Raw genomic sequence first — 112,005 nt, 5'->3', positions numbered from 1 at the left:
AGCTGGCAACGGAGGCAAATGGCGACTGGAAATTCTACACTGGCGGCAAATCTGACTTCGTCGCCAAGATCGTGCGACAGACGTCCACCAAACTGGGGCGATCCGGAGCCCCGACGCTGAGGGGTTGATCTGTCCGCCGCACCTGCCTGGCAAAGACGCCTGCGAGCCCCGCCCCGGCCCCGATCTAGAACCGCACGACCAGACCCAGGATCGGGCCCTGCTGTACGACGTCGAAGACGAATCCGTCGTCGCTGTAGTCCACACCCAGGGCGCGGTAACCGGCGACGGCCGAGACCGTATCGTTGAACCGGTAGCCGATCGCTGCGGCGACGTCCCAGTCGAGATCGGCGCCGCCGGCGCCGACGAGGCCCCAACCGGTCAGGTAGATTTCCGGCGTGAGCGAATAGGTTGCGCGAAAACCGGCCAGCCCGTCCACCCACGTCGCCTCATCGGCTCTCGACACGCCGTCGAGAAGGCCGCCGCTGAAGGAGAGTTCGCTCTCGACCGACCAGACGCGCAAGCCGCCGACGATTTCGAGACGGCCCGAATTGTCCTCGAGCACGGAATAACCAGCCCCGAGGAAGCCGGCGAAAGTCTCGGACGTGAGCGCGACGTCATTGGCGAGAATGCCCCTCGGCGTGCCGCCCTGGCCCGAAATCTTGGTGTACATGATGTCGGTGAAGATGCTGTAGGGACCGTAGCGGGCTTCGCCGATCACCATCGCGCCGAAATCGAGGTGGTCGAATATATCGCTGAAACTGGCGTCGGCATGGACGGCCGGCAGTCCGAACTGGGCAATGTCGCCCGACAGCCCCGCCGCCCAGAAATAGGGCGCGAAGGTAAAGCTCCAGCCGCTTTCGGTCGTCGTCTGCTGGGCCTCGGGCGTCAGCGGCGAATAGATGTCGGCGGCCGTGGCACTCCCCGCAATGACGCAGATACCGAAGGATGCCAGAACTGGAAGAAGGGTGGATTTCATTGTGCCCCCAACAGTGTTCGATCAAGTGCAACCCGAATCGCCCTCAGTCTTCAACAAATAACTTACGGTTGCCAGACACGTTTCGAGACTCCGCTTTATATTGGGTCGGCTCGTTTCCTTCACTTGCAGAAAAGCTTGCACACTTCTTCGGTTGGGCGGTTAATAGTGGGCAGGAGAGAATGACCTGACTTAAAGCCTCTCCATCCCTGGTCCGAACAGCGCCGCATGACCGGATCTGCCATAGTGCTATCCAGCGTTACGTTTGCGCTCGAAAGCAATCTTTGATCGCGGCCCTGCCGTTTGCCTGCAGGACCAAGATTGAAGAGCAGCTGCGATCGGCGGGTGCGCGCTGACGCCAAAATGATGCCGGCAGCGGTCGCGAAGCGTGCGGCCGCCTCGTGCGAGGGGCACGAGGGTCTTTGCCGGCGCAACCGAGGGTTCCTCGGCTCTGCCGAACAGGCCGGGGGCAATTCATCCCGCGTACCCACCGGCAAGTTTTCCTGCAAAGTCTAGCAACAACAATGCATCCTTGAGCGCTAGTAGCCGTAGCGGTGGAAGCATGTATTGTCGAAGCGAGCTTGCGGTGCACCGCAAGCTCGAATTGAGCAGGCCAAGCATCTCACCCGGAGGAACGTCCGTGGCAATTGAGGAGACAATCATCATCGGTGCGGGCCCGGCGGGCCTGGCCTGCGCCGCGGCGCTCCGCGCCGAGGGTTGTCGCTCGGTGGTCCTGGAGGCTCAGGACGAGCTCGCCGCATCGTGGCGAAGGCATTACGATCGCCTTCACCTCCATACGGCGAAAGGTCGCTCGGCGCTTCCGGGAAGGCCGATGCCCGCGCATTTCCCGAGATACCCCTCACGCTTGCAGGTCATCGACTATCTCGAAGATTATGCGCGTGCAAATGACGTTCGGATCAAGTTCGGCAAACGCGTCGCATCTGTTCGGAAAGCTGCGAAATGGGTCGTCGAGACGGGCGACGGCGACGTATTCGAATCGAGAGCCGTCATCATCGCCACCGGACTCTCGAAAGCACCGATCAGACCGCACTGGACTGGTCAGGAAACCTTCAAGGGGACCATCACGCATTCTTGCGAATACCGGAACGCAGTTGCTCTTGATGCACGTCGAATTCTGGTGGTCGGTTTCGGAAATTCGGCAGGCGAGATCGCGCTCGAATGCGCCGAAGCAGCCCTCGAGGTCGCCATGGCGGTCCGTGGGCCCATCAATGTTGTTCCGAGAGAAATGTTCGGCGTGCCAAGCGCGACGATCGCTATCCTTCAGCAACACTTTCCGTCGAGAGTAGTCGATGCGGTCAACGCACCGTTTCTGCACATGCGCTATCGCGATCTCGAGGGACTCGGCCTCAAGCGTTCGCGACAGGGGGCTTTGACCGCCATGATAGAGCGGGGCCGAACGCCCCTGATCGACATCGGCACGATTGCGAAGATCAGGGAAGGCCGGATCAAGGTGTACCCCGCCGTCGAAATGTCAGCGGGCTCGCGCGTGCACTTCGCGAACGGCGAGTCGGCGGAATTCGATGCGATTGTGCTGGCTACCGGTTACCGGCCCGCCCTCGAGACACTGCTGCCCGACGTAGTCGAGCGGTTTCAAGGTGCCGCCAAGCCACGGAGGGGCGAGCTTCATCCGGCGAGGGACGGCCTGTACTTTTGTGGCTTCAATCCTGCGACCACGGGCCTTCTGCGCCAGATCGGCATAGAGGCCCTGCAAATCGCGAACTTGGTCGCCAGGCCGGCGATCGCTTGATCCGCCATTGGCGTGGAACCGAACTGAAGCCGCCTGGCTCTGATGGGATAAAGATATCACTCCTAGCCCTTCACCCGTTCCGGCCATTCGCTCGTCGTACCCGGCTGCACCGGTCGTTCCAGATAGGTCGAAAGTACGACATAGCTTCGCGTCGCCTTGACGCCGGGCGTGTCGTAAAGGCGCGCCAGCAGGCCTTCGAGCGCATGCGGACTTTCCGTGCGAACCTTGAGCAGCATGCAGGTGTCGCCGGCGACCGAGTGGATCTCCTCCACTTCCGGGCACTCCTCGATCGCCAGCAGCGCCTGCGTCTTGCCCCAGCCGGTCGTGTCGACATGGACGAAGGCGAGCAGCGTCTTGCCGAGCGCCTCGGGATCGATCAGCGCCGCCACGCGGCGGATCGCCCCCGAGCGCCTGAGGCGCTTCACCCGCTCGTGCGCGGCCGGCGGCGAAAGCCCGACGCGTTCGCCAAGTTCGGCGTAGCTCGTCGTCGCGTCCTCGACCAGGACGCCTAATAGTTTTCGGTCCATCGCGTCGAGGTCACGCTCCGGTGGGCGCTTCCGCCGAACGTCATCTGTATTTTGATCCATACTGATATTTCCCGTTGATACCGAATTTGGTTCTGCAAATATGCAGGAATGACGAACATCGATCAATCCATTTCCGCCCTATCCGGCGACAGGGCGCGCATCCCGCCCTTCGCCTTCGTGCTGACCGCCGCGATCGGCGTCATCGGCTCCAATTCACTGGCGCTCGGGCCGGTCGCGCCGGAAGTGGCGCGGAGCCTCGGCGCCGACGTTCCTGCGGTGATGACGGCGTCCGCCGCCTTCGGACTCGGCACCGCCGCAAGCGCCGTCTTCCTTGGCCGCCTGATCGACCGGCACGGCCCGCGGCGCATGCTCGCGGCGGCGCTCATGCTGCTTGCTGCCGGGCTTGCCGGCAGCGCCGCCGCGCCGGCGCTGCCGCTGTTGGTCGCCGCCCAGCTCATCGTCGGCATCGCGGCGGGCATCGCACTTCCCGCCATTTATACGCTGGCCTCGCTGATCGCCCCGGCCGGGCGGGAAAGCGAGACGATCGGCCTGGTGCTGACCGGATGGACGCTGAGCATGGTGGCCGGCGTGCCGCTGTCGGCGGCGATCGCCGAATTCGCCGGCTGGCGCACCGTCTATGTCGTCGTCGCCGCGGCAACGCTGATCGCCTGCGCCGCCGTCCGGCGCGCAGCCGTCGCCGCAGGCGTCGCCGGCAAGGCGACATCGCCGCTTGCGGCGCTCAGCGTGCGCGGCGTCGCGCCGCTCCTCGTCGCCTGCGCTGCCTTCATGGCAGCCTTCTACGGTGTGTACGCCTATATCGGCGACCATCTAACTGCCGCCCTCGGCCTGCCCGTGAGTGCCAACGGCCTCGTCGCCGTCTCCTACGGCTTGGGCTTCGGCGGAGCGGCCTTCCTCGACCGGCTGATCGATCGCTTCGGAGCAGGCAGGCTGCTGCCGCTGATTTTCCTCGGCGTCGCCGGCGTCTATGTCGCGATGGCGGCGGCGAGCGGTTCCTATCCGGCCATGCTGGCGGTCGTCTTTCTCTGGGGGCTCGCCAACCATTTCGGGCTGAACGTGCTTATCATGCGCCTGACCGCGCTCGATCCCGCCAGGCGCGGCGCAATCATGGGGCTCAACAGCGGCGTTACCTATCTCGCCCTTTTCGCCGGCACGCTCGGCTTCGGCGCCGCCTATGCCGGGACGGATTTTTACGCTCTGCCCCTGGCGGCGGCAGGCTTGATGCTGGCAGCGGCCCTGGCGGCAGCGCTCGCGCCGCGCCACTCTTCAACGCAGTAGGCGGTGCTTGGCGACCAGGGTGACCTCGCGCGTAAGCTCGGTCAGCCGGTCGGCGGCAAGGCGGTTGATCTGCCAGTACAAGGGAACATCCAAGGGCGTGCCGGGGATCAGCTCGAGCAGCCGGCCGGACTCCAGATGCTCGCGCGCAAGCTGGATGGGATTCATCGCCCACCCCATGCCCGCAAGGCTCGCCTCGAGGAAGCCTTGTGTCGACGGCAGCCAGTGGGTCGGATAGGTCACGTCTTCCCCGAGCGCCTGGCGTATCCACCGGCTTTGAAGCCTGTCCTTCTGATTGAAGGTCAAGGCCGGCGCGCTGGCGATCGCCTCCGGCGTGACGCCATCGGCGAAATGCCGGGCAACGAAGTCGGGGCTCGCCGTCGCATGATAGCGAAGCGTGCCGAGAGACACGCGCCGGCACCCCTGGATCGGCTTTTCCAGGCTGGTGACCGCGGCAATCACCCGCCCCTTTTTCAGCCATTCGGCGGTATGGTCCTCGTCGTCGAGGGCGATGTTCAGCAGGTAGGGCGAACGCTTGGCGAAGTTCGATACGGCCGCAACGAACCAGGTCCCGAGGCTGTCGGCGCTCGTCGCAATGTTCAGCGTCACCCTTTGCCGCAGTTCACCCGGACCGACGAGGCCCGGCAGGTGCTCGAGCAGCTCGCCTTCGAGCATGCCGACATTTTCCATATGGCGGCAGAGCCATTCTCCCTTTTCCGTCGCGGTACAGGGATTGCCTCGGGCCACCAGGACGACGCCGAGGCGTTCCTCGAGCTGCTTCACCCGCTGGGAGATGGCCGAAGGCGTCACGTTGAGGATGCCGGCGGCCTTTTCGAAGCTGCCCGTCTGGACGACGGCCGCGACGGCACGGAGGGCGGGATAATCGAGCATGGCTTAGTTTCGCTTAATTGCACTTAGCAACATTAACTAGCCTGAATACTCCCGTCGCGATACCGGAAACGCTCATCTCGTTTCCGGAGCGCTTTGCAGGCATGAATTTTTCGGTTTACGTCACGGGCCTGCTGATGGGGCTCAGCCTGATCGTGGCGATCGGCGCGCAGAATGCCTTCGTGCTGCGCCAGGGGCTGCGCAACGAGCACGTCTTCGCCGTCTGCCTTGCCTGCGCGCTATCCGATACATTGCTGATCATCCTGGGGGTAACCAGCTTCCGGCAAATCGCCACGCTCTTGCCTTGGCTCGATCCGGCCATGCGCTACGGCGGTGCGACGTTCCTGATCTGGTACGGCGCCAAAAACCTCTATTCCGCCTTGCGGTCGTCCGGAGCCTTGGCGGCCGGAGAGGCGAGAGCGTCGAGCCTTCGGCAGACCGTTGCGACCTGCCTGGCGCTCACCTGGCTCAATCCGCATGTATATCTCGACACCGTCGTGCTGCTCGGCACGATCTCGACCCGCTTTCCGGGAGGCGAGCTTTCGTTCACGACAGGCGCGGTAACCGCCTCCTTCCTGTTCTTTTTTTCGCTCGGCTATGGCGCCACATGGCTGCGACCGGTCTTCTCAAACCCGCTGTCCTGGCGCATCCTGGAAACGCTCATCGCACTTACAATGTGGATGATCGCCTCTAAACTGTTGAGCGGGATGTGATCTCCGTGTCTCGCACCTCTCCTCGGCTCATAAGGTCCCAAAAGCTTGTCCACCTCCGTCCACCAGCTTCTGCTTGTCTACGCCGCCTATGTGATCGCCGCCGCCAGTCCCGGCCCCAGCAACATGCAGATCATGGGGGTTGCGATGAATAACGGCAGACGAGCAGCGCTTCTCCTTGCAGCCGGCGTCGTCAGCGGATCGATCTTCTGGGGCATGATGGCCGCCACCGGCATCTCGGCGCTGCTGACCCGCTACGCCGAAGCCCTGATCGTTCTCAAAATCTTCGGCGGCCTCTATCTCCTCTATCTCGCCTTCAAGGCTGTAAGGGCGGCTCTATCTTCCGGCGGCAAGGCGGTGCAGCCGCCGGGTGACGATGCGCTCTACGGATCGGCTCTCTATCGGCGTGGATTGCTGATGCATCTCACCAATCCGAAATCCGTGCTCGCATGGATCGCCCTGGTGACGCTCGGTCTCGGGCCGGATGCGTCGTGGCACAGGCTTGCGGCGATCCTCGGCGGCTGCGCGGCTCTGAGCGTGACCATCTTTTGCGGCTACGCCCTCGTTTTCTCAACCGCGCCGATGGTGCGCCTCTATCGGCGCGCGCGGCGCTGGATAGAGGGTCTGTTGGCCGTGTTTTTCGGCGTGGCCGGCCTGCGGCTCTTGTTGTCTCGCGCTTGAAGAGGAGGCGATCGTGACGCTCTTCACCGGTCTTTCGGCCTTCTCCATCACTCCGACCGATGCTGCCGGCCATGTCGCCACGGGCGCACTTGCGCGTTTGCTCGAGCGTATTCATCTCGCCGGCGTCGACTCGATCGGGCTGCTTGGCAGCACGGGCGGCTACGCCTTTCTCTCACGCGGCGAGCGGCGACGCGCCGTCGAGGCGGCGATGGACTCCGTCGGCGGCAAGACACCCGTCATCGTCGGTGTCGGGGCGCTTCGAACCGACGAGGCGCAGGCATTGGCGCGGGATGCCAGGTCCGCCGGCGCCGACGGCCTGCTGCTGGCGCCCATGTCCTATACGCCGCTCTTCGAAGAAGAGGTCTATCAGCACTTCGCCGCTGTCGCCGATGCGGGGCAGTTGCCGCTCTGCATCTACAACAATCCTGGCACCACAAAATTCACCTTCAGCGACGCATTGATTGCGCGGCTATCGAAGATCGCAAACATCGCGGCGGTGAAGATGCCGTTGCCGCAGGACGGTGCCTTCGAGGGCGAGATGGCGCGCCTTCGCGCCGAAACGTCACGAGGCTTCTCGATCGGCTACAGTGGCGATTGGGGAGCTACGGCGGCGCTGCTGGCGGGCTGCAACGCCTGGTACAGCGTCATCGCCGGCCTTTTGCCCGCCGAAGCCTTGGCGCTTACCCGGGCCGCGCAAGCCGGCGATGTTGCCGAGGTCGAGCGGCTCGACCAGGCATTTCAACCCTTGTGGAGCCTGTTCAAGGCCTTCGGCAGCTTCCGCGTCATGTACGCGATCGCGGAGGCGCTCGGCCTTTGCCGGACCGACCCGCCGCGCCCGATCCTGCCATTGCCGCACTCCGAGATGGCAGGAGTCAAAAACGCCCTTGATCGCGTGCTTGGCTGACCGGTCGCGGGAATCCGCATCCAAGGCCCTTAATTGTGCGAGATCTTGTTGAGCCCTTTGGCGAAGTGTTAGTCGTTGGAACCAAAGGATTGAAGACCTTCAGCGGATGATCCAAGAGAAACGCATGGAACGTAAGAAACCGCTCTATCGAAAGGTAAACACCCGAACCCACGGGGTACGTCACGGCCACGGTGGCGAATGGCGATGGTCCCGTAATAAAAAGGCTGTCAAACAGGACGACGCCCATCATGGTTCGATGCAGTCTCACCACCGGCATGGGCTGGACTACACGCCATTATTCAAGTTTCTTCTCTCGCGTATCGGCCGGGATTGGGATGAAACTTACAGCGAAGCTGTCGCGCGAATAGATCGTCCGGATCCCATCTTCTGGCTCGTTGCACGGAGCGCGGAAGAAAGGACCCCATATGTGCGGATCGGTGAGAGCACGTACTATAGCGGCCTCTATGTCGATGACGACAAACGTTTGGCTTTGGTGGACCCTACCCTCACAGTCGACGATATGAAGCCGACATGCTGGTGCTGCACGCATACCTTCAATGGTGAGCGCTTTACCCAATCCTACGACGACACGTTAGGTGGAACGAGATAGCGGGGTCGGCCTCATGTCACACAGCGATGCGGCAACAACCAACCGGCCTTGCCGCGCCCACTGAGAGCATAGCACCCGCGCCGCTGGCATCAGGCCGCCAACAGGGCTCCCGGCGGGGCGAAGGTCTGGCCATGCTTGATGGCGATGCCGATCACCCGCTCGATCGCCTCCGGTGACGGCGGGCCGGATGGCGATCCGACGGCGTTGGCAACGCCTGCCTCGTGGAAGAAGGCTTCGAGACCCTGGGCACAGGTAATCAAGAGGCGCACCGCCGCTGGTCTGGGGTAGGTCCGCACTCGCGTCAACCGCGCACCGGCTCGGCACCCCCCTCCCCGCCCTTCAGATAGCTCACCACCGCATCGGCGATCATCGTGCGGTGGCGGCCGATCGTTTCCGGCTCGGAGAGGTCACGGCGGAAGATCGTGCCGAAGGTGTAGCGGTTCGAGACGCGGAAGAAGCAGAAGGCGCTGATCAGCATATGGATGTCGATCGGATCGGCCTTGCGGCTGAAGCTGCCGTCGGCAAGGCCGCGCTGGACTATGGCATCGATCGTCTGGATCACCGAGACGTTCAGTTCGCGGATCGCCTCCGAGCGCAGCATGTGGGCGGCGTGGTGGATGTTCTCGATGCTGACGAGGCGGACGAAGTCGGGATTGGCCTCGTCGTGGTCGAAGGTGGTGGCGATCAGCGTGCGCAGCGCCTGTTCCGGCGGCAGGTTGGCGAGCGCGAGATCGGCCTCCAGCGTGCGGATCTTGCGGTAGGAGCGCTCCAGCACGGCGAGATAGAGCGCTTCCTTGCTGCCGAAATAATAGTAGATCATCCGCTTCGAGGTGCGCGTCCGTTCGGCGATCTGATCCACCCGGGCGCCGGCCAGGCCGTGGGTGGAAAATTCCTCCGTCGCCACCTCAAGAATATCTTCCTGTGTTCTCGCCGGATCGTTTTTCCTGCCGTTCATCTGCCGTTCGGCCATTGTCGTGCGCTGCCCCGCTCTTCCACAAGCCCTTGTTCCGTCGACCTTATTGCCCGTTTTGCAGGTCGAGCGGGAGAGCCCTCTCCCAGGCGATGCATCAAGACATATTCACCTTGACCCTTCCTTTCAATAGCAAGCCGCTTGACATCCGAACTAGTTAGTACATTTTAGAGAGACAGAGCCGGACACGCGGAGGAGCGCGGGGTCCCGGCGGCCGGCTAGCCGGAACGGGAGAGGGAAGCGGGCGCGAGCGTCGCCGGCTTCGCTTGCTGCTTGGGAGGAGCGCATGACCCGCATTATCGATTTCTATTTCTTCGCGCTGAAAGTGACGATCGCCCTGCTGCTGGCCGGCATGGTCGTGCTCGTCTTCGGCAATGTCGTCCTGCGCTATGCGTTCAACCAGGGGATCACAGTTTCGGAGGAGCTGTCGCGCATCTTCTTCGTCTGGCTGACCTTTCTCGGCGCCGTCGTCGCCATGCGCGAACACGGTCATCTCGGCGTCGATACGCTGATCAAGCGGCTGCCGCCCTTCGGCGCCAAGGTCGCTGTTTTGTGCGGCCATGCGCTGATGCTCTATGCCACCTGGCTGATGATCAGCGGCAGCTGGGCGCAGACGCTGATCAACCTTCATGTCGGCGCGCCGGCGACCGGCCTCTCCATGGGCTTCTTCTATGGCGCCGGCCTGGCCTTCGGCATTCCGGCATTCCTGATCCTCCTTTCCGACGCCTTCGCCATCGCCACCGGCCGCATCGACGTGACGACCGCGGCCTTGGTGCGCGAGAGCGAAGACGAATTGGCCCTCGACCATCTTCCCGAGCCCGCCCTCGGGCCGGTCTCTGCGAAGCGCTGAGGAGGCGACGATGACGGTTTCCATCTTTCTCGGCGCACTGCTCGTCCCCATGGCGCTCGGCGTGCCGATCGCCTTCGCCCTGATCCTGACCGGCGTGGCCTTGATGCTCTATCTCGGCCTGTTCGACGCGCAGATCGTCGCCCAGAACGTCTTGAACGGCGCCGACAGCTTTCCGCTGATGGCGGTGCCCTTCTTCCTGCTTGCCGGCGAGGTGATGAACACCGGTGGCCTTTCGCGCCGCATCGTCGCGCTGGCCATGGCGATGGTCGGCCATATCCGCGGCGGCCTCGGCTTCGTGGCGATCTTCGCCGCCTGCATCCTCTCCAGCCTCTCGGGCTCGGCGGTCGCCGATGCGGCAGCCCTCGGCGCGCTGCTCCTGCCGATGATGCTGAAGAGCGGCCATGACGCGGCCCGCGCCGGCGGCCTGCTTGCCTCGGCCTCGATCATCGGCCCGATCATTCCGCCGTCGATCGGCTTCATCCTCTACGGCGTCGTCGGCGGCGTCTCGATCACCAAGCTGTTTCTTGCCGGCATCTTTCCCGGGCTGATGATCGCCGCCGCACTCTGCATCACCTGGTTCCTCGTCGCCCGCAAGGAGCAGTTCGAACTGCCGCCGCGCGAAAGCGGCGCGGTGCGGCTCAAGGCCTTGGCCGACAGCATCTGGGCGCTGATGCTGCCGGTGATCATCATCGTCGGGCTGAAGTTCGGCGTCTTCACGCCGACCGAGGCGGGCGTCGTGGCCGCCGTCTATTCGCTGTTCGTCGCGATGGTCGTCTATCGCGAGCTGCCGCCGGCCCAGCTGTTCCATGTCTTCGTCGCGGCCGCCAAGATCACCGCCGTCGTCATGTTCCTGGTCGCCTGTGCCGCGGTCTCGGCCTGGCTGATCACCGTCGCCGACGTGCCGGGCGCGCTTGCCGCCCTCGTCGAGCCGCTGATGGACAACCAGACGGCGCTGCTCATCGCCATCATGGCGCTGATCGTCGTCGTCGGCACCGCCATGGACATGACGCCGACCATCCTGGTGATGACGCCGGTCTTGATGCCGATCATCAAGCAGGCGGGCATCGACCCGGTCTATTTCGGCGTGCTGTTCATCATCAACAATTCGATCGGCCTGATAACGCCGCCGGTCGGCACCGTCTTGAACGTCATCTGCGGCGTCTCGAAGCTCTCGATGGAGGAGCTGATGAAGGGCGTGATGCCCTTCCTGATCGCCGAGCTGATCGTTCTTTTCCTGCTCGTCCTGTTCCCTGAGCTGGTGACCGTTCCGGTCTCCTGGTTCGGGCACTGACTTTTCACGCTTCAACACGGCCGGCGGGAGTGCCGGCCCAACCTGGGAGGATAACATGTTGAACAGACTGACCAAGCTGGCACTGGGCCTTGCCCTGCCGCTCGCTTTGATGACCGCCGGGCCGACCAATGCGGAGATCCGCGACCAGGCCATCAAATTCGCCTCGGCCAACAACAAGGGTCACCCGCAGGTGACCGGCATGGAGAAGTTCGCCGAACTGGTGAAGGAAAAGAGCGGCGGCAAGATCGAGGTCAAGCTCTTCCCCGGCGGCACGCTCGGCGGCGACGTGCAGACGATCTCGGCGCTGCAGGGCGGCGTCATCGAGATGACGGTGCTGAACGCCGGCATCCTTTCCAACAACGTCAAGCAGTTCGGCGCCGTCGACCTGCCCTTCCTGTTCAACAGCGGCGAGGAAGCCGACAAGGTGATGGACGGCCCGTTCGGCGAGAGCCTGACGAAGCTGCTGCCCGATACCGGCCTAGTCGGGCTTGGCTATTGGGAGCTCGGCTTCCGCAACCTCACCAACAACCGCCATCCGGTGACCAAGCTCGAGGACATCAAGGGCCTGAAGATCCGCACGATCCAGTCGCCGATCCCGCTCGAGCTCTTCAACACGCTCGGCGCCAACGCCGTGCCGCTGCCCTACACCGAACTCTACACGGCGCTCGAGACCGGAACGGTCGACGGCCAGGAGAACCCGGCGGCAAACATCCTGAACGCCAAGTTCTACGAGGTGCAGAAGTACATGACGCTGACCCGTCACCAGTACAACCCGCAGATCGTGCTCGTCAGCAAGAAGTTCTGGGATGGGCTGAACGACGAGGAGAAGGCCGTGCTGCAGGCGGCCGCCACCGAGGCACGCGACTTCCAGCGCAAGGTGTCGCGCGAGAAGGATGCCGAGGCGCTCGCGGAGATCAAGAAGACCGGCATGGAGGTGAGCGAACTCAGCCCGGAGGAGACGCAGAAGCTGCGCGATGCCGTCAAGCCGGTGATCGAGAAGTTCAAGGCCCAGATCGGCAGTGAGACGGTCGAAGCGCTGTTCAAGGAGATCGGCACGGCACGCGGCCAGTAACGGCCGGCCGAGCCTCCGGTCCGCCTATTCCCAAGCGGCGGACCGGACGAAGCGCGACGGGATGGACAAAGTGGAACCCGAAAACATGACCGAAACGCTTGTAAGACCCTTGAAAGCCGGGCTGATCGGCGCCGGCATCCAGGCCTCGCTGACCCCGGCGATGCACATGGCCGAGGGCGCCGCCCAGGGGCTCAGCTACCACTACGAGCTGATCGACCTGCAGGCGCTCGGCGCAACGGAAGACGCCCTGCCGCGTCTCATCGCCGAGGCGGAAGCCCGCGGGCTTGCCGGCCTCAACATCACCCACCCCTGCAAGCAGGCGGTCATCGCCCATCTCGACGAGCTTGCCCCCGACGCCCGCCGGCTCGGCGCCGTCAACACCGTGGTGCTGAAGGGCGGCCGGCGCTATGGCCACAACACCGACTGGTGGGGCTTTGCCGAAGGATTCCGCCGCGGCCTGCCCGGCGCGGACCTCTCCGCCGCCGTGCAGCTCGGCGCCGGCGGCGCCGGCGTCGCGACGGCTTACGCGGGCCTCTCCCTCGGTCTGCGCCGGCTTACCGTCTTCGACCGCGAGCCGGAACGGGCCGAGGCACTTGCCGAAATGCTCGCTCCCCTCTTCCCCGAGGCGGACATCGCGCCGGGCAGAGATCTCGCCGCAGCCATGCGGGAGGCGGCCGGGCTGGTCCATGCGACGCCGACCGGCATGGCGAAATATCCGGGGCTGCCGCTCGATGCCGGGCTGCTTGAGCCCCGCCACTGGGTCGCCGAGATCGTCTATTTCCCGCTCGAAACGGCGCTGCTCAAGGAAGCGCGGCGGCGCGGCTGCCGCACACTGGACGGCGGCGGCATGGCCGTGTTCCAGGCGGTCGGCGCCTTCCGGCTGTTCACCGGGCTCGAACCGGATGCGGCGCGGATGCTGGAACATTTCAGGGCAATGACGGGGTGATGGCCTCAACTGCCGGGCGATACCCCCCTCTGCCCTGCCGGGCATCTCCCCCGCAAGGGTGGAGATGGGCAAAAGGCCCCGCCGGCTACCACGTTCACCGCCGTAGGGAGGCTGGCGTTGTCGACGAAAGAAAGCCGGGGAGCCCGCAACTAGCCAATCTCCCCCCTTGCGGGGGAGGTGCCCGGCAGGGCAGAGGGGGGTGCCACACCCGCAGTCACCTCCCACAGCGAGGCTCGCATTGCCGATGCGAGAAAGCGGGGAGCCCGCATCTGGCCGATCTCCCCCTTGCGGGGGAGATGCCCGGCAGGGCAGAGGGGGTATCACACCCGCGGTCACCTCCCACAGCGAGGCTCGCATTGCCGATGCGAGAAAGCCGGGGAGCCCGCACCTAGCCGATCTCCCCCCTTGCGGGGGAGATGCCCGGCAGGGCAGAGGGGGGTATCACGCCCGCCTCCCAACATCGCACTCTAAAAAGCGAGGACAGGACGATGAAGACCTCGATAGCGACAGTTTCCTTAAGCGGCGACCTCACCGACAAGCTGCGCGCCATTGCCAAGGCCGGCTTCGACGGCGTCGAGATTTTCGAGAACGACTTCCTCGCCTTCGACGAGAGCCCGCGCGAGGTCGGCCGGATGGTGCGCGACTTCGGCCTGGAGATCAGCCTGTTCCAGCCGTTCCGCGACTTCGAGGGCATGCCGGAACCGCTCAGAACCCGCACCTTCGACCGGGCCGAGCGCAAGTTCGACCTGATGCAGGAGCTCGGCACCGACCTCGTGCTCGTCTGCTCCAACGTCTCGCCGGCCGCACTCGGCGGCATCGACCGGGCCGCGTGCGATTTCCGCGAGCTTGGCGAGCGCGCCGCCAAGCGCGGATTGCGCGTCGGCTACGAGGCGCTCGCCTGGGGCCGCCACATCCATGACCACCGCGACGCCTGGGAGATCGTCCGCCGCGCCGATCATCCGAATATCGGCCTCATCCTCGACAGCTTCCACACGCTGTCGCGCAAGATCGAGGTCAATTCTATCCGCTCGATCCCGAAGGAAAAGATCTTCATCGTCCAGCTCGCCGATGCGCCGCTGATCGACATGGACCTGCTCTATTGGAGCCGGCATTTCCGCAACATGCCCGGCGAAGGCGACCTGCCGGTGACCGACTTCACCCGCGCCGTGGCGGCAACCGGCTATGACGGCTACCTGTCGCTCGAAATCTTCAACGACCAGTTCCGCGGCGGCAACGCCAATGCCATCGCCGTCGACGGCTACCGTTCGCTGATCTATCTCGGCGACCAGGTGAAGCGCGCGGAGCCCGATATCCGGCTACCGGTCCCGGACATGCCGCCGCGCGTCGACGTGAAGGGCGTCGCCTTCGTCGAATTCACCGCATCCGAAGAGGAAGCCGGCGAGCTCGAAGCGCTGATCCGCACGATAGGCTTCCGCAAAGCGGCGCGGCACCGGACGAAACAGGTGCTGGTCTACCGCCAGGGCGCGATCAACCTGGTGATCAACACCGAGCGCGAAGGTTTTGCCAACGCCTCCTATCTGGTGCACGGCACATCTGCCTACGCTTTTGGCCTCCTGGTCGACGATGCGGCGGCGACCGCCGAACGGGCACGCGCGCTCGGCGCCGAGCCCTTCGAGCAGGCCGTCGGCCCGGGCGAGCTCAAGGTCCCGGCGATCCGCGGCGTCGGCGGCGGCCTCATCTATTTCCTCGACGACAAATCCGACCTCGCGAAAATCTGGGAGATCGAATTCGAGCCGGTGACCGACGACCAGCCGACGGCGCCGGCCGGCCTCACCGTGATCGACCACGTCGCCCAGACGGTCAAATACGAAGAGTTGCTGACCTGGCTACTTTTCTACACATCCTTGCTCGACGCCCGGAAGACGCCGATGGTCGACATCATCGATCCGGCCGGGATCGTGCGCAGCCAGGTGGTGGAAAACGACGCCGGCACGCTGCGGCTGACGCTGAACGGCGCCGAGAACCGCAACACGCTCGCCGGCCGCTTCATCGCCGAAACCTTCGGCTCCGGCGTCCAGCACCTCGCCTTCGCCACCGACGACATTTTTGCGACCGCCGCAGCGCTGAAGGCAAACGGCTTCAAGGCGCTGCCGATCTCGCCCAACTACTATGACGACGTCGAGGCCCGTTTCGGCCTCGATGCCGAGCTGGTCGAGCGGCTGAAGGCCGAAAACATCCTCTACGACCGCGACGAAAACGGCGAGTTCTTCCAGCTCTACAGCCCGACCTATGGCGAAGGCTTCTTCTTCGAAATCATCGAACGGAGGGGTTACCGCGGCTACGGCGCGGCCAATGCAATTTTCAGGATTGCGGCGCTGAAGAAGCATCTGCGGCCGGAGGGGTTGCCGAAGGATTGAGGGGGGTGGTGGGGCATCTCGGCCTTTGCCGCCTTGCGCCAACAGTAGTCGCGCGGCCTGTGCCGAGTAGCGCCCGCAATCGGACCTATTGCGGCCAAACCGCGTTGACAAATTGCAAAGCTGGCAAAATATGCGAACCATAATCTAAATTTACATATTGGGTTCGCATGTTCAGCTTCTTCAAAAAAAAGGTTTGGCCGCCCAACAAGCAGAACCCGCCTTGGGGAAGCGCTTCCTCAATCTACGCACATATTGCCACACATATTGACCCTGAGAAGCCAACAGGTTTGTCAGAAGAGGGTTACCGGCTTCCCGACGAACCGGCCCGTGATCCGAATAAGGTTTCATTCATGCCGGGCGCCATGGATGGAATAATGAGACACCATGGTTCTTCCAAACCGGAAGATCAAATCGTGTCGGAACTATATGCCGCGTTGAAGCAAGTCACTGAAAATGCGTCAGAAAGCAATGTTAGAGCCTTGTATTCACTGATCAAAGACGGCTCTGCTATCGGCGTCATCGATGCGCTTATTGAGAGAATTCGACTTGAAATGTCTTTGGACGCAGGCCGATTGTATGAGATCGTATACTGGTTCACGACACAAGCTGCTGACAGAGAGCCGGTGAAATTCTCAATGGCGTTGCTGGGTCTGCTCAGGGGAAACGATGACTCGGAGATTTTCGTGACGCTAGGTCGACATGACGAATTCACGCTTTACTCCGCGGTCGCAATTTCAAGTAACGAAAGCTACGGCGATAAAGTCCTGTGGAAGTTGGCCAAGGCAGCTGAAGGATGGGGTCGAATCAACGCGGTCGAGCGGCTTGCCACCACAGTTGATCCGGAAATCAAAGACTGGCTAATTCGCGAAGGCTATAAAAACGCGGTGATGTATGAATATCTGGCCTGTATTTGTGCCAGAACTGGTGACCTGCACCTTGCGCTTCAGGCGGATCGAATTGACGATGACCTCTTCAACTCAGCCTGCGAAATCGTCGATACCCTGATAGCCGGCGAAGGCGGACCAGCTGAAGGCTTGTCTGACTACGAGCACGGCTGTGCGGTCGTTGGTGCATTGTTGGAACATGGAAAAGACAAGTTTGGTTCCGTTTCTCACTATTCGTTCCTTTCCAGGCTAAAAGACAGGCTTGATGAGCATCAGTCTGGTGAAAGAAAGCTGGAGCACGATTGGTCTGACGCCGCTGTGGACCACATATCCACAAGACTCGCCGACTTGGTTGCCAAAGACCATTGGAAGACGGTGATTTTGAGCGCTCTTGAGTCTGGAGACAGGCAGGAGTTTTGGAATGCAAGCAGAGCATGCCAGAAATTTGGCATCGATCCTTGGCCATACTTTTTCAACCGCACCGAGGCTGGCGAAGGCTATTGGTGGGATTTGATGCGCATTTCCGATGAAGATCGCATTGATCAAGTGCTGGAACTCGGCTTGAAATGCATTCCGCTTGATAAAATCGCGACCGGCCCGGGCAACGAAATGGGCCTCGGCCTTGAATACTCAGCGCATAGCGCTTTGGACTTCGTTATACAGGACCTCGGGAAATTCCCCGGCAAGGGCTGGGCGTTTATTGCTGCGGGTTTACAAAGCCCGGTGGTGAGAAACCGCAATATGTCAATTCGCGCCCTGTCCGATTGGGATAGAAAAGACTGGCCACAAGAAGCCCTGACCGCCTTGAATCTGCTAAAGGAATCCGAAACCAACGGCGATGTGCGAAAGCGGATCGAAGACTTGTTGGCGGGAAAGGGGATCTATTGATCCGTACCAATTGCCAGCAAAAAGACTGTCATTCGTACTTGAAACGGAATTCAACAATGCGCCCCTTCTCCGTTATTCCAGGCGCGTTGTCTAACTTCCAAAAGCCGACCTTCCCTACGAAGTATCGAGGGCTCCCTGCTGTCAGGTAAGCGGCGTGTGCGAGCGACGATTGACGCGTCGGGCCGTGTTATCGAGCCAGCTCACATACTGGCTGAGCCTCCACCCAAGCGGCATTGGCAGCAACCGCTCGGGCAGTTTCTGCTGAAGCCGGATTAGCTTGCTGCCAGAACGACATTCAAACTTAGCATTTTGATCGCCGGAGGTCTGATCCGTCCGGTGCTGCCGACGCGCCCCTGCACGCCTACGCAGGTGGTTCCATTGGCGTGATATTCGTTGCCGCAGGACAGCTTCTGGCCGCTAGCAGGAGGCCAGCACAATGCGGCTGCCCTCATCCCGCCCGCTCGCTACGACGTACTCACCAGCGGCGGCAGCCCGCTCGTTTCGAGCCGGGACTCCTGCGAGCCGATCGACATCCTGTTGCCGCGCCAGTCGGCGCTGCCCGCGAGCCAGCTTCGGACCCAGATGATCGGCAGCAACAGGTCGCGGATGAACATGGCGACGAGCGACCAACGGGAGAGATGCCAGTTCTTGCGATGGACGAGGAAAAATTCCGGCAGGTAGGCGGCGGTGACGACAAGGGCGGCGATGGCAGGCAGGCTGTGGCCCGCAGCGACGGCGGCGAGCGCCGACATGAGGAGCGGCGGCACGATGCCGGCCAGGATTTCCGGCGCGAAGAACTGCGGAAAGGTGACGCGGCGCAGCCGCGCCCAGCGGCACTGCCGGGCCCAGACCTCGCGGAACGTCCTTGTGCCGAGCGGCTGGTCGAACGGCGCGGAAACCAGGTGCACCTTCAGGCCGAGGCTTCTCACCAGCTTCGTTGCGGCCGCATCCTCGGCGATCTCGGCCGCCAGCGCCTGGATGCCGCCATTGGCATCGAGCAGGCTCTTGCGCCAGAGCATGCTCTTGCCCTGGGCAAAGCCGAAGCCCAGCGCCTCGCCGGCATATTGCCAGCGCGCCTGGTGGGCGTTGAGGAAGGCGCATTCGACCTCCGCCCAGAATCCAGCGGGGCGCGACCCGAGCGGGGTCGAGCAGACCAGCCCGGATTCCAGCCGCCACGCCGCCATCAGGCGGATCAGATAATCGGCCGGCATCAGCACATTCGAGTCGGCGAGCACCACCCATTCATGCGAAGCCGCAGCCCAGCCCTTGACGCAATTGTTGAGCTTGGGATTGGCGCTGATCCGGTCGTCGCCGATGAGGATCGCCGCGGGAAAGCCCGGGTGGCGCCGGCGCACGGCTTCGATCAGCGGGATCACCGCATCCTTGGCATCGGCGACGCAGAAGATCACTTCGTAGTCCGGCCAATCCAGGCGAAAGGCGCTTTCGAGCGTTTCCCGGGAAAATTGCTCGATGCCGCAGAGCGGGATGACGAGGGAGACGGGCGGCCGATCCGGCGTCCGCGGCTGCGGGCCGAGGCGCGGCCAGATCCGCCAGCCCGCGATCATCAGGCTCAACAGGTTGATGGCCAGAAATACACCGGCGGCGAACAAGATCAGCATCATTTACCCGGGTAACGAGCCGCGATTCCAACGAACGTGAGTTCCGGATAAACATCATTGCAAGGTGACAGGCAGATGACAGCGGACGTTTCTTTTGGGGCGTGGCTGAAGCACCCCCTCTGGCCTGCCGGCCATCTCCCCCACAAGGGGGGAGACTATGTGGGGCTGGCCCCTCGCTCCGACCGAAGCGCTTCTGCACGGAGACGTTCCGATAGGGGCGCTACGGGCGCCACAGCTACTCTCCCTCCTTGTGGGGGAGATGGCCGGCGGGCCAGAGGGGGGTGGCCACCCGCGTTCGCCCGCGTGTGGGACGAATTGAACAAATCCCCTGCCCGATTGGTTATACGACTGCGCAGTGCGCCTTTTCAGGCGCTCGACGTCCGCTGCCTGTTTCCTGCCCGAATGGTGCCGCGGAAGGTTGCAAAGACAATGCCGATGGATTTCGTCGAGACCATCAATGCCACCGAAGTGTGGCTGCAGAGGTTCGTGCTCAACGAGTGGACGCTCTATCAGTGCGCCGTGATCGTCGTCGGCTACTTCGTTTGCGGCCTGCTGGCCAAGCGCCTGGAGCCGGCCCTCGAAGCCCGCGCCCGGACGATCAGGGGAAACCCGGACCTGCTGCGCGTCATCATCGCCTTCATGCGGCGGCTCAAATGGCTGTTCCTGATCGTCTGGCTGTGGATCGCCGATGTCATGCTGTCGCGATACGGCTGGCCGTCCTATCGCTGGCTGGTGGGCACGGTGCTCACCCTCGTCGCCGCCTGGTTCATCATCGTGGTCTTGACCCGCATCATCCGCAACCAGACGCTGGCGCGCATCGTCGCCGTCCTCGGCTGGCTCTATTTCGCGCTCTACGCGCTCGGGCTGGACCGCCCGGTGCTGACGGCGCTCGACAATGCCGCCATCAATCTCGGTGCCGTCCGGCTTTCGCTGCTGCTCGTCATGAAGGCGGTCGTGCTCTCGGCCGCGATGATCTGGCTCGCCGTCCTCACCGGCAACATGTCGTCGAACTGGATCCAGAAATCCGCCGACCTGACGCCGTCGCTGAAGGTGCTGATCAGCAAGCTGATCAAGATCGGCCTCATCGTGCTGGCCGGCACGATCGCGCTGTCGGCGACCGGCATCGATCTGACGGCGCTCACCATCTTTTCCGGCGCCGTCGGCGTCGGCATCGGCTTCGGCCTGCAGAAGGTGGTCTCCAACTTCATTTCCGGGATCATCATCCTGCTCGACAAGTCGATCAAGCCGGGCGACACGATCACGCTCGGGGAAACCTTCGGCTCGATCCGCGACCTGCGCTCCCGCTTCGTCTCGGTCATCACCAGGGACGGCAAGGAGTATCTCATCCCCAACGAGGACTTCATTTCCCAGCAGGTGGTGAACTGGTCGTTTTCGAGCGACTATGTCCGCATCGAGGTGAGCTTCGGCACCTCCTACGACAGCGACCCGCACGAGGTGGTTGAGATCGCCATCGCCGCCGTCAAATCCATCCCGCGGGTCACCAGCACCTATGCCCAGCCGGTCTGCTGGCTGACGGGCTTTGGCGGATCGTCGCTCGATTTCAAGCTCCGGTTCTGGATCTCCGATCCGGCGAACGGGCTGACCAATATTCGCGGCGAGGTGCTGATGGCGCTCTGGGACGCGTTCAAGGCCGCCGGCATCTCGATCCCCTACCCGCATCGCGAGATCATCATGAAGACGCCGGTCGAGGTTACCGGCGCAGAAGCGCCGCCAGCGCGCGAAACAGCCGCTCGTCCTCGCACTGCGCCACGTTGAAGCGCAGGAAACCGCCGGCCGTCTGCGCCTGGCTGAAGACATTGCCGGGGGCGAGCACGATGTCCCTTTCGAGCGCCCTTCTCGCCACGTCCGCCGCATCGGTTCCGTCCGGCAGCCGGCACCAGAGAAACATGCCGGCCTGCGGCTCCAGCCAGGGGACGATCCCGATCTCGCCGAGCCTGGCGATCGTCTCGGCCATGGCGCGCGCCAACCGCTGGCGCACCGTTTCCATGTGCCTGCGGTAGCTGCCGTCCTTCAGGAGCGTCAGCACCAGCTCGGCAGAAAAGCCGGCGCCGCCGAAGCTCGTGGCGATCTTCAGGTCGGTCAGCGGCTCGATCCAGCCGCGCGGCGCGGCAATGAAGCCGCAGCGCACCGCCGCCGACAGCGACTTCGAAAAGCTGCCGATATGCACGACCCGTTCGAGCCCGTCGAAGGCCGCGAGCCGCGGCGCCGGCGCTTCCTCGAAGTCGGCGAAGATGTCGTCCTCGATGATCGTCAGGTCCGACTGGTCGCCGAGTTTTAAAAGTCGATGGGCGACGAGCGGCGAGAGCGTCGCGCCGGTCGGATTGTGGAGCGCGGAATTGGTGATGTAGAGGCGCGGCCGGTGCGCCTCGAGCGCTTCGGCGAAACGTTCGAGGTCCGGTCCGGCAGGCGTATAGGGGATCCCGATGACGTTTGCCTGATGTGCCCTGAGCAGCGCATGGAAATTGAAGTAGCACGGATCGTCGACGAGGACGGCGTCGCCGGGTTTCAGCAGGAAGCGGCAGAGAAGATCGATCGCCTGGGTGCCGGATTCCGTCAGCATGACCTGCTCCGGCGACGCCTCGATGCCGTGCTGCGCCAGACGGCGGGCGAGAAGTTCGCGGAGCGGCAACAGCCCGAGCGGCGGACCATATTCGACGAGCGTCGCGGCACTGCCGCGCGCGACCGAACGCAAGGCGCGCCGGAGACCCTCTTCCGGCATCCACGCGGCCGGCAGCCAGCCGCAGCCGGGCTTCAGTACATTTCCCCCCGCTTCGAGCGCCTGCCGAGAAATCCACAGGGGGTCGACCTCGCGCTGAACCCGCGGGCCGATTTCGGCAAGCGACAGCGGCGCAAGCGGCGCGGCGACGAAGAAGCCGGATCCGGGCCGCGAGCGGATCAACCCCTCCGCCGCCAGCCGCTCGTAGGCCTCGACCACGGTCGACTTGGAAACCTTGAGGCTCGTCGCGAAGGCGCGGATCGACGGCAGCCGGGCGCCGGGTGTCAGGCTGCGCCCGGCGATCCGGTTCCTGACGGTTGCTACGACCTTGGCGATCAGCGTCTCGCCGTCCGCCTCGATTTTCTGGGCTTTCATCCGTACCGGCACTTTCACCATGACAGTTTGGCAAAACTGTACCCCACCGTATCTGGAAAGGCCAGCCGTCCGGACCGATACAGGGCGATATCGGCATTGAGCATGGGAGCAGGGCATGGACAGGATCACCAGCGGCTGGATGAACGGAATGATGGGTGTGCTGATCTTCAGCGGCTCGCTGCCGGCGACGCGGGTCGCGGTGATGGACTTCGACCCCATCTTCCTGACTGTGGCCCGGGCGACCATCGCCGGCATGCTCGCCTTTGCCCTGCTCGTCGCCTTTCGCGAAAAGCGGCCGGCGCGCGGCGATCTCCTGCCGCTCGGCATCGTGTCGCTCGGCGTCGTCGTCGGCTTTCCGCTGTTGACGGCGCTGGCGTTGAAGCACGTGACCTCCGCCCATTCGATCGTCTTCGTTGGCCTGCTGCCGCTGGCAACCGCGATCTTCGGCGTGCTGCGCGGCGGCGAGCGGCCGCGGCCGGCCTTCTGGCTGTTCTCCGGCCTCGGCAGCGCCATCGTCGTCGGCTTCGCGCTCCGCCAGGGTTTTTCCGCCTCGCCGGTCGGCGATCTGCTGATGCTCGCCGCCATTCTCGCCTGCGGCCTCGGCTATGCCGAGGGTGCGAAGCTGTCGCGCAAGCTCGGCGGCTGGCAGGTGATCTCCTGGGCCCTCGTGCTGTCGCTGCCGGTGATGCTGGGGCTGGCGCTTGCGACCCTGCCGATGAGCCTCGGCGACTTGCGTCCCGCCGCCTGGCTCGGCCTCGGCTACGTCTCGGTCTTCTCGATGCTGGTCGGCTTCATCTTCTGGTACCGCGGCCTCGCCCAGGGCGGCATCGTCGCCGTCGGGCAGCTGCAATTGCTGCAGCCCTTCTTCGGCCTCGCCTTGGCGGCGACCCTGCTCGGTGAAACGGTGAGCTGGACGATGCTCGCCGCCACGCTCGCCATCGTCGGCTGCGTCGCCGGCGCGAAGAAATTCGCCAGCTAGCCCGGCCGTCACCCTAAAGCTGTGTGCCTCCCCGGCGGCGGTCGATGTTAGTATCCGCACAAGGGGAACTTCCTGCCGGACGGCGCGTTGCCCCGGATGGGAAACCCGTCCGGCCTCGGACGTTTGGGGGAGGCACTCGCTGATGATCAGGCATTTACTCGTCGCAGCCATGCTGTCCCTTTTTGCGGGCACCGTTCAGGCCGATGAATCGGCCTTTCTTGGCTCGCTGGAGGGCAAATGGGCCGGCGGAGGCATGGTGAGGGTTCGCGTCGACAGGACGCCGATCAACGTCTCCTGCAACTTCGACTCGGAGGCGACCGACGTCGCCCTGTCGATGCGCGGCACCTGCCGCGGACTCATCGTCGTCTCGCGCTCGATCGGCGCCGATCTCCAGTTTACAGGTGTCAACTATAGCGGCACCTATGTCGGGCCGAGCGGCCGCAAGTCGACGCTCTTCGGCAAGCGCCGCGGCAGCGCGATCAATCTCACCATCCATTGGGCGCGGGAAGTGAACGGCGACCGCCGCGCCAATCTTACCCTGGAGCGGGTGGGTGAAAACGGCATGAAGCTCGTGACCGTCGACGTCGATCCGCGCTCCGGCAACCGCGTCGTCACCAGCGAGATCAATCTGCAGCGGAAGTAGCGGCGGCAGCGCCCCGAGCCAGAGTCAGATCACGCCCCAGCCGCGATAACGTCCCCGGCCGGTTATTTCCCGCACGCCGAGCTCGCGCACCAGATTGAGCGCGCCGCGCTGGGTAACGCGCAGGTGTCGGGCGATCATCGCCGTCGAGACGATCGGCCGGGAGAGGACGAGGTCGATCAGCCCGGGAAGGTTGCTGTTGGAGCGGCGGTCCTTGATCCGCATCTCCATCTGCGTCCTGGCGAGCGACAGCCGGTCGAGTTCCTTCAGACCGAGATCGGCTGCCACCGACATTGCCTCGAGAAAGGCGCTGAGGCGCGTCAGCCGGTCCTTGGCGCGGCGGCGCTCGTGCCGGATCGTCTTCAGCCCGGTATTGAAGGCCAGCACATGCGAGGCGACCTTGCCGCGATAGCGCAGATAGGCGCCGACGAGCAGCGAGCCGAGCCAATGCTGGCGACGCAGCGGCTCGATCCGCTCCCAGGCATCGAAGAGGATGGCCGCGCCGAGGCAGGCGGGCAGCTGATCGGCGGCGGAGAGCACGCCGCGCCAGGCATCGAGCCGCGCCCCCTCGTCCCATTCCTCGTCGAAGAGCAGTCCGAGCTGGCCGGTCGGTTCGGCCGCCGCCCTCTCCGCCGGTAAGGCGGCGGGCTCCGGGAGGCTGCCGGCATGGAAATCCAGAAGCCGCTGCGACCGGGCGATCGCCGCATCGAGCTCGGCGAATTCGTCGGCGAGCGGATTTTCGTCGCTGTCCTCGGCAGGTTCGGGCAGATTGTCCGGGCTTGGCCGGTCGCTTGACCGCTCCGGAGACTCGTCACTGGTGACGGTTGCGCCCTGCTCTCCCCTGAGCGCATTCAGCCCGGACAGGGTCAGCGCCCAGCCGGGCTCGGCCAGCTCCAGACGGCGCCGCGCCCGCAACACGGCGTGGGCGATCGTCAATTCGTGAGAAGGCGCTCGCGCATCCATGTGCGAATCGTGTAAAATGATGTCCTCGACATGGACGAGTTCGCCCGCTACCCAGAGGGCCGCCGCCGCGTCGAAGAACTGCCCGCGTTCGCGAAACCCCTCGGCCACGGCATGGCGGGCGGCGCGCTCATCGAGCCGGGCAAGCCCGTCCTCCGCGGCGATCAGGCCCGGAAGCAGCGCTGGATGAAGCGGATCGGGTGTTTCGTATCTCATTAAAAAGACGCAGCCTTTTGCTGAAACGGAAGCTAACACGCAATTTCGTTCCGTCACAGGGTAGGCAAAGATTGCCCACTGAAATTTCGCGCCGTGGCGGCGCTTGCAGTGGATGTCCGTCCCTGGCCCATCTCTTACCAAACGCCGGTAAAGAGACCGTTTCCGCCCGAGTTGACAGCTGTCAACAGCATCGATCCGGCGTCGCGTAAGGGCGTACTCGGATCACGGCGGGATGAGGCTTTCCCAGCGCGATCCCTCCTGCGGCATGGGCCGACTACCGCCTGTTGACAGCTGTCAACTTCGTCCCTTGGAGCGCCGCGAGCGATGCCGTTGCGCCGATCGCGCGGTTGGACGGCCATCGCCCCGGGGCCACGTGGCTAGCCGAGTCTTGCCAGAGGTCGGCAATTCCTGCTTTAAGACGGCGGGGTTTGATCGATCGTCTGCAAGACCCTCGCCGCCTGTCGGCTCCGGTGCTCCGTTCCGGACGATGGTTTCGGGGTTTTTCTGCAGGCACGAAGCGAGAGAAGCGACAGTCCATGGCAAGCGTTCTGGCGGCGAGCGGCGGCGTCAAGCAGGTGATCTGCATCAGCTGGGGCACGAAATATGGTGCCCCCTTCATCAACCGGCTCTATGCCATGGTGGCGCGCAATATCACGCCGCCCTTCACCTTCACCTGCTTCACCGACAGCCGCAACAATCTTCGCCCCGAGATTCTCTGCGAGGACCTGCCGCCGCTCGATGTCGAGATGCCGAAGAATACCAAGGGCATCTGGCCGAAGGCGCGCCTCTGGGGACCGAAGCTCGGCAACCTCAAGGGGCCGGTGCTGTTCCTCGACCTCGACGTGGTGGTCGTCGGTTCGCTCGACAGCTTCTTCGAGATCAGCGAACCGGACGACGTTGTGCTGGCCGTCAATCAGACGACGCCCTTCGAGCGGCTTGGGCAGACGTCGGTGTTCCGCTTCCCGGTCGGCAAGCTCGTACCGCTGCAGGAGAAGTTCCGTGCCAATCCGCAAGGGGTCGCGGACGAGTATCGGTTCGAGCAACGCTTCGTGACGCGCAATGCGCCGGGCGGGGCAAAATTCTTCCCGCGGCGCCACGTCCTGCATTTCCGCCAGGATTGCCGCTGGCCGTTTCCGCTCAATTACTATCTGGCGCCCCGGCTCCCCGCCGATGCGCGGATCGTTCTCTTTCCGCGCGGGCTGTTGCCGCAGCACGCAATCGACGGGCAGTTCGGCTACAAGGGCCGCGCCGCGACGCCGCTCGGCCACGTCCGCGGCATGTTTTCTCCGGAGCGCAGAGAGAAGAACCCGTTCCGCTATCTGCGCCACTATATTCGCCCGACCCAATGGGTCGCCGAGCACTGGCGCGAGTGATCTACAGCGCCGCGCGTCTTATCAGACGCGCAAAGGTCGCTGTAGCACTTTGAATTGCTGCATGTCTTTGTCCTTAAATCGAGTCGATTCAAGGAGACATGCAGTAGGGCAGTTGACAGCTGTCAACAGGTGTCGAGCCGCCGCGCGCCCGAATTGCCGGTCACCGGGAAAGGAAAGACAGTGCCGCTCAACAGGCTGGTCATCTACGCCGGAAATGTCGAAGAGACGGCGCGCTTCTACGAAAAGCAGTTCGGCTTTGCTGTAACCAGACAGTCCGGTGACAGGATCGTCGAACTGGTCGCCCAGAACGGCGGCGCCAGCCTCCTGCTGCATCCGGCGGCAAAAGGTCAGCGCGGCGGTCAATCCGTCATCAAGCTCGTCTTCGACGTGGAGGACGTCGAGGCGTTCTGCCGGCGATCTCAGGAAAACGGCCTTGCGTTCGGACCGATACACGGCGCTGACGGCTATCAGTTTGCCAATACGAAAGACCCTTGTCAGAATTCCGTATCGGTCTCCAGCCGGGCTTTCCGCAAAACGGACTGAAAGCCGCGACGAGCGCATGGGCGTACTCACCATCAGCGAGTACCGAATGGCTGATATGCCTGTCGGGTGTAGCGGAAACGATCGCAGAGTTAGCTTCCGCAGTGTGGCCGGGAAGCTTTTGCGTCAATGCGTTACGATACGCCGGATTTGTTGACACGAAGTGTCCTCGTCGACACCCGATGACGACGCATGGTGCGAATTCTCGGACCATCGCGACGGGGGCGACCAGTACGGGAAGATTGTCGCAGTCCCATCCTGGACGCTCGGGCGCTCTGCCAGGAAGGATCGCCGTCCACTACCCTGCCGCAATCGTCCGGGTCACGTTGCCATCAGCGCGCTCGCCCGTCTCGCCTGAGCCAGGGCACTGATCATCGGCGCAAGCGAAAAGCCCCGCTGCCTTGCGCGTCGCGTCAGATCCCTGAGATATCCGCCCGGCGAGTTGATCCGGTCGGCTCTTTCGAGAATGCAGGCCATGACGGCCGCGGTAGTCTCGTAGCCGAGGACCGCGCAGGCGTCCTGATACGCGTCGGCGCTGACGTCCAGCATTGTGCGCACGACGATTGCCGCGGTCATCAGGTCTTTCCAGTTCGCCACACGGCCGGAGGGTCCGTAATCGGCGATTTGCGGGCAGGCCTGAAGAACGGCCGGCAAGGGGATCTGGCGGTGTGCGCGGTCGACGAATTCGGCCGGCGGAACGAAGCTGTTCGGCTTCGGGGCTGGGTCATCGTGGAGCGCCGGCTGATGCGGTTGCGGGACTTCAGCCGTTCTTTCGGTTTCGCACAGGCCGTCCGCCAGCTTGGCCCCCTCGCCTTTTCCCAAGCCCGGTTCAGATTCAAGATTGGAGTCTGGATCTGAATTCTGTTTGTGCCATCCATTCTGGTGGTCATTGGTGGCCGTTTTTTGCGAATTCAGCAATATTTCCAAATGATTGGTCAGGGCATTGCGGAGTTTTTCGAGTTTTTCGAGCCGGGCTTCGAAAAAACCGACCGGCGCCTTGCGCGGCATGCCGCCGATCAGCGTTTCAAACTCGGATTCGAAGGCCTGGCAGTCAATGTCGGGACCGATCTCCCGGCTGAGATCGAGCAGCTTGGTGATGTCGCGTCGGCAGAGGCTCAGTCGTTCGCGCACGAGGCGGAGATGCTGCCGTTCGGCTGCAAGTTTCGCGGCTACGGCCTTGAACTCGTCGGCCCGTGCAAGGAGAGGTCCGAGGTCGAAACCGAAGGCTTCGCCGATGGCGCCGCTGCGGTTCTTACGGGCGTAGCGCTTGCCGTTCGGGCTGTCGCGCCGAACGATCAGCCCGGCTTCGACGAGGCAGCCGAGATGCCGGCGGAGCGTCGTTCCGGCCATGCCGTGGGTGCGAAGCGAAAGCTGAGCATTCGACGGAAAGACGACGAGGCCGTCGTCACCCGAGAGTTCGGCACCGGGATAGAAGCTCAAGAGAGCGTTGAGCACCGCAAGCGAGCGATCGGAGACGCCGATCTCCGATTTCGCTTCGCAGACCGTGCGAAACAATTTCCACTTGTCGACCGACTGCTTCGGCGAAATGTCGCCGGCAGCGATCTGCCTTGCGAGCATGCCAAGCGTCATCGCCCGGCGCCCGAAAGGCGTCGTCACACTTCCACGTTCCATTTTTCTTCACCTTTTCCAAGGCAAAAGAAAACCGTTCGCCGAAACGACGCCGAAAGGGCTTGACACTGATTCGCGGAAATGGGAATCTCTAGTTGCTACACGAGAGAAGGGTTTCCGCAGCGCTAGTCGTTCGGAAGCCTTTTTCTTTTGCTCTGCTTAATCTCCTGTTTCCTGTTGGTATTCGAGGTACAGGGCGTCGAGCCTCTGCCTCACGAATTCTGCGAAGCCCGGTGCCGCCTTCTTGCTGAAGGCAAGCGTCGTCTCCGTATCGGTGTCGCGAATGCGCACGGGGCGCGTCCGGTCGGGCGCAAGCCAAGCCTCGGCCGCGGGCCGCCTTCTGGTTTCGGCCAGGACGGCGAAGAGCTTCTCGAAGCGTCGATCGCTCTCCATCGCCGAAAATTCGCTTTGCCGGATGTGGGCAAGCGCCTTGGCGCGACGCCTGGCGTCGTCGAGCCGGTCGGCCAGTTCCATCCAGCGCCGGCGCCCGAAGGCGGGCGCGGCACCGATCGCCTCGATGATCTCCACCGGCAGACGGCGCACGACGGTGATCATCTTCGATAGTGCCGCCTTGTCGACGCCGAGCGCCGACATGGTGGTCTCACGCGAAAAGCCGCGGTCCTCGAGCCTGGTCGCAAACAGGGCACGCTCGATGAAAGAGAGATCGGTGCGGGCGTTGTTCTCCTGCCCCTGCGAGATCACGAGCTGCTCGTCGCTCAAGGCACGAATGACGGCCTTGACCTTGCCGCCGATCTCGCGGAGCGCCGCCAGTCTCCGGTGGCCGTACGCCACCTGGTAGCGGTTTTCCGTGTCCGGGTGCGGTCGCACCAGGATCGGCACCTGTTGTCCGTGGTCGCGGATCTGCTCGACCAGCGCGGCCTGCGCCTCGGGCGTGACGCCCAGGCGATCGATGACGAAGGACGCGTCGACCAGTTCCGGATCGAGCTCGACGATGGCATGGCCCTGCGCCAGCTGGCGCTCCAGCTCTTCGGCCCGCTCGACCTTCTGGGTGATGTTGGTGAGCGATCGGGTGATGCCGCCGACCAGCGCATTGGTTCGATGTCCCGGCGCAAGGCCGGCGATCGGGCGCTCGACGGCCGGACGCTCTCCAGCGAGCGGGGAGGCCGGGCTGTCGGAGATGCCGATCAGGTTCTTGCGGGCCATCGATTACTTCCTTCCCCAGACGCTGCGGATCATCTCTTCGATCTCCGCATTGACGAGCGAAAGGGAATCCATCGCCCGGTCATAGGTGCCGCGGATGAATTGCGAGCGCTCGACCTCGTAGAGCGTCTGCTTCGTGACGCCGGCATCGGAGATGGCGGTCGATTTCACCATGGCATTGTGCAGCATGCGGTTGCCGAAGATCGCCCGCATGAAGCCAGTCATCTGGCTCTGCGGGCCGTCATTCGGTTCGAAACGCGTTACGAGGTAGCGCATCCAGTCGTAGCTGGTGCGGCCGCCCGCCTTCTCGACGACGGTCATCAGTTCGCTCGTCATCGACAGGAATTGCGACATCGACATGACGTCGAGCATTTGCGGATGGACGGTGATGAGCACCGACGTCGCGGCGCAGAGCGCCGACATCGTCAGGAAGCCGAGCTGCGGCGGGCAATCGATGATGACGATGTCGTAGAAGCTCTCGATCTCCGTCAGGACCTCGCCGATCCGCGCGAAAAACAGCGTCTCGGCCGAACCGCCGATCATGGCTTTCGGCGTCTCGTGCTCGAACTCCATCAATTCGAGATTGCCGGGGATCAGATGCAGATTGGTCGTATAGGTCGAGCGCACGACGTCGGCGATCGGGCGAGGGGCCTCATAGCGGATGGCGCCGTAAAGGGTCTCGGCCTCGCCGACGTCGAGCTCCGGCTGATGGCCGAAAAGCGCCGAAAGCGAGGCTTGCGGATCGAGATCGATCGCCAGCACGCGATAGCCGCGCAGCGCCAGATATTGCGACAGGTGCGCCGAAGTCGTCGTCTTGCCCGAGCCGCCCTTGAAGTTCATCACCGAAATGACCTGCAGCTTTTCGCCCGGCCGACGGTGCGGGATGTACTTGCCCGTCTTGCTGCCGTCGTCGAGGACGCGGCGGATCCGGTCGATGTCCTCGACCGCATACATGCGCCTGCCGTTTGACAGGGGCTGCGGGCCGTGGCCTTCTGAGGCGATCTGGCGCAGATAACCTTCACCGATTCCGATGAAGGCCGCTGCCTCGGCAGGGTTGAAGAGCCGCATGGTTTTCTGCGCCGCCGGAGAGAAGATCTTCTTCTGATGTTCCTGCAGTTGATGCGCAAGTTCCTGGGCGTCGGCAGCCAGCAGCGAGGGCAAATGCTCCTGCTCGTCGACGCTCTGGACTCTCGGCTGCAACATCATGATCTCCGAAAAACTGCGCAAAAATCGGCAATAGGAGCGAATCTGCGCAGATATACTATGCGACGATTCGTGGCCGGTTGACAAACACTTAGCAAAAGCCCGCCTTGCTCAAGCACGCGGTGCGGTTTCGCGAGTATCGCGGCCCAAAAGTTGTCCGCGGACAACTCGATCCGTCAAGTTGTCCGCGGACAACGGCCGCCTTTATTCGAAACGGTCGAGACTTGAGTTGCACCGCTAGCGCTCCCCATTGCGGCAGGTTGTGTCGGAGATTTTGCGACGAAAGACGCGGCATGTTCTATCTTGGTGGCATGACCTTGGGCTATTTCACGCCGCCGACGCCGAAGCCGCGCGCCGGCAAGGACATGCCCGAGGCCCCACCGACCGATCGTGAAGCCGTCGAGGATTGCCAGCCCGAATGCGAAGAGCCTTCGGTTCGCGCCTTCGTGGCGCCCAGGCACCTCTTCTATTAGGCCCCTCGATAGAGCAAGCCGGCACTTGCGGGGTGGGCTTCGGAAAGATCCCTCACGCCGCGGAAAAGAGCAGGGCCGAGCCACAAGGGCTGTCCCCGGCGCCGGAAATCGCTAATGTGCGGGCTGGTATCTAGCGAGGGCCCGGCCATTTCCAACGATCATCCTTCAGAAGTCAGGGACCGTCCCGAGCAGTTGTCGCTGCACCAGAGAATCCTGAACGACGTCGAGGGGAACATTCTCTCCGGCCTCTGGCCGCCGGGACACCGGATTCCGTTCGAGCACGAGCTGACGGAGCAATATGGCTGTTCCCGGATGACGGTGAACAAGGCGATCAGCGATCTCGTCAGGCGCGGCCTGATCGAGCGCCGGCGCAAGTCCGGCAGTTACGTCACCTTCCCGCACGTCCAGTCGGCGGTCATGGAGATCCATGATGTCAGGCTCGAGGTCGAATCGCTCGGTCTCGATTATGCCTACAGCCTCGACGAGCGCCTGCTGCGCAAGGCCAAGACCGGCGATTCGTCGCGAATCGACCTGCCGGGCGCAGCGCGCCTCATGGAAATCACCTGCCGGCATTTCGCCGGCGGTCGGCCCTTTTGTCTCGAGGAGCGGCTGATCAGCCTTGCGGCGGTGCCGGAAGCCGAGACGGAGCCGTTCGACGCGGTCGCGCCGGGGTCATGGCTGCTCGGCCAGGTCCCCTGGAGCACGGCCGAGCATAGGATCCGGGCCGTGGCGGCAAGCCGGCAGGCGGCCCAGGCACTCGACATCGCGATCGGCGCTCCCTGCCTGGTAATCGAGCGGCGGACCTGGAGCGGCGGCGCGCCTGTCACCAGCGTCAGGCTCACCTATCCCGGCGATCGGCACGAATTGGTGGCCGAATTCGCGCCCGGTGCGAACGGGTAGTTCGCCAGCTCAAGTCTCTCCGAATTTCAGATCGCATCCATCAAAGGATGGATGGCGCCGCGGATCGCTTGCGGCGTATATAATGCACGGCTAATTTGCAGAGGTGCATGTGCTTCGGGGGAAGGGGCCGGGCATGATCGCAGGCGGGACAGTCGCGGATCTGCCAATGCCGGATGTGTGCATCGTCGGCTCCGGTCCGGTCGGCCTTGCTTTGGCCTTGTCCTGCGAGGAGCAGGGGCTGAGCGTTCTTCTTCTCGAGGCCGGCGCGCTGGACGGCCCGTCCAACGCCGGCGACACGTTCGGACCGATCGACCACACGAACGCGCATCACGCCACGGCCGGCATGACCAGCCGTGGCCTCGGCGGCACGTCGGCGCTGTGGGGTGGCCGATGCGTGGAATTCGACGATCTCGATTTTGTCGAACGGGCGCATGTGCCGCATTCCGGCTGGCCGATCAGCCATTCCGATATGCGCAACCACTATGCCGCCGCCTTTGCGTTCCTGAATTGCGGCGCTCAGCCTCCCGACGGAAAGGATGTTCCTGACGGCGGGGACATGACCTCGACGATCGAGCGCTGGAGTGCCAGGCCGGCGCTCGGGCCGTTATACAGGGCACATCTGCGCGCTTCGAGACGCATCACGCTGCTCGCCGAAGCCACCGTCTTCGGCCTCGAGCTGCGGCCGGAGGCGGGCGCGGTCGAAAGCCTCATGGTCCATCGGCAGGGGCGCACGCTTCCTGTCCGGGCGAGGACCTATGTGCTTGCCGGCGGCGGACTGGAAAATGCGCGCTTGCTGCTTGCCACCCAACGCCACTGGCCGCCAAAGTTCGGCGGGCCGCAAGGCGCACTCGGCCGCTTCTATCAGGGTCATGTCACCGGCCACATCGCCGTCGTCGAATTTGCCGATCGAAAAATGGAGAAAGCTCTTTTATTTCAAAATGATAGAGAGGGTCGGCACTTCCGTCGCCGGTTGCAGATCAGTGCCAGTGTGCAGTGCGACGAGCGATTGCTCAACGCCGCCTTCTGGCTGGATGCGCTTTCGATCGCCGATGCTTCGCACGGCTCCGGTGCCTTGTCCGCCCTCTATCTGGCGCTGGCGATCTCCGGCCTCTACGGCATGCTTTCCGAGGGACGAGCGCCGAAGACGGCGTCGGGCCGGCAGCAGGGTTATCGCGAGCATCTTCGCAATCTGCGAAGCGATCCCGCGTTCTTTCGCGATCTTGCCGCCTCGGCGGGCAATCTCATCGGCAGCCGTCTTCCCGGGCGGCGGACGCTACCCAGCCCGAAGGGCCGCTATCTGCTGCGCTATCACGCCGAGCAGAGGCCGCTCCCGGAAAGCCGGGCCTATCTCGACGAAAGGCTGTCGAATGTCTACCTCCCGGCGCTCAAGGTGAATTATCTCGTCGACGACGAAGACGTCGGCTCGGTCGTCCGCTCCCATGAGCTTCTGGACCATTGGCTGCGCGAGAACGGCACCGGCAAACTCGCCTATCTCAATGAGGCGCCGGAGCGCCGCGAAGCGGTCCGTCGACAGGCCTTCGACGGCTATCACCAGATCGGCCTGACGCGCATGTCGAGAGAGCCGCGACGGAGCCGTCAATGCCGACTGCCGCGTGCATGCCGTTGCCAATCTCTATATCGCCGGCAGTTCGGTCTTCCCCACCGGAGGCCAGGCCAACCCGACGCTTGCCGCCGTCGCCCTGGCGCTGAGGCTCGGCGCCCATCTTGCGCGAACGCAGCCCCGGTGACCGCTCCGGCCCGATCGCCGGCCCGATCACCGGCTTGCCGTCGCCTTGCCAGGAAAAAACAGCAATCTCTGGTACTTTGCCTTCGAGAGGGGCATCCTATCTTCCTGAGAGTGACATCCTGGCAGAGGGAGGAACGCGGATGCGCTGCTTTACGGTACTCGGTCCTTCGCAGATCGGAAAATCCACGCTCGTGGAAAGGTTGGGCTCGCTGGAAGGCGAGCCGAAAAAGTCAGTTTCCCCTTACGGTCTATCCATCACTGAATTCGATTTTGGCAGCGAGGCCTGGTGTGCGCTCGATGTGCCGGGCAACAACGAGGCGCTTGCGCATGCGCAGGATGCGCTGCTGGCGAGCGACGCCTGCGTTCTGTGCGTTTCGCCGGTGGTCGACGAGGCGGTGCTTGCAGCCCCCTATCTCAGGGCGATCGAGGCGTCGGGCACACCCTGCATCGTCTTCGTCAACCGGATGGATGAGCCGCGCGGCCGGCTGCGCGATGTCGTTGCGGCGCTGCAGGATTATTGCAGCCGCCCGCTCGTCCTGCGCCAGATCCCGATCCGCGACGGCGACAGGATCATCGGCAGCTGCGACCTCATTTCGGAGCGCGCCTGGCGCTATCGCGAGGGCCAGACATCGTCGCTCTTCGAGATACCCGAGAGTTCGATCGAGCGCGAACACGAGGCGCGCGCCGAATTGCTGGAGCATCTGTCCGAGTTCGACGACTGGCTGCTTGAGGAATTGATCGAGGACCGCGAGCCGGCGAGCGAGACCATCTACGCGATCTCGACCCGGGTCTTGACCGAGAACAAGATCATTCCCGTCCTGCTCGGCGCCGCCAGCCACAGCAACGGCATCATGCGGCTGATGAAGGCGCTGCGCCACGAAGCGCCGCGCGCCGATGCGCTGCGCAAGCGCCTGGCCGCATCCGCCGGCATCGACGAGGCGACGCTGACCGCCGTCAGCTTTCACGCCTATCACCGGCAGAGCGTGGGCAAGACGGTCGTCGCCCGGGCGCTGCAGAACGGCGTGAAGCAGGGCGCGGTGCTCGGCGGCGCCGGGCTCGGCGCGCTCCAGGACCCCGCGAGCGGCCGGGCGATGGCGAGCGGCATCACGGTCGCCGGGCAGATTTTCGCGGCGGTCAAATCCGACCACCTGACCGTTCCTGCGCTGCTGACGCCCCATGCGACGGTGGCGCCGCCGGACTGGACGACGCCGCCGACGCCCATCCTCGAACGGATCCTGGTGCCGGAAAGCGAGCGCGACGAGAACAAGCTCTCCGAAACGCTCACGAAACTCGCCGAAACCGATCGCGGCCTGACGGTCATGCAGGAGGAGGGCACCGGCGCGCAGCTGGTCAGCGTGCAGGGGCCGGTGCACCTGCGCGACATCTGCCGGATGCTGTCGGATGTCTTCCATGTGGAGGTGAGCGAGCGGCCGCCGAGCCCGGTCTATCGGGAGACCATATCGAAGGCGGCGGAGGTTCATTACCGCCACCGCAAGCAGACCGGCGGGGCCGGCCAGTTCGCCGACGTGAAGCTGAGTGTCCATCCGAACGGACGCGGCGAGGGGTTCTCCTTCGGAGAGACCGTCAAGGGCGGTGCCGTGCCGCGAAACTTCATTCCGGCGGTCGAGGCGGGCGCCCGCGAGGCGATGGACAAGGGCCCGCTCGGCTTCAAGGCGATCGATGTCGGCGTGCTTTTGACCGACGGCCAGCACCACTCTGTCGACAGTTCCGAATATGCATTCAGGACGGCCGGCAAGCTCGGGGTGCGGCAGGCACTGTCGCAGGCCGCGGCCGTCCTGCTGCAGCCGATTTTCCGGATAGAGATCCATGTGCCGTCGATCTATTCCGGCGCGCTCGTGCCGGTCGTCTCGACCCTCAAGGGCCAGGTCCTCGGCTTCGATCGCGACGAGGCGGCGAAGGGATGGGACATCTTCCGTGCGCTCATCCCCGGCAGCGCGCTCGAGGAACTGGCCCGGTCGCTCAGATCGGCGACGCAGGGCATCGGCTACTTTGCCAAGAACTTCGATCATTTCGAAGAACTCTACGGCAAGGAAGCACAGGCGATCGTCCATGCGCATGGCACGCATGTGAACGAGCATTGACAGGCGGGGGAGGATAGCGCGCAGACCCCTGCAACCGATTGAAGCGCATCCTCACTCACACGCTCTGGCGCAAGCGGCTGGATCGGAGCCCGAACACTTCGGCGCGCGCTGAAAGGCAGGACCCGGATCCTCGTCAGCCGGGTCGAGGCCGGCCTGTTGGCAGCGGCATTTCAGGATCGGTGGATACGATATGGACTCGGTGATGATGGTCAAGCTGATGGGGCAACGTATGCCGCCTTATCGATCTGAGAACCGGAGGCCACAATTATTACGCTGCCTGTCCGGTTGAGCGAGCGAGTAGTCGCGCGTCAAAATGATGCAATCGATTGCACAATCCGTACTGCATTCGGCGCCTGTGGCTGTGTGGAATGCGCGCACCTTGGAGCCTGACTCCCCGCAATCAAAGTCCCTGAGCATGCTCATATTCTGCGCGTTTGCATGCGATCCTTTTCAGGAGGCACTTATAAAGCGCTATTGACAAGCCTTGCAATGCCGCTTAAAGCTTGTGCTAACGTTAGCGCATACGGTGAACGCGGCTGGTTGATCGGCTTTGTCAACGGTTGAGGTCGCGGACGGGCGACGCCCACCAAGGAGGCGGCCTGCGTTCTGAACTGGCATCCAAAAAATACGAGAAAATCGGAGTCCACATCATGTCATTGTCGCGCCACGTCGCTGTACTCGTCGGAAGCCTTCGCAAGGAATCGGTCAATCGCAAGCTGGCCCTGGCTCTGGAGAAGCTCGCGCCGGCATCGCTCCGCCTCGAGATCGTCGGTATCGGCGACCTTCCGCTTTATAACCAGGACGTGGAGGATCAGGGGGCTCCCGCCTCGTGGGTACAGTTTCGGGATCGCATCCGCGCTGCCGATGCGGTGCTGTTCATCACGCCGGAATACAACCGATCCGTACCCGGTGTCCTGAAGAATGCGCTCGACGTGGGGTCGCGACCCTATGGCAAGAGTGCATGGAACGGAAAGCCCGGCGCCGTCGTCGGCACTTCACCAGGCATGTTCGGCGGCTTCGGCGCGGTTCACCATTTGCGCCAATCGCTTGTGTCGCTCAACGTTCCGGTGCTTCAGCAGCCCGAGGTCTACCTCAGCGGCGCCGACAAGATTTTCGACGCCTATGGCAACATCGCCAACGAAAGCACGCGCAGTTTCCTGCAGGAATTCCTGCACGCCTTCGAGGTCTGGATCGACAAGACTGGTGTCCGGCCGGCCAGCCCCGACAAGGCGGGGCAGGAACTCGTGAGAGCGTAAGAAGCAAGATCCGCTTGGCTCAGTAGCTTTCGCAGGGGAGGGCGGGAGTTGGAACTCGGAGCCGGGACCTGGGCCTCGGTTCGGACGATTTCGTCAGCGGTTTTGTCCGGCTGCAGCGTGATTTCTGATCTGACCTGACGGGAACCCCGCAATCCTATATTGCGGGGTTTTTCACTGCGATACGCGGGAGCGATTGATGCGCGCGGCCTTTATCGCGGCGATGCGCCGCTGCGGAACAATCAGCGACGGGGAGATCGGTTAGCTCCGCTCCGCCCAGACCCTTGCCAGTTCGACGATCGTCCTCACCGCCCTTTCCATATCCTGGCGGCTCACCCATTCGAGCGGCGAGTGGAAGGCGTGGCCGCCGGCGAAGAGGTTGGCGGAGGGGAGGCCCATGAAGGACAGCCGCGACCCGTCCGTGCCGCCGCGGATGCTGCCGCGAACCGGCGTCATGCCGGCACGCCGGATCGCTTCCATGGCGTTTTCGACGATCTCGGGATGGCGATCGAGGATCGCCTTCATGTTGCGGTATTGCTCCTTGACCTCGAAGCTGTAGCTGGAGCCCGGATAGTCCTCGATCACGCGCCGCACCAGCGTGTCGAGCATTTTCTCCTTGGCGGCGAGGCCGGCTTCCTCGAAGTCGCGGACGATGAAGCTCAGCGTTGCCTTTTCCATCGAACCGGTGAGGCCGGTCGGATGGACGAAGCCTTCGCGGCCGGCCGTCGTCTCCGGCGCCATGTCCTTCGGCAATCGGTCGACGATCGCCGACGCGATCTTGATGGCGTTTTCCATCTTGCCCTTGGCGAAACCCGGATGGATGGCGACGCCGTGAATGGTGATGTCGACGCTGTCGGCCGAAAACGTCTCATCCTCGATATGGCCGGCCGTTTCGCCGTCGACCGTGTAGGCGAAGGCGGCGCCAAGCTTTTGAAGGTCCACCTTGTCGACGCCGCGGCCGATCTCCTCGTCCGTCGTGAAGAGCAGCTTGATCGTGCCGTGGCGGATGTCCGGATTGTCGACGAGGACTTGAGCCGCCGTGACGATCTCGGCGAGACCGGCCTTGTCGTCGGCGCCGAGCAGCGTCGTGCCGTCGGTCGTGATGATGTCGTTGCCGATCTGGTCGGCGAGCGCCGGATTGTCGCCGGCGCGGATCACCTGCTGCGGATCGCCCGGAAGCCGGATATCGCCGCCGGCATAGTTGCGGACGACCTGCGGCCTGACGTTCGTGCCGGTGAAATCGGGCGCCGTGTCCATGTGCGAGCAGAAGCAGATCACCGGCACCGGCTTGTCGACGTTGGACGGAATGGTCGCATAGACGTAGCCGTGCTCATCGAGATGCGCGTCGGAAAGACCGATCGCCAGCAGGTCCTCGACCAGCAGGCGCCCGAGATTCTTCTGTTTTTCGGTCGAGGGTTGCGCCGGCGAGCTCGCGTCCGACTGGGTGTCGATGACGACGTAGCGCAGGAAACGGTCGGTGACGGTATCGGTCATGGCGAACTCCGGGGCGGCATCGAGTGACACCCGCTATAGCCTGCGGCGGCGCCGCCGTGAATTGATTTTCGCCTTGTCGATGCTTCTTGCGGGCGCGGTCGACCGCAAGTTTCGAGCTTTCGCTGGCGGCCGGGACGCAACCGGCGCATGATCGTTGGAGCAGCGGCGACGCCTGCCGTTGCCGAACCACGATGCCAAACAGGCCAAATCGGAAAACCCCTTCAAGGAGGATACGGTGAGCGGGCACGTCTATAAGAAAGTCGAACTGATCGGCAGTTCTCCGAACTCGGTCAACGAAGCCATCGAAACGGCGATTTCGCGCGCGTCGAAAACGATGCGGAATCTCGACTGGTTCGAGGTGGACCAGATTCGCGGGCAGATCGCCAATGGCAAGGTGGCCCACTACCAGGTGGTCGTGAAGGTCGGTTTCCGCATCGACGACTGAACGGCGCCGAGGACCGATAGGGCCCGGCGCTTCATGCACCGGGCCCCGCGTCTGATGAACGACAGTCAGGCGGCCTGCAACGTGGCGCCCGAACGCCGATCCAGCGCACCGCTCCAGAGCGTCAGGAGCAGGGCGAGGGCGACGAGGACCGCGCCGACCCAGGGCGTTGCGCCGAGACCGAGGGCGGAATCGACCACCCGGCCGCCGAGCCAGGCACCGAGCGCGATGCCGAGGTTGAAGGCGGCGATGTTGAGCGCCGAGGCGACGTCGACGGCGCCGGGACGATGCTCCTTGGCGAGCTGGACGACGTAGAGCTGCAGCCCCGGAACATTGGCGAAGGAGAGGAAGCCGAGCGCGGCAAGGGTAACGAGCGTCGGCACCGGAGAAGCCGCCGTGAAGGAGAAGACGAGGAGCACCAGCGCCTGGAAGAGGAAAAGGCCGGCAAGCGCCTTCACCGGATTGGTGTTGGCAACCCGCCCGCCGGCGATATTGCCGATGGCGATGGCGACGCCGTAGAGAACCAGGATCAGGCTGACGCTTTCGACCGAAAAGCCGGTGATTTCCTGAAGGATCGGCGCCAGATAGGTGAAGGCGACGAAAGTGCCGCCATAGCCGAGCGCGGTCATGGCGAAGACGATCAGCAGGCGGCCGGAGGAAAGCACGCGGAGCTGGTCGGCAAGGCTTGCCGGGGCGGCCTTCGAAAGCGTCTTCGGCAGCAGTGCCGCGATCCCGGCAAAGGCGATCACGCCGAGTGCCGCAACCGCCCAGAATGTCGTGCGCCAGCCAAAAATCTGGCCGATATGGGTGCCGATCGGCACGCCGGTGACGATCGCGACGGTCAGCCCCATGAACATCATGGCGATCGCCGAGGCGCGGCGATCTTCCGGCACGAGGTCGGCGGCGATGGTCGAGCCGACCGAGAAGAACACGCCGTGCGCGAAGGCCGAGAGCACGCGCGCGGCGAGCAGCATTTCATAGCTCGGTGAGAGTGCTGCGGCGGTATTGCCGGCGATGAAGAGCGCTATCAGACCGAGGAGCAGCGGCTTGCGCTCGATCCGGCCGGTCAGCGCGGTGAGGATGGGGGCGCCGAAGGTGACGCCGAGCGCATAGACGCTGACGATCAGGCCGGCGAACGGCAGGGTGATGGCGAGGTCGGTCGCGACCGTCGGCAGCAGGCCGACGATGACGAATTCGGTGGTGCCGATCGCGTAGGCGGCGATCGTCAGGGCGAAGATGGCGAGAGGCATGGCAAATCCGTTTCCGCCCGCCGTTCGGAAGGAGGGAGGCTTGAAGAGGCGTTGACGATGGTTGGTCTTTCGCAGCGCAATATGCGGGCAGCGCGCCGCTCCGATAAGGCGGCGGCTTGTTGAAACGCCTGTGAATGAAATTCACGAGTGAAGCTCAGATGGGCTTAGGGATCATGGCGTGGGTGGCTTGGAGGGGAATCCGATCGGAATTGGAAAAGGCGAAAGTCGGGAGCATGTGATACCCCCCTCTGCCCTGCCGGGCATCTCCCCCACAAGGGTGGAGATTGGCAAGTGGCAACGTCCCGCCCCTCAAAATTACTTGGAGGCGCCTTGTTTCCGGCATACACCGGTTGGGCGTGGGGCGGAGCGGCGCTTCCAGCCGATCTCCCTCCTTGTGGGGGAGATGCCCGGCAGGGCAGAGGGGGGTGTTGCCGATCGCAGCGATTGAACCGGATCGAGCCTCACTAGCCGCCTGCCAGCCACCCCTCGATGCCGAGCGCCGCGGCGCGGCCCGTCGCCAAACAGGCGGTCAGCAGATAGCCGCCGGTCGGCGCTTCCCAGTCGAGCATCTCGCCGGCGACGAAGAGGCCGGGTAGCGTCTTCAGCATGTAGTGGTCATCGATCTGATCAAGGCCGATGCCGCCGGCCGAGGAGATCGCCTCGGCGATCGGCCGCGGCCGAAGGAGCAGGATGGATAGCGCCTTTAGCGTCGCCGCAAGACTTGCTGGATCGGCCCTCGGCGCTTCGGGCACGAGCTCACGCAGGAGCGCGGCCTTGACGCCTTCGAGGCCGGCGCCCTTTCTGAGACGCGTGGCGAAGCTCGCCTTGCTGTCCTGTCGCGCCAGGTCGCGGGTGAGGCGGTCCATGCTTCGACCGGGTGCAAGGTCTAGTGTAAGTGCGGCCTTACCGTCCCGTTCGAGCCGATCGCGTAAAGCCGCTGCATGGGCGTAGACGAGGCTGCCCTCGATGCCGTGGCGGCTGATCACGAATTCGCCAGGAAAAACGCCGGCCCCGGAGGAGGCGATCACCGATTTCAGCGGCTCGCCGGCAAATCGCTCCCGGAACGCCTCGCTCCAACTGACGTCGAAGCCGCAATTGGCGGGGCGAAACGCGCGGATCTCGACACCTTTGGCGGCGAGCCACGGCACCCAGGCGGCGTCGGAGCCGAGCCGCGGCCAGCTTGCGCCGCCAAGCGCCAGAAGCGCGGCGTCCGGCCGCACGGTTTTTTGCCCCTCCGGCGTTTCGAAGAGATAGCCGTCCCCTGCAAAGCCCAGCCAGCGATGCCGAGTGAGGAGCGTGACGCCCTGCGCCTCCAGCCGGCGCAGCCAGGCGCGCAGGAGCGGCGAGGCCTTCATTGCCTTCGGAAACACGCGGCCGGAGGAGCCGACGAAGGTCTCGGTGCCGAGCCCCGCCGCCCAGGCCCGCACGTCGTCCGGCGTGAAGGCGTCAAGCGCCGGGCGCAGGCGATCGGAGGCGGCGCCGAAGCGGGTGGCGAAGCGCCGATAGTCTTCGGCATGGGTGATGTTGAGGCCGGACTTGCCGGCGAGCAGGAACTTCCGGGCAGCGGTCGGCATCGCCTCGTAGACCGTCACCGCGTGGCCTGCGGTGGATAACACCTCGGCCGCCATCAGCCCGGCCGAGCCGCCGCCGATCACCGCGACCTGCCTTCGTTCGATCGCGGGTCCGTTCAAGGCTGTGCATCCGTGGGCGCCGGGCCGGTGGATTCGCGCAGGATGAGTTCGACGGGCCAGAGCTCGTGGATTTCCTCCGCCGCCCGCCCGCCCAGGAGTTGCAGCACGAGGTCCGCCGATCGTCCCCCCGCCGCCCGCATCGAGGAGCGGGTTGCGGAAAGCGACGGGACCATGTTGTCGGCCGTCAGATAGGGAAACACGTCGTCATGGGCGATCACCGAGACGTCGCGTCCGACGACGAGCCCGCGCGACCGCACCGCGCGATAGATACCGAGCGCCGTCATCATCGAGCCGGCGACGAAGGCGGTCGGCCGCGGCGATTGTTCGAGGAAGGAGCGGGCATAGCGAAAACCGAGCTCGTCTGTGAAGTGGTCGTGGGCGACGAGGCGCGGATCGAAGGGAATGCCCCGCTCCTGCAGCGCGTCGCGGTAGCCCTTGTCGCGATGCAGCGAAAATGTTCGGCCGGCTCGGCCGTTGATCATCGCAATGCGCCTGTGACCGAGATCGATGAGATGCGAGGTGGCGCGCCGGATCGCCCCTTCGTTGTCGATATCGAGCCAGGCATGCGGCACGTCGGTCTCGGAACGGCCATGCACCAGGAATGGGAAACCAAGCTCATGCAGCAGGGCAATGCGCTCGTCGTTCGGCTTCGGCGAGTGGACGATCACCGCGTCGACCCGGCCGCTGGTGGCGAGCCTGCTGTAAAGCGCAACTTCGTCGGTCAAGTCGCGGTCTGCCGTCGGGCTGACGAGGATATCGATGTCCTCGCCGTCCAAGCGCTCGGCCATGCCGCTCATATATTCGGCAAAGTGAAACTCGCCAGTTCGGCCCATGACGACGCCGATCGCGCCGGCGCGTCCGGTCACCAATCGCACCGCATTGATGTTGGGGCGATAGCCGAGCCGGACGGCCTCTTCCGCGACGCGCTTGCGGGTTTTTTCGCTCACCTCCGGATAGCCGCTCAGCGCGCGGCTGACCGTCGTCGGCGAAAGGCCCAGTTGGCGGGCGAACTCCTTGAGCTTCATGCGGCCTATCTATTCCCTTAACCCCGTTGCCCCGATGAGGAATATACACCTTTGCCGCAGGGTACAACCGATCGCCGGCCGCCCCGTTCGGCGGCACGCCGGCGCCGTCTTGCGCGCTTGCATCAACCAAATCGTTTTAAATTTTTTGTGCGCACACATCGCCGATGGCGAGCAGAGAAAACCTCAAAGAGTAGTTGTGAGCGGTATAAATGATTGAAAATAACCGGAAAAATTGTTTGGTGCGGAGCTGGTACTGGCGCAAACGGCCTCGTATTGACATCAATCGGCACTTCTGACACCTTTTCCCAGCCAAACCGTTTTCGAATTGCAGAGGAGCTTTCGAGCGGTGGGGGATTTGGAGGAGCCATCGAACATGACAATGCTTCTGAAGACCGTGACCTTCTGCGCCGCGCTCGGCGCCGCCGATCTTGCCGCCGCCGCCGAGCTTTCGCTCGCGGCCAACACCACCGGCAAAAACGTGAATTTCATGCGCGAGCAGCTCGATATTTTCGAGAAGAAGACCGGCCACAAGGTCAGTCTCGTGACCATGCCGCCGTCGAGCAGCGAGCAGTTCAGCCAGTATCGCCTGTGGCTGGCCGCCGGAAACAAGGATGTCGACGTCTACCAGACGGACGTGATCTGGGCGCCGCAGCTCGCCGACCAGTTCGTCGACTTGACGGAAGCCGCGAAGGACGTGGTCGGCGAACACTTCCCGTCGATCATCCAGTCGCAGACCGCCAACGGCAAGCTGGTGGCACTGCCGATCTTCACCGATGCGCCGGCGCTCTACTATCGCAAGGACCTCCTGGAGAAATACGGCAAGACGCCGCCCAAGACCTGGGACGAACTGGCGGCGACCGCCAAGGAGATCCAGGAGAAGGAGCGTGCCGCCGGCCAGGCGGATATTTGGGGCTTCGTCTTCCAGAGCAACGCCTATGAGGGGCTGACCTGCAACGCGCTGGAGTGGATCAAGTCCTCCGGCGGCGGCCAGATCGTCGAGCCCGACGGCACGATCTCCGTCAACAATGAAAAGGCGGCCGCGGCACTCGATCGGGTCAAGGGATGGATCGGCGCGATTACGCCGGAGGGCGTGCTTGCCTATCAGGAGGAGGAATCGCGCGGCGTCTGGCAGACCGGCAATGCCGTGTTCATGCGCAACTGGCCCTATGCCTATGCGCTCGGCAACGGCGACGACAGCGCCGTCAAGGGCAAGTTCGACGTGTCACCGCTTCCGACCGCGACCGACGGCGAAAAGCCCTCGTCGACGCTCGGCGGCTGGAACCTGGCGGTGTCGAAATATTCCGACGAACAGGAAGCGGCGATCGAACTCGTGAAGTTCCTCTCGTCCAAGGACGTGCAGAAGGCGCGTGCGCTCGAGCTGTCGCAACTGCCCACGGTCGCCGCCCTTTACGACGACCCCGAAATCGCCGCCGCGCAACCATTCATGCCGAACTGGAAGCCGATCTTCCAGAGCGCCGTGCCGCGTCCGTCCGCCGTGACCAAGGTCAAGTACAACGAGGTCTCCTCGAAGTTCTGGAGCGCCGTTCACAACACGCTCTCCGGCGACGGGACGGCCGCCGAAAATCTCGAACTTCTGGAAGTCGAACTGAACGAGCTCAAGGGCGACAGCTGGTAACCTCCCCCGGGCGGGGAGGTGTTGGAAACCCTGCGCCTCTCCCCGCCTAGCAGCCGTCGCCGGGGATGGCGGTCACGCCGGCCGCCATCCCCGTCTCAAAAACCTCGAGCGAGATGCGCTCTATCTGTTTGTTTTTGCCGCATTTGTGCGACGTCAGGTGACTTCAGCTGACCGCAGAATGCTCTGGCGGCGAAAGCCGAACGGCAAATGGGGAACCAATGTCATGACCGATCTCACCGTCGCGGATCCACCGGCCGCGCTCGCTGATCAGAGCCATATCAATTCGGATCTGAGAACCCAGCGCGTCCGCTCCGCCTGGGTGTTCCTGGCGCCGACGCTTCTCGTGCTGGCGCTCGTCGCGGGCTGGCCGCTCGTCCGGACCATCTATTTCAGTTTCACCGACGCGTCGCTGACGAACCTTGCCGGCGCCGAGTTCGTCGGCTTCCAGAACTATCTCTCCTGGATCACGCTGAAGAGCGGCCGCGTCATCTACAAGGGCCTGCTCGCCGATCCGGCCTGGTGGAACGCCGTCTGGAACACGCTCAAATTCACCATCCTCTCCGTCAGCATCGAGACGGCGCTCGGCCTCGTCGTCGCCCTGGTGCTGAACGCCCATTTCCCCGGCCGAGGCCTGGTAAGGGCGGCAATCCTCATCCCCTGGGCGATCCCGACGATCGTCTCGGCCAAGATGTGGGCATGGATGCTCAACGACCAGTTCGGCATCCTCAACGAGATCCTGCTCGGGCTCGGCCTGATCAGCCAGAAGATCGCCTGGACGGCCAGTCCCGACACCGCGATGGTCGCCGTGCTCATCGTCGACGTCTGGAAGACGACGCCGTTCATGGCGCTCCTGATCCTCGCCGGACTGCAGATGGTGCCGATCGACATCTACGAGGCGGCGAAGATCGACGGGGTGCATCCGCTCCGGGTCTTCTGGCGGGTGACCCTGCCGCTCATCCGGCCGGCGCTGATGGTCGCGGTCATCTTCCGCATGCTCGACGCTCTGCGCATCTTCGACCTCATCTATGTGCTGACCCCCAACAATGCCCAGACGAAGACGATGTCGGTGCTCGCCCGCGAGAACCTGTTCGATTTCGACAAGTTCGCCTATGGCGCCGCCGCCTCGACCATGCTGTTCCTGATCATCGCCTCGATCACCGTCCTCTACATGTGGTTCGGACGCGTCAATTTCGACGGAGGAGAACGCTGATGGCCGCCACGCTCGCAAAGCGCACCGCTTTCTACCTGCTCGTTGCCACCATCATCCTGATTGCGGTCTTCCCCTTCTATTACGCGATCCTGACGAGCCTCAAATCCGGCACCGCCCTGTTCCGTGTCGACTATTGGCCGAGCGAAGTGTCTCTCGCCAATTACACGAGCGTCGTCTCGGCGGGCAGCTTCGTCCGCAATCTCGGAAACTCGCTGCTCGTCGCGACGCTCGTCGTCGCCATCTCCTTGCTGTTGGCGGTCACGGCCGCCTACGCGCTCGGCCGCGTGCGTTTCCGCGGCCGGTCGCTGCTGCTCCTGACCATCCTGTCGGTGTCGATGTTCCCGCAGATCGCCGTGCTTGCCGGCCTCTTCGAGCTCATCCGCTCCGTCGGGATATTCAACACGCCGCTGGCGCTGATCTTTTCCTACATGATCTTCACGCTCCCCTTCACCGTCTGGGTGCTGACCACCTTTATGCGCGACCTGCCGGTGGAGATCGAGGAGGCGGCGATCGTCGACGGCGCCTCGCCCTGGGTGATCATCACGCGGGTGTTCATGCCGCTGATGTGGCCGGCGCTGGTCACGACAGGCCTGCTCGCCTTCATCGCCGCCTGGAACGAATTCCTTTTCGCGCTGACCTTCACCTCGTCGGACGTGCAGCGCACCGTGCCGGTGGCGATCGCGCTGCTTTCGGGCAGCAGCAACTTCGAAATCCCCTGGGGCAACATCATGGCCGCCTCGGTGATCGTCACGGTGCCTCTCGTGGTGCTGGTGCTGATCTTCCAGCGGCGGATCATTTCCGGCCTGACGGCCGGTGGCGTTAAAGGCTAGATATTTAGGAGACGAACATGGCAGAGCTGCAATTGCGCGACATCCGCAAGTCCTTCGGTGCCTTCGACGTCATCAAGGGCGTCAGCATGGACATAAGGGCCGGAGAGTTCATGGTTTTCGTCGGCCCGTCCGGCTGCGGAAAATCCACCCTTCTGAGGCTGATCGCCGGCCTCGAGGAGATCACCTCCGGTACGCTCGCCTTCGACGGCGAGGTGGTCAATCATCTCGTTCCGTCGAAACGCGGCATCGCGATGGTCTTCCAGTCCTATGCGCTCTATCCGCACATGACGGTCTTCGAGAACATGGCCTTCGGGATGCAGCTTGCCGGCAAGGACAAGGAGCAATGCCGCAAGCGGGTCGAGGCGGCGGCCGAAATGCTGCAGCTTTCGCCCTATCTCGAACGCCTGCCGCGTCAGCTCTCGGGCGGCCAGCGCCAGCGCGTCGCGATCGGCCGAGCGATCGTGCGCGATCCGAAGGTCTTCCTGTTCGACGAGCCGCTTTCCAACCTCGATGCGGCCCTGCGCGTTGCGACCCGCATCGAGATCGCCAAGCTTCATCGCAGCATGCACAAGACGACGATGATCTATGTCACCCATGACCAGGTGGAAGCGATGACGCTCGCCGATCGCATCTGCGTGCTGAGAGACGGGCGCGTCGAACAGATCGGCACGCCGCTCGAGCTCTACGAAAGCCCGATCTCGGTGTTCGTCGCCGGCTTCATCGGCTCGCCGAAGATGAATTTCCTTTCGGGCCCCTTCGCGGCGCTCTACGAAGCCGCAACGATCGGCATCCGGGCGGAGCATCTGGAGATCGCCGGCGAAGACGGGCCATGGGGCGGAACCGTCGTCCACTCCGAAATGCTCGGATCCGACAGCTACATCTATCTCGACATCGGCGCCGGCGAACCGGTGATCGTGCGGGAGAGCGGTACCTCCCGCCATCAGCCCGGCGAAACGGTGCGGATTTCGCCGGAGCCCGGCCAGATCCACCGTTTCGATGCGGCGGGGCGGTCGATCGGGCGACACATCCTGCGGGGTGCCGCCTGATTTAGACCGCATCGATTTCGGATCATTTCCAAAGGCCAGACGTTAGACCGGGTAGGGCCGTCCCAGGCCCGACCCAGGTCGACAGATTGAAATCACGGACAGCGGGCACCCGCGGCGGATGCCCCAATCAGCAGGAGAACGACCTTGTCTATCAACACCATCGTGTGGGGTGAGAACATCCACGAGCAGACGAATGCCGTCGTCAGGGAAATCTATCCGGACGGCATGCACAACACGATCGCAGCGGCGCTGAACACCGATCCGGCGATCAAGGCAACGACGGCGACGCTGCAGGAGCCCGAGCATGGGCTGAGCGAAGAGCGGCTGGCTTCGGCCGACGTGCTCCTGTGGTGGGGCCACAAGGACCATGGCGCCGTCGACGACGTGATCGTCGAGCGCGTCGCCAGGCGGGTCTGGGAAGGCATGGGGCTGATCGTGCTGCATTCCGGCCATTTCTCCAAAATCTTCAAGCGGCTGATGGGGACGCCCTGCGCGCTGAAATGGCGCGAGGCGGGCGAGCGCGAGCGCGTCTGGGTGGTCAACCCGCGCCATCCGATCGCCGAAGGGCTGAGCGACAATTTCGTCCTTGAGTACGAGGAGATGTATGGCGAGCAATTCTCCGTGCCGGAGCCGCTGGAGACGGTCTTCATCTCCTGGTTTGCCGGCGGCGAGGTGTTCCGCTCGGGGCTGACCTGGCGGCGCGGCGCCGGCAATATCTTCTATTTCCGCCCCGGCCACGAGACCTATCCGACCTATCACGACGAAACCGTACAGCATGTGCTGCGCAATTCGGTAAAATGGGCCTACAACCCGCAAGGCACCTACGAGGCGATCCACGAGGCGCCGAACGTGCCGGTGGAAAAGGCACTGGAGCCGATCGTCGAGCGCGGCCCGAGACTGCACCGGGCCGGCGAGGCGGGCTACAGATGAGGAGCGTGCCGATGCGTCTGCTGATACTCGGAACCGGCGGCATGGCAAACACCCATGCAAACGCCTTTGCCAGAATAGACGGCGTCGACATGGTCGGCGCCGTCGATGTCGACCCGGCGCGCGCCAAGGCCTTTGCCGCCCAGCACGGCATCGAGCACACCTTCACATCGCTCGAAGAGGCGATCGGCTGGGGTGCGTTCGATGCGGTCGCCAATGTCACCCCGGACAAGGCGCACCATCCGACGACGCTGGCGCTCATCGCCGCCGGCAAGCACGTGCTCTGCGAGAAGCCGCTGGCGGAGAACTATGAGAAGGCGGCGGAAATGGCCGCGGCGGCCGAACGCTCCGGCCTCGTCGCCATGGTCAACCTCACCTACCGCAATGTGGCGCCGCTGCAGAAGGCGCGCGAACTGGTGCTGTCCGGTACGATCGGCGCAGTCCGGCATCTCGAGGCCTCCTACCTGCAGAGCTGGCTCGTCTCGAAGGCCTGGGGGGACTGGGCAAGCGAGTCGAAATGGCTGTGGCGGCTCTCGACCAGGCACGGCTCGAACGGCGTGCTCGGCGATGTCGGCATCCATATTCTCGACTTTGCCGGCTACGGCGCCGGCATTTCGGTCGAGCGCGTGTTCGCGCGGCTGAAAGCCTTCGACAAGGCGCCCGGCAACCGCATCGGCGAATACGACCTCGATGCCAATGACAGCTTCGCCATGACGGTGGAGTTCGACAGCGGCGCCATGGGCGTCATCCATGCAAGCCGCTGGGCCACCGGCCATCTGAACGAGCTGCGGCTCAGGCTGCATGGCGACCGAGGTGCCCTGGAGGTGATTCACACGCCGGACGGCTCGAGCCTCAGGGGTTGTATCGGGCCGGATGTCGAAAAGGCGATCTGGCGCGAGATCGATGCCGGCACCGTGCCGACCAATTACGAGCGGTTCGCCGCCGCGGTGGAGGCGGGGCAGACGGCCGAGCCCGGCTTCCGCCATGCCGCCGACCTGCAGAAGGTCCTCGATCTCGCGATCGAAACCGAGCGCGAACGCCGCGAACTCGGCGTCGCCGACATGGAGTGGGTGGCGGACGGGCGGCTCGTCGTGGGCGGATGAACAAGAATCTCCCGCCTTCGGGTGTTCCCGAGGCGGGAGGTGTGGCTCAGCTAAAACTGAGAGGTCGAGCGAGAAGCTTCGTGCGCGACCCGCTCCTACCATCTGTTCTTACGGCTGCGGTTCCAACCGAAGCCGTAAGCGTTCAGGCGTGCGAGTGGTGACGATAGTCCCAGACTGCCCAGGCGGCGATTGCCGCGACGAGCACGCCCAGAATGACGTGAGTCCACATCGCGTTCACATTCGCCATGAAGCCGAGCATCCAGGGAGAGACGATCAACCACAGGCCGATCACCATATTGGCCCATTCCTCCCATTCGGCGAAGGCCGAGAGGGTCGCGACCGCAAGGGCGCCGAGCACGATCGCGGCGATCCATGCGTTCCAGGTCGGTGCGGCTTCAGTCGCAAATCCGATGACCCAGGGAGAGACGAACAGGCATACGGCCAGGACCAGATTGGCCCAATCCTGGCTTCTTTTTCCTGCCATAAGAGTGTTGGGCATGACAACCTCCACGTATGAAGCTTGATCAAAGCGTCACCACTCGCGTGCAACACACGTTCCAGCTCCGGTCGTTTGAGATCGCACGGTTGCCGTAACGCCTTGAATTGCTGGCGTAATTTTATCCTGAAATCGGTTTCGATTCAAGAAATCCCGCAATGCACGGATTTTGCAGGTTATTCGCGATTTGCATGACCTGCGGGGAGCGCCGAAAGCGGTCGTGCACAGGTTGTCGCCGCCCTTGCGCGCGTGCCTTCCCAGCTGCCGGAACACCCGTTCCCGGCTCCATTTTGGTGGCAACGCGTTGGCTCGCAAGCCGTTTGTCCGGGGCGTGGAACTGTCCTATGAGGTTCGACACCGAAACTTTACAGTGCGAGGCCAGCATGGCTCACCGGCCCGTCGATGCCCATTCTTTCTGGCGCGATCCGGCGCTTCCCTTTCTGGAGGCGCGCCAGGTCGAGGACGGCCGGGACGTCTGCTACGGTCTCCACAGTCACCGCACCTTTTCGATCGGCTCGGTCACCAATGGCCGGAGCAGCTACCGCAACGGCCGCCACCGGCACGACGTCGCGGCCGGCACCGTCGTTCTGATGAACCCCGAAGAGGCGCATGCCTGCAACCCGCTTCGAAACGTGCCCTGGGGCTATCGCATGCTCTATGTGGACATGGCGTGGTTGACGGAGATGCAGCGCGCGGCCGACTTCACTCCCTATGCCGCCGTGGCGAGCAGCGATCCCGATCTCTATCGCCGCCTCAACCGGTTGTTCGACGTGCTGTTCGACGCGGAGAGCGAGGTGCTTGTCAAGGAATGCGCGGGGGCGGCCTTTTTCGGCGATCTCGACAAACGCCTCGAGCGGATCGAGCCGCCGTTGCCCCTTGCAGCACCCCGCCTCGACCGTGCTGCGGAATTCATCACCGAGCATTGCACGCGCCGCCTGCGGCTCACCGAAATCGCCGACGTTTCGGGTCTGTCGCCGTCCTATCTCGTGCGCGCCTTCCGGGCGCGCCATGGCATGACACCGCACGCCTACCAGCTCAACCGCCGCATCCAGTTCGGGCAGAGTGAGCTGCGCCGCGGCCGGCCGATCGTCGATGTCGCGCTCTCGGCCGGCTTTGCCGACCAGGCCCATTTCCAACGGGTCTTCAAGCAGCATGTGGCGGCGACGCCGCGCCAGTATGCGCGGGCGTGATCAGCCTTATAGCGCCGTGCGTCTTCTCAGACACGACGCGACAGTTCGGCAGTGGGCGGCCTGCTTTATCCGCCCTCATCCCTGTGCTTGTCACAGGGATCCAGCAGCGCCGCGTCTGCGGCGCGCAAGACTCATTCAGCCAAGGACTTGGCTGGCTGGATTCCCGTGACAAGCACAGGAATGAGGATCGAAGGTGAGGCCTTGCCGTACCACAGTAGGCGAGACGCAAGATCGGCGACGGCGCTGAGCGCCGCCCTCGCCCGCGCGGAAGCCGTGGCGGAGCCCGGTGGTCAGGGCGACGATGTTGACCGGCCCCGGCGAGATCGACGCGGCGAGCGCGAAGGAGCTCATCGAAAGATAGAGTGCCAGCGACATGGGTGCCTCTATTTCATCAGCGGCAGGTCGCCGGTCAGCGAGCGGACGAGCTTCTCCGGGCCGTGCAGGCAAAGGCCGAGATATCTCAGATGATCGTGACGCATCTCGCCGATGCGGAGCTCATAGGCCTGATAGCTCTTGGCGCGCTGGGCCGCCTCGGTCACGTCGATCAGGCCGAGCCCTGCTGTCTCCTGCGCCGTCGCCCGCCTCCTCAAGTCCATCAGGCCGTCGGCGTCCGACATCAGAATGGGCATGACGATGGTGGTGATGCCCTGATGGCGGTTGCCGTCGGCGTCGTGGACGGCATGGCCGATCAGATCCGGCCGCTCCCGGCCCAGCGTCATGGCCAGTATGGCGGCCGTATTGGCCACCAGGCCGCGCGGCAGGGCGTTGTCGATGATGAATGCACAGCGTGTCACGGGTCTTCCTCTGGCGTGGTCTCGGTCGCCTGGAAGGTATGGACAAAGCCGGCCGTGGTTATTGAAGGAAATTGCCCTTCCCATCTTTCGACGCGCCTCGAGCAAGGTCGTGAATGCGGCGGGCATGAGCGAAAGTAGGGGGCACCGGAGCGAAAGTAGGGAGGCCGCCGCTGAGCGTTTGCCGCTATGCGATGGGGACACGTGTCGAGGATCACGTGACCATCGATCCACATGAAGTAGAGCGGGATGCGGGAGGAGCCGCAGGCACCTTCCTTATCCGCGCTCTACCCAGTCATCGCGGGAGGAAGACGTGATACGCCTATTGTTGCTGGCGCCCTATATCGGGCTGCTCTGGGTCCCCTTCTACAATTTCGAGGAGCCGAAGCTCTTCGGCTTTCCCTTCTTCTACTGGTACCAGCTCGCTTGGGTGCCGTTGACGTCGCTCATCACCTATGTCGTTTACAGGAGCGTGCGCCATGACGGCTAACATCGACATGTCGGCACTCGCCGTCTTCATCTTCTTCTTCGTGCTGGTCACCGCCATGGGCTTCTTCGCCTCGCGCTGGCGCCGGGCGGAATCGCTCGATCACCTCGACGAATGGGGCCTCGGCGGCCGCAAATTCGGCACCTGGGTCACCTGGTTCCTGGTTGGCGGCGATTTCTACACCGCCTATACGGTCATCGCCGTGCCGGCGCTCGTCTATGCGATCGGCGCCTACGGCTTCTTCGCATTGCCTTACACCATCATCGTCTACCCGCTGGTCTTTGCGGTCATGCCGCTTCTGTGGAAGGCGGCGAAGGAGCGCGGTTACGTGACGGCCGGCGATGTGGTGCGCGGCACCTACGGCTCGCGGGCGCTGGAGCTTGCGGTCGCTTCCACCGGGGTGATCGCGACGATGCCTTATATCGCGCTCCAGCTCATCGGCATGGAAGTGGCGATCAAGGCCCTGGGCTTGACCGGCGAAATGCCGATCATCCTCGCCTTCCTGGTGCTGGCGCTCTACACCTATTCGTCCGGTCTCCGGGCACCGGCGCTCATCGCCTTCGTCAAGGACATCATGATCTATATCGTGGTGCTTGCGGCGATCATCGTCGTTCCCTCCAAGCTCGGCGGCTACAGCGCCGTCTTTTCGGCAGCCGACGCGGCCTTCGAGGCGAAAGGCAAGGGCGGCATCCTGCTCGATCCGTCGCAGCTCGTCCCCTATGTGACGCTCGCGCTTGGCTCGGCGCTCGCCGCCTTCATGTATCCGCACACGCTGACCGGCATCTTCGCCTCGTCCGGCGCCAACACGATCCGCAAGAACGCGGTGCTGCTGCCCGCCTATACGCTGCTGCTCGGCCTGCTCGCTCTGCTCGGCTATATGGGCCACGCCGCCGGACTGCAGCTTCAGAGCAACAACGACGTCGTCCCGACGCTGTTCAAGACGCTGTTTCCGGGCTGGTTCGCAGGCTTCGCCTTCTCGGCGATCGCCATCGGCGCGCTCGTTCCGGCGGCGGTCATGAGCATCGGCGCGGCGAACCTCTTCACCCGCAACTTCTGGAAGGTCTGGGTCAACCCGGAGGTCACGCCTGCCGGCGAGGCGCAGGTCGCCAAGATCACCTCGATGCTGGTGAAGGTGGGGGCGCTTCTTGCCATCCTCATGCTGCCGACCCAGTTCGCGCTCGACCTGCAGCTGCTCGGGGGCTTGTGGATCCTGCAGACCCTGCCAGCCCTCGTCTTCGGCCTCTACACCGGCTGGTTCCGGGCTCCGGCGCTGCTCGCCGGCTGGGCGGCCGGCTTCACCGGCGGCTCGGCGCTCGTCTGGTCGGATGGCCTGAAGCCGTTGCACGCCTTGGCCTTCGACGGGATCACCGTCTCGGTCTATACCGGGCTGCTGGCGCTGGCGCTCAATGTCGTCGTGGCGGTGGTCGTCAACCTCGTCGTGCCGGCGAAGGAGACCGCCGACGATCGCCTCGCGGTCGCCGAGGCCGAATAACACAGCCAAGGGGCCGGCCGGATCGGGCCGGCCCTTTCGTCAGTGCCGGCTTTCGCACGTCGCGTTGCCATTCCGCAGGCGATATGGCAATGAACCGGTAGCCGCGCCGAAGAGTACGATCAGACCATGAGGGGCGCGGCAGCACATTGAAACACTGCAAGATTTGGCCCTTCACTGTAGGGTCATGCAGTTGGGCAGCGAGGTGCCATGCCCGGTTGGGTCGTCCTCTCCGTTTCCACGGCCTATGTCGTCGTCCTCTTCCTGATCGCCTGGTGGACGGATCGGCAAAGCGTGGGCCGCCGTTTGCCGGTGCCCACCGCGTGGATGGCCGCGCTCGGCTACGCGCTGACGCTCGCCGTCTACAACACCTCCTGGAGCTTCTACGGCTCGGTCGGGCGGGCCTTGAGCGGCTTCGACTTCCTGGCGATCTATATCGGCCCGACCCTCGTGCTCGTCTTCGGGCAGCGGCTGATCGCCAGGATCGTCACGATCGCGAAGAGCCAGAACATCACATCGATCGCCGACTTCATCGCCGCAAGATACGGCAAGAGCCAGGCGCTGGCCGCGCTCGTCACCATGGCGGCGCTGCTTGCCGTGCTGCCCTATATAGCGCTGCAGCTGAAGGCGGTCGGCACCAGCTTCGACATCCTGACCGCGCCGGCCGTTGCTCCTGGAGGTGCCCGGCCGATCCGCGGCGACAGCACTTTTGCCGTCGCCGCCTCGATGGCGCTGTTCGCGATCATGTTCGGCGTCAGGCACATTCATGCGAGCGAGCATCACCGGGGGCTGATGGCGGCGATCGCCTTCGAGAGCCTGGTCAAGCTTTCGGCCTTCGTCATCGTCGCGCTCTTCATCGTCTTCGGCATGTTCGACGGCCTCGGCGACCTCGTCGCCCGCACGCAATCGGATCCGCGCATGGAGTCGCTGCTGGCGCCCGACTTTTCCGACCCGACCTGGATCTCGAACACCATCATCGCGGCGATTTCCTTCCTCTGTTTGCCGCATATGTTTCATGTCGCGGTGGTGGAGAACAAATCGCTGCCGCAGGCGCGCGCCGCCGCCTGGCTCTATCCCGCCTATCTCCTCGTCTTCAGCGTACTGATGGTGCCGATCGCCATTGCCGGCGTTGCGCGCTTCGCCGATACGGTAAACCCCGATACCTTCGTGATCTCGCTGCCGCTCGCCGCCGATGCGCCTCTGATGGCGCTGGTGGCTTTTCTCGGCGGCTTCTCGGCAGCGACCGGCATGGTGATCGTCGCCTCGGTGGCGTTGAGCACGATGCTCTGCAACGACGTCGTCGTTCCTCTGCTGCTGCGCTCGAGCCTCGTCGGACGCAGCGGTGCGATCTGGCCGTCGCCCGCGGCCCTGCTCCTGGTGCGGCGCATCTCCGTCGCGGCGATCCTGCTGCTCGCCTACCTGATGAACCGGCTGGTCGACCAGGCCTATCCGCTGACCGTCATCGGGCTGCTCTCCTTCGTCGCGATCGCCCAGTTCGGCCCCGCCTTTCTGGGCGGGTTGCTGTGGCGGCACGCCAAGGCGCCCGGGGCGTTCGCCGGCATCGTCGTCGGCTTCGCCTTCTGGATCTATACGCTGCTCGTCCCCTCGATCGCCCCGCTCGTGCCCGCCGTCGACGCGCTTGTCGCCAGCGGGCCTTTCGGGATTGCCTGGCTGAAGCCCCAGGCGCTCTTCGGCCTTGCCGGCCTCGACCCGATCTCGCATGCGACGCTCTGGAGCCTCGGCGCCAATCTCGTCGCCTTCGCCGCCGTGTCCCTGCTGGCCGAGCGTTCCCCACTCGAGCGCCGTCAGGCCGAGGCTTTCGCGGAGGGGGTCCCGGCGCATCGGCCATCGCTGGCCTCCTTGCCGCTCGTCACGCGGCTCGACGACCTGAAGACGCTCGCCGCACGTTTCGTCGGGGCAGAGCGCAGCGCATCCGCCTTCGAAGACTTCGTCGAGCAGCGACGCTCGCGGCATGACCGGCTTGCCGACATCGAAGCGATGCGGTTCACGGAGAACCTGATCGCCGGCGCGCTCGGCGCGGCGTCGGCGCGCGTGGTGATGGCCGCAGCTCTGGAAAGCCGCTCGCTGTCGCGCAAGGCCGCCGTGGGAATGCTGGACGAGGCATCGCAGGCGCTGCATTTCAACCGGAAGCTCCTGCAGGGCGCGCTCGAAAGCGTGCCGCAGGGGATTTGCGTGTTCGACGCCAACCTCGCCATCGAGGCCTGGAACGGCCGGTTCCTGACCTTGCTCGACCTGCCGCGGGACCTGATCCGCGTCGGCGTGGCCCTCACCGACCTCGTCGATTTCAACCGGGAGCGCGGCGAATACGACGCCGACGACCTCAAGGCACTGCTCGTCAACCGCGATCTCGCCACGCAATCCTGGCCCTATGTCTATGAGCGCGAGCGGCCGGACGGCATGGTGCTGGAAATCGCCTACGACCGGATGGCGGAGGGCGGCTATATCTCGACCTATACGGATGTCACCGAGCGGCACCGGGCGGCGGCGGGCTTACGCCGCGCCAACGAGGAACTGGAGCGGCGCGTCCAGGAGCGGACGCAGGCGCTGGAGCAGGCGAAGGCCGAGGCGGAGCGCGCCAATATCGGCAAGACGCGCTTTCTCGCCGCGGCGAGCCATGACCTGCTCCAGCCGCTGAATGCGGCGCGGCTCTATCTGGCGGCGCTCGACGAGAGCCTGCGGCTGAAGCCCGACCAGGCCGAGAAGGACCTGCGCACAGAGGAGCGGTCGCTTGCCAGCAACGCCGCGGCAGCCCTTTCATCGACGGAGCGGCTGCTCGATGAGCTTTTGGACATCTCCTCCTATGATTCCGGTGCGGTGCGGGCGCAGCCGGTCGATTTCTCCGTCGGCTCGCTGCTCGCCCAGCTCGATCTGGAATTCTCCGCCCTGGCGCGACAGCGCGGCCTGACGCTCAAGGTCGTTGGCTCGACGCTTTCTGTCAGGACGGACCCGCAGCTGCTGCGCCGCGTCCTGCAGAACCTTCTCTCGAACGCCATACGCTACACGCCCGAGGGAAGGGTGCTGCTGGGGTGCCGGCGACGAAAGGACAGCCTGCTGATCGAGGTTCGCGACACCGGCATCGGCATCGCTCCGGAGCGGCAGAAGGAGATCTTCGAGGAGTTTCGCCGGCTCGATACGGGCGAGGAGCAGGAGAAGGGGAGCGGCCTCGGCCTCGCGATCGTCGAGCGCATCTGCCGCCTGCTCGATCTTCCGCTGGAGGTGCGCTCCCGCCCGGGCGAGGGAACGTGCTTCGTCGTCACCGTTCCACGCGCGGCGGACGGCGTGGCGGTCGCGGCTTCGGAAAAGCCCGCCATCCCCCCTGTGGCGAGCCATACGGCGCTTGCAGTGCTCTGCGTCGACAATGACGAGGCGATACGAGAGGGGCTCGCTGCCTTGCTCTCCCGCTGGGGACACCGGCCGATTGTCGCGAGCGACGAGAGGACGGCGCTTGCCAATTGCAACGGGCAAGTGCCAGATCTGGCGCTCGTCGACTATCATCTCGACGGCACCACCGGCGTCGAGATGCTGGGCAGGCTGCGCGACCACTGGGGCCGGGAGGTAAGGGCTCTGGTGATCACCGCGGACCGAAGCGAGGAGGTTGGCGCGAAGGCGAAGGCGCTGGGCTGCGCGATCATGGCGAAGCCGGTGAAGCCGGCCGCGCTGAGACGATATCTGGATGCCGTCGCCCTCAAGAAGGGCGCGGGAATAGAGGGGGAGGAAAACCATGAGCACGCGCATCGTCATTGCGGATGACCATCCGATGGTCCAGGCCGCGTTGCGCAGCGCTCTCGTCGCGGTGCTGCCCGAGCTCGAACTGATCGCCTGCCGTTCGGTCGACGAGGTCCTCGAGGTTCTGTCGGGCGATCGGCACGAGGTGGATCTCGTCCTACTTGACCTGACCATGCCCGGCACGGACGGGTTCGCCGGACTGTTCCTGCTGCACGCCCACCATCCGACGCTCCCGGTGGCGATCGTCTCGGCCAGGCAGGACGCGGCGACGATCCGCAAAGCGATCACCTTCGGCGCTTCGGGCTATATCCCGAAATCGCTGGACCTGCCGGAAATGGCGAGCGCGATCCGCGCCATTCTCGAGGGCGAGATCTGGACGCCGCCGCGCTTCGACAGCGAAGCCTCCGATCCGGATGCGGCGATGAGCGCCCGTCTCGCTTCGCTGTCGTCGCAGCAACTGCGCATCCTGACGAAGGTCATCGAGGGCAAGCTCAACAAGCAGATCGCCGGCGACATGGACATTGCAGAGCAGACCGTCAAGGTGCATGTCTCGGCGATCCTCAAGAAGCTCGGCGTCGTCAGCCGCACCCAGGCGGCGGTCGTGTGCGAACGGCTGCTGTCGGCGATCCCCCGGGATGCGGGCTAGAGAGCCGCCCCCCTCGGCCCCGTATTCCCGCGGTTCCCAAGCGCCACTCAACGCTACAGCTTCGGTAATCCTTCCGGCCTGAGCTGCTTCTTCAGCGCGGCGATGCGGAAAATGGCGTTGGCGGCGCCATAGCCGCGATAGCCGCGCCGCTCGACGATCTCGAAGAAGAAGCCTTCGCCGTAGGTCGGGCTGTAGAGCTGGAAATATTCGCCGTGCTCGTCGCGGTCGTAGAGGATGTTCGCAGCCCGCAACCGCTCCGTCAAAGCCGGTTCGAGGCCGAAGCGCGCCTCCGCGTCGTCGTAGTAGTTGGGCGAGATCTGCAGCGGGCGGAAGCCGTTGCGGTGGAGCGCTGCCGCGGTAGCGAAAATGTCGTCCGTGTGGAAGGCGAGATGCTGGATGCCGGAGCCGAAAGTCTCCGCGATGAAGTGGCCGGCGAGCGTGCGGCGGTTCTCCGCACCGTTGAGCGTCAGGCGCAACGACCCGGAGGCATTTTCGACGACCTGGCTGCGCACCACCCCGGCGGGATCGATGATATCGACCATCGGCGTCTTCCCGGCCGCAAAGATCGAGGTGTAGAACAGGAGCCAGGTCGGCATTTCCTCGTAGGCGACCGTCTGGGCGATATGATCGACGCAGCGGAGCCCGGCCCCCTCCACCGCGCCACCCTCGTCGGACGGCTTGAAGTCGATGTCCCAGATGCGGCCGAGATCGCCCTTGTCGTCGAGCAAATAGAGAAGCCCGCCGCCGACGCCGCGGATCGCCGGCAGCTCGACTTCGCCCGCGGCGACCGGCTGGCTGAAGGGCTCGGCATCGAGCGCCAGCGCCCGTTTCATGGCTTGCTGCGCGTCGTCGACGACGAGTGCGACGGCATAGGCGGAGCTGCCGTGAACGGCATAGGAGGAGCTGGCAAATCCGTTCTCGTCGGTATTGACCAGAATGCGGATGTCGCCCTGCTGGTAGAGGTCGACATTCTTCGAGCGGTGGCAGGCTGCCTTGCGGAAGCCCAGCGTCTTCAGGATGGCGGAGAGCTCGGCGGCCTCCTCGTCGGCGGCCGCGAATTCGACGAAGCCGACCCGCTGGACCGGAGCACGCTCCGGCATCGGCGTGACGGTGAGAGTGCCGGCATTCGGAAGCCGACGGACCTGGTCACCGAGATAGATCAGCGAGCGATGTCCGTCGGCGGCAATCGGCTTGGCGGCGCCGCCGCGGAACTGGTCGTTGAAGATTTCCAGTGAGAAGTAGCCGTCGTAGCCGGTTTCGGCGATCGCCCGGGTGAATTCGGCGACTGGCAGGTCGCCTTCGCCGGGCATGTTGCGGAAGTGCCGGCTCCAGTAGAGCAGATCCATGTCGATCAGCGGCGCATCGGCGAGCTGGACGATGAAGATTTTTTCCTTGGGGATGGAGCGGATCGAATTGACCTCGATCTTGTGCGACAGCGTGTGGAAGCTGTCGAGGATCAGGCCGATATTCGGGTGGTCGGCACGCCGGACGATCTCCCAGGCGTCGCGGTGGTCATGGATATGCCGGCCCCAGGCGAGCGCCTCGTAGCCGACCTTCAACCCGCGTCTGGCGGCGCGTTCGCCGAGTTCCTGGAAATCGGCGGCGGCCCGGTCGATGCCGCCGAGCGAGATCGGCGAGACGTTGGAGCAGACGAGCAGGAGGTCGGTGCCGAGCTGCTGCATGACGTCGAACTTGCGTTCAGCCCGGTCGAAGGTGCGGCTGCGGTGCGGTTCGGGCATGCCCTCGAAGTCGCGGAACGGCTGGAACAGCGTGATCTCGAGACCATGGTCGCGCACCATACGCCCGACATCCGCTGGGCTGCCGTCGAAGGCGAGAAAGTCGTTCTCGAAGATCTCCACGCCGTCGAAACCGGCGGCGGCGATCGCCGCGAGCTTGTCCGGCAATTCGCCGCTGATCGAAACCGTTGCGATCGAGGTCTTCATCGCCGCTCACCTTCGTCGCGATCGCCCTTCTCGAGATCGCCCGTGTCGAGCCCCCAGAAGGCGATCTGCGTCGGCAGCTGCGCGAGGGTCATCTCGGCGCCGGCCTGGATGGCGATGCCGCGGCGCCGGGCTTCCTCGAGCCAGGGGGTCACCGGCGGTTTCGTCACCGCGTCGGCGATGATTTCCGCCTTTGTCAGCCGCTCCAGCGGAAAGGGATAGGGGTCGGCTGGGTTCATGCCGGCCGGCGAGGCATTGACGGCGATGTCGACGTCGATGTCGTCCGGCAGAACGTCATGGGCTTGAAGCCCAGGATAGTCGCTGCGTAACTGTCCGATCAGGCGGTTCGACTTCGTCCGATCCCGTTCGATGACGACGATGGTCGCCGCACCCGCCTCGGCAAGCGCGTAGATGATCGCCGTTCCGGCGCCGCCGGCACCGACGACCAGCGCGGTCTTGCCCTTGACGGTCACGCCGTTCCTGGCAAGCGCCGCAACCATGGCGTCACCATCGACCATGTCACCGAGGAGCGTGCCGTCCGGCCTTCTACGGATGATGTTGACGGCGCCGGCCCGGCGGGCCCGCTCCGTCAGGTCGTCGACCCCGGCGCAGGCCGCCTGCTTGTGCGGCATGGTCACCGAAACGCCGGGGCAATTGGGTGTTCCTCGAATGGCATCGAGGAAGGCCGCCACCTTCTCGGGGAAGATATCCACCGGGATGAGGACGGCCCCCACATCATGGTCGGAGAACCACGCGTTCACCGGTCCCGGCGACTTCACCTGCTCGACCGGGTGACCGATCAGCGGAATGAAGACGGTCTTTCCGGTGATCTCCGGGACGGGCTGCATTCATGCCTCCTCGAGATGGGCACCGAGGAAGAGCTGGCCGACGCGCGGATCGGCAAGCAGCTTGTCGGCCCTGTCGTACATCCGGCTGCGGCCCTGTTCGAGCACCAGGCCGAAGTCTGACATGGCGAGCGCCGCCTTGGCATTCTGCTCGACCATCAGGATGGTCACGCCCTGGTCGCGCAGCCGGATCAGCGTGCGGAAGGTCTCGTTGATCATCTGCGGCGAGAGGCCGATCGACGGTTCGTCGATGAGGATCAGCGACGGATCGAGCAGAAGCGCGCGGGCGATTTCGAGCTGCTTCTGCTGGCCGCCCGAAAGCGTGATCGCCTGTTCCTTGGCCTTCTCCTTGAGGATCGGGAACTGCTCCATCACCTCGTCGATGCGCTTGGCGATCTTCGCCTGGTCACCGGAGGAGATGCCGCCGATCTCGAGATTGTGGCGCACCGACAGCATCGGGAACAGATTGCGCCCCTGCGGCACATAGGTGACGCCCTTGCCGAGCATCTTGGCCGGCGGCAGGGAGGTCACATCCTCGCCGTTGAGGATGACATTTCCCGAGCGGATCTTCAGGAGCCCGAAGATCGCCTTGAACACCGTCGACTTGCCTGCCCCGTTCGGGCCGATCACTGTGGTGATCGTGCCCTTGTCGATCTTGAACGACGTGCCGTTCAAAATCGTCATTTTGCCGTAGCCGCCGTAGACCTGCTTGAGTTCCAGCATGGCTCAACCTCCGAGATAGGCTTCGATGACGGTCGGATCGTTGCGCACCGTTTCCGGGTCGCCTTCGGCGATGATCCTGCCGTTCGCCAGAACGATGATGCGCGTGCAGAGCGACATCACGAATTCCATGTTGTGTTCGATGACGACGAAGGTGGCGCCGCGTTCCCGATTGAAGGCCTTCAGCCGCTCCTTGAGGTCGCCGAGCATGGTGAGGTTGACGCCGCCGGCGGGCTCGTCGAGCATCACCAGCTTCGGTCCCGCCATGAAGGCCATCGCGGCGTCGAGCAGCTTCTGCTGGCCGTAGGAAAGCGATCCCGCCTTCTCGTGGGTCTGGTGCCCGAGCCGGAAGAAGTCGATCATCCGCAAGGCCTCTTCGGTGAGGCCCGCATCCGGCTTGCCGAAGAGCCTCGACAGCATCGTGCCCTTGTGCTCCTGGCCGGCGAGGATGATGTTGTCGAGCACCGTCATCTCGGGGAAGACCTGCAGCATCTGGAAGGTGCGGCCGACGCCGAGCTTGTTGAGGTCGCAGGGGCGCTTGCCCGCGACTTCCTTGCCGTCGACGAGCACGGTGCCCGTCGAGGAAGGCAATTGCCCGAGGACGCAGTTGAAGAGCGTCGACTTGCCGCTGCCGTTCGGGCCGATCAGGCCGAGGATCTCGCCCTGGTGGACGTCGAAGGAGACATTGTCCACCGCCTTGAGGCCGCCGAAGGATTTGCTGACATTGCGTACGGAAAGGACCGGCGTCATCGTCCTGCCTCCCAGGTCGTGGCATTGGGGTTCTGCCTGAGCTTCAGCGCCGTGCGGGCACGCTCGACGAGGCCGAGCAGGCCGGTCGGGCAGAAGATCATCAGCACGATGACCAGCACGGCATAGATCATCAGGTAATATCCCTCGGTGAAGCGCAGGAATTCCGGCGCGAGAACGATCAGCAGCGCGCCCAGTATCGGGCCGAAGAAGAAGCCGGCGCCGCCGACGATGACCATCAGCAGGACCTTGAGCGAGATGGTCAGGCCGAAGGAATGCGGATCGATGAACTGCGTGAGCTGGGCCAGCAGGCTGCCGGCCAGCCCGCCATAGGAGGAGCCGATGGCGAAGGCGAGAAGCGTCGTCTTGCGGATGTCGACGCCGAGGCTGTTGGCGCGGATCGGGTTTTCCCGGAGCGCCTTAAAGGCGCGGCCCCAGGGCGAACGGATGATGGCGTAGAGGGCGACGGCCATCAGCACGAACAGCGCCAGCACGAAGAAATAGAAGGCGAGCGGCTTCTGCGTCTGCAAGCCGAAGAGTTCCGGCCGCGGGATGCCGACGATGCCGTAGGTGCCGCCGGTCAGCCATTCCTCGTTGCGCAGCACCAGCACCACCAGCGCGTTGAAGGCGAGGGTGATGAAGGCGAGGAAGTGATGCTGGACGCGGAGCGCCGGGTAGCCGAGCAGAAGTCCGATGACGAAGCATAAGACCATCGCGGCGATCATCGCCGCCGGCCACGGCACGCCCGCCATGGTCATGAGCGCCGTCGTATAGGCGCCGATGCCCATGAAGGAGGCCTGGGCGAGCGACACCTGCCCCGCATAGCCGAGCGTCAGGTTGAGCCCCATGGCGGAGATCGAATAGACCAGCCACGAGCACAGCACGAAGACGCCGTAATTCGACTGCGTGAAGGGGAGCAGGATCAGGATCGCGAGACCCGCGACCAGGGTAGCGAGAGTGCGCTTGCTCATACGGTGCGTCCTTCCGCCTTTCCGAGCAGGCCCTGCGGCCGCACGAGAATGATGATGATGAGCAGGATCAGCGGCACCGCGGAGCGATACGACGCCGAAACGTAGGCTGCCGAGAGATTGTCGATGACGCCGAGCAGGAGACCGCCGGCCAGTGCGCCGCGGATCTGGTTGAAGCCGCCGACGATTGCCGCGATGAAGGCGATCAGGCCGAGCGTCTCGCCGTTCGAGAACTTCGCCAGGTAGATCGGCGAGATCAGGACGGAGGCGAGAAAGGCGAGGCCGGCATTGATCAGGAACGTGTAGAGGATCATCCGGCGCACCGGCACGCCGAGGATTTCGGCGACGTTCGGGTTCTGCGCGGTTGCCTGCATGCAGCGGCCGATCTTCGTGCCGTTCAGGAAGAGCTGCAGCAGCGCTACCGCGCCGAGCGCGATCAGCAGCACGGCGATGTCCTGCACCGAGATGGCGGCGCCCAGCACGTTGAGGGTGCGGTCGGAAAACAGGGCCGGGAAGGGCAAGGCCTCGGCCGTATAGAACTGCTTGACGCCTTCCTTCATCAGGATGCCGAGCGCGATCGTGGCGATGACGATCGGCAGGACGCCGTGCGGCAGCAGCGGATCGATGATGATGCGCTTGAAGCCGAGGCCGAGCAGCAGCAGCGAAAGCACCACGGCGATCGCCATCGCCACCGGAAAGCTCAGGCCAAGGAACTGCGTTCCGGCCAGAACGAAGAAAGCGGGCAGCATGATGAACTCGCCCTGGGCGAAATTGATCGTCTGCGACGCCTGCCAGAGCAGGGTGAAGCCGATCGCCGCGAGCGCATAGATCGACCCCGTTGCCAGTCCGGAGACGAACAACTGGAAAAACGTATTCATGGAAGATGTCCCCAAGAAAGGGGGCTTCGGGCCCGGCGGGCCGGAAGCCTCACCGTTTTTTAGAGTTTCGGAAGCGTGGACACGACGGTCTGCTTGCCGTCCTTGACCTCGACGAGGAAGCTTTCGCGGTTGACCTCGCCCTTGTCGTCCCAACTGGTCTCCATCAGGATGCCGGGTTCGTCGGCCGGCGTGATGGTCAGGCCATGCAGCGCATCCGCGAAGGCCTGGCGGTCGGCCTTGCCGTTCTTGGTGGTGACGTACTTCACCACATAGGCGCCCATATAGGCCTTGATGGCGTTGTGGTCGGGCTTGTAACTGTACTTCGCCTCGAACTTCTTGGCGAATTCCTCGATGCCGGGGATCGGCGCATTGGCGCTGAGCCCGACATGTCCGCGCACGCCGTTGACGGCTTCGCCGGCAAGGTCGACGACCTTCTGGTTCATCAGCGTCGTTTCGCCGAAGATCGGCTGGGTGACGCCCTGCTTGCGGATTTCCTTGAGCAGCCGGGCGCTTTCCTCTTCATGCAGATAGGCGAAGATTGCATCGGCATTGCTCGACTTCAGCTTGATGACGTCGGCTGCGAAATCGGCCTGGCCCACCTCGCTCGAAACGTCGGCGTTGACGGCGATGCCGTTCTTCTCCAGCTCGGCCACGAAGGAATCGCGTCCGCCCTTGCCGAAGTCGTCATTGACCCAGGCGACGGCGACCGACTTCACCTTCATTTCCTCGGTCAGATACTTGACCAGCTTCGGCATCGACTGCTGGGCGCCGAAGGAGGTGCGGAAGATGTAGGGATTGCCCATGTCGGTGATGAACGGGGCCTCGGCGCCGGTCAGCTGCGGCACGCCGTTCTGCTGGGCGACCATCATGTTGACCTTGACCGAGCCGGAATAGATCGGACCCATGATGACATAGGCGCCGTCGTCGATCGCCTTCTGCACCATGGCACGCGAGGTCGTCGGGTCGGTCTGCGTGTCGTAATCCGTCACCTCGACCTGTTCGCCGAGGATGCCGCCGGCAGCGTTGATCTCCTCGAAGGCGAGCTTCAGCGCGTCGCGCCAGTTGCTGCCCACGGTGGCCCCGGCGCCCGAGAGCTCGATCACGTTGGCGATCTTTATCGTGTCCGCCCAGGATATGTTCGGCAGGCCGGCCGATAGCGCCATGGCAATTGCGATCGACGCAAGTGCTCTTTTCGTCATGTTCTCCTCCTTATGTCGTTCTTCCTTGGGCGGCGAACCTCCCCCGCCCAGCTGCGTGATACTGTCCCATCTCTTACGTAACGGCAAATACCAAGTTATGCAGAGTCAATAACATCATGTTATCTTTTGGCGCCGTTCATTTCGGTCCTCAGCGTGTCGATGAAGCGCTCGGAAAAGATCGACAGCGGAACGTCGCGCCGATAGGCGACGAAGGTCGGGAAGGTCGTGTCCGCTTCGATTTCCAGGCATTTGATTCCCGGCACCCGGCCGGCGGCGACCGTGAACTCGTCGATGATGGCAATACCGAGCTCGGCGGCGACGAGGGCGCAGACGGTCGTGCCGAACCGCGCCTTGATCTTCATATCATAGGCGAGGTTCTGACGACGGAAAATCTCGGTCATCACCCGTCCGTAGGGATCGTTCGGATCGATCCCGATCAGGGTATGGCTGACGATTTCCGCCGGCGCGATGCTGTCCCTGCCGGCGAGCTCGCTGTCCTGCGGCACGATGCAGAGCAGCCGGCCGGTGGCGAGCGGTTCGAAATGGATGATCGAGTGTTCGAGATAGGAGCTGATCGCCACCACCTCGCCGCGGCCGACGAGCAGATAGTCGATCGCCTCCTCGATCTTCAGAATGTTGATGTCGACATAGAGTGACGGATATTGCTGGCGCAGCTTGGCGATCGCCCGCGGCACCATCACATTGGCGATGCTCGGAACCGAGCCGACACTGAGCTCGAGCCCGTCGCCCTTTTCCAGCCGCTGCACGGCGAACTGCAGGTCCTCGACCTGCCGGTAGACGGTGTCGAGCAAGCCGAAGATGTGCCGGGCCTCCGGCGTCGGCACATAGCGCCCATGGCTGCGGTTGAAGAGACGGACGCGAAGGCTGTCTTCCGTATACTTCATCAGCCGGCTGACGCCGGGTGCCGCGACGCCGAGGAGCTTCGCCGCGCCGGCGATCGTGCCGGTGACCATGATCGCTCGGATCACCTCGATCTGTCGCAAAGTCAGCATGACGCCTCCCAACGCCTCCAACGGAGCCTATTGGTAATTTTCAGGCGCCGTGGAAACAAGCGATTAAGTTATTGCTCGTCATTGCCGATCGATGATGTCGTAGAGGCGCTGCTGAGCGGTCTCGACGGGCATGGTCTGATCGTTGAAGAAATCGGCCAGCACGGCGATCCAGCCCTCCGAGGTCTGGGTGGGCATGGCCATCGACTGGGCGCTGACGCCGCTCTTTCGGATGATCTTCTCGAGGCCCAGGCGACCGCAGCGGTCGAGCCCGCTCGGGTCGACGTCGGTGCGCACCGGCAGCGAGCCCTTGATGCGGCTGAAGGCGACCTGGTTGTCGCGATCGAGCACCATGCGGGCGAAGGCGCGCTGCGCCTCGGCAGCATCCTCGCGGTTCGTCAGCGGAAAGGCGAAGGCGTCGATGACCATGAAATAGGCGATCTCCGTGCCCGGTATCAGGCTGCAGCCGAAATCCTTGTCGACGGCGTAGCCACGGGCCACCAGCTCGCCCTTTGCCCAATCGCCCATGAACTGCATCCCTGCCTCGCCGGCACCGACCGCGGCGGTGGCGTCCGCCCAGGTCTTGTTGTGGCGCGCTGCCGCCGGCGGGGCATAGCCGGACAGGCGCCGCAGCATGCCGAGCGCCTCGGCCATGCGTGGATCCCTGACGAGTGCAGGGTCGCCGCGCATGATCCGGGCATAGCCTTCGGAGCCGAGCTGCGAATACATGATGCCGTTGAAGACGAGGGATATTTCCCAGGGGCGATCCCCGAGGGCGATAGGCACGTGGCCTGCCGCCTTGATCTTTTCCGCAGCGGTGAAGATTTCGTCCCATGTTTCGGGCGCCTTCAGGCCGACCTCGCGGAAGATCGCCTCGCTGGTCCAGAGCCAGTTTTCCGCGTGGATATTGGTCGGCGCAAAGAACACCTTGTCCTTGTAGCTGATCCGTTCGAACACGCTTGCCGGCAGGACGCTGCGCCAGTCATCGGCCTTCGCGACGTCTTCGATGTCGAGCACGATACCCATCTCGGGCAGCTCGCGGGAACCCTCATTGGCATTCCATTGCATGACGGCGGGCGCATAGCCGTTTGCAATGCGATCGCTGACAACCCTCTGCACCGCCACCTTGTTCTCCGCCGGCAGGTCGATCCATTGGCGGCCGGTCTCGGCCCAGGCCTTGCGCAGCACGTCGAGTGCCGCCGCCTCGCTCTGCGACACCCAGAAATGCACGACATCGACGGCGCCGTTCTGATCGGCAGCAGCAGGCGGGCAGGCACTGCAAAGCAGCAGCGCCGCGGCCAGGCTGGCGCTTTTCATTCGTCTTCTCATCATCTCCTCCATCCTTGAAACGTTACCGTCGCGCGATCCGCCGCAGCGATGCCGGCGAAGTCTTGGCCGCACGCCGGCCTGCGGCTGCCCGTCCCGGCAGTCGCTGGCCTGCAAGGGCGGCGGACTCGGGCCTGGCGAAATGGTATCCCTGGCCGACGTCGCAGCCGGCCTCCATCAGGAAACGTCGCTGTTCTTCCGTCTCGATGCCCTCGGCGACGCAGCGCTTGCCGAGGCTCTGCGCGAGGTGGACCATGGCCTGGATGATCTGCTCGCTGCGGGCGTCCTTGCCGATGCCGTCGACAAAGCTCCGATCGATCTTCAATTCGTCGAAGGGGAAATCGCGTAAGTGCACGAGCGAAGCAAAGCCGGTGCCGAAATCGTCGAGCGAGATCGACAGGCCGTGCTGGCGGAACCGCGCCACCGTCGCAAGAATCTGATCGGCCGAGCGATTGAGAAAGACGTCCTCGGTGATCTCCACCGCGAAGTCCTCCCACTCCAGGCCGTTGTCGCGAACCGCGCCGGCAAACATCTCATAGCCTTCCTGGCCGACGAGCAGCACCTCCGGCAGGTTGATCGAAACGGGGCCGGGCGCGAGCCCGGCTGCCTTCCAGGCCTTGAGGTCGCGGCCGACGGTGGCGATGACGGCGCGGGTCATGCCGCGGATGAGCTGGGTTCCCTCCATCAACGGCATGAAGCGGCCGGGCGGGAGCAAGCCGAGCTCGGGATGCTGCCAGCGCACCAGCGCCTCGAAGCCCAGATGCGCGCCGGTCGTGAGATCGACCTTCGGCTGGTAGTGCACGACGAATTCGCGGCGATCGGCGGCGAGCACGAGGGCGAGGGAGAGCTGGTTCTGCTCGAGCCGTCTTGCCAGCGCCGCCTCGTCGAATATCACCGTGGCACTGCGGCTGCCCTTCGCGGTGTAGAGCGCCAGGTCGACGATGCGCATGAGGCTTGCCTCGTCCGCGGCGTGGTCGGGCACGACGGCGCCGCCGATGCTGGCAGAGACCTCAAGGGTGCGCTCCTCGAAGGAAATGCCGGCGGCGATCGCCTCGATCGCCCGCGCGGCGACCGCTTCGAGCGCGGCGGCATCGCCGATTCCCGGGAGCAGCACGGCAAACTCGTCGCCGCCGAGACGGGCGATGACGTCGCTCATGCGCAACGTCCTTTGAAGGGCGCGGGCGACATGCCGCAGCACCGCATCGCCGGCCGGATGGCCAAGGCCGTCATTGATGCTCTTGAAGCGGTCGAGGTCGACGAGCAGCATGGAGAAGCCGGTGCCGGTCCGCTCCAGTTCGCCAAAGAGGTTGCCGAGGGCAAGATTGAAGGAAGAGCGGTTGTTGAGACCGGTCAGTGCGTCGGTGTGGGCGAGCTGCGTCAGCTGCTTCTCGAACGCCATCGTACGGCGATGCTCATTGCGCAGCTTCTTCAGGAGCGGGCTGAACAGGAAGGTGCTCGCCAGGATGACGGCGGCGGCGATCAGCCCGAGGAGGCCCGTGGTGATCAGCTTGGCGTGGTCGATGCTGACGCCGCTGCGGTCATGCCCGTAGCGGATGAGGTCGCTGAACTGGCGGATAAGCATGCTGTCGGCAGCGACCGCGAAGTCGATCGGGCCCCAGAAGGAGTAGCGCTCCCGCCGGTCCTCGGTGCTTGCATCGGCTATCCGTGCGGCGCGCTCGAGAAAGTCCTGCAGCCGGGCGTTGAGCTCCAGACGCAATTGCACCGATAGTTCGTCGCGCCGGTTGAGTCTTTCCAGGAGATTGCCGCCGAGGCTCTGATGGAGCTCCTGCAATTCCGAGCCCATCGCATGAATATCGCCGATTGCCCGGTGGATATCGTCGCGCATCGGACCGATGATATATTCCGTCAGATTGGGATCGGTTGAGGCCCGCATCAGCGCCCGGGTCTGGTTGGCGAGCTGCTGGAACCGGATGTACTGGTTGCTGGTCAGAAAGCTGATCTTCTGCTGGAGCGAATGGCGGTCAAGGGCGACCAGCATGGTCAGATAGGTGGCGGCGATCAGCATCGTCATGACGATGACGGCGTTGAGATAGTGCCGGCCGATCGACCGGATATATTGCTCCACCGATTGCCGGGGCTTGGCCAGCAGTTCCGATCGTTCAATCATCTCATCAGGCTGACGTGCTCGCACCTTTGTCCTCCTCCGCCGGTCCCGCGTCAGGTACCGGTTCTTCCCCATTGTTCGGAGGCAGCCCGCAAGCCTTCTTGCGATACCGTCACGAGGCGGTCGAGCTCGGCGGCGACGACGAGCATGCGGTCCCTGGCGTTTTGCAGGTCGGCTGCGCGGGCGCGGTCCTTGGGCGTTCGGGGTGGAAAGGCAGCGATATTCGACACTGGTTACGGCTCCGGAAGCGAGATGCATGGATGGGCGAGGGGCGTCCGCCCCGTCACCCTGCGCCTGTCCCCGCGAACGGGGAGAGGAGATCATAAACGTCGAGCGCGCGGGCATCCTTCCGCGCCCGTCGCCGAATGCGGTCAGCCAATTCTCGAAACATGGGATATTGAAATCCCGCGGGCTCATCCCGCCGGAGCGAATGGATGGAAAAAGGCCGGAGCCTTCTGGATCGACACTCGAGGGCGTATCCCCCGGTTGCATTGGCGATCGCCGTCGCAATCACCACCCAACCGGGCTTGGGTAAACAAACGCTTAAATACGAAGCCTTTCCGACAGATCGCGGCGGAAAGTGGACAGGTCGATGCAGAAAGTGGATAGGACCAGTGCTCCGGGCTGCCCCAAATCGGTCCGGCTCGTGGAACGCGCCCGCAAGCGGTCGCGCCGCGGCATCCCAGCAGGCATGCATGGGACGCCCCGAGGCCGTGTCCGAGTCCAGGAAATCCTGCGCCAGACGGCGCGGCAGTTGTCGCACGCTGCGTGCCGCCTTATTGTCCCCAACTCTTGCGTCGCAAAAGGAAAAACACAGAGCAATGGCCTATCTGCTTGTATTCATCGGTGCCGGATTGGGCGGCGCCATGCGCCATGGCGTCAACCAGTTCGCCGGCCAGGTTCTGGGTGTCCCTTTCCCCTTCGGTACCCTGGCGATCAACGTCGCCGGTTCCTTCGCGATGGGCCTGCTTGCCGAATACTTCGCCTTGCGCGGCGACCTGCCCCCGGATGTACAGCTGTTCCTGGCGACGGGCGTCCTCGGCGGGTTCACGACCTTTTCCGCGTTCTCGCTCGACACGATCGGCCTCTTTGAGCGCGGCGAGTGGATGGCCGCGGCGATCTACGCCGCTTCCTCCGTGATCTTTTCGCTTCTCAGCTTGCTTGCCGGGATGATGGTCGTCCGCCTGCTCGCGGCCGGGCAGGCGGCCTGATTATCATGGCAATTTTAGAAATTACTTTTATAGAAAAGCTAATTATTCACCATTTCGCAACCAACAGATGCCATTTCTTGAGCAAAGCGAAGCGGATGTAACGCTTGTCTCAACCGCCATGAAGGCGGGTGGCCTTCGAGGCGCAAGCCGCCGCTAGGACTGGTTTTCACAGCATTTGGGACGGTTTTGACGCGGGCTGCACCATGCGCCCGCTCGCGCCTCCTTGATACGTTGATTCAGAAGGACGCAAGAACGACGGCCCGGCCAACTCGGTCGCGGGAGCCGCGGCGATGCATCAAAGGGACAAGGAAACATCGATGAGCCATTTCAAAAGTTTCGGGATTGCCGCGCGCCTTGCCATCGGCTTCGGCTTCCTGCTTCTCATGATGGTCGGCTTGACCGTCTATTCCGTCGTTCAGGTCGAAGAGATCAAAGGCAATCTCGCTACCATCAATGACGTGAACAGTGCCAAGCAACGCTTTGCGATCAATTACCGTGGCAGCGTCCATGATCGGGCGATCGCCATCCGCGACGTCACGCTGGTGACCTCCAAGGAAGACCACAATACGGCGGTCGCCCTGATCGCGAAACTCGCCGCCACCTATGCCGAGAACGAGAAGAGGATGGCCGATATGGTTGCTTCTCCGGCGGGCGCGAGCGAACAGGAACGAACGATCCTGGCCGAAATCGCCGCCATCCAGGCGAAGACCAATCCGCTCGTCGCCGACATCATAGCGCTGCAGAAGCAGGGGGACGGCGAGGGGGCACGCCGGATCCTGCTGGAACGGGCCAGCCCGCTCTTCGAGGCCTGGCTCGGCGCCATCAACAAGTTCATCGACTATCAGGAAGCCCTGAACAGATCGATCGGCAGCGACGTTCGCGGCGTGGCGAGCGGCTTCGAATCCCTGGCATTCACGGCGCTCGGTATCGCTGCCCTGCTGTCGATCGCCGCGGCGGCGCTGTCGGCGCGCTCGATCATCGGCCCGCTGTCGAAGCTTCAGTCGTCGCTGAAGGCGATGGCTGATGGCGACCTGACCGGCGACCGCCGCCTCGAAGCACGCCGCGACGAGATCGGCATGCTGGCCCGGGCCGTCGCTGCGCTGCGGGATGCGATTTCCGCCAAGGCGGAGCGCGAAGCGGATGCGGAGTCCACGAGGGCGATAGCGGAGCGCCAGCGGCTCGAAGAGGATGCCAAGCAACGCGAGGCTTTGGGCGAAAAAACCGACGAGGCCGTCCATCAGCTTGCCGCCGCCCTGCAAAGCCTGGCGGACGGCGACCTGACCCAAAGGATCGACACGCCGTTCATTCCGTCGCTCGACAAGCTGCGGCTCGACTTCAACGGCGCGGTGGAAAAGCTGCGCGAGGCGATGCAGGCAGTCGCCGAAAACGCGAGCGCGATTGCAGCCGGCGCGCAGGAGATCAGGTCGGCATCCGACGACCTCGCCAAGCGGACGGAACAGCAGGCGGCTTCCGTCGAGGAAACGGCAGCGGCGCTCGACGAGATCACCACCACGGTCGGCGATTCCAGCAACCGCGCTCAAGAGGCGGGCCAGCTCGTTCGCAAGACTAAGGACAATGCCGAGCGTTCCGGGCGGGTGGTCCGCGACGCCGTCGACGCCATGGGCAAGATCGAAACCTCGGCGGTCGAGATCGGCAACATCATCGGCGTCATCGACGAGATCGCCTTCCAGACCAACCTTCTGGCGCTGAATGCCGGCGTCGAGGCTGCGCGTGCCGGCGAGGCCGGCAAGGGCTTCGCCGTCGTCGCGCAAGAGGTGCGCGAACTGGCGCAGCGTTCCGCCAAGGCCGCCAAGGAGATCAAGGACCTGATCAATACTTCGAACGCCCATGTCAAGAGCGGCGTGGCGCTCGTCGGGGAAACCGGTAAGGCGCTCGAGGAAATCGTCGAGCAGGTCCAGCAGGTCGACGGCAATGTCGGGGCGATCGTCGAGGCCTCCAGGGAACAGGCAACGGGCCTGAAGGAGATCAGCACGGCGGTCAACACCATGGACCAGGGGACGCAAAAGAACGCGGCGATGGTCGAGGAAGCGACAGCGGCCGCCCACGGCCTTGCCAAGGAAGCGGACGAACTGTTCCAACTGCTCGGCCAGTTCAACATCGGCGCCGGCGCGGCATCGAAGCGAACGGCGACCGCGCCAAGCGCCCGCCCGGCTGCTTCGCCGGCTCGCCAGATGGTCGCCAAGGTCGCGCAGTCCTTCCGAGGAAATGCCGCCGTGGCGGAGGAATGGCAGGAGTTCTGAGAGGGCCGGGAGGGACCGGCGCCGAACTGGCCAAGTGGCACCCCCCTCTGGCCTGCCGGCCATCTCCCCCGCAAGGGGGGAGATTGGACAAAGGCGGAGCCCTGCCAGACAACAGGCCCGCGAAATCCCGAAAAGTAATTAGTCGAGCGAGGCGCCGCCACTTGCCGATCCCCCCCTTGTGGGGGAGATGCCCGGCAGGGCAGAGGGAGGGTGCTACTTCGGCGTCCCCAATATCGCCGCGGCCTTTTCGCTATTCGAACCGAACAGCTAGACTCCATCGCCCGTCGAGCCGCACGTCGACGCGGCCGGGTGCGGCGAGGTCGAGGGCGCCGCACAGGCTGCCGGTGGTGACGATTTCGCCGGCAGCGAGCGAGTTCTCCGCCCTTTGCGTTTCGTTGGCCCAGCCGACCAGCCAGGCGAGCACGTCGCCCGCCGGATGATGCGCTTCTCCCTCGAAGATCGGGGCTCCGTCGAGGCTCACGCCCAGCGTCCGCCCCTCCGCGTCGAGGAAATCACGTGGCAGTTCAGGCCCGAGCACGTAGCCGGCATTGCCGAGCCGATCGGCAAGGAAGAGAAGGAACGGCGCCTTGCTGCCTTCGTCGATGCGGCTGTCGAGGACCTCGATCCCGAGATGGACCGCGCCGATGGCGGTGATCACCTCGTCGCGGCTATAGCCTGCCTGTCGCGGCGGTAGGCTCGAGGCAAGACGGAAGCCGATCTCCGCCTCGACGCGCACACCCCTGCGCCAGCGAAAGGCGGCGGGCCGCGCATCCGCCCCGACGATCGCGATCGGCGAGAGGCGGCCGGCGACGCTTATGCCTTCGGGTGAGCGGGCCACCTTGTATCCCGCGGCGGGCGCGTCTTCGGGCGCGACGAACGCCGCCTGTACGGCGGTCGCCTCGGCGATGGTCGCGGGCGCCGGCAGCTGCGCGGCGGCGATGCGATCCTTCGCTGTCGCAAAACGCTGGGCGAGATCAGCAGCATCGAAAAGTGTAGCGTCGGTCATGCGAACATCCGTTTTGGAAGGAAAGGTCAGGCGGCGGAACGGGCAGGGACACCCGTCGATGCCCGGAGGATCAGGCGGCTTTCGAGCGGCGGCGGCGGTGGCGGCTGACGGCCGGCGAGGCAGGCGAGCAGATAGTCTGCCGCCCGCCGGCCGATCTCGGCATTGTCGACACGCATGGTGGTGAGGGGCGGGTCGGTCTGTTCCGCCATCGCGACGTCGTCGAAACCGGTGATCGAGAGTTCGTCCGGCACGCCGATGCCCAGCGCCCGGGCCTCGATGAGCGCGCCGATCGCCAGCGCGTCGTTGCCGCAGACGACTGCCGTCGGCCGTGGCCCCGGGGCATCCACGATCGAGCGCAGGCTCTCGCGGCCGAAGGCGATGCTCGCCGGCCCCTCGCGCACGTGTTGCGGTCTGAGCGCCACCCCTTCCTCGGCGAGCGTCGCGCGCAGGCCCTCGATGCGGGCCACGACGCGGTCGTTGTCGATCGACGGCTGGTGGATCAGGCCGAAATCGCGATGGCCGAGATCGAGCAGGTGGCGGGCGATCCGCCGGAAGGCGGCGGCGTTGTCGAAACCGACGCTCGGGTGAGGCGAGCCGGGCCGGTGCGAATAGGTGACGACATAGGGAACGCCCCGCCCGGAGATCGTCTCGAACAGGCCGGGGCGGTGCGATTCGCCGACGACCGCCAGCGCCTCGACGCCGCGCGCCAGCATGGTGCGGACCTGGTTTGCGGCCTGGTCGGCGTCGTAGTTCGAACAGCCGATCAGCACCGTGACGCCGTCGGCGGAGAGCCGCGTCTGCAAGGCGCCGACCTGGGAAGCGAAGACGTCGTTGTCGAGCGTCGGAATGAGGACTCCGGCAAGCCAGGTGCGGCGACTCGCCAGCGCCGCGCCGGCCGGGTGCGGCATCCAGCCGAGCTCGGCCGCCGCCTTCAGCACCTTTTCGCGAATGTCCGGGGCGACCTTCTCCGGCGCATTGAAGGCGCGCGACACCGTGGCAGTCGAAACACCGGCAAGCGCCGCGACATCGAGCGCGCGGGCCCCCGTCTGTCCGTTCCGCTCTCTTCCTCCGCGTGCCACCGGTTCGATTCTCCTCAATCGATTAGATATGTATACGGTTACATCCGTTCTTCCAAGCCTTTTACATTCCATTTGACACTTCGAATGAAAGTGATATGTAAGCGCTTACATTCTGAGCGGCGTCCGGAGGCGGTGATGTGCAGAGGCGCATGACCGGGACAGTCCTCATCGGAGGAGGAGCCAACGTGAACGCGATCCGCAAATTCCTGCTGAGCCCCATGCAGTTCCTGCTCGCCGCCTGTCTTGCGGCCATGCTGGTTCTGGTCTTCGGCAATGTCGTCCTGCGCTACGCCTTCAACACCGGCATTTCCGTGTCGGAGGAGCTGTCGCGCCTGCTCTTCGTCTGGGTGGTCTTCCTTGGCGCGGCGGTGACGCTGTTCGAGCAGGCGCATCTGGGCGTCGATACGCTGATCAGGCGGCTCTCTCGCAAGGGCCGCCTCGTCTGCTTCGTCCTTTCCAACCTGCTGATGCTCTATACGACCTGGCTGATCTTCTCCGGCACCTGGCAGCAGTTCGGCATCAATCTCGGCATGACGACGCCGGTCATGGGCATCTCCCAGGCCTGGTTCTTCGTGCCGGTGCTGATCTTCACGGGTTTCGCAGCCGCCTGGTTCTGCCTCTCGCTCTTGCGGTCGCTGAGCGGTCGGATCAGCGACGAAGAGCTGATCGGCGTCAAGGAATCGGAAGAGGATTTCGACATCGCGCAAATGCCGCCCGGCGGCGCGCCGCCGCGCTGAGGGTGTTGCCGAGCCGTTTCAATGCGCCATCGGCGCTTCCGAAAGTTGCAGCCGCGATCCGAAGGGTGAGTTTCCCCCTTAGCCCAGCGGCAAAGGTTGGTCCGCGATGACAATTCTGGTCTTCATCACCGCCCTTCTTGCCGCCATGGCGATCGGCATGCCGATTGCCTATGCGCTGCTGATCTGCGGGGTGGCGCTGATGGTGCAGCTTGCCATGTTCGATCCGCAGATTCTGGCGCAAAACCTCGTCGGCGGCACCGACAGCTTCACGCTGCTCGCGGTGCCCTTCTTCATGCTGGCGGGCGAGGTGATGAATGCCGGTGGGCTCTCGAAGCGCATCGTGGCGCTGGCTCTAACGCTTGTCGGCCATGTGCGTGGCGGGCTCGGCTATGTGGCGATCATCGCGGCCTGCGTTCTCTCTGCGCTCTCCGGGTCGGCGGTCGCCGACGCGGCAGCGCTCGGGGCGCTTCTCGTGCCGATGATGGTCAAGGCCGGACACGACAAGGCGCGCTCCGCCGGCCTCGTCGCCTCGGCCTCGGTCATCGGACCGATCATCCCGCCGTCGATCGCCTTCATTCTCTTCGGCGTCACCGCCAACCTGTCGATCTCGAAGCTCTTCATGGCCGGCATCGCGCCGGGCCTGATGATCGGCGTCGGCCTTGCGGTCGCCTGGTGGCTGATGGTGCGCAAGGAGGAGATCGAGCTCCGGCCGCGTGCCAGCGGCGCCGAGCGGCTGAAGGCGCTGCGCGAAAGCCTCTGGGCGCTTGGCCTGCCGGTGATCATCATCTTCGGCCTGAAATTCGGCCTGTTCACCCCGACCGAGGCCGCCGTCGTCGCCGCCGTCTATTCGATCTTCGTCGCCACCAGCATCTACCGCGAGCTCAGCCTTTCCCAGCTCTACGCCGTCTTCGTCTCCTCCGCCAAGGTGACGAGCGTCGTCATCTTCCTCGTCGCCGCGGCGCTCGTCTCGGCCTGGCTGATCACCATCGCCGACCTGCCGGGGCAGGTGATCGAACTTCTGTCGCCCTTTATGGACAGCCCGAAGCTCCTGATGCTGGCGATCATGATCCTCGTCGTCATCGTCGGCACGGCGATGGACATGGCGCCGACCATCCTGATCCTGGCGCCGGTGCTGGTGCCGGTGGTGCAGGCGGCCGGCATCGACCCGATCTATTTCGGCGTGCTGTTCATCATCAACAATTCCATCGGCCTCGTCACGCCGCCGGTCGGCACGGTGCTGAACGTCGTCGCCGGCGTCTCCAAACTCAACATGGAAACGGTGATCCGGGGCGTCACGCCCTTCATGGTCGCCCAGCTCGTCGTGCTGGGGCTGATGATCGCCTTTCCCGAACTCGTCATCTGGCCGGCCGCCTGGCTGGGGCGCTGAATTCTTAAAAAATCGCATCGTATCAAGGAGGAAACGACATGCGTAAGACTTTGATGGCAGTGATAACCGGTCTGATGCTGGCTTCGGCCGCGCCGCTTACGGCCAGCGCCGAGATCAACGAGCAGACGATCCGCTTCGCCAGCGCCGGCGCCGAAGGCTCGCCGCTCGTCATCGGCCAGCGCAAATTCGCCGAGATCGTCAAGGAAAAGAGCGGCGGCAAGATCGACGTCAAGGTCTTTCCGGCCGGCATGCTCGGCGGCGACCTTCAGTCAGTGACCGCGCTGCAGGGCGGGCTCTTGCAGATGTCGGTGATGAATGCCGGGCTTATGGCGAGCCTTGCGCCGGACTTTGCCGTGCTCGACCTGCCGTTCCTGTTCGAATCGACCAAGGAAGCCGACGCGGTGATGGACGGCGAGGTCGGCAAGACCTTTGCCAAGGAACTCGACGACAAGAACCTCGTCGTGCTCGCCTACTGGGAGCTCGGCTTCCGCAATCTCACCAACAGCCGCCGCCCCGTCGAGAAGGTCGACGACATCGAGGGCCTGAAGATCCGCGTCGTGCAGTCGCCGATCTATCTGGAAATGTTCCAGGCGCTCGGTGCGAATGCGGTGCCGATGCCGTTCCCGGAAGTTTATACGGCGCTGGAGACCGGGACGGTCGACGGCCAGGAGAACCCGGCACCGAGCATCCTGACGGCCAAGCTCAACGAGGTGCAGAAATACATCACGCTGACGCGCCACACCTATAATCCGATGGTGCTGCTGTTCTCGAAGCCGCTGTGGGAGAAGCTCGACCAGGAGGAGAAGGACCTGTTGCAGGCCGCCGCCACCGAGGCCGCGGCCTTCCAGCGCCAGCTCTCCCGCGATGCCGACCAGAAGGCGGTCGACGCGCTTGCCGCCTCCGGCATGACCGTCACCAAGCTGCCGCCCGAGGAAATCGCCCGCTTCCGCGAGAAGACCAAGCCGGTCGCCGAGAAATTTGCGGCCTCCGCCAATCCGGACCTCGTCAAGGCGCTCAACGAAACGATCGAGCGGGTCCGCGCCGCAAACTGAAGTCCCGTCATCGCATGGGGCGTGAAGGCGCGCCCCATGCTTCCCCTCCCGACAAATTCGAGGCTGACTGTTCATGTACACACCCAACCGCCTGAAAGCCCACCTTGCCGCCGGTCACGTCGCGTTCGGATGCTGGGTCGGCGGCGGCGCGCCGACCAATGCGGAAATCCTCGGCCATGCCGGCTTCGACTTCCTGCTCGTCGACCACGAGCATGGCGTCGGCGAGACCAGCGAGATCATCGACACGCTGCGCGCCATCGAGACGACGCCGTCGCCGGCGCTGGTCAGGGTGCCGTGGAACGATCATGTCTTCCTGAAGCGGGTGCTCGACGCGGGCGTGCAGTCGGTCATGATCCCCTCGGTCGATACGGCGGAAGCCGCACTTGCGGCGGTCCGGGCCTGCCGCTACCCGCCGGACGGCATCCGCGGCTATGCGGCGGGCGTCGTGCGCGCCTCGACCTTCGGGCTGGAGCCCGGCTATATCCACAAGGCCAACGAGAACATGCTGATCGCCGTGCAGATCGAGTCCTTCACGGCGGTCGAGAACGCCGAGGCGATCGCGGCAACCGAGGGCGCCGACATCATCTTCATCGGCGTCAACGACCTCGCCGGCTCGATCGGACGCCTCGAGCAGACAGGTCATCCGGAGGTGCGCGAGCTGGTTCAACGCGCCGAAAAGGCTATCCTCGCTTCCGGCAAGATCATGGGTACCGTGCCGAACGCCGGCGCTTCCGTCGCCGATCTGGTCGACCGCGGCTATCGCGTCATCGCCGGCCCGCACGACGTGGCGCTGCTGCGCGACGCGGGCCTCGCCGCCGTGGCCGAGTACCGGGCGCTGCGGCAGGCGGAGAAGGGCGGCCAGCAGGCGACCTCGTCCTCGCACCTGCAGAAATCCTACTGACCGGGCGTCCCGGCCGTAAAGCCTCCTCGGGGTTCGCCATCGTGATGTAGGCGAACCCGAGTGCCGCGCTCACGCCGCTGAGATCGTCAGTGCCGGTAAACCAGCCAGAGGACCGCGGTCAGCAGGATGCTGACGATAAGGCCGCTGGTGATCGGGACGCCGATCCGCGTAAGCCAGGGCCAGAGAATGCCGATGGCGACGATGACGAGGCCGATGGTGATCAGGATACGGGACATCTGTGCCGGTCCGGCCTCGCGAAAATGAAGGCTCTGCCGATCATACAGGGCTCGCTGCCGGCGGCCTACTGCAGTCTCGCCGCTCACTTCTGCTCTTCGGTCGCGAGTCCGTATTTCTCGAAGAGACGCCCCTGCGTGCCATCGGCGATGACCTTGTCGAGGCCCTTCTGCATCCGGCCGATCACTTCATCCGGCACGGAGGGATTGCAGGCGATCGAATAGATGTCCTCGGCAAGGACCAGCGTCGATTCGATCGGCGTGCCGTCGCGCTTCAGCTTGTCGAAGTATTTCTCCGAAATCGGCATCAGGTCGATGCGACCGGTCAGGAGCTTCTTCAGCGTCAGTTCCAGGTCGGTGGCGAGGTCGATCCGCGGGAAACCGTTTTCCTCGAGAATGGTCTGGGTGAAGTCGTCGCGCTGCGTGCCGACCTTGAAGGTCTTTGCCTCGTCGAGGGTCTTCGGATTGGCAGGCGAGCCGACCTTGCGGATCAGCACGGTGCGGCTCTTCAAGAGCGGCTCCACCCATTTGAAGCGGGCGTGACGCTCCTTGTTATGGACGGTGGTGAAGACGCAGTGCATCTCGTGGTTCTCGGCCAGGAAAAGCGCGCGGGCCCAGGGCATCATCTCCATCGTGTATTGGAGGCCGGCATTGTCCATCAGAAGCCTGACCTGCTCGACCGAAGCACCCTTGTAGTCCTCGCCCTCGCGAAAATTGAAGGGCGGGTAGGATTCGGTCACCAACTTCACCTCAGCCGATTGAGCGGCGAGCGGAAAGAGAAGTGCAATCAGGAAGAAGAGCTGTTTCATCGTCAGGTCCCAGGCGCGGCCAGCAATGGCAGATGTGCGCATTCGAGTTTGGATAAGATGTCGCCGACGGGCTGGGGACGCCCGAGAAAATAGCCCTGCCCATGGCTCACGCCCAGTGTGAGGAGCGCGTCCAGCTGTTCCTCGGCCTCGATCCCCTCCGCGACGACCTGGCAATTCAGCTCGTTCGCCACGGTCTGAATGCCGGCGATGAGCTTGCGGACCCGACGGCGGACCGTTTCGCTCTCATCCGTCAGCGATCGGGTAAAGGCCTGGTCGATCTTGATGATGTTGACGGGGAAATGGACGAGGTAGCTCAGCGAGGAATAGCCCGTGCCGAAATCGTCCAGGGCGATTCTCAGTCCGGCATTGTTCAGTGCGCCGAGAACGTCGCGAATGTCGGGGCTGGGGTGCATCAGCACCGCTTCGGTGATTTCGATGACGATGCGCGTCGGAGTAATGCCCCATTTCATCAAGGTGGAAAACGTGCTGGCCGGCAGCTCCGGGCGGAATTGCAGGGGCGAGACGTTGACGGCCAGATAGGCGTTTTCGAGGCCCGGTACTGAGGAGAGACGTGCAAGATGCGCGACGGCCTTTTCGAAGATGCGCTCGCCGATCCTGAGGATCGCGCCGGTCTCTTCGGCGACCCGGATGATTTCCGCCGGCGGCAGGATGCCGTGTTCGGGATGGTTGAGGCGCATCAGCGCTTCAAAGCCGGCGACCCGGCCGGCCTTGAGATCGACGATCGGCTGCAGATGGACGTCGAACCAGTCTTGCCGCAGTCCCTCTTCGATATAGGTGTCGATCTTCAGCCTTTCCTGGGCCAGGCTCGCCATCAGCGGGTCGAAGAGCTTCGCGCCGTTCTTGCCGTTGTGCTTGCGGGCATACATCGCCATGTCCGATTTCTGCAGCAATTCGGCGGCGGTCTTCGCCTGCGCAGGATAGAGCGCAATGCCGATGCTGGCACTCAGCGACAAGGCGTTGCCGTCGACGATGACAGGCTCCGCGCAGGCGGCGGCGATGCGCTCGGAGATCTGCAGCGCGGCGCTCTGTGCCTTGCTTGCCGGGATCAGCACGACGAATTCGTCGCCGCCGAGCCGCCCGACCTTGTCCTCGCCGCGCACCTGCGAGCGGATGCGTCCGGCGATCTGGCGCAGCACGTCGTCGCCGGCGGCATGGCCGAGATTGTCGTTGATCGGCTTGAAGCGGTCGAGATCGATGAGCAGGCAGGCGAGTTCTCCGCCCTCTTCGGCCGTCTGCCGGATCGACCGATCGAGCACCATCTCGAAGCCGGGGCGGTTGAGGAGGCCCGTGAGGTGATCGGTGATCGCCTGGACATGGTTGCGCTCCTCCGCCGTCTTCAATTCGGTAACGTCGGTCATGACGGCCAGGGACAGGGTTTCATCCGCCTCGAGCGCCTGCACCTCCTTGATCAGGACGTCGATCAGGCGGCCGTCGGCGCATCTGAATTTCACCGTGACGGTGGCGGCCTCAACGCCTTCGCTGGCCTGCCGCTTGCGGTTTTCGTAGGCGGTGCGCGTGGCCGGGTCGAGAAAGTCGGCGAAGGGGTGACCGAGAACGGTCTCGCGGTCGTAGCCGGTGGCGAGCAGCCAATAGTCGCTCACCGCCGTCAGGCGATCCTCGTCGTCGATGGAATAGAGCTTCGCCGGCGTCAGGTTGTAGATGCGCGTCGTCTTCTGATGGGCGCGCTTGAGATCGTTCTCCTCCTGGGCGAGGCGGGCCTGCATCTCGTTGAAGTTGGCGGCCAGCATTCCCATCTCGTCGGCGGAAACCCAGTCCACCATGTGGCGCGACCCGAACCGGCGCGTCGCCTCGATGGCATGCGTCAGGCGCCGCAGCGGCCTCGTCACCATCATCCGGTTGCCCAGGATGGCGGCCGCCGTGATGATCACGATCGCGAACAGGAAGATGCCGATATAGACGGCATCGTCGAACTTGAAATCGGAAAGGAGGTCGCGCTGCCTGAGCGCGATCTCCAGCTCGCCGACGGTCTTGGTCCCATCGACCGAACGATAATGGACGGGGGTGGACAGGATCTCTCCCGGCGGATCCTTGTCCTGCGAGCGTTCCGGCAACCTGACATCGAGACCGCCGGCGACCTCGTGCACGCGGACGGAAATCACCGAACGGTCCGCGAGGATCGTGCTGGCGATCTGCCGAACGCTTTCCTCGTCGAAATCCCAAAGCGGCTTGCCCAGCGCCAGCGAGTTGGCCTTGAGCAGGACCTGGCCGTGATCGATGACGTCGCGATAGGCGCGTTCATTCGAGAGATAGAAAAACAGCACGAAGAGCGGCGCGATCAGCAGCAGGAGAGCGCTGGAAACGATCAGTATGAAGCGGCTCTCAACCGAATGCGTATTCATCTAAATGCCCAGGACCACGCCGCATCGAGAAGGCCGACGCGAGGCCGCCTCTCCATTCTTCGGTCCCATCCCTGGCTCTGCGACAGGCGCCGAAGCGATCTGCCGCCAATCCCCGCCAGCAATGCGAGCAAGAACGAAACCGGAGCCCATGGTCCGTTGAAAACATTAGGCTTCGGTAAATAATGTGCGCTGCGGATAGCCCGATCGCGCTGGAATATCCGAATTGCGCAGCTGTCGCCGCTGCGGGCCCGGAATTGTTCACCGAAGGGCGAGAATCCAGCTCTTCTCAGTGGCTACCGGCTGCCGCTGCTTTGGGCGAGGAGCCAGTCCCGCATCGATCGGACATGCTCAGCTTTACGCGGGTTGCGTGGATGGACGATGTAGAAGCCGAGTTCGTCGGTCACGGCAAAGTCGAGGGGGCGGCAAAGGCGCCCGGCGGCAATGTCGTCGGCGACGAGGGCCTCGGTGGCGAGCGCAATGCCCTGGCCGGCGACGGCGGCGTCGATCGCCAGCGAGCTGTGCGAGAACCGCAGCGACTTCAGGGTCCTGACGTCCGCCGCGATGCCGGCGCGCTCCAGAAATACCGGCCACATGCCATGCGCGTCGTGGAGCAGCACGTGGCGGGTCAGATCGTCGGCGGTGCAGATCGGCGCGGCGGCAACGATGGCGGGGCTGCAGACTGCGACGAAGCGCATCGGAAACAGCAACTCGCCGGCGAGCCCCGGCCCGAAGGGCGGCTTCGTCTGGCGAACGGCGATATCGACGCCGTCGCTTTGGAAATTCGCAAGCCCGTTGGTCGCAAGCACTTGGACCTCCGCGTCGGCGTTCGGTCCGGAGAATTTGCCGAGGCGCGGGATCAGCCATTTTGCGGCAAAGGACGGCGTGACGCTGATCGTGATCACGGTCTTTGCGGGCTTCAGCTCCTGCGTGGCGTCCGAGATCAGCGACAGGGCACGCTGGAGAGGTTTCAGATATCGGCGGCCTGCCTCGGTCAGTTCGAGACCTCGGGGGCGACGCTCGAACAGCCTGGTGTTCAGATGCTCCTCCAGGGCACGCACCTGCTGCGCGACAGCGCCTTGCGTCACCCCCAACTCCTCCGACGCGATGCGGAAATTCAGGTGGCGCGCCGAACTCTCGAACATCCGGAGAGCATTCAGAGGGGGAAATATGTAGGGTCCTTGTCCGCCGGGCATCCAGTAGTTTTCCTACAGGCACGAGAGTATTTTTCTGCTTAGACCCGGACCGCGCGCCATGTCAAACTCGGCCAAATTTTTCAGGCGAAAGGATCAGGACATGGCAGAGCAAAGAGTGGCAGTCGTCACGGCGGGCGGCAGCGGCATGGGGGCGGCGTCGGCGCGCAGGCTGGCGGAGGACGGCTACAGGGTTGCGATCCTTTCCTCCTCCGGCAAGGGTGAGGCGCTGGCGAAGGAACTGGGGGGTGTCGGCGTCACCGGTTCGAACCAGTCGAACGAGGACCTGAAGATGTTGGTCGACCTGGCGGTTTCCACCTGGGGCCGGATCGATGTGCTGGTCAACAGCGCCGGACACGGACCGCGCGCGCCGATCATCGAGATCAGCGACGAGGATTGGCACAAGGGTCTCGACACCTACCTGATGAACGTCATCCGTGCCGTGCGGCTGGTGACGCCGGTCATGCAGGGCCAAGGCTCTGGCTCGATCATCAACATCTCGACGGCCTGGGCCTTCGAGCCCTCGGAGATGTTCCCGACCTCCGCGGTCTTCCGCGCGGGGCTCGCCGCCTATACCAAGATCTATGCGGACAGCTATGCGAAGCACAATATCCGCATCAACAACGTGTTGCCGGGCTGGATCGACAGCCTGCCGGCCACCGAAGCCCGACGCGACAGCGTGCCGATGAAGCGCTACGGCACGAGCGAGGAGATCGCCGCCACCGTCGCCTTCCTTGCTTCCGAGGGCGCCGGCTACATTACCGGCCAGAATATCCGGGTCGACGGCGGACTTACCCGCTCAGTGTGAGATCTGGTGGTTCTGATATAAGAGTCAGGACTGCGGGTCTCAAAGGGAGACCGGCGCGGCTCAGGAGATGGTGATGATAGCAGGTGGCTGTTTGTGCGGTGCGGTGCGCTACCAGTGCGAGGGTGATCCGGATTGTTCATTGGTCTGCTATTGTCGGGATTGCCAAAGGGCTTCCGGTTCGGGCCATGTCCCCGCGATGAGCATGCCACGCGAGAGGGTAACGATTAGCGGCGAGACAAGAAGCTACGCGGCTCCCGGAGGGAGCGGGAAGATGACAGTCCGCCACTTTTGCCCCACCTGCGGCAGTCTTCTCTTCAGCACGCCCGAGGTAATTCCCGACTTCGTAAACATCTACGCGGGCACGCTCGACGATCCATCAGTGTTCAAGCCGACGTGGTCATTCTTTCGGCACAGCCATGCTCCTTGGGATCGCGTGCCAGACGACTTGCCAGAGCTACCGGTTTCCACCTGACATGAGCGGCCGGATGGAAATTCCTTGCTGAGATGTGTGCCTTGGGCATACACACAAGAATCTCCTTCGCCAGCGATCGTGCCCGTCTGACCGCGCGCTGATCGGGCATCGCAACGGACCGCGGACGCATGTCTGGCGCGCCGAAATTGTGCCCGACGAAGGCGTCGGCACAGTCGAAATCATGCACGAAGCGCTTGTTCCATCTACTAGGTCCTAGACCTAGTCTTCACGACGGTCCGCCTCTGAGCAAACCGCGCGGATGAAAGCGAGCAGTGCTGCCCGCGCGTTGGCCCTACTCCGCCGAGCACCGTCACCCGCCCGCCGCCTCCACAATAAATGGCTGAAGTAATTACGAACAGCGGAGCAACGCTTCGGGAACGAAATGTCATGCCCTACTCCTTATGGATTAGGGCATGCAGGGATGGGCAAGAACCTCCAGGGAACAAACCTTCCGCCGCGCGGTTGGCGAGTGGAAGGGACTGTGAGTCTGGAGAACAGTCGATGAAAAGTATCCTTATCAGGAGCGCCCTTGTCTTGAGCCTGGGCGTCGCCTCCGGGCCGGCGCTCGCGCAGACGGAGCAGCCGACGCAGGGGCAGACGTGCCCGGAGGGCACGGAATGTCCGCAGGGCGGCGCCGAACAGGGCCAGCAACCCGATGCTGAGGGCGGAGCGACCCAGCAGGGTGGCGAAGCGACCGGCGAGGGCCAGCAGGGCCAGTCGGGCGAGCAGCAGCCGCAGGCCGAGCAGGGCGGCACCGACCAGCAGCAGCAACCGGATCAGCAGCAAGGCCAGGACAGCTCCGATCAGCAGCAACAGACCGAGGGCGGTGCCCAGTCCGGCACTGAGCAGCAGCCGGCCGAGGGCGAGACCCAGAAGCAGGAGGGAACCGGGCAGCAGTCCGGTCAAGGTGAACAGCAGCAAAGCCAGGAGGGTGAGGCCTCCGGCTCGTCCACCGATGTCGACGTGACGGTGGAGCAGAAGACCGAGATCACCCAGATCATCAAGGAAGAAAAGGTCGAGCCCATCGACGTCGACTTCGACGTGTCCGTCGGCGTCGCCGTTCCGGAAACCGTCAAGGTCAAGCTGAAGCCGGTTCCGGTGCGCATCATCAAGATCGTGCCGAGATATGAGGGCTATCTGTTCTTCGTCCTGGCGGACGGCCGGATCGTCATCGTCGAACCGTCGTCGCTGAAGATCGTCGTCATCCTGGCGTAGCCGTCGGCGCGTGAACAGATGCTCGCCGGATCGTCCGGCGGGCGTCTCTTTCAAGACAGGGAGGAGGAGGAGGAGGGTGGATGAAAGACAATTGGCAGGACCAGAGAAGAAATCCGGCGCGCGCCGAGCCGCGGCGCGACCGTGACTATGGAAGGCATGGCCGCGAGCGGGGATCTGACGAGGAGCGGTGGGGTCGCCGCGGCGACCGGCGCGACGAAGACGCATGGTTCGCGGAGGCGCGGCGACGTTCGGACCGAGGCGAGCCTCATGGCCTCTCGGGCCGAGATCTGGCGCACCGCATCGAGGAACTCGGTTCCTTCGATCCCTATGAGAACGTGCCGCCCTTCCGGAACCGCTCCGGGCAGGAGGACTGGCCCGCCGGCCGCAGGCTCCGCGATGAAGAGGGCAGCTTCCGGGGGAAGGGCCCGCGCGGCTACAAACGATCGGACGCGCGCATCGCGGAGGACGTCAACGACCGGTTGACCGAAGACCCGTGGCTCGACGCTTCCGACATCGAAGTCTCGGTTGCCGGTGGCGAGGTCACCTTAGCAGGCTTTGTTTCAAGCAGACAGGATCGTCGCAGAGCCGAAGACAGTTCGGAAGCTGTACCGGGGGTGTCCTACGTGCAGAACAATCTGCGGGTGAAGACGGACAGCGTTTGAGCCGGTCGCGTTCTGATCGGGTGGGGGCAAGAAACCCCCTTATGAGGAACAGCGAAGACAGCGCGGTTCGACGCGCCTCAACGACGATGGCTATTTTCAGTTACACAGTTTTAAGTGGCTAATTGCGAATTGATACAACGAAGGGTTATAATCCGAAGTTCTATTAACAACCCCGTCAACCTCCATTTGCCGCCGCACTCCGGGGGCGCTAAGCATCGCAAGTACTGATTGTGCAGAATGCTGCGACCTCCCGCAAAGAGGGCGTCGTCGCAGTTCCCTTGGCCCCAACTCACATCATGGAGAGTGAAATGTCGAATGGGAATGGAACGATCTCGTATCTGGACTCGGCCCAAAGTGCGGCGCAGCAAGCCGTCGCCGATCTTCAGCTATTCGAAGCTAACAACAATGAGGCGCTTCAAAGCATGGCGGTCGGAAGTGGTTTTGCGTCGGCAATAGGATCGATCGCCGGTGCTGCAGCAGGCTGGGCCACAGCCGGCGTTGGCTTGGCGGGACTGCTCACGGGCGGTGGCAAAGGCGACTCACTGGAAATCGAAGTCTCGAACTTCTCCTCGCAGCCGCTGGTGCTGTACAACTACAATCCCGCCAGCGGCAACGTATCGAAGATCGTGCAGCCGCTCTCCACCGGCGAGAGCGATACTTTCATCCTTGATTACCCGAATGACACGTTCGGCACCTCCACGCAGATTGAACTGGATTTCATGGTCGGGACCATACAGGCCTCGGTGACTTACGCCTATACGGATGAAGGTGACCCGGGGCGCTGGCAGGTCAGTGGCAGCATTGATGGCGACAGCGGCCACAAGTTCGCAGCAAAGTTGCAGTTGTTTGGGGCCACGTTCAAGGCGAACGACAGCAGCAATCCAAACTTCAGCTTTTATACCTCGCCCATCGAGTCCGGCTCCGGACAGATGAGTCTGGTATTCTACGATCTGGCGACGTCCTGAGCCCTTAGCGTCTTCGATTGAATTCTGGCCACGCATGCGGAACGCCCGTAGAGTATTTTGCGGGCGTTCTAGTTCTACGCCTGCGATCATCCCGCGGATTCCCCCGCCAGGCCATCGACGAGGTGTGTCATAGAGGCGCTCTCTGAAAATGTTGCAGTCAGCCTTTTGCGAGTCGCCGGCCATTTCAATATCCCCTTGACCAGCATGTTATCGATAACATAAGCTCCTCCTCAATCGGCTTTGGGAGGAGCGCATGGATGGTCAAAAGCTCTTGGAGTTCCGCTCCATCACCAAGGGGTTCGGCGGCACCAAGGCGCTCACCCAGGTTTCGCTCGATCTCGAAGCCGGCGAAATCCTCGCGCTTCTCGGAGAGAACGGCGCCGGCAAGTCGACGCTGATCAAGACGCTCGCCGGCATCTACCGGCCGGATGGCGGCGAAATCCGGTTCCGCGGCGAGCCCTATGTCAACCAGCCGCCGAAACCGAACAAGCGCCAGCCGGTCGCCTTCATCCATCAGGATCTCGGCCTCATCGAATGGATGACGGTCGCCGAGAATGTCGGCCTGGCGCAGGGTTTTTCGATGCGAACGCGGCTGATCGACTGGCGCCGGACCGAGGAGCGGGCGCGCGAGGCCCTGCGTCTCGTCGGCTGCGATTTCGATCCCTCGACCCGCGTCCAGGCGCTGACCCGCACGGAGAAATCGCTGGTGGCGATCGCACGCGCCTTGGCGGTCGAGGCGGATGTGCTGGTGCTCGACGAACCGACGGCGAGCCTTCCGGCCGACGAGGTCGAGCGGCTCTTCGATGCCATCCGGCCGCTGAAGGAGCGCGGCGTCGCGATGATCTACGTCTCGCATCGGCTCGACGAGATCTTCCGGATTGCCGACCGGGTCGCGGTGCTCCGCGACGGCCGCCTGGTCGGCCAGAAGCCGGTCGCCGAGACGACCCCGGACGAGCTCATCGAGATGATCGTCGGGCGCAAGGCCGATCAGCTTTTCGTCAAGGCGGCGAGCACACCGGGCGAAGCGGTCGTCAGCGTCAGGCATCTCGCCTGCCAGGGCGCCGGGCCGGTCTCCTTCGATGTGTTGAAGGGCGAGCTCATCGGGCTGGTGGGCCTGCGTGGCGCCGGCCAGGAACTGGTCGGGCGCGCGCTGTTCGGCTGCCAGCCCTTTTCGGGAACGGTCACAATCGGCGGCGAGTCCCCCGACCTTTCGAGCCCGGTGGCGGCGATGCGCTCCGGCGTCGGCCTGATCGCCCGCGACCGCACGGAAGAATCGGTCGCGATGTCGCTGTCGCTGCGCGAGAACACCTTCCTCAATCCGCAGGCTACCGGCCGCGGCCTGTTTTCGGTGCTTGCCCCCGCCAAGGAGGCCGCTTTGGCGGAGGCGATCGGTGAGAGCGTGGGATTGAGGCCGAACGACCAGAGCCTGCCGATCGAGGCGCTGTCCGGCGGCAACCAGCAGAAGGTCGTGGTCGGGCGCTGGCTCGCGACCGGCCGCAAGCTGCTCGTCGCGGAAGACCCGACCGCGGGTGTCGACGTCGGCGCCAAGGCCGACATCTATCGGCTGATCGCCCGGGCGCTCGAGGTGGGCCTTGCCGTTGTCGTCGTCTCGACCGATTTCGAGGAAATCGCCCATATCTGCCATCGCGCCCTGGTCTTCTCGCGCGGACGCATCGTCCGCGAGTTGCAGGGCGAAGAATTGACGACCTCGGCGGTGATCGCCGCCGCCTCGGCCTCCGAAGCCGCCTGAGTTCCGGGAGAAGAAAATGCAGTCGATCGAATCCACCGCGCTTGAACCGACAAGAGGCGAGCTTGCCGGCCTGAGCCTCGCGCAGAAGCTGATCCGCTTCCTGCCGGTCTATGGCCTCGTCATCCTGACGCTGCTGTTGATTGTGCTGTTCTCGCTGCTCCTGCCGCAGACCTTTCCGACGGTCCTCAATGTCCGCTCGATCATCTCCGACAAGGCGATCATCGCCATCCTGTCGCTGGCGGCGATGATCCCGATGGCCTCCGGCCGCATCGACCTGACGGTCGGCTACGGCATCGTGCTCTGGCATATCCTGGCAATCAGCCTGCAGACGATGTTCGGTGTGCCCTGGCCGATCGCCGTCATGATCGTGCTTCTGCTCGGCGCGCTGACCGGCTTCCTGAACGGCCTGCTCGTCGAGGTGGCGCGGATCGACTCCTTCATCGCCACGCTCGGCACCGGAACGATCCTCTATGCGCTGGCGCTCTGGCACACCGGCGGGCGGCAGGTGGTGGGCGTCCTGCCGGAAGGCTTCTATTCTCTGAACGGCACGATGGTGCTCGGCCTGCCGATCACCGGCTTCTACGTTCTCGTCCTCGCATTGGCACTGTGGCTCGTGCTCGAATATCTGCCGATCGGTCGCTATGTCTACGCGATCGGCGCCAATCCCAAGGCGGCGGCGCTCAACGGCATCCCGGTCCGCCGCTTCGTCATCGGCGCCTTCGTCTCCTCGGGCACGCTCGCCGCCCTTGCCGGCGTGCTGCTGGCCTCGAAGCTCCGGATCGGCCAGGCGAGCGTCGGCCTCGAATATCTGTTGCCGGCGCTCGTCGGCGCCTTCCTCGGCTCGACCACCATCAAGCCCGGCCGCGTCAATGTCTGGGGCACGATGATCGGCGTGATCATCCTGGCGGTCGGCATCTCCGGCATCCAGCAGATCGGCGGCTCGTTCTTCGTCGAACCGCTCTTCAACGGCGTGACGCTGCTCGTTGCGATCGGCATAGCCGGCTACGCGCAGCGCAGGAGGGGAACGGTGACGCGCAAGGCGCCGGCGGCGGCGCCGGAGCCGGCCGGAACGAAGTAATTCAAGAGGTCTCATCGAATAACGAACCCAAGGGAGGAAGGGTAGATGAAACGCAGGACTTTCATGACAGGCACGGCTGCGGCCATCGCGCTGATGGGCGCCAGCGTCGCGCTTGCCGATCCGATGGCCGATGCCCAGGCGATCGTGACGAAATATGCAAACAAGGCCAGCGCTTGGGATGGGCCGACGGCGGGCCCGAAGGCGCAGGAGGGCAAGACCATCGTCGTGCTCGCCGGTGACCTGAAGAACGGCGGCATCCTCGGCGTCACCACCGGTGTCGAAGAGGCATCGGCCGCGATCGGCTGGGAGGTGAAGGTCATCGACGGCGCCGGCTCGATCGGCGGCCGCACGGCCGCCTTCGGCCAGGCGATGGCGCTGAAGCCGGCCGGCATCATCATCAATGGCTTCGACGCCGTCGAGCAGGCCCCGGCCCTTGAACAGGCCAAGGCCGCCGGCATCCCGCTCGTCGCCTGGCATGCCGGGCCGGTGATCGGTCCGGACGACAAGACCGGGCTCTTCGCCAATGTCAGCACCGACGCGATGGAAGTGTCGAAGGCCGCGGCCAACTGGGCCTTTGCCGATGCCAAGGGCAAGCCCGGCGTGGTGATCTTTACCGACTCGACCTACGCGATCGCCATCGCCAAGGCCGACAAGATGAAGGCGGAGATCGAGGCGCTCGGCGGCACGGTGCTCGAATATGTGGACACGCCGATCGCCGAGACATCGCAGCGCATGCCGCAGTTGACCACGTCGCTCCTGCAGAAATACGGCGACCAGTGGACCCATTCGCTGGCGATCAACGACCTCTATTTCGACTTCATGGGGCCGTCGCTCGCCGCCGCCGGCAAGGGCGGCACAGACGCGCCGATCAACGTCGCGGCAGGCGACGGCTCGGAATCCGCCTATCAGCGCATCCGCGCCGGCCAGTTCCAGAAGGTGACGGTCGCCGAGCCGCTCAACCTGCAGGGCTGGCAGCTCGTTGACGAGCTGAACCGCGCCTTCGCCGGCGAAAAATGGTCGGGCTACCTGTCGCCGCTGCATGTGGTGACCGCCGACAATGTCGAGTTCGACGGTGGCCCCAAGAACACCTTCGATCCCGACAACGGCTATCGGGATCAGTACAAGAAGCTCTGGGGCAAGATGTAATCTCCCAGAACTGGGGCGCCGCGAATGGCGCCCCTTTTTTCTCCGTGACCAAGGAAGAACCTCACGCAAGGTCTCGCGGGCGCATCCGCCAATGGCAACTGTTCGACACGAAGTTCTGCCTGCCGGTGCCACAAAGGCAGATTGAGCCGGCCGGAGCAGCCTATCGTCGGGCGACGAAATCGACGCGAGGATGCTCCCATGAACTATCTTGCCGTGGATCGGATGGCCGAAGACGAGAGCGTATGGGAGCCTGTCCGCGCGGCGTATCCCGCGCAGGAGCCGTTCCTGAACTTGAACAACGCCGCGGTCAGCCCGCCGCCGATCGCCGTCGAAGAGGCGGTGGTCGATGCCTATCGCTTCATCAGCCGCAATCCCGATTACAATATGTGGAGCAGGCTGGACACGGCCCTGCCCGGGATCAAGCGGGAACTGGCGGAGCTGATCGACTGCAGCCCCGATGAGATCGCTCTGAACCGGAATTCGTCCGAGGGGCTTTCGACGGCGATCTTCGGGATTCCTCTCGCCAAGGGCGATCAGGTGCTGATCTCGCCCTGGGACTATCCGAGCGTCCGCGCCGGCTGGCTGCAGCGGCAACAGCGCGAGGGCATCGAGGTCTTGAACTGTGCTTTCGACCTCCTGGACAGCGACGACGATATCATCGAAGCCTATGTCGAGGCGATGACGCCGCGGACCCGGGTCCTGCAGCTCACCCATATGTACCACTGGAACGGCCGGGTGCTTCCCGTCAAGCGGCTCTGCGAGATCGCCCGGGAGGCGCTCAGACATTCGCGCAAATGCCGGTCAGCTTTCGCGAACTGGATTGCGATTTCTTCGTTACCAGCCTGCACAAATGGCTCGGTGCGCCGGTCGGCAACGGGATGCTGATCGTCAACGAACGGCAGATCGACCGCACCTGGCCCTTGCTTGCGCCGTTCGACCAGCCAGCCGTGGATATCGACAAGTTCGACCATTGGAATCTCGGCACCTACAATTCGGCGATACAGGCGGGGATCGCGCCCGCAATCGAATTCCACAAGAGGATCGGCGCGGAGAAGATGCACGCGCGGCTTCGCGAGCTCAGCCGCTATTGGATATCGCTCGCCCGGGACATTCCAGGTTTCCGGCTGCATACGGCCACCGACACCGACAGCCTCGGGGCAATCACCCTGTTCTCGATCGACGGCCGGGACATGAAGAAGCTCGAGCGGGATCTGCGCGAGCAGCATCAGGTCCATGTGAAGTATCGCAAGGTCGAGCACGTCGAGGGCCTGCGGGTTTCACCGCACATCTACATGCTCAGGAGGATCTCGATACGTTTGTCACGGCATTGCGAGCCGCATTGGAGTGACGGGAAAAGTTACGCATCTAAAACCTGCTAGATCGCCACCGTCGTATTGCCCTGCACCAGTTCCAGCGGCGCCTGCCACGAGTCCACCATGGGGGCCTCCGTGATCATCTGTAACAACGCCTGTGCCGCCTTCTCGCCGATCTCCGTTCGTGGCACGTCGACCGTCGTGAGCCGGGTTCTGACGGCGTTAGCGAGCGACGTGCCGTTGAAGCCGACCACGGAGATCCGGTCGGGCACCGCAAGCCCGATCTCATGCAGGTAGGAGAGACCGCCAAGCGCCATGGCGTCGTTGAGAAAATGGATGGCATCGACATCGGGACGCATCCGCATCAGTTCTTCCGTCAGGAAGCGTCCGGTCACGGCCTGGCGTGGCCTGTCCTCGCAGGTCACGCTCAAGAGGTCGATGCCTGCCGCGGCTAGTGACGACTTCAGCGCCAGATGGCGGCGGCCGGCGCAAAGGTCCTTTTTGAGTTCGGCGCCGACATAGGCGATGCGCCGCAGGCCGCGCTCGAGAAAATGCCCTGCAACCAGGCGCCCGGCTTCCTCGTGCGACGGACCGGCGCTGAAATCCAACGCGCGCCTGTCGCAATCCCAAAGCTGGATGGCCGGGCAGGTCCGCCGCGCCAGGAGGCTTTCCGCATCGGCGCTGCGAGCCGTGCCGCCGTTCAAGAGGATCCCGGCCGGCCGGAACGACAGCATGGCGCGGATGAGCTCGGTTTCGGTCTCCGGCTCGAACAGCGATTCGCCGATGAAGGTCTGCAGCCCTCGCGGCCTGAGCGTTGCATTGATACCGCTCAACACCTCTGAAAACACGATGTCGCTGATCGACGGTATGATCACCGCGACCATCCTGCTCTTGCGTGAGCTCAGCGACCCGGCAAGATTGTTGGGCAGATAGCCGAGCTCGTCGGCGGCCTGCTTCACCCGCCGGCGCGTTTCGGCAGAGATGTTGCCCGCGCCGCGCAGCACCTTCGAGACGGTCATCCGGCTGACGCCGGCCCGGGCCGCCACGTCCTGGAGCGTGATCACCTTTCCGCGCAAGCTCACTGCGTCCTCCTTTTCTCACCAATCGTCGTTTCACGGATTGACGAACCGAATTGTTATCGATAACATCGACTAAGTTAACGATAACCTACGGCTTCGTTCAAGGGAAATAGGCGGCAAAAGAAGAGTTTTTTGACTTGCGCGCGACGCCTTGGCGATCGCGTCGAGAATGCACCCCGCTGCGACCTGCGGGTGCAGGGGCGCGAAAGGTTTCACGGCAAGGCTCGGCCTTCGAGAGCCCGCGAGGGGTGGGCGAAGTCCGAAAATGACGATCTACCAAGTGGAGGAGAAACTATGACGATTTCGAAATTCATGCGCACCATGGTGGCCGCCGTTGGAATAGCTGCAGCCGGCCTGGCGTCGGCCGCCCAGGCGCAAGCCGCCACGCTCAACGACATCATCTCGCGCGGCACCGTCCGCATCGGCGTGCTGACCGGCGCGCCGCCGATGGGCATGGTCGACGAGCAGGGCAACCCGACCGGCTACGACGTCGACGTGGCGAATTTGATCGCCGGCTATCTGTCGCTGCCGGTCGAGCTCGTGCCCCTGACGCCGCCGGCCCGCATCCCGGCTCTCCAGACCGGCAAGGTCGATTTTCTCGTCGCCACCCTGGCGCCGACCGGCGAGCGCGCCAAGACGGTGATGTTCACCCAGCCCTACAGCGCCTTCAACATGGACATCATCTCCGGCCCCGACCAGAAATTCGCCAAGCTGGCCGATCTCGAAGGCAAGCGCGTCGCCGTCAACCGCGGCTCGTCGCAGGAGACGGCGTTGCGCAAGGCGGCGGTTCCCGGCCTGGAAATCGTCGTCTACGAGGACGATTCCACCAGCGCCCAGGCGCTGATCGCCGGACAGGTCGATGCGGTTGCGCTGCCCTCGACGGTCGGCGAGGCGATCATCAAGCAGCGCCCGGATGCCGGCCTGCAGGTCGGCTTCACCTTCTTCCAGCAGGGCAATTCGATGGCGACGCGGATGGAGGACTTCGAGATCCGCCAGTGGCTCAACACCGCCATCTACCTGATGAAGATCTCCGGCGATCTCGACAAGATCGCCACGAAGTGGACCGGCCGGCCGATGCCGGCGCTACCGACCTTCTGATCGCGTCTCTCAAAGATTCGCCGGCGATACGTCCGGCGGATCCCCCAACGTCGACGGAGTCTTCATGTCCTACACGTTTCAGTTCGGCGTGCTGGCCCAGTACCAGGACCAGATCCTGAGCGGCATCTGGCTGACGATCAAGATTTCGGTGCTGTCGATCATCCTCGGCTGCGCCGCCGGCATCGTGCTTTCCTCGGTCCGCTCCATCTGGGGCGGTGCGGTCCGCTTTCTCGTCGATGCCTATGTCGAGATCATCCGCAACACGCCCTTCCTGGTCCAGCTGTTCATCGTCTATTTCGGCTTGCCCGGCCTCGGCCTTCGCGTCGGCGCCGATACGGCTGCGCTGATCGGCATGACCATCAACCTCGCCGCCTATTCGACCGAGATCATCCGCGCCGGCATCGAGGCGGTGCACAAGTCGCAGATCGAGGCCGGCGAGGCGCTCGGCTTCACCCGTTTCCAGATCTATCGCCACGTCATCATCGTGCCGGCGATCGCCAAGGTCTATCCGGCGCTCTGCAGCCAGTTCGTGCTGATGATGCTGGCCTCCAGCATCTGCTCGGCGATTTCGACCCAGGAGCTTGCCGCCTCGGCCGCCTTTATCGAATCGCAGACCTATCGGTCCTTCGAGATCTATATCGCGGTGACGCTGATCTATCTGGCGCTGGCGCTGGCGCTGCGCGCCGCCCTTGCGCTGATCGGCATGTGGCTCTTCGGCCGCCGCGTCGCCCGGCGAGCGATGACGGCACTTCCGGAGGTGCAGGCATGACCCTCAAGACCTTCGGTTTCGATCAGTTCGGCTTTCTGCTTTTTTCGTTGCAATGGACGATCCTCCTGACGCTCATCGCGCTGATCGGCGGGGGCCTTCTCGGCTTCGCCGTGGCGCTCGCCCGCACCGCGCAGCTGAAGCCGGTCCGCATTGCCGCGGCTACCTATATCCAGGTGATCCAGGGCATCCCGGTGCTGATGATCCTGTTCCTGTCCTACTACGGCCTCAGCCTCGCCGGTTTCGAATTGCCTCCGCTGTTCGCGGCCGGCGCCTCGATGACGATCTACGCGTCCGGCTATCTGGCGGAAATCTGGCGGGGCTGCATCCAGGCGGTGCCGAAGCAGCAGTGGGAGGCGTCCGAATCGCTCGCCATGACCCGGCTGCAGCAATATCGCTATGTGGTCCTGCCGCAGGCGATCCGCATCTCCCTGCCGCCGACCGTCGGCTTTGCCGTCCAGGTGGTGAAGAACACCTCGATCACCTCGATCATCGGCTTCGTCGAACTGGCCCGGGCCGGGCAGCTCATCAACAATGCGACGTTCCAGCCGTTCCGCGTCTTCCTGGCGGTGGCCGCCCTCTATTTCGTTGTCTGTTACCCATTGTCCCAGCTGTCGCGCTTGCTGGAAAGGAGGCTCCATGCCGGAAGTAGTCGTTGAAAACGTCCACAAGAGCTTTGGCGCTCTCGAAGTCCTCAAGGGCGTGTCGCTTTCGGTCGGGCGCGGCGAGGTCTTCGCGCTGATCGGCCGGTCGGGATCGGGCAAAAGCACGCTGCTGCGCTGCATGAACGGCCTCGAAAAGATCAATTCGGGCAGGATCGAGATCGCCGGCCACGCGCTCGGGGGCGACGCTAAGGCGCTGCGCAAGCTGCGCACCGATGTCGGCATCGTCTTCCAGAGCTACAATCTCTTTCCGCACCTGACGGTCGGCGAAAACATCATGCTGGCGCCGCGGATCGTCAAGGACGTGGCGAAGACGAAGGCCCGGGAGGTCGCCCGCGAGGTGCTGCAACTGGTCGGGCTGTCGGAAAAGTTCGATTCCTATCCGGACCAGCTTTCCGGCGGCCAGCAGCAACGCGTCGCCATCGCCCGGTCGCTCGCCATGCGGCCGAAGGTGATGCTCTTCGACGAGGTGACCTCGGCGCTCGACCCGGAACTCACCGAGGAGGTTCTGATGGTGATGGAGCAACTCGCCCGCGACGGCATGACGATGATCCTCGTCACCCACGAAATGGGCTTCGCCCGGCGCGTCGCCACCCAGACGATCTTCATGCACAAGGGAAAGATCTGGGAAGAGGGGCCGTCTGCCGCCCTCTTCGCCGATCCGCAGACGCCGGAACTGCGTCAGTTCGTGAAATCGGACGTCAAATAACGATCGACGCTTCGGTCGCGTCCGTCCGGCCATCCGATCGCTATATGAGCTGTGTGGCTCCGCCATCTCGAGGGGCGGAAGACCATGGTATCGTGCTTGGCACGGTGTCAGCGCGAGCGCGTACGGTCCGCATCTTCCCTGGGACTACGGTCCTCAACGTGTTCGTGCTCCTCGGAGCTGGAGCGCGGCCGATTGGTCAACTGACCCGCCGACTGAGGTGCCCGGATGGCCTGCCTTTCTCGGCCGGAGCCGTCGGTAGGCTGCAGCAGCTTGCGAAATTCATCGCGTTTCTCGTGGATCGATGCAATCACCAGGCCCATCGGAATGCCGATGTCAACGAGCACGGCTTGCGAAAGCTGGAGGCTGGCCTCTATGGTCTCCGGCACTGCATCCGTGACTTTCAGCGCGTACAATTCCGTTGCGTGCATCGCATCTCGCGCCCTCGCGACAATCGTCAGATCCGGCCGCACCGATCGCGCAGCGCGGACGATGGATCCAACCGCGTCGGCATTGTCCAAGGTCACGACGAGCGCACGGGCACTCTGAATTCCACAACGCCGAAGCAGCTCGATCTGGGTGGCGTCTCCGTAAAAGATCGTATGACCGCAAGCCCGCTCCTTGGCGACCAGGGTAGGATCGGCGTCGATCGCCAGGAACCGCAGGTCGTGTCGTGTAAGCATCTCAGCGACCAATTGTCCGACGCGCCCATATCCGATCACGATTACGCGCTCCAGGCCGTCGTCGTGCTGGGGCGTCAATCCTGCGACAGCAGCTTCATTCATATGGGCAGATGTGGCGCCGCGGCCGAGTGTGCGGATCAGCAGCGGAATTCCGATCATGGTCAGAGTAGCCGCGACGGTGGCAGTGGCGCCGGCATCAGCAGGAACGACATTGCCTGCAACAGCCGCACCGACAAGGATCAACGCGAATTCGCCGCCGGGGCCCAGTACGACCGCCAACTCGCCGGCCGCCCGGTTCGGCAAGCCCATCAGGAGCGCTATGGGGAACAGGATAACTGCCTTGATGGCAAAGAAGCCGATTGCGACACCCAGTGTGGGGATCGGGTTGGCAATGATCTGCGAAAGATCCAGGCGGGCGCCTACGGAGACGAAGAAGAGGCCAAGCAGAAGTCCCTGAAAGGGCTGGATCGTCACCTCGATCTGCCGGCGATATTCGGTTTCGGCCAGCAGCAGTCCCGCGACGAAGGCGCCGAGAGCCATGGACTGGCCGCTGAGCGCTGTGACAAGGCCAGAGCCAATCACGACCAAGAGGCACGCGGCGACGAACAATTCGCCGCTCCTTGTTGCGGCGACAAGCTTAAACAGCGGCCGAAGAACCAGCCGACCCAGCCCGGCCATTGCGATGAGCGCAATTGCGGCGGGAGTGAGCGCATACAGCAAGCCGGTGCCGAGCCGGGTCCCGCCACTTGCACCCAACATCGTCACCATGAAGAGGAGCGGCGCTACTGCCAGGTCCTGGAAGAGCAGCACGGCGAAACTCGCGCGCCCAACCGTGGAGTTCAGCAATTTGCGCTCGACGAGCGACGGCAGAATGATCGCCGTCGAGGACATTGCGAGCGCGCTGCCAAGGACCACCGATGAAGCTGGCGTTTGCCCCAGCAATGCCGCGACGGCCGCAAGAACAGCCGTGGAGGCGAGAAATTGCATTCCGCCTAGCCCGAAGACGAGCCTGCGCATAAGCAGAAGGCGATTCCACGACAGCTCGAGCGCGATCATGAAAAGAAGGAATGCGACGCCGAATTCAGCCAGATGCGTGATCTGTCCAATATCTGATATCGAAACTGCAGAGAGCCACGGTAGCTCTCTCGCGAGAGCTCCAAGACCGAACGGGCCAAGCACTATGCCGGCGGCCAAAAACCCGAAGACCGGGCTCAGTCTCAAGCGCCCGAAGAGAGGCACAATTACGCCGGCCGTCGCTAGAAACAGCAGAAGCTCCTTGTAACTTTCTGGTCCCGCCATCATCGACACTCTCAAATTCCATGCATCGCCTGCACCGGCTCCGGTGCCATTTGCACCGCCAGTGCCAGGACCACACTGAGTTTCCCCTGGCGGATTCTACTCTCATTCGGGTGATACTGTCTCCGCAGCGATGACAGGTACCGGGCCAGCGGTTCAAATCCGCTCAAGGAGAGGAGACCACGGCGCCACGCGCGCGACCGCGGCGCGCGCGAATTCGTCCGCTATCGCGAAGTGGGCACTTTACCGGCTGGTTTGCCGCAATATCAGATCGGGCCGGATCGTCACCCGGCCCGGCCGGTCGAGCTTGCCGTCGAGCACATCGAGGATCAGCTCCGCGGTTTTCGCGCCGATCTCGCCGGCAAAGGCGTTGATCGTCGTGAGACTCGGAACCGAGATCGCGCCGATCTCGTAGTCGCCGAAGCCACCGATGGCGATCCGGTCCGGCACGGCGATGCCGCGCCGCTGGCATTCTGTGAGCGCCCCGAAGGCGGAAAGGTCGGAGACACAGATGACCGCCTCGGTGTCGGGAAAGCGCTCGAGCAATTGCCCCATGGCGTTGGCGCCCTCGCGCATCGAGATCGGCGGCGGCCCGGCGGCGATCAGGCGCGGCGCATCGAGCCCGTGATCCTTCAAGGCGGCGATGAAGCCCTGGCGCCGGTCGGCGCCGCGCGTGTCGCGGTCCGCATCGCCGCCGATGAAGGCGATCTTGCGGTAGCCGACAGCGACGAAGTGGTCGACCATTTCGCGCACGGCCTGCGCGTTCGAGAAGCCGACGACATGGCCGATCGGTTCCTCCGGCAGGTCCCAGGTTTCGATGACGGGAATGCCGGCATTCGACAGCAGCTTGCGGGCGCGCGGCGTGTGCTTGCCGCCGGTCACGACGATCGCTTCGGGCTTGCGCCGCAGCAGCTGCTCGATCAGCCGTTCTTCCTCCCGGACGTCGTAATTGGTGTAGCCGAGCAGGATCTGCAGGCCCCTGTCCGAGACGCGGTCCGAAAGCGCCCGCACCGTATCGGCGAAGTTGGCATTGTTGATCGACGGGATCGTCACGGCGATGAAATCGGTGCGCTGCGAGCGGAGATTGGATGCGGTGCTGTCGAAGACGTAGCCGAGCTCTTCCGCGGCAAGCAGCACCGCCTCGCGGGTCTCTTGGCTGACCGAACTGTCACGCTTGAAGGCGCGCGAAACGGTCATCGGCGAAACGCCGGTTCGCCGCGCCACGTCGGCCATCGTCGGGGGTTTGCGAGAATTGTGCATCGGCATCCATGTTATCGTTACCAATCCAACTACACCCGGATTGTCGATGGAATGCAAGCCTCTCCTGCACGGGAGGGCCAAATGCAGCGAGCGGCACCTTCAGCGGTGCCGCCCGGGAGCTTCAAAGGCGGTATTCGTTCGCCTGTGTGACGTGGTGGTGGATGCGTCCCTCGAAGAAGCGCGCCAGCACCTCTTCCGTCGCAGCCTTCGCCGCTGCGCGCGCCGGGCTCGCCAGCGCCGTCTCCACGGTTGCGAGATCGGGATAGTTGATCGCCAGGATCATCGGGATCTCCGGCGCTCCGTCGTCACGGAAATCCGCAAAGGTGACGCGCACGTCGAGCGCACCGGGAAAGGCCTTCCACTTTGGCAGGATGTTGTCCAGCACCGCGGCCCGGAAGGCCTCGGTCTCGCCCTCCTTCACCTTTCCCTCGAACAGCGCATAGCGTGTGATCATCCGATAATCTCCTTGTTGGGTCCCTTGAAATATTCCATCAGTGCCGCCTGGTCCTCGCCGCCGAGGCCGGCCGCCGTCAGCATCCGGTGCACTTCCGCGCAGGTCGCGGTCAGCGGCATGGCGGTGTTGGTGCGGCGGGCGAGGTCCTGCGCCCCGTTCAGATCCTTCACCATGTTGTCGATCCGGCCGGTGCGCCGATAATCCTTGGCGACGAAGCGCGGCATGTATTCCTGCAGGATGGCGCTGTCGGCCCGCCCGCCCTTCAGCGCCTGCGGGATCTTCGCCGCGTCGACGCCGGCGTCGAGCGCCAGCTGCGTCGCCTCGGCGACGGCGAGGAAATTCAGGCCGCAGAGAACCTGGTTGATCAGCTTGGTGGTCTGTCCGGCGCCGGACGGCCCCATATGCGTGTAGTTGCTTGCGACATGCCGGAGCACCTGATGGGCGTCCGCCACGTCCTCCTCCTTGCCGCCGGCCATCAGCGTCAATTGCCCGAGGAGCGCCTTCGGGGCGCCGCCGGAAAGCGGGCTGTCGACCCAGCGCAGGCCGTTTTCCGCGGCTTCCCGTGCCAGCGCCCTGGTGGCTTCCGGATCGATCGAGGACATGTCGATGATGAGGGTTCCGGGCTTGGCGCCCTTGGCGACACCGGTCTCGCCGAAGACGGCGATATGGACGATCTTCGCCGAGTTGAGGCTGAGGATGACGGTGTCGGATGCCGCCGCCGCTTCCGCCGCGCTCGCCGCCGCGCTTGCCCCCTTGTCGATCAGCTCCTGGACCTTGGCCCGGTCGAGGTCGAAGACGGTCAGCTGATTGCCGGTCTCGACGAGCCTCGTACCGATGGCGCCGCCCATGGCTCCGGCGCCGATCAATGCAACCCTGTTCGTCATTCTCGCAGTCCTCCCAGTTGCGCAGTGATCGACTCGACGACCGCCTCGAGCGGCTGGTCGATGTCGACGCTGATGGCATTTTCGTCCGGTCCCGGCGGCTCGAGCGCCGCGAACTGGCTGGCAAGCAGCGCCGGCGGCATGAAATGGCCCTGCCGCTCCTTCATCCGCTTCTCGATGACCTCGACGGTGCCGGCGAGATGGATGAAGGTGACGGGTTCGCCGGCCGCCCGTTCGATGTGCTGGCGGTAGGCGCGCTTCAGCGCCGAACAGCCGATGATGGTGGGTCCCGTGCCGGCCGCAAGCGCTTCGCCGACGCGGCTCAGCCATGGCCAGCGGTCTTCGTCCTGCAAGGGGATGCCCTGGCTCATCTTGGCGATGTTTTCCGCCGGATGCAGGTCGTCGCCGTCGAAATAGACGGCGCCGAGGCGCGTGGCGAGCGCGGCGCCGACAGAGGACTTGCCGCAGCCGGCGACCCCCATCAGCACCATGCGCCGTGGGATATCAGAGTGATGCGGTGATGCCGCCGTCGACATAGAGCACGTGTCCGTTCACAAAAGAGGATGCATCGGAGGCGAGGAAGATGCAGGCGCCGACCAGCTCCTCCACCTTGCCCCAGCGGCCGGCCGGCGTACGCTTTTCGAGCCATGCCGAGAAGTCCGGGTCGGCGACCAGAGCGGCGTTGAGCGGTGTGTCGAAATAGCCGGGCGCGATCGCATTGCACTGCAATCCGTATTTCGCCCAGTCGGTCGCCATGCCTTTGGTGAGATTGCCGACCGCGCCCTTGGTGGCGGTGTAGGGGGCGATGCTCGGGCGGGCAAGGGCCGTCTGGACGCTGGCGATGTTGATGATCTTGCCGGCGCCGCGCTTGATCATGTGGCGCGCCACCGCCTGGCCGACATTGAAGACCGTGGAAATATTGGTCCTGAGCAGCTTCTCGAAGGCGTCGGCGGGGAAATCCTCGAGCGGCGTGCGGTGCTGCATGCCGGCATTGTTGACGAGGATGTCGATCGGCCCGACCTCCGCCTCGAAATGGTCGACGGCGCTTCGCGCGGCTTCGTGGTTGGTGGCGTCGAAGGCGAGCTTTTTTGCGCCGGCAATGCGCGCGGCGGCTTCGGCAAGCTTTGTCTCATCCCGCCCGTTGAGGACGACTTCCGCGCCGGCTCCCGCGAGGCCGCGCGCCAGCGCAAAGCCGATTCCCTGCGACGAACCGGTGACAAGCGCCCGCCGGCCTCTGAGATCGAACAGTTCAAGGGCCATTTTTCCTCCCGCATTTCATCTCGACAACCAGGGTTGATCTGTTTATGTTATCGATAACATTCAATGTCAAGGGACGGAGATTTGAATTGAGCAAGCCGAATATTCTTCAGGTCGGACCCTATCCGGAGTGGGACCAGGTGCCGCTCGACGAGGCCTTCACGGTGCATCGCTATTTCGATGCCGCCGACAAGGCGGGTTTCCTCGCCGAGGTCGGCCCGAGCGTGAAAGCGATCGCCACCCGCGGCGAGCTGGGTGCGACCCGCGCGATGATCGAGGCCTGCCCGGTGCTGGAAGTCATTTCCGTCTATGGTGTTGGATTCGATGCCGTCGACCTCGCCGCCTGCCGTGAGCGCGGCGTGCGCGTCACCAACACGCCCGACGTGCTGACCAACGACGTCGCCGATCTCGGCGTGGCGATGATGCTCTGCCTGTCGCGCGGCATGATCGGCGCGGAAAGCTGGGTGAAGGACGGCAGCTGGGCGACGCAAGGCCTTTATCCCCTGAAACGGCGCGTCTGGGGCCGTCGCGCCGGCGTGCTCGGCCTCGGCCGGATCGGCTACGAGGTGGCCAAGCGCCTCAAGGGCTTCGACATGGAGATCGCCTATTCCGACGTTTCCGCGAAGCCCTACGCATCCGATTGGGAATTCATCGCCGATCCGGTGGCGCTGGCCGCGCGCTCGGACTTCCTCTTCGTCACGCTCGCCGCCTCGGCCGCGACGCGCCATATCGTCGGCCGCGAGGTAATTGCCGCACTCGGCGCCGAGGGCATGCTGGTCAATATTTCCCGCGCCTCCAACATCGACGAGGAGGCGCTGCTCGAGGCGCTGGAAAACAAGACCCTCGGCTCGGCGGCGCTCGACGTCTTCGAAGGCGAGCCGGCGCTGAACCCGCGTTTCCTCGCGCTCGACAACGTGCTGCTCCAGCCGCACCATGCCTCGGGCACGATCGAGACGCGCAAGGCCATGGGCAAGCTGGTGCGCGACAATCTCGCCGCGCATTTTGCCGGCCAGCCGCTGCTGACGCCCGTTTTGTAAGGAGGAGGTTCCGATGAAAGCGATCGTCGTTCACGGCGCAAAGGACCTGCGCATCGAGGAGCGTGCCGTCGAGGCACCGGCTGCCGGCGAAGTGCGGCTTCGCCTTGCCGTCGGCGGGGTCTGCGGCAGCGACCTGCATTATTACAACCACGGCGGCTTCGGCACCGTGCGCCTGCGCGAACCGATGATCCTCGGCCACGAGGTCTCGGCCCATGTGGACGCGCTCGGGCCGGGCGTGGAGGGGCTGAAAATAGGCCAGCTCGTCGCCGTATCGCCGTCGCGGCCCTGCCGGACCTGCCGCTATTGCCAGGAAGGGCTGCACAACCAGTGCCTCGGCATGCGCTTCTACGGCAGCGCCATGCCTTTCCCGCATATCCAGGGCGCCTTCCGCGAGGTGCTTGTCGCCGATGCGATCCAATGCGTGCCGGCCGATGGCCTCACCCCCGGCGAGGCAGCGCTTGCCGAACCGCTGGCGGTGGCGCTGCATGCGACGCGGCGGGTCGGCGACATGCTCGGCAAGCGGGTTCTCGTCACCGGCTGCGGGCCGATCGGGGTGCTGTCGATCCTCGCGGCACGCCGTGCCGGTGCGGCTGAAATCGTCGCGACGGATCTGTCCGATTTCACCCTGGCGCTCGCCAAAAAGGCCGGCGCCGACCGGGTCATCAACATGAAGAGCGAGCCGGATGCGCTCGCGCCCTATGGCGCCGAAAAGGGCAGCTTCGACGTTCTCTACGAGTGCTCCGGTGCCGCGCCGGCGCTTGCCGCCGGCATCGCCGCGCTTCGCCCGCGCGGCATCATCGTCCAGCTCGGGCTCGGCGGCGACATGAGCCTGCCGATGATGGCGATCACCGCCAAGGAACTCGAACTGCGCGGTTCCTTCCGCTTCCACGAGGAATTCGCCACCGGCGTCGGGCTGATGCAGAAAGGGCTGATCGACGTCAAGCCGCTGATCACCCACACGGTGCCGCTTGCCGACGCGGTCACCGCCTTCGAGCTGGCGAGCGACCGCAGCCAGGCGATGAAGGCGCAGATCGCCTTTTCCTGACGGACGCTTGCCGCCGCCGCGACGGCGGGGCAATCTGCGGACAACCGGAAGATGGGACGACGCGGGCGCGTTCCGCGTCGGCAATCGGGCGGTATCGGATCGCTGCTTTTCAATAGATAAGAATCGGGAGGAAAATCGGAATGTCGTTCTTCGAGGCGGTCGACCCCAGCTTCAAGTCCTTCGTCATGGGCAATGCCCCTCTCAAGCAGATCGCGACCGGCTTCGACTGGGTCGAAGGGCCGGTGTGGTTCGGCGATGCCGGCTGCCTGCTCTTTTCCGACATTCCCAACAACCGCATCCTCCGCTTCTTGCCGGGCGTCGGCATCTCGACGTTCCGCAGCCCCTCGAACTATGCCAATGGCCATACGCGCGACCGCGAGGGGCGGCTCATCAGCTGCGAGCACGGCACGCGGCGCGTCACGCGGACGGAGCTCGACGGATCGATCACGGTGATCGCCGACGGCTACCAGGGCAAGCGGTTGAATTCGCCCAATGATGTCGTGGTGACATCCGACGGTTCGATCTGGTTCACCGATCCGCACTACGGCATCATGACCGACTACGAGGGTTTTCGCGCCGAGCAGGAATTGCCCTGCCAGGTTTACAGGGTCCGCCCGTCGGGTGAAATCGAAGCGGTCCTGACGGATTTCAACTGCCCGAACGGCCTCGCCTTCAGCCCGGACGAGAGCCGGCTCTACGTCGCCGACACGGGGCGCATGTTCTCCTCGGACCCGCAGCACATCCGCGCGTTCGACGTCGGCGCCGATGGTGCGCTTTCCGGCGGCGAGGTTTTCCACGCGATCGCGCCCGGCGCCGCCGACGGCATTCGCGTCGACAGCGACGGAAACCTCTGGTCCTCGGCCGGCGACGGCGTGCATTGCATAGCCCCGGACGGACATCTGATGGGCAAGATCCTGGTACCGGAGCGCGTCTCGAACATCTGCTTCGGCGGCCGCGCCAAGCATCAGCTGTTCATCACGGCGACGACGAGCGTCTATACGATCACGCTCAACCGCAAAGGCGTGCAGCGGCCCTGACGCGGGATGCAGCCCACGAGCCTCAGGTAGAACTCCCCGCCGTCCAGCGGTGCCATTCCGCCTCGCTGCCGTGGAAGACGTTGAGGTCGATGCGGCCGTCGACGCCGTGCGACAGGCCGGAGCCGGAATATTGCCAGAACAGCCATTTGCGGCCCGGATAGACCTTCGACGGATGGGCGGCGACAGAGCGCAGCCAGAAGGGATGGTTGGGGAACGCGTTCCTCAGATTGTCGCGATAGAAATCCGGCGCGGTGTAGATGACCGGCCGCTGGCCGTAGTGCCGCTCCAGCTTGTCCATGAAGACCTGCATCTTCTCCCGGATTCGCTCCGGAGAGAGGCGCCGCTTGCAGCTCGACTCGCCATTGTATTCGACATCGATGACCGGCGGCAGGGCGTTCGCCTCGCGCGGCACGTTGCGGATGAACCAATCGGCCTGTTCGCCGGCGGTGCGGCACCAGTAGAAGAAGTGATAGGCGCCGCGCTTCAGGCCGGCCTGCTCGGCCCGGCGCCAGTTCTTCTTGAACATCGGGTCGAGATGGTCGCCGCCATCGGTCGCCTTGATATAAGCGAAGTTCGCGCCCTGCGTCCTTAGCTTCTCCCAGTCGATATTGCCCTGCCAGCGTGACACGTCGACGCCGTGCACGGCCATCTTCCTCGGCGACCGCTTGCCGAAATTGATCGGCTTGGCGTCGCGGAAGCGATGGCTGTAGACGCGCGACCGGTTGCGCGGCGCTTCGTCGATCGCCGGGTTGTCCGGAACGACCATCGCCACCGGCCGGTCCATCGGCACGGGCATGCCGGCTTCGCTCTCCATGGAGGTGAAGGCCTCCGGTTGCGGCGCCTGGCCGGCCCAGGCGAGCTCTTCCGGCGGCTCGCTCGACGCTTCGGCCATGGCGACGTCGCCGGAAGGAACCGGCCCGGGTACGGAGACCACCGGGGCGGCAGGCGGGACGACCGAGCTCGTCACCTCGCGCGACGGACGCGGCGACAAGACCGCCTCCGGACCGGAACTGGAAGCGCATCCCGAAAGAACGAGGCAGATGAGGAAGATTGCTGGCGCAGCCGACAAACGCATTGGAGACCCGTACGCAGAACATTGTCGACGGCGGGGAGCATGATGCCGTCGCGACTGATCGGAAGTGCTAACGGGAAATTACCAACAAAGATTGAATGCGAGCTTAACGGGCGTAGGCACCGGGGTGCGACTCTAGCGGCGAAAAACCATGCTTGGTACCCGACGCAGCCGGAGTGTCCAAGGGCGACATCGCGCCAGAAGCGGTTATTGCCAATCGGATATTCTAACGTCGCATTCGGGGCCGACGGCCGACCGTCCGCTGCCAAGACACCCAACAGGAAAAGCGGACATCGAAGTTCTTGCCGCCAAGGGCTGAATGGCCCAAAGCCGTCATCGGACTTGCTTGTCGTGCTTGGCTGACCGTCAACCGAGCTTGCTGTGGAAGTGCGACGCAACCCGGTCAGCAGCCTGGCGCACTGTCTCGGCTTGGTCGTAAAAGTCGTAGTGTTTTCCCTCTGTCCAATGTAATTCTTTCGGACCCGCCAAAAGGCCATACATTTTGCGAGCCTGATCAGGGAACGCTGCGCCATCTGAGTGAACTACGAGAGCTGGTGCCGTAACATGCGGAGCCTGGGCCAAAGGATCAAACGCGAGCCAGGGCTCCCACGCCATAACTGCAAATTCGTTGCGCCAGGCGCGAACGCTCCCGCCGCGTGAAGGATCCATATAGTATTCGTTGGGGCCGGAGCTCACCGCAGTTTTGTCGTTCGGCATATAGGCGAAGACCGTTTGGATTACCCCTTCGTCGTCATAGCGCTTACGCGCCTCTCGACTTGCCGCGATCCGGCTGTCGATACCCTCTTTGCCGCCGAACATCTTCAACACCAGTTCCGGGTCGGAGAAAAAACCTGCGACAGTGGCTAACGCGCCCACATTGGGATCTTTCGCGGCCGTGTAAAGAGCCGTGCCGCCGGACGTGCAAATTCCGAGGATACCGGTCCCGGCGACGTCGCTACGTTTCTTCAGGTACCGCAAGGCGGCCGACAAGTCCTCTGCCTTTGAAGCTTGGTCCTCGAACTGCCGCATCGCACCGCTACTCTCGCCGTAATTGCGATAGTCAATTGCGAGCGCAATGATGCCGCGCCGGGAAAGCTCGCCGGCATAATTTCCGCCCATCTGCTCCTTCACCGAGGTTAGCGAACCGCCGACCGCCACGGCCGGATAGCGGCGTGATGGATCATGTCCCTCTGGAAGATAAAGATTGGCTACGACGAAACCGTCCCCGCTCTTAAAGCTGACTTTTTCAGGCACTGGCTGGGTTCGCTCGGTAAGGGTTTGTGCCATGGTGTTTTTTCCTGCGCTGAGAAGGAAGGCGGTCGCACCGATAGCTAGACCGAGGTTCCGGCGAGTAATCGTTGTTAGGGGCATGTCGGCGCTTCCTCATTATTCGCTCAAGTAATATTTGGTGGAATCCAGTTTGATAATCTGCAAAAATATGAAAGGGTTTTTAAGTTAGATTTGATAATGCGAGCGGACCTACTGGATGGAATAGTCGTCTTTACCCGTGTCGCGGAACGACGCAGTTTTACCGCTGCTGCGCTCGAACTCGGCGTGACGCCTGCTGCAATCAGTTGGACGGTCAAGCAACTGGAAGCGCGTGTGGGCGCGCCGCTTTTCACCCGCACAACACGATCTGTAGGCCTTACCCAAGCGGGACAACTTTTTTTGGAGCAGGCTACAGCGGGCATCGCCTACGTTGAAGCTGCATATGAGGCGGCTCAGCGCCTCAGTGATAACCCAAGGGGGCTGCTGCGCTTGAGCGTACCCTATGTGGCGCAGACGCTTATCGAGCCCATGCTCAAGGGATTTACTGACGCATACCCGGACATCGAACTCGAACTGGTCTTTGAGGACCGTTTTGTCGATGTCGCCGGAGAAGGCTATGATGCTGGCATCAGGGTCGGGGAAATGATCGCACAGGATATGGTGGCCGTACGGCTCACCCAAGCTTCTCCGAGGGTGGTTGTGGGGTCACCTGCTTACTTTGCAGATCGCGGGAAGCCTCTGCGGCCGGAAGAGCTTGAGCATCATGCCTGTATCAATATTCGCCTCGCCGGAGGCGCGGTCTACCGGTGGGATTTTGTAGAGCCCACTGAGGAGAGCGACACCAGAGCCTTCTCGATGGATGTGAAGGGGCCTTTAACCGTTAACGGGCCTGGAACTTCTCTTGCTGCTGCGCAGGCGGGGACAGGCCTGGCCTATAACATCGGTGTTGTTGTCGAACCGCTGATACGGCAGGGACTGCTTGAAACGTGCCTTGAAACCTTCATGCCCACTAGTCCTGGCTTTTTCATCTTCTTTCCTAGCCGTAAACAGATGCTGCCGAAGCTCCGCGCATTCGTGGATTATTGGCAGCAGTCCACCAGCCTCATGCAAAACCATCTCACGCAGAAATCTGAGTCGCGTCTCCACGATGGCTAACTATGTTGAACGACCGCTTATGGCGCTAAGGGACGTAACCCTGCCAAAACAATATCCGCTTCAAGGCCGGCCCGACCACGGCATCTATGACCGACTTGAGGGCGCAAACCTGCCGTTCACGCGCAACGAATTGGCAGTCTGCTTCGGCGAAGGTTTTTCGATGCGGGCCGCGGCGCGACGGTGGTGGCTGGGCCTGTGTCGGCCCGCGTTGACAAACCTCCCAAGGAGGAGGCCGCGGGGGCTGGGTAGAGCGCCTATGGGGAAAGCGTGCGGCTGCGGTTTTTCAAGGGGGCTATCGGCGGCAGCGTCGGGTGCGAAGGTGTAGCCCCGAAGTCTTGCATGAGCCGATCGGGATCGGGGTCACAGGTCTTTGGTAGGTTCGCGCCGGCGATTTTTCAGTGTGCTGGGTTGCCTTAGGCTGACCGGCGCCACCCCGGAACGCCTCGTCGATGCGGACCAGCCTCGGCTGATGTGAGATGGATTTCGTCATGCGGCGTCCTTTCGGGGTGGCGCGCGGCATCTGGGTTGTTGGCCGCGGCGGAAGATCTCGACGATGCGCATCGGGCCGCCGCAAACCGGGCATGGCTCTCTCAGGGTGAGCGGCGTGACCTCGGCGTTTGGTGCGTCGTGCTGCGATGGCGTTTGCGCCCCGAGCAGTTTCCTGATCCTTGCGATATTGGCCTTGTGGCCTGCACTGGCGAGCAGACCGTAATGGCGGATGCGGTGGAATCCGTCGGGCAGCACGTGGATCAGGAAACGGCGGATGAACTCGTCGGTGGCCAGCCGCATCACCT

105 protein-coding genes and 2 pseudogenes (1 of these 107 cut by a window edge) are annotated in these 112,005 nt (G+C 64.0%); 59 read left to right on the top strand and 48 right to left on the bottom strand.

Annotated features, from left to right (window positions below):
• On the top strand, positions 1–128 hold the 3' end of the coding sequence (locus RHIBR816_RS0120770; RefSeq protein WP_018238520.1) for a GrpB family protein. The gene continues 412 nt to the left of window position 1, outside the view; the window shows 128 of its 540 coding nt (coding positions 413–540); its start codon lies beyond the left edge, outside the window; the stop codon is at positions 126–128.
• 56 nt (positions 129–184) lie between these two features.
• On the opposite strand, the gene RHIBR816_RS0120765 is transcribed toward RHIBR816_RS0120770, so the two are convergent.
• Positions 185–976 carry a hypothetical protein gene (locus tag RHIBR816_RS0120765; protein WP_018238519.1) on the bottom strand — a complete coding sequence of 264 codons (792 nt, stop codon included), beginning with the start codon at positions 974–976 and terminating at the stop codon, positions 185–187.
• A 637-nt stretch (positions 977–1,613) separates the two neighbouring features.
• Between RHIBR816_RS0120765 and RHIBR816_RS0120760 the strand changes: the two genes are divergently transcribed.
• The gene (locus tag RHIBR816_RS0120760) at positions 1,614–2,741 is read left to right on the top strand and encodes an NAD(P)/FAD-dependent oxidoreductase (RefSeq protein ID WP_034815549.1); all 1,128 of its coding nucleotides are present in this window, start codon (positions 1,614–1,616) and stop codon (positions 2,739–2,741) included.
• A gap of 62 nt (positions 2,742–2,803) precedes the next feature.
• Here RHIBR816_RS0120760 and RHIBR816_RS0120755 read toward each other — a convergent pair whose 3' ends face one another.
• Complete coding sequence (locus tag RHIBR816_RS0120755; RefSeq protein ID WP_018238517.1) at positions 2,804–3,328, bottom strand: Lrp/AsnC family transcriptional regulator; 525 nt, start codon at positions 3,326–3,328, stop codon at positions 2,804–2,806.
• 48 nt (positions 3,329–3,376) lie between these two features.
• Here RHIBR816_RS0120755 and RHIBR816_RS0120750 point away from each other — a divergent pair, with 48 nt between their 5' ends.
• Complete coding sequence (locus tag RHIBR816_RS0120750) at positions 3,377–4,564, top strand: MFS transporter (RefSeq protein WP_018238516.1); 1,188 nt, start codon at positions 3,377–3,379, stop codon at positions 4,562–4,564.
• Here RHIBR816_RS0120750 and RHIBR816_RS0120745 read toward each other — a convergent pair.
• Complete coding sequence (locus RHIBR816_RS0120745; protein ID WP_018238515.1) at positions 4,553–5,452, bottom strand: LysR family transcriptional regulator ArgP; 900 nt, start codon at positions 5,450–5,452, stop codon at positions 4,553–4,555. The two genes, RHIBR816_RS0120750 and RHIBR816_RS0120745, sit on opposite strands and share 12 nt — an antisense overlap.
• Before the next feature lie 101 nt (positions 5,453–5,553).
• Between RHIBR816_RS0120745 and RHIBR816_RS0120740 the strand changes: the two genes are divergently transcribed.
• The 4 genes from RHIBR816_RS0120740 (at position 5,554) to RHIBR816_RS0120725 (ending at position 8,354) form a co-directional block, all read left to right on the top strand.
• Positions 5,554–6,162, top strand: a complete 609-nt coding sequence (locus RHIBR816_RS0120740) for a LysE/ArgO family amino acid transporter (protein ID WP_018238514.1) — start codon at positions 5,554–5,556, stop codon at positions 6,160–6,162.
• Positions 6,163–6,207: 45 nt separating this feature from the next.
• Positions 6,208–6,840, top strand: coding sequence for a LysE family translocator (locus RHIBR816_RS0120735; protein ID WP_018238513.1), 633 nt, complete (start codon positions 6,208–6,210; stop codon positions 6,838–6,840).
• 13 nt (positions 6,841–6,853) lie between these two features.
• Positions 6,854–7,744, top strand: coding sequence for a dihydrodipicolinate synthase family protein (locus tag RHIBR816_RS0120730; protein WP_018238512.1), 891 nt, complete (start codon positions 6,854–6,856; stop codon positions 7,742–7,744).
• Positions 7,745–7,868: 124 nt separating this feature from the next.
• The gene (locus RHIBR816_RS0120725; RefSeq protein WP_034816566.1) at positions 7,869–8,354 is read left to right on the top strand and encodes a hypothetical protein; all 486 of its coding nucleotides are present in this window, start codon (positions 7,869–7,871) and stop codon (positions 8,352–8,354) included.
• Between the two features lie 89 nt (positions 8,355–8,443).
• Here the strand turns inward: RHIBR816_RS0120725 and RHIBR816_RS0120720 are convergent, their stop codons facing one another.
• Together RHIBR816_RS0120720 and RHIBR816_RS34450 are read right to left on the bottom strand one after the other, a co-directional pair.
• Positions 8,444–8,650, bottom strand: a complete 207-nt coding sequence (locus RHIBR816_RS0120720) for a hypothetical protein (RefSeq protein ID WP_157628217.1) — start codon at positions 8,648–8,650, stop codon at positions 8,444–8,446.
• A 5-nt stretch (positions 8,651–8,655) separates the two neighbouring features.
• Entirely contained in the window at positions 8,656–9,324 is a 669-nt protein-coding gene (locus tag RHIBR816_RS34450; RefSeq protein ID WP_018238509.1) for a TetR family transcriptional regulator, read from the bottom strand.
• Between the two features lie 286 nt (positions 9,325–9,610).
• Between RHIBR816_RS34450 and RHIBR816_RS0120710 the strand changes: the two genes are divergently transcribed.
• From RHIBR816_RS0120710 to RHIBR816_RS38490, 7 genes and pseudogenes are all read left to right on the top strand, one after another.
• Positions 9,611–10,174: a TRAP transporter small permease gene (locus RHIBR816_RS0120710; RefSeq protein ID WP_018238508.1), complete on the top strand. Its 564-nt coding sequence runs from the start codon at positions 9,611–9,613 to the stop codon at positions 10,172–10,174.
• Positions 10,175–10,184: 10 nt separating this feature from the next.
• Positions 10,185–11,465, top strand: coding sequence for a TRAP transporter large permease (locus tag RHIBR816_RS0120705; RefSeq protein WP_018238507.1), 1,281 nt, complete (start codon positions 10,185–10,187; stop codon positions 11,463–11,465).
• Between the two features lie 55 nt (positions 11,466–11,520).
• Positions 11,521–12,537 carry a TRAP transporter substrate-binding protein gene (locus RHIBR816_RS0120700; RefSeq protein WP_018238506.1) on the top strand — a complete coding sequence of 339 codons (1,017 nt, stop codon included), beginning with the start codon at positions 11,521–11,523 and terminating at the stop codon, positions 12,535–12,537.
• A gap of 85 nt (positions 12,538–12,622) precedes the next feature.
• Positions 12,623–13,483, top strand: a complete 861-nt coding sequence (locus tag RHIBR816_RS0120695) for a shikimate dehydrogenase (RefSeq protein WP_026187250.1) — start codon at positions 12,623–12,625, stop codon at positions 13,481–13,483.
• Positions 13,484–13,971: 488 nt separating this feature from the next.
• Positions 13,972–15,861 (top strand): bifunctional sugar phosphate isomerase/epimerase/4-hydroxyphenylpyruvate dioxygenase family protein, encoded by a 1,890-nt coding sequence (locus RHIBR816_RS0120690; protein ID WP_018238504.1) that lies wholly within the window; start codon positions 13,972–13,974, stop codon positions 15,859–15,861.
• A 167-nt stretch (positions 15,862–16,028) separates the two neighbouring features.
• Positions 16,029–17,633 (top strand): hypothetical protein, encoded by a 1,605-nt coding sequence (locus RHIBR816_RS0120685; RefSeq protein ID WP_157628216.1) that lies wholly within the window; start codon positions 16,029–16,031, stop codon positions 17,631–17,633.
• A 329-nt stretch (positions 17,634–17,962) separates the two neighbouring features.
• Positions 17,963–18,052 (top strand): annotated as a pseudogene (locus tag RHIBR816_RS38490) (EamA-like transporter family protein); the annotation flags it as partial.
• A 45-nt stretch (positions 18,053–18,097) separates the two neighbouring features.
• Here RHIBR816_RS38490 and RHIBR816_RS0120680 read toward each other — a convergent pair.
• Positions 18,098–19,255, bottom strand: coding sequence for a ceramide glucosyltransferase (locus tag RHIBR816_RS0120680; protein ID WP_018238502.1), 1,158 nt, complete (start codon positions 19,253–19,255; stop codon positions 18,098–18,100).
• 432 nt (positions 19,256–19,687) lie between these two features.
• Between RHIBR816_RS0120680 and RHIBR816_RS34445 the strand changes: the two genes are divergently transcribed.
• Positions 19,688–21,028, top strand: a complete 1,341-nt coding sequence (locus RHIBR816_RS34445) for a mechanosensitive ion channel family protein (RefSeq protein ID WP_034816564.1) — start codon at positions 19,688–19,690, stop codon at positions 21,026–21,028.
• Here the strand turns inward: RHIBR816_RS34445 and RHIBR816_RS0120670 are convergent.
• Positions 20,964–22,385, bottom strand: a complete 1,422-nt coding sequence (locus RHIBR816_RS0120670) for a PLP-dependent aminotransferase family protein (protein ID WP_026187248.1) — start codon at positions 22,383–22,385, stop codon at positions 20,964–20,966. The genes RHIBR816_RS34445 and RHIBR816_RS0120670 overlap by 65 nt on opposite strands.
• 94 nt (positions 22,386–22,479) lie before the next feature.
• Here RHIBR816_RS0120670 and RHIBR816_RS0120665 point away from each other — a divergent pair, with 94 nt between their 5' ends.
• Together RHIBR816_RS0120665 and RHIBR816_RS0120660 are read left to right on the top strand one after the other, a co-directional pair.
• On the top strand, positions 22,480–23,343 hold the full coding sequence (locus tag RHIBR816_RS0120665; RefSeq protein WP_018238499.1) for a DMT family transporter: 864 nt from the start codon (positions 22,480–22,482) through the stop codon (positions 23,341–23,343).
• Positions 23,344–23,485: 142 nt separating this feature from the next.
• Positions 23,486–23,986: a hypothetical protein gene (locus RHIBR816_RS0120660; RefSeq protein WP_018238498.1), complete on the top strand. Its 501-nt coding sequence runs from the start codon at positions 23,486–23,488 to the stop codon at positions 23,984–23,986.
• 24 nt (positions 23,987–24,010) lie between these two features.
• On the opposite strand, the gene RHIBR816_RS0120655 is transcribed toward RHIBR816_RS0120660, so the two are convergent.
• A complete protein-coding gene (locus RHIBR816_RS0120655) occupies positions 24,011–25,159 on the bottom strand; it encodes an RHE_PE00001 family protein (RefSeq protein ID WP_018238497.1) in 1,149 nt (382 codons plus the stop codon).
• Between the two features lie 536 nt (positions 25,160–25,695).
• Here RHIBR816_RS0120655 and RHIBR816_RS0120650 point away from each other — a divergent pair.
• On the top strand, positions 25,696–26,532 hold the full coding sequence (locus RHIBR816_RS0120650; protein ID WP_018238496.1) for a glycosyl transferase: 837 nt from the start codon (positions 25,696–25,698) through the stop codon (positions 26,530–26,532).
• Positions 26,533–26,712: 180 nt separating this feature from the next.
• A complete protein-coding gene (locus RHIBR816_RS0120645; RefSeq protein ID WP_018238495.1) occupies positions 26,713–27,075 on the top strand; it encodes a VOC family protein in 363 nt (120 codons plus the stop codon).
• A 318-nt stretch (positions 27,076–27,393) separates the two neighbouring features.
• Here RHIBR816_RS0120645 and repC read toward each other — a convergent pair whose 3' ends face one another.
• From repC to repA, 3 genes are all read right to left on the bottom strand, one after another.
• Positions 27,394–28,704, bottom strand: coding sequence for a plasmid replication protein RepC (gene repC, locus RHIBR816_RS0120640; protein WP_018238494.1), 1,311 nt, complete (start codon positions 28,702–28,704; stop codon positions 27,394–27,396).
• A 156-nt stretch (positions 28,705–28,860) separates the two neighbouring features.
• A complete protein-coding gene (gene repB / locus RHIBR816_RS0120635) occupies positions 28,861–29,865 on the bottom strand; it encodes a plasmid partitioning protein RepB (protein WP_018238493.1) in 1,005 nt (334 codons plus the stop codon).
• A 3-nt stretch (positions 29,866–29,868) separates the two neighbouring features.
• Positions 29,869–31,062: a plasmid partitioning protein RepA gene (repA, locus tag RHIBR816_RS0120630; protein WP_034816562.1), complete on the bottom strand. Its 1,194-nt coding sequence runs from the start codon at positions 31,060–31,062 to the stop codon at positions 29,869–29,871.
• A gap of 296 nt (positions 31,063–31,358) precedes the next feature.
• Between repA and RHIBR816_RS0120625 the strand changes: the two genes are divergently transcribed.
• Both RHIBR816_RS0120625 and hutC read left to right on the top strand, forming a co-directional pair.
• The gene (locus RHIBR816_RS0120625) at positions 31,359–31,538 is read left to right on the top strand and encodes a hypothetical protein (RefSeq protein ID WP_018238491.1); all 180 of its coding nucleotides are present in this window, start codon (positions 31,359–31,361) and stop codon (positions 31,536–31,538) included.
• Positions 31,539–31,730: 192 nt separating this feature from the next.
• Positions 31,731–32,438, top strand: a complete 708-nt coding sequence (gene hutC / locus RHIBR816_RS0120620; protein WP_026187247.1) for a histidine utilization repressor — start codon at positions 31,731–31,733, stop codon at positions 32,436–32,438.
• Between the two features lie 40 nt (positions 32,439–32,478).
• Here hutC and RHIBR816_RS38040 read toward each other — a convergent pair whose 3' ends face one another.
• The 3 genes from RHIBR816_RS38040 to RHIBR816_RS38025 all read right to left on the bottom strand — a co-directional run bounded on the left by RHIBR816_RS38040 (position 32,479) and on the right by RHIBR816_RS38025 (position 33,990).
• Positions 32,479–32,871, bottom strand: coding sequence for a hypothetical protein (locus tag RHIBR816_RS38040; RefSeq protein ID WP_018238489.1), 393 nt, complete (start codon positions 32,869–32,871; stop codon positions 32,479–32,481).
• 495 nt (positions 32,872–33,366) lie between these two features.
• On the bottom strand, positions 33,367–33,618 hold the full coding sequence (locus RHIBR816_RS38030; protein ID WP_018238487.1) for a hypothetical protein: 252 nt from the start codon (positions 33,616–33,618) through the stop codon (positions 33,367–33,369).
• Positions 33,619–33,711: 93 nt separating this feature from the next.
• Positions 33,712–33,990, bottom strand: coding sequence for a hypothetical protein (locus RHIBR816_RS38025; RefSeq protein ID WP_034815536.1), 279 nt, complete (start codon positions 33,988–33,990; stop codon positions 33,712–33,714).
• A 61-nt stretch (positions 33,991–34,051) separates the two neighbouring features.
• Here RHIBR816_RS38025 and RHIBR816_RS38020 point away from each other — a divergent pair, with 61 nt between their 5' ends.
• The 3 genes from RHIBR816_RS38020 to RHIBR816_RS0120585 all read left to right on the top strand — a co-directional run bounded on the left by RHIBR816_RS38020 (position 34,052) and on the right by RHIBR816_RS0120585 (position 37,543).
• On the top strand, positions 34,052–34,186 hold the full coding sequence (locus RHIBR816_RS38020; RefSeq protein WP_018238485.1) for a GMC oxidoreductase: 135 nt from the start codon (positions 34,052–34,054) through the stop codon (positions 34,184–34,186).
• 139 nt (positions 34,187–34,325) lie between these two features.
• Positions 34,326–36,287, top strand: a complete 1,962-nt coding sequence (locus tag RHIBR816_RS0120590) for an elongation factor G (RefSeq protein ID WP_018238484.1) — start codon at positions 34,326–34,328, stop codon at positions 36,285–36,287.
• A 650-nt stretch (positions 36,288–36,937) separates the two neighbouring features.
• On the top strand, positions 36,938–37,543 hold the full coding sequence (locus RHIBR816_RS0120585; RefSeq protein WP_018238483.1) for an NADPH-dependent FMN reductase: 606 nt from the start codon (positions 36,938–36,940) through the stop codon (positions 37,541–37,543).
• Between the two features lie 258 nt (positions 37,544–37,801).
• On the opposite strand, the gene pepT is transcribed toward RHIBR816_RS0120585, so the two are convergent.
• Complete coding sequence (gene pepT, locus RHIBR816_RS0120580; protein WP_018238482.1) at positions 37,802–39,034, bottom strand: peptidase T; 1,233 nt, start codon at positions 39,032–39,034, stop codon at positions 37,802–37,804.
• A gap of 235 nt (positions 39,035–39,269) precedes the next feature.
• Between pepT and RHIBR816_RS0120570 the strand changes: the two genes are divergently transcribed.
• Positions 39,270–39,479 carry a dodecin gene (locus RHIBR816_RS0120570; RefSeq protein WP_026187246.1) on the top strand — a complete coding sequence of 70 codons (210 nt, stop codon included), beginning with the start codon at positions 39,270–39,272 and terminating at the stop codon, positions 39,477–39,479.
• Positions 39,480–39,544: 65 nt separating this feature from the next.
• On the opposite strand, the gene RHIBR816_RS0120565 is transcribed toward RHIBR816_RS0120570, so the two are convergent.
• The 3 genes from RHIBR816_RS0120565 to RHIBR816_RS0120550 form a co-directional block, all read right to left on the bottom strand.
• Positions 39,545–40,726, bottom strand: coding sequence for an MFS transporter (locus RHIBR816_RS0120565; protein ID WP_018238479.1), 1,182 nt, complete (start codon positions 40,724–40,726; stop codon positions 39,545–39,547).
• Positions 40,727–41,190: 464 nt separating this feature from the next.
• Positions 41,191–42,402, bottom strand: a complete 1,212-nt coding sequence (locus RHIBR816_RS0120555) for a TIGR03862 family flavoprotein (RefSeq protein WP_026187245.1) — start codon at positions 42,400–42,402, stop codon at positions 41,191–41,193.
• An 11-nt stretch (positions 42,403–42,413) separates the two neighbouring features.
• A complete protein-coding gene (locus RHIBR816_RS0120550; protein WP_018238476.1) occupies positions 42,414–43,442 on the bottom strand; it encodes a substrate-binding domain-containing protein in 1,029 nt (342 codons plus the stop codon).
• 373 nt (positions 43,443–43,815) lie between these two features.
• Here RHIBR816_RS0120550 and RHIBR816_RS0120545 point away from each other — a divergent pair, with 373 nt between their 5' ends.
• The 6 genes from RHIBR816_RS0120545 (at position 43,816) to RHIBR816_RS0120520 (ending at position 50,194) form a co-directional block, all read left to right on the top strand.
• Positions 43,816–45,078: an extracellular solute-binding protein gene (locus tag RHIBR816_RS0120545; RefSeq protein WP_018238475.1), complete on the top strand. Its 1,263-nt coding sequence runs from the start codon at positions 43,816–43,818 to the stop codon at positions 45,076–45,078.
• A gap of 223 nt (positions 45,079–45,301) precedes the next feature.
• Complete coding sequence (locus RHIBR816_RS0120540) at positions 45,302–46,288, top strand: carbohydrate ABC transporter permease (RefSeq protein ID WP_026187244.1); 987 nt, start codon at positions 45,302–45,304, stop codon at positions 46,286–46,288.
• Entirely contained in the window at positions 46,288–47,118 is an 831-nt protein-coding gene (locus RHIBR816_RS0120535; protein ID WP_018238473.1) for a carbohydrate ABC transporter permease, read from the top strand. Before RHIBR816_RS0120540 ends, RHIBR816_RS0120535 begins: the two co-directional genes overlap by 1 nt.
• 17 nt (positions 47,119–47,135) lie before the next feature.
• Complete coding sequence (locus RHIBR816_RS0120530) at positions 47,136–48,164, top strand: ABC transporter ATP-binding protein (protein WP_018238472.1); 1,029 nt, start codon at positions 47,136–47,138, stop codon at positions 48,162–48,164.
• Between the two features lie 144 nt (positions 48,165–48,308).
• The gene (locus tag RHIBR816_RS0120525) at positions 48,309–49,094 is read left to right on the top strand and encodes a ThuA domain-containing protein (protein WP_018238471.1); all 786 of its coding nucleotides are present in this window, start codon (positions 48,309–48,311) and stop codon (positions 49,092–49,094) included.
• A gap of 11 nt (positions 49,095–49,105) precedes the next feature.
• Positions 49,106–50,194 (top strand): Gfo/Idh/MocA family protein, encoded by a 1,089-nt coding sequence (locus RHIBR816_RS0120520; RefSeq protein WP_018238470.1) that lies wholly within the window; start codon positions 49,106–49,108, stop codon positions 50,192–50,194.
• A 142-nt stretch (positions 50,195–50,336) separates the two neighbouring features.
• Here the strand turns inward: RHIBR816_RS0120520 and RHIBR816_RS0120515 are convergent, their stop codons facing one another.
• Entirely contained in the window at positions 50,337–50,693 is a 357-nt protein-coding gene (locus RHIBR816_RS0120515; protein WP_026187243.1) for an SPW repeat protein, read from the bottom strand.
• A 380-nt stretch (positions 50,694–51,073) separates the two neighbouring features.
• Between RHIBR816_RS0120515 and RHIBR816_RS0120510 the strand changes: the two genes are divergently transcribed.
• Positions 51,074–51,880: an AraC family transcriptional regulator gene (locus RHIBR816_RS0120510; RefSeq protein ID WP_018238468.1), complete on the top strand. Its 807-nt coding sequence runs from the start codon at positions 51,074–51,076 to the stop codon at positions 51,878–51,880.
• A 135-nt stretch (positions 51,881–52,015) separates the two neighbouring features.
• On the opposite strand, the gene RHIBR816_RS38485 is transcribed toward RHIBR816_RS0120510, so the two are convergent.
• Positions 52,016–52,255 (bottom strand): hypothetical protein, encoded by a 240-nt coding sequence (locus RHIBR816_RS38485; protein ID WP_018238467.1) that lies wholly within the window; start codon positions 52,253–52,255, stop codon positions 52,016–52,018.
• An 8-nt stretch (positions 52,256–52,263) separates the two neighbouring features.
• Positions 52,264–52,674, bottom strand: coding sequence for a DUF2000 domain-containing protein (locus RHIBR816_RS0120500; protein WP_018238466.1), 411 nt, complete (start codon positions 52,672–52,674; stop codon positions 52,264–52,266).
• 310 nt (positions 52,675–52,984) lie between these two features.
• Between RHIBR816_RS0120500 and RHIBR816_RS36245 the strand changes: the two genes are divergently transcribed.
• The 4 genes from RHIBR816_RS36245 to RHIBR816_RS0120480 all read left to right on the top strand — a co-directional run bounded on the left by RHIBR816_RS36245 (position 52,985) and on the right by RHIBR816_RS0120480 (position 59,040).
• Positions 52,985–53,161 (top strand): DUF3311 domain-containing protein, encoded by a 177-nt coding sequence (locus RHIBR816_RS36245; protein WP_026187242.1) that lies wholly within the window; start codon positions 52,985–52,987, stop codon positions 53,159–53,161.
• A complete protein-coding gene (mctP, locus tag RHIBR816_RS0120490) occupies positions 53,151–54,650 on the top strand; it encodes a monocarboxylate uptake permease MctP (RefSeq protein ID WP_018238464.1) in 1,500 nt (499 codons plus the stop codon). Before RHIBR816_RS36245 ends, mctP begins: the two co-directional genes overlap by 11 nt.
• Positions 54,651–54,857: 207 nt before the next feature.
• A complete protein-coding gene (locus tag RHIBR816_RS0120485) occupies positions 54,858–58,418 on the top strand; it encodes a PAS domain-containing hybrid sensor histidine kinase/response regulator (protein ID WP_018238463.1) in 3,561 nt (1,186 codons plus the stop codon).
• Positions 58,390–59,040, top strand: coding sequence for a response regulator transcription factor (locus RHIBR816_RS0120480; protein ID WP_018238462.1), 651 nt, complete (start codon positions 58,390–58,392; stop codon positions 59,038–59,040). Before RHIBR816_RS0120485 ends, RHIBR816_RS0120480 begins: the two co-directional genes overlap by 29 nt.
• A 53-nt stretch (positions 59,041–59,093) precedes the next feature.
• On the opposite strand, the gene RHIBR816_RS0120475 is transcribed toward RHIBR816_RS0120480, so the two are convergent.
• The 11 genes from RHIBR816_RS0120475 to RHIBR816_RS38015 form a co-directional block, all read right to left on the bottom strand.
• A complete protein-coding gene (locus RHIBR816_RS0120475; RefSeq protein ID WP_018238461.1) occupies positions 59,094–60,983 on the bottom strand; it encodes a bifunctional sugar phosphate isomerase/epimerase/4-hydroxyphenylpyruvate dioxygenase family protein in 1,890 nt (629 codons plus the stop codon).
• Positions 60,980–61,828: a shikimate dehydrogenase gene (locus RHIBR816_RS0120470; RefSeq protein ID WP_018238460.1), complete on the bottom strand. Its 849-nt coding sequence runs from the start codon at positions 61,826–61,828 to the stop codon at positions 60,980–60,982. Before RHIBR816_RS0120470 ends, RHIBR816_RS0120475 begins: the two co-directional genes overlap by 4 nt.
• Positions 61,829–62,548, bottom strand: a complete 720-nt coding sequence (locus RHIBR816_RS0120465; RefSeq protein ID WP_018238459.1) for an ABC transporter ATP-binding protein — start codon at positions 62,546–62,548, stop codon at positions 61,829–61,831.
• A gap of 3 nt (positions 62,549–62,551) precedes the next feature.
• Positions 62,552–63,295 carry an ABC transporter ATP-binding protein gene (locus RHIBR816_RS0120460; protein ID WP_018238458.1) on the bottom strand — a complete coding sequence of 248 codons (744 nt, stop codon included), beginning with the start codon at positions 63,293–63,295 and terminating at the stop codon, positions 62,552–62,554.
• On the bottom strand, positions 63,292–64,263 hold the full coding sequence (locus tag RHIBR816_RS0120455; RefSeq protein WP_018238457.1) for a branched-chain amino acid ABC transporter permease: 972 nt from the start codon (positions 64,261–64,263) through the stop codon (positions 63,292–63,294). The genes RHIBR816_RS0120460 and RHIBR816_RS0120455 overlap by 4 nt, the downstream gene beginning before the upstream one ends.
• Positions 64,260–65,138, bottom strand: coding sequence for a branched-chain amino acid ABC transporter permease (locus RHIBR816_RS0120450; protein WP_018238456.1), 879 nt, complete (start codon positions 65,136–65,138; stop codon positions 64,260–64,262). The genes RHIBR816_RS0120455 and RHIBR816_RS0120450 overlap by 4 nt, the downstream gene beginning before the upstream one ends.
• Positions 65,139–65,197: 59 nt before the next feature.
• Positions 65,198–66,337 (bottom strand): ABC transporter substrate-binding protein, encoded by a 1,140-nt coding sequence (locus tag RHIBR816_RS0120445; protein ID WP_018238455.1) that lies wholly within the window; start codon positions 66,335–66,337, stop codon positions 65,198–65,200.
• 119 nt (positions 66,338–66,456) lie between these two features.
• The gene (locus RHIBR816_RS0120440; RefSeq protein WP_018238454.1) at positions 66,457–67,350 is read right to left on the bottom strand and encodes a LysR family transcriptional regulator; all 894 of its coding nucleotides are present in this window, start codon (positions 67,348–67,350) and stop codon (positions 66,457–66,459) included.
• A gap of 78 nt (positions 67,351–67,428) precedes the next feature.
• Positions 67,429–68,664: an extracellular solute-binding protein gene (locus RHIBR816_RS0120435; RefSeq protein WP_018238453.1), complete on the bottom strand. Its 1,236-nt coding sequence runs from the start codon at positions 68,662–68,664 to the stop codon at positions 67,429–67,431.
• 34 nt (positions 68,665–68,698) lie between these two features.
• Positions 68,699–70,801, bottom strand: coding sequence for a bifunctional diguanylate cyclase/phosphodiesterase (locus RHIBR816_RS0120430; protein WP_018238452.1), 2,103 nt, complete (start codon positions 70,799–70,801; stop codon positions 68,699–68,701).
• Between the two features lie 50 nt (positions 70,802–70,851).
• Positions 70,852–71,028, bottom strand: coding sequence for a hypothetical protein (locus tag RHIBR816_RS38015; protein WP_018238451.1), 177 nt, complete (start codon positions 71,026–71,028; stop codon positions 70,852–70,854).
• Positions 71,029–71,619: 591 nt separating this feature from the next.
• Here RHIBR816_RS38015 and crcB point away from each other — a divergent pair.
• Together crcB and RHIBR816_RS0120415 are read left to right on the top strand one after the other, a co-directional pair.
• A complete protein-coding gene (crcB, locus tag RHIBR816_RS0120420; protein WP_018238450.1) occupies positions 71,620–72,009 on the top strand; it encodes a fluoride efflux transporter CrcB in 390 nt (129 codons plus the stop codon).
• A 317-nt stretch (positions 72,010–72,326) separates the two neighbouring features.
• Entirely contained in the window at positions 72,327–74,270 is a 1,944-nt protein-coding gene (locus RHIBR816_RS0120415) for a methyl-accepting chemotaxis protein (RefSeq protein WP_018238449.1), read from the top strand.
• Positions 74,271–74,520: 250 nt separating this feature from the next.
• On the opposite strand, the gene RHIBR816_RS0120410 is transcribed toward RHIBR816_RS0120415, so the two are convergent.
• Both RHIBR816_RS0120410 and RHIBR816_RS0120405 read right to left on the bottom strand, forming a co-directional pair.
• Positions 74,521–75,276: a fumarylacetoacetate hydrolase family protein gene (locus RHIBR816_RS0120410; protein ID WP_018238448.1), complete on the bottom strand. Its 756-nt coding sequence runs from the start codon at positions 75,274–75,276 to the stop codon at positions 74,521–74,523.
• Positions 75,277–75,302: 26 nt separating this feature from the next.
• Positions 75,303–76,355, bottom strand: a complete 1,053-nt coding sequence (locus RHIBR816_RS0120405; protein ID WP_018238447.1) for a substrate-binding domain-containing protein — start codon at positions 76,353–76,355, stop codon at positions 75,303–75,305.
• Between the two features lie 185 nt (positions 76,356–76,540).
• On the opposite strand from RHIBR816_RS0120405, the gene RHIBR816_RS0120400 reads away from it, so the two are divergent.
• The 4 genes from RHIBR816_RS0120400 (at position 76,541) to RHIBR816_RS0120385 (ending at position 80,432) form a co-directional block, all read left to right on the top strand.
• Complete coding sequence (locus RHIBR816_RS0120400) at positions 76,541–77,092, top strand: TRAP transporter small permease subunit (RefSeq protein ID WP_018238446.1); 552 nt, start codon at positions 76,541–76,543, stop codon at positions 77,090–77,092.
• 106 nt (positions 77,093–77,198) lie between these two features.
• Positions 77,199–78,479, top strand: a complete 1,281-nt coding sequence (locus RHIBR816_RS0120395; RefSeq protein WP_018238445.1) for a TRAP transporter large permease subunit — start codon at positions 77,199–77,201, stop codon at positions 78,477–78,479.
• A 38-nt stretch (positions 78,480–78,517) separates the two neighbouring features.
• Positions 78,518–79,531, top strand: a complete 1,014-nt coding sequence (locus tag RHIBR816_RS0120390; protein ID WP_026187239.1) for a TRAP transporter substrate-binding protein — start codon at positions 78,518–78,520, stop codon at positions 79,529–79,531.
• A gap of 73 nt (positions 79,532–79,604) precedes the next feature.
• Positions 79,605–80,432, top strand: a complete 828-nt coding sequence (locus RHIBR816_RS0120385) for an HpcH/HpaI aldolase/citrate lyase family protein (protein WP_018238443.1) — start codon at positions 79,605–79,607, stop codon at positions 80,430–80,432.
• Between the two features lie 86 nt (positions 80,433–80,518).
• On the opposite strand, the gene RHIBR816_RS36235 is transcribed toward RHIBR816_RS0120385, so the two are convergent.
• The 4 genes from RHIBR816_RS36235 to RHIBR816_RS0120365 form a co-directional block, all read right to left on the bottom strand.
• Entirely contained in the window at positions 80,519–80,668 is a 150-nt protein-coding gene (locus RHIBR816_RS36235; protein ID WP_084811285.1) for a hypothetical protein, read from the bottom strand.
• A gap of 83 nt (positions 80,669–80,751) precedes the next feature.
• Positions 80,752–81,474 (bottom strand): ABC transporter substrate-binding protein, encoded by a 723-nt coding sequence (locus RHIBR816_RS0120375; RefSeq protein WP_026187238.1) that lies wholly within the window; start codon positions 81,472–81,474, stop codon positions 80,752–80,754.
• A 2-nt stretch (positions 81,475–81,476) separates the two neighbouring features.
• Positions 81,477–83,855, bottom strand: coding sequence for an EAL domain-containing protein (locus tag RHIBR816_RS0120370; RefSeq protein ID WP_018238440.1), 2,379 nt, complete (start codon positions 83,853–83,855; stop codon positions 81,477–81,479).
• Between the two features lie 293 nt (positions 83,856–84,148).
• A complete protein-coding gene (locus RHIBR816_RS0120365) occupies positions 84,149–85,048 on the bottom strand; it encodes a LysR substrate-binding domain-containing protein (RefSeq protein WP_026187237.1) in 900 nt (299 codons plus the stop codon).
• A gap of 100 nt (positions 85,049–85,148) precedes the next feature.
• Between RHIBR816_RS0120365 and RHIBR816_RS0120360 the strand changes: the two genes are divergently transcribed.
• From RHIBR816_RS0120360 to RHIBR816_RS34435, 9 genes and pseudogenes are all read left to right on the top strand, one after another.
• The gene (locus RHIBR816_RS0120360; protein WP_026187236.1) at positions 85,149–85,853 is read left to right on the top strand and encodes an SDR family oxidoreductase; all 705 of its coding nucleotides are present in this window, start codon (positions 85,149–85,151) and stop codon (positions 85,851–85,853) included.
• 67 nt (positions 85,854–85,920) lie between these two features.
• The gene (locus RHIBR816_RS39060) at positions 85,921–86,325 is read left to right on the top strand and encodes a GFA family protein (RefSeq protein ID WP_084811129.1); all 405 of its coding nucleotides are present in this window, start codon (positions 85,921–85,923) and stop codon (positions 86,323–86,325) included.
• Between the two features lie 501 nt (positions 86,326–86,826).
• Complete coding sequence (locus tag RHIBR816_RS0120355; RefSeq protein ID WP_018238437.1) at positions 86,827–87,540, top strand: DUF1236 domain-containing protein; 714 nt, start codon at positions 86,827–86,829, stop codon at positions 87,538–87,540.
• Positions 87,541–87,620: 80 nt separating this feature from the next.
• Positions 87,621–88,202 carry a BON domain-containing protein gene (locus RHIBR816_RS0120350; RefSeq protein ID WP_018238436.1) on the top strand — a complete coding sequence of 194 codons (582 nt, stop codon included), beginning with the start codon at positions 87,621–87,623 and terminating at the stop codon, positions 88,200–88,202.
• Between the two features lie 308 nt (positions 88,203–88,510).
• Positions 88,511–89,167: a hypothetical protein gene (locus RHIBR816_RS0120345; protein WP_018238435.1), complete on the top strand. Its 657-nt coding sequence runs from the start codon at positions 88,511–88,513 to the stop codon at positions 89,165–89,167.
• A 253-nt stretch (positions 89,168–89,420) separates the two neighbouring features.
• Positions 89,421–90,917 carry a sugar ABC transporter ATP-binding protein gene (locus RHIBR816_RS0120340; protein ID WP_018238434.1) on the top strand — a complete coding sequence of 499 codons (1,497 nt, stop codon included), beginning with the start codon at positions 89,421–89,423 and terminating at the stop codon, positions 90,915–90,917.
• Positions 90,918–90,933: 16 nt separating this feature from the next.
• Entirely contained in the window at positions 90,934–91,995 is a 1,062-nt protein-coding gene (locus RHIBR816_RS0120335; RefSeq protein ID WP_018238433.1) for an ABC transporter permease, read from the top strand.
• A 45-nt stretch (positions 91,996–92,040) separates the two neighbouring features.
• On the top strand, positions 92,041–93,141 hold the full coding sequence (locus RHIBR816_RS0120330) for a substrate-binding domain-containing protein (RefSeq protein ID WP_018238432.1): 1,101 nt from the start codon (positions 92,041–92,043) through the stop codon (positions 93,139–93,141).
• Positions 93,142–93,339: 198 nt separating this feature from the next.
• Positions 93,340–94,520, top strand: a pseudogene (locus tag RHIBR816_RS34435) (aminotransferase class V-fold PLP-dependent enzyme).
• Here RHIBR816_RS34435 and RHIBR816_RS0120320 read toward each other — a convergent pair.
• Positions 94,517–95,536, bottom strand: coding sequence for a LacI family DNA-binding transcriptional regulator (locus RHIBR816_RS0120320; RefSeq protein WP_018238431.1), 1,020 nt, complete (start codon positions 95,534–95,536; stop codon positions 94,517–94,519). The pseudogene RHIBR816_RS34435 and the gene RHIBR816_RS0120320 sit on opposite strands and share 4 nt — an antisense overlap.
• A 291-nt stretch (positions 95,537–95,827) precedes the next feature.
• Here RHIBR816_RS0120320 and RHIBR816_RS0120315 point away from each other — a divergent pair, with 291 nt between their 5' ends.
• From RHIBR816_RS0120315 to RHIBR816_RS0120300, 4 genes are all read left to right on the top strand, one after another.
• Positions 95,828–96,631, top strand: coding sequence for a transporter substrate-binding domain-containing protein (locus RHIBR816_RS0120315; protein ID WP_018238430.1), 804 nt, complete (start codon positions 95,828–95,830; stop codon positions 96,629–96,631).
• A gap of 64 nt (positions 96,632–96,695) precedes the next feature.
• A complete protein-coding gene (locus RHIBR816_RS0120310) occupies positions 96,696–97,400 on the top strand; it encodes an amino acid ABC transporter permease (protein WP_018238429.1) in 705 nt (234 codons plus the stop codon).
• The gene (locus RHIBR816_RS0120305; RefSeq protein WP_018238428.1) at positions 97,397–98,056 is read left to right on the top strand and encodes an amino acid ABC transporter permease; all 660 of its coding nucleotides are present in this window, start codon (positions 97,397–97,399) and stop codon (positions 98,054–98,056) included. The genes RHIBR816_RS0120310 and RHIBR816_RS0120305 overlap by 4 nt, the downstream gene beginning before the upstream one ends.
• A complete protein-coding gene (locus tag RHIBR816_RS0120300; RefSeq protein WP_018238427.1) occupies positions 98,037–98,768 on the top strand; it encodes an amino acid ABC transporter ATP-binding protein in 732 nt (243 codons plus the stop codon). The genes RHIBR816_RS0120305 and RHIBR816_RS0120300 overlap by 20 nt, the downstream gene beginning before the upstream one ends.
• A 107-nt stretch (positions 98,769–98,875) precedes the next feature.
• On the opposite strand, the gene RHIBR816_RS0120295 is transcribed toward RHIBR816_RS0120300, so the two are convergent.
• The 6 genes from RHIBR816_RS0120295 to RHIBR816_RS0120270 form a co-directional block, all read right to left on the bottom strand.
• Positions 98,876–100,747 carry a cation:proton antiporter gene (locus tag RHIBR816_RS0120295; RefSeq protein WP_245262632.1) on the bottom strand — a complete coding sequence of 624 codons (1,872 nt, stop codon included), beginning with the start codon at positions 100,745–100,747 and terminating at the stop codon, positions 98,876–98,878.
• 240 nt (positions 100,748–100,987) lie between these two features.
• Positions 100,988–102,004: a LacI family DNA-binding transcriptional regulator gene (locus RHIBR816_RS0120290; protein WP_026187235.1), complete on the bottom strand. Its 1,017-nt coding sequence runs from the start codon at positions 102,002–102,004 to the stop codon at positions 100,988–100,990.
• A gap of 121 nt (positions 102,005–102,125) precedes the next feature.
• Positions 102,126–102,458, bottom strand: a complete 333-nt coding sequence (locus RHIBR816_RS0120285; RefSeq protein WP_018238424.1) for a hypothetical protein — start codon at positions 102,456–102,458, stop codon at positions 102,126–102,128.
• Positions 102,455–103,342, bottom strand: coding sequence for an NAD(P)-dependent oxidoreductase (locus RHIBR816_RS0120280; protein WP_018238423.1), 888 nt, complete (start codon positions 103,340–103,342; stop codon positions 102,455–102,457). The genes RHIBR816_RS0120285 and RHIBR816_RS0120280 overlap by 4 nt, the downstream gene beginning before the upstream one ends.
• A complete protein-coding gene (locus RHIBR816_RS0120275) occupies positions 103,339–103,875 on the bottom strand; it encodes a gluconokinase (RefSeq protein ID WP_084811127.1) in 537 nt (178 codons plus the stop codon). The genes RHIBR816_RS0120280 and RHIBR816_RS0120275 overlap by 4 nt, the downstream gene beginning before the upstream one ends.
• Positions 103,844–104,599: an SDR family oxidoreductase gene (locus RHIBR816_RS0120270; protein ID WP_018238421.1), complete on the bottom strand. Its 756-nt coding sequence runs from the start codon at positions 104,597–104,599 to the stop codon at positions 103,844–103,846. The genes RHIBR816_RS0120275 and RHIBR816_RS0120270 overlap by 32 nt, the downstream gene beginning before the upstream one ends.
• Before the next feature lie 86 nt (positions 104,600–104,685).
• Here RHIBR816_RS0120270 and RHIBR816_RS0120265 point away from each other — a divergent pair, with 86 nt between their 5' ends.
• The 3 genes from RHIBR816_RS0120265 (at position 104,686) to RHIBR816_RS0120255 (ending at position 107,715) form a co-directional block, all read left to right on the top strand.
• Positions 104,686–105,633 carry a 2-hydroxyacid dehydrogenase gene (locus tag RHIBR816_RS0120265; RefSeq protein ID WP_018238420.1) on the top strand — a complete coding sequence of 316 codons (948 nt, stop codon included), beginning with the start codon at positions 104,686–104,688 and terminating at the stop codon, positions 105,631–105,633.
• A 13-nt stretch (positions 105,634–105,646) separates the two neighbouring features.
• Positions 105,647–106,678: an L-idonate 5-dehydrogenase gene (locus tag RHIBR816_RS0120260; RefSeq protein ID WP_018238419.1), complete on the top strand. Its 1,032-nt coding sequence runs from the start codon at positions 105,647–105,649 to the stop codon at positions 106,676–106,678.
• Between the two features lie 140 nt (positions 106,679–106,818).
• Positions 106,819–107,715, top strand: a complete 897-nt coding sequence (locus RHIBR816_RS0120255; RefSeq protein WP_018238418.1) for an SMP-30/gluconolactonase/LRE family protein — start codon at positions 106,819–106,821, stop codon at positions 107,713–107,715.
• Between the two features lie 22 nt (positions 107,716–107,737).
• Here the strand turns inward: RHIBR816_RS0120255 and RHIBR816_RS0120250 are convergent, their stop codons facing one another.
• Positions 107,738–108,790, bottom strand: a complete 1,053-nt coding sequence (locus tag RHIBR816_RS0120250) for a GH25 family lysozyme (protein WP_018238417.1) — start codon at positions 108,788–108,790, stop codon at positions 107,738–107,740.
• 363 nt (positions 108,791–109,153) lie between these two features.
• Positions 109,154–110,074, bottom strand: a complete 921-nt coding sequence (locus RHIBR816_RS0120245; protein WP_034816555.1) for an alpha/beta hydrolase — start codon at positions 110,072–110,074, stop codon at positions 109,154–109,156.
• Between the two features lie 180 nt (positions 110,075–110,254).
• On the opposite strand from RHIBR816_RS0120245, the gene RHIBR816_RS0120240 reads away from it, so the two are divergent.
• Positions 110,255–111,211 (top strand): LysR substrate-binding domain-containing protein, encoded by a 957-nt coding sequence (locus RHIBR816_RS0120240; RefSeq protein WP_018238415.1) that lies wholly within the window; start codon positions 110,255–110,257, stop codon positions 111,209–111,211.
• A 486-nt stretch (positions 111,212–111,697) separates the two neighbouring features.
• Here the strand turns inward: RHIBR816_RS0120240 and RHIBR816_RS0120235 are convergent.
• Positions 111,698–112,005 (bottom strand): transposase (locus tag RHIBR816_RS0120235; RefSeq protein ID WP_198294148.1); only part of this gene is annotated, 308 nt, incomplete at its 5' end.

Origin of the sequence: Ensifer sp. BR816 (genome assembly GCF_000378985.1) — a bacterium.
In the GTDB taxonomy this organism is placed as follows: Bacteria; Pseudomonadota; Alphaproteobacteria; order Rhizobiales; family Rhizobiaceae; genus Sinorhizobium.
This window is presented reverse-complemented; position numbering and strand designations above follow the sequence as displayed.

Excerpts from the sequence above, each read along its gene's own strand:
- RHIBR816_RS0120740 (WP_018238514.1), top strand. The coding sequence starts at position 5,554 with ATGAATTTTTCGGTTTACGTCACGGGCCTGCTGATGGGGCTCAGCCTG.
- RHIBR816_RS0120465 (WP_018238459.1), bottom strand. The coding sequence starts at position 62,548 with ATGCTGGAACTCAAGCAGGTCTACGGCGGCTACGGCAAAATGACGATT.
- RHIBR816_RS0120655 (WP_018238497.1), bottom strand. The coding sequence starts at position 25,159 with ATGAGATACGAAACACCCGATCCGCTTCATCCAGCGCTGCTTCCGGGC.
- RHIBR816_RS0120460 (WP_018238458.1), bottom strand. The coding sequence starts at position 63,295 with ATGACGCCGGTCCTTTCCGTACGCAATGTCAGCAAATCCTTCGGCGGC.
- RHIBR816_RS0120250 (WP_018238417.1), bottom strand. The coding sequence starts at position 108,790 with ATGCGTTTGTCGGCTGCGCCAGCAATCTTCCTCATCTGCCTCGTTCTT.
- RHIBR816_RS0120520 (WP_018238470.1), top strand. The coding sequence starts at position 49,106 with ATGCGTCTGCTGATACTCGGAACCGGCGGCATGGCAAACACCCATGCA.
- RHIBR816_RS0120515 (WP_026187243.1), bottom strand. The coding sequence starts at position 50,693 with ATGCCCAACACTCTTATGGCAGGAAAAAGAAGCCAGGATTGGGCCAAT.
- RHIBR816_RS0120430 (WP_018238452.1), bottom strand. The coding sequence starts at position 70,801 with ATGATTGAACGATCGGAACTGCTGGCCAAGCCCCGGCAATCGGTGGAG.
- RHIBR816_RS0120350 (WP_018238436.1), top strand. The coding sequence starts at position 87,621 with ATGAAAGACAATTGGCAGGACCAGAGAAGAAATCCGGCGCGCGCCGAG.
- RHIBR816_RS0120565 (WP_018238479.1), bottom strand. The coding sequence starts at position 40,726 with ATGCCTCTCGCCATCTTCGCCCTGACGATCGCCGCCTACGCGATCGGC.
- RHIBR816_RS0120455 (WP_018238457.1), bottom strand. The coding sequence starts at position 64,263 with ATGAGCAAGCGCACTCTCGCTACCCTGGTCGCGGGTCTCGCGATCCTG.
- RHIBR816_RS36235 (WP_084811285.1), bottom strand. The coding sequence starts at position 80,668 with ATGTCCCGTATCCTGATCACCATCGGCCTCGTCATCGTCGCCATCGGC.
- RHIBR816_RS0120285 (WP_018238424.1), bottom strand. The coding sequence starts at position 102,458 with ATGATCACACGCTATGCGCTGTTCGAGGGAAAGGTGAAGGAGGGCGAG.
- RHIBR816_RS34445 (WP_034816564.1), top strand. The coding sequence starts at position 19,688 with ATGGATTTCGTCGAGACCATCAATGCCACCGAAGTGTGGCTGCAGAGG.
- RHIBR816_RS0120355 (WP_018238437.1), top strand. The coding sequence starts at position 86,827 with ATGAAAAGTATCCTTATCAGGAGCGCCCTTGTCTTGAGCCTGGGCGTC.
- RHIBR816_RS0120510 (WP_018238468.1), top strand. The coding sequence starts at position 51,074 with ATGGCTCACCGGCCCGTCGATGCCCATTCTTTCTGGCGCGATCCGGCG.
- RHIBR816_RS0120370 (WP_018238440.1), bottom strand. The coding sequence starts at position 83,855 with ATGAATACGCATTCGGTTGAGAGCCGCTTCATACTGATCGTTTCCAGC.
- RHIBR816_RS0120390 (WP_026187239.1), top strand. The coding sequence starts at position 78,518 with ATGCGTAAGACTTTGATGGCAGTGATAACCGGTCTGATGCTGGCTTCG.
- RHIBR816_RS38030 (WP_018238487.1), bottom strand. The coding sequence starts at position 33,618 with ATGCTCGCGATAACCCTGCTGCCGGCCCGACGCCGTCTTCGGCGCTCG.
- RHIBR816_RS0120410 (WP_018238448.1), bottom strand. The coding sequence starts at position 75,276 with ATGACCGACGCTACACTTTTCGATGCTGCTGATCTCGCCCAGCGTTTT.
- RHIBR816_RS0120270 (WP_018238421.1), bottom strand. The coding sequence starts at position 104,599 with ATGGCCCTTGAACTGTTCGATCTCAGAGGCCGGCGGGCGCTTGTCACC.
- RHIBR816_RS0120440 (WP_018238454.1), bottom strand. The coding sequence starts at position 67,350 with ATGCTGACTTTGCGACAGATCGAGGTGATCCGAGCGATCATGGTCACC.
- RHIBR816_RS0120365 (WP_026187237.1), bottom strand. The coding sequence starts at position 85,048 with ATGCCCGGCGGACAAGGACCCTACATATTTCCCCCTCTGAATGCTCTC.
- RHIBR816_RS0120475 (WP_018238461.1), bottom strand. The coding sequence starts at position 60,983 with ATGAAGACCTCGATCGCAACGGTTTCGATCAGCGGCGAATTGCCGGAC.
- RHIBR816_RS0120345 (WP_018238435.1), top strand. The coding sequence starts at position 88,511 with ATGTCGAATGGGAATGGAACGATCTCGTATCTGGACTCGGCCCAAAGT.
- RHIBR816_RS0120305 (WP_018238428.1), top strand. The coding sequence starts at position 97,397 with ATGACCCTCAAGACCTTCGGTTTCGATCAGTTCGGCTTTCTGCTTTTT.
- RHIBR816_RS0120300 (WP_018238427.1), top strand. The coding sequence starts at position 98,037 with ATGCCGGAAGTAGTCGTTGAAAACGTCCACAAGAGCTTTGGCGCTCTC.
- RHIBR816_RS0120450 (WP_018238456.1), bottom strand. The coding sequence starts at position 65,138 with ATGAATACGTTTTTCCAGTTGTTCGTCTCCGGACTGGCAACGGGGTCG.
- RHIBR816_RS0120310 (WP_018238429.1), top strand. The coding sequence starts at position 96,696 with ATGTCCTACACGTTTCAGTTCGGCGTGCTGGCCCAGTACCAGGACCAG.
- RHIBR816_RS0120290 (WP_026187235.1), bottom strand. The coding sequence starts at position 102,004 with ATGCACAATTCTCGCAAACCCCCGACGATGGCCGACGTGGCGCGGCGA.
- RHIBR816_RS0120485 (WP_018238463.1), top strand. The coding sequence starts at position 54,858 with ATGCCCGGTTGGGTCGTCCTCTCCGTTTCCACGGCCTATGTCGTCGTC.
- RHIBR816_RS0120470 (WP_018238460.1), bottom strand. The coding sequence starts at position 61,828 with ATGCAGCCCGTCCCGGAGATCACCGGAAAGACCGTCTTCATTCCGCTG.
- RHIBR816_RS0120330 (WP_018238432.1), top strand. The coding sequence starts at position 92,041 with ATGAAACGCAGGACTTTCATGACAGGCACGGCTGCGGCCATCGCGCTG.
- RHIBR816_RS0120530 (WP_018238472.1), top strand. The coding sequence starts at position 47,136 with ATGGCAGAGCTGCAATTGCGCGACATCCGCAAGTCCTTCGGTGCCTTC.
- RHIBR816_RS0120415 (WP_018238449.1), top strand. The coding sequence starts at position 72,327 with ATGAGCCATTTCAAAAGTTTCGGGATTGCCGCGCGCCTTGCCATCGGC.
- RHIBR816_RS0120245 (WP_034816555.1), bottom strand. The coding sequence starts at position 110,074 with ATGGCACAAACCCTTACCGAGCGAACCCAGCCAGTGCCTGAAAAAGTC.
- RHIBR816_RS0120435 (WP_018238453.1), bottom strand. The coding sequence starts at position 68,664 with ATGAAAAGCGCCAGCCTGGCCGCGGCGCTGCTGCTTTGCAGTGCCTGC.
- RHIBR816_RS0120280 (WP_018238423.1), bottom strand. The coding sequence starts at position 103,342 with ATGACGAACAGGGTTGCATTGATCGGCGCCGGAGCCATGGGCGGCGCC.
- repC (WP_018238494.1), bottom strand. The coding sequence starts at position 28,704 with ATGGAACGTGGAAGTGTGACGACGCCTTTCGGGCGCCGGGCGATGACG.
- RHIBR816_RS0120535 (WP_018238473.1), top strand. The coding sequence starts at position 46,288 with ATGGCCGCCACGCTCGCAAAGCGCACCGCTTTCTACCTGCTCGTTGCC.
- RHIBR816_RS0120275 (WP_084811127.1), bottom strand. The coding sequence starts at position 103,875 with ATGTCGACGGCGGCATCACCGCATCACTCTGATATCCCACGGCGCATG.
- RHIBR816_RS0120540 (WP_026187244.1), top strand. The coding sequence starts at position 45,302 with ATGACCGATCTCACCGTCGCGGATCCACCGGCCGCGCTCGCTGATCAG.
- RHIBR816_RS0120590 (WP_018238484.1), top strand. The coding sequence starts at position 34,326 with ATGCGCTGCTTTACGGTACTCGGTCCTTCGCAGATCGGAAAATCCACG.
- RHIBR816_RS0120705 (WP_018238507.1), top strand. The coding sequence starts at position 10,185 with ATGACGGTTTCCATCTTTCTCGGCGCACTGCTCGTCCCCATGGCGCTC.
- RHIBR816_RS0120360 (WP_026187236.1), top strand. The coding sequence starts at position 85,149 with ATGGCAGAGCAAAGAGTGGCAGTCGTCACGGCGGGCGGCAGCGGCATG.
- RHIBR816_RS0120335 (WP_018238433.1), top strand. The coding sequence starts at position 90,934 with ATGCAGTCGATCGAATCCACCGCGCTTGAACCGACAAGAGGCGAGCTT.
- RHIBR816_RS39060 (WP_084811129.1), top strand. The coding sequence starts at position 85,921 with ATGGTGATGATAGCAGGTGGCTGTTTGTGCGGTGCGGTGCGCTACCAG.
- RHIBR816_RS0120445 (WP_018238455.1), bottom strand. The coding sequence starts at position 66,337 with ATGACGAAAAGAGCACTTGCGTCGATCGCAATTGCCATGGCGCTATCG.
- RHIBR816_RS0120385 (WP_018238443.1), top strand. The coding sequence starts at position 79,605 with ATGTACACACCCAACCGCCTGAAAGCCCACCTTGCCGCCGGTCACGTC.
- RHIBR816_RS0120550 (WP_018238476.1), bottom strand. The coding sequence starts at position 43,442 with ATGAAGCTCAAGGAGTTCGCCCGCCAACTGGGCCTTTCGCCGACGACG.
- RHIBR816_RS0120340 (WP_018238434.1), top strand. The coding sequence starts at position 89,421 with ATGGATGGTCAAAAGCTCTTGGAGTTCCGCTCCATCACCAAGGGGTTC.
- RHIBR816_RS0120315 (WP_018238430.1), top strand. The coding sequence starts at position 95,828 with ATGACGATTTCGAAATTCATGCGCACCATGGTGGCCGCCGTTGGAATA.
- RHIBR816_RS0120765 (WP_018238519.1), bottom strand. The coding sequence starts at position 976 with ATGAAATCCACCCTTCTTCCAGTTCTGGCATCCTTCGGTATCTGCGTC.
- crcB (WP_018238450.1), top strand. The coding sequence starts at position 71,620 with ATGGCCTATCTGCTTGTATTCATCGGTGCCGGATTGGGCGGCGCCATG.
- RHIBR816_RS0120395 (WP_018238445.1), top strand. The coding sequence starts at position 77,199 with ATGACAATTCTGGTCTTCATCACCGCCCTTCTTGCCGCCATGGCGATC.
- RHIBR816_RS0120255 (WP_018238418.1), top strand. The coding sequence starts at position 106,819 with ATGTCGTTCTTCGAGGCGGTCGACCCCAGCTTCAAGTCCTTCGTCATG.
- RHIBR816_RS0120260 (WP_018238419.1), top strand. The coding sequence starts at position 105,647 with ATGAAAGCGATCGTCGTTCACGGCGCAAAGGACCTGCGCATCGAGGAG.
- RHIBR816_RS0120240 (WP_018238415.1), top strand. The coding sequence starts at position 110,255 with ATGCGAGCGGACCTACTGGATGGAATAGTCGTCTTTACCCGTGTCGCG.
- RHIBR816_RS0120625 (WP_018238491.1), top strand. The coding sequence starts at position 31,359 with ATGTTCTATCTTGGTGGCATGACCTTGGGCTATTTCACGCCGCCGACG.
- RHIBR816_RS0120755 (WP_018238517.1), bottom strand. The coding sequence starts at position 3,328 with ATGGATCAAAATACAGATGACGTTCGGCGGAAGCGCCCACCGGAGCGT.
- RHIBR816_RS0120695 (WP_026187250.1), top strand. The coding sequence starts at position 12,623 with ATGACCGAAACGCTTGTAAGACCCTTGAAAGCCGGGCTGATCGGCGCC.
- RHIBR816_RS34450 (WP_018238509.1), bottom strand. The coding sequence starts at position 9,324 with ATGGCCGAACGGCAGATGAACGGCAGGAAAAACGATCCGGCGAGAACA.
- RHIBR816_RS0120480 (WP_018238462.1), top strand. The coding sequence starts at position 58,390 with ATGAGCACGCGCATCGTCATTGCGGATGACCATCCGATGGTCCAGGCC.
- mctP (WP_018238464.1), top strand. The coding sequence starts at position 53,151 with ATGACGGCTAACATCGACATGTCGGCACTCGCCGTCTTCATCTTCTTC.
- RHIBR816_RS0120660 (WP_018238498.1), top strand. The coding sequence starts at position 23,486 with ATGATCAGGCATTTACTCGTCGCAGCCATGCTGTCCCTTTTTGCGGGC.
- RHIBR816_RS0120685 (WP_157628216.1), top strand. The coding sequence starts at position 16,029 with ATGTTCAGCTTCTTCAAAAAAAAGGTTTGGCCGCCCAACAAGCAGAAC.
- RHIBR816_RS0120710 (WP_018238508.1), top strand. The coding sequence starts at position 9,611 with ATGACCCGCATTATCGATTTCTATTTCTTCGCGCTGAAAGTGACGATC.
- repB (WP_018238493.1), bottom strand. The coding sequence starts at position 29,865 with ATGGCCCGCAAGAACCTGATCGGCATCTCCGACAGCCCGGCCTCCCCG.
- RHIBR816_RS0120545 (WP_018238475.1), top strand. The coding sequence starts at position 43,816 with ATGACAATGCTTCTGAAGACCGTGACCTTCTGCGCCGCGCTCGGCGCC.
- RHIBR816_RS38485 (WP_018238467.1), bottom strand. The coding sequence starts at position 52,255 with ATGTCGCTGGCACTCTATCTTTCGATGAGCTCCTTCGCGCTCGCCGCG.
- RHIBR816_RS0120295 (WP_245262632.1), bottom strand. The coding sequence starts at position 100,747 with ATGGCGGGACCAGAAAGTTACAAGGAGCTTCTGCTGTTTCTAGCGACG.
- RHIBR816_RS0120680 (WP_018238502.1), bottom strand. The coding sequence starts at position 19,255 with ATGATGCTGATCTTGTTCGCCGCCGGTGTATTTCTGGCCATCAACCTG.
- RHIBR816_RS0120725 (WP_034816566.1), top strand. The coding sequence starts at position 7,869 with ATGGAACGTAAGAAACCGCTCTATCGAAAGGTAAACACCCGAACCCAC.
- RHIBR816_RS0120700 (WP_018238506.1), top strand. The coding sequence starts at position 11,521 with ATGTTGAACAGACTGACCAAGCTGGCACTGGGCCTTGCCCTGCCGCTC.
- pepT (WP_018238482.1), bottom strand. The coding sequence starts at position 39,034 with ATGACCGATACCGTCACCGACCGTTTCCTGCGCTACGTCGTCATCGAC.
- RHIBR816_RS0120670 (WP_026187248.1), bottom strand. The coding sequence starts at position 22,385 with ATGGTGAAAGTGCCGGTACGGATGAAAGCCCAGAAAATCGAGGCGGAC.
- RHIBR816_RS38040 (WP_018238489.1), bottom strand. The coding sequence starts at position 32,871 with ATGCGCCCGTTCGACAAAATCGAGATCGTCGAATTCCACGCATCGGCC.
- RHIBR816_RS0120750 (WP_018238516.1), top strand. The coding sequence starts at position 3,377 with ATGACGAACATCGATCAATCCATTTCCGCCCTATCCGGCGACAGGGCG.
- RHIBR816_RS0120745 (WP_018238515.1), bottom strand. The coding sequence starts at position 5,452 with ATGCTCGATTATCCCGCCCTCCGTGCCGTCGCGGCCGTCGTCCAGACG.
- RHIBR816_RS0120375 (WP_026187238.1), bottom strand. The coding sequence starts at position 81,474 with ATGAAACAGCTCTTCTTCCTGATTGCACTTCTCTTTCCGCTCGCCGCT.
- RHIBR816_RS0120665 (WP_018238499.1), top strand. The coding sequence starts at position 22,480 with ATGGACAGGATCACCAGCGGCTGGATGAACGGAATGATGGGTGTGCTG.
- RHIBR816_RS0120650 (WP_018238496.1), top strand. The coding sequence starts at position 25,696 with ATGGCAAGCGTTCTGGCGGCGAGCGGCGGCGTCAAGCAGGTGATCTGC.
- RHIBR816_RS0120690 (WP_018238504.1), top strand. The coding sequence starts at position 13,972 with ATGAAGACCTCGATAGCGACAGTTTCCTTAAGCGGCGACCTCACCGAC.
- RHIBR816_RS0120585 (WP_018238483.1), top strand. The coding sequence starts at position 36,938 with ATGTCATTGTCGCGCCACGTCGCTGTACTCGTCGGAAGCCTTCGCAAG.